At 66.5% G+C, this 115,343-nt stretch carries 96 protein-coding genes and 3 pseudogenes (1 of these 99 only partly in view); 60 read left to right on the top strand and 39 right to left on the bottom strand.

Annotation, left to right across the window (positions count from 1 at the left end; genetic code table 11):
- Positions 1-199 precede the first annotated feature (199 nt).
- Positions 200-1,492, bottom strand: coding sequence for a cation:proton antiporter (locus tag QF047_RS10355; RefSeq protein WP_307276433.1), 1,293 nt, complete (start codon positions 1,490-1,492; stop codon positions 200-202).
- 96 nt (positions 1,493-1,588) lie between these two features.
- Here QF047_RS10355 and QF047_RS10350 point away from each other — a divergent pair, with 96 nt between their 5' ends.
- The 4 genes from QF047_RS10350 to QF047_RS10335 all read left to right on the top strand — a co-directional run bounded on the left by QF047_RS10350 (position 1,589) and on the right by QF047_RS10335 (position 6,450).
- On the top strand, positions 1,589-2,113 hold the full coding sequence (locus QF047_RS10350) for a hypothetical protein (RefSeq protein ID WP_307276430.1): 525 nt from the start codon (positions 1,589-1,591) through the stop codon (positions 2,111-2,113).
- A 92-nt stretch (positions 2,114-2,205) separates the two neighbouring features.
- Positions 2,206-4,332: a bifunctional polysaccharide deacetylase/glycosyltransferase family 2 protein gene (locus tag QF047_RS10345; protein WP_307276427.1), complete on the top strand. Its 2,127-nt coding sequence runs from the start codon at positions 2,206-2,208 to the stop codon at positions 4,330-4,332.
- Positions 4,333-4,513: 181 nt separating this feature from the next.
- A complete protein-coding gene (locus QF047_RS10340) occupies positions 4,514-5,416 on the top strand; it encodes an SMP-30/gluconolactonase/LRE family protein (protein ID WP_307276424.1) in 903 nt (300 codons plus the stop codon).
- 2 nt (positions 5,417-5,418) lie between these two features.
- On the top strand, positions 5,419-6,450 hold the full coding sequence (locus QF047_RS10335) for an aldo/keto reductase (RefSeq protein ID WP_306633196.1): 1,032 nt from the start codon (positions 5,419-5,421) through the stop codon (positions 6,448-6,450).
- A gap of 75 nt (positions 6,451-6,525) precedes the next feature.
- Here QF047_RS10335 and QF047_RS10330 read toward each other — a convergent pair whose 3' ends face one another.
- Together QF047_RS10330 and QF047_RS10325 are read right to left on the bottom strand one after the other, a co-directional pair.
- On the bottom strand, positions 6,526-7,128 hold the full coding sequence (locus QF047_RS10330; protein WP_307276419.1) for a dihydrofolate reductase family protein: 603 nt from the start codon (positions 7,126-7,128) through the stop codon (positions 6,526-6,528).
- A 276-nt stretch (positions 7,129-7,404) separates the two neighbouring features.
- Entirely contained in the window at positions 7,405-7,806 is a 402-nt protein-coding gene (locus QF047_RS10325) for a RidA family protein (protein ID WP_307276416.1), read from the bottom strand.
- Between the two features lie 129 nt (positions 7,807-7,935).
- Here QF047_RS10325 and QF047_RS10320 point away from each other — a divergent pair, with 129 nt between their 5' ends.
- Positions 7,936-8,571: a dihydrofolate reductase family protein gene (locus QF047_RS10320; RefSeq protein ID WP_306633202.1), complete on the top strand. Its 636-nt coding sequence runs from the start codon at positions 7,936-7,938 to the stop codon at positions 8,569-8,571.
- A gap of 67 nt (positions 8,572-8,638) precedes the next feature.
- Here QF047_RS10320 and QF047_RS10315 read toward each other — a convergent pair whose 3' ends face one another.
- Positions 8,639-9,547, bottom strand: a complete 909-nt coding sequence (locus QF047_RS10315) for an alpha/beta fold hydrolase (protein ID WP_307276413.1) — start codon at positions 9,545-9,547, stop codon at positions 8,639-8,641.
- 376 nt (positions 9,548-9,923) lie between these two features.
- On the opposite strand from QF047_RS10315, the gene QF047_RS10310 reads away from it, so the two are divergent.
- From QF047_RS10310 to QF047_RS10290, 5 genes are all read left to right on the top strand, one after another.
- Positions 9,924-10,607: a DUF5107 domain-containing protein gene (locus tag QF047_RS10310; protein WP_307276410.1), complete on the top strand. Its 684-nt coding sequence runs from the start codon at positions 9,924-9,926 to the stop codon at positions 10,605-10,607.
- Between the two features lie 86 nt (positions 10,608-10,693).
- Positions 10,694-12,958 (top strand): beta-galactosidase, encoded by a 2,265-nt coding sequence (locus QF047_RS10305; protein ID WP_307276407.1) that lies wholly within the window; start codon positions 10,694-10,696, stop codon positions 12,956-12,958.
- A 31-nt stretch (positions 12,959-12,989) separates the two neighbouring features.
- The gene (locus QF047_RS10300; protein WP_307276404.1) at positions 12,990-13,877 is read left to right on the top strand and encodes an AraC family transcriptional regulator; all 888 of its coding nucleotides are present in this window, start codon (positions 12,990-12,992) and stop codon (positions 13,875-13,877) included.
- A 90-nt stretch (positions 13,878-13,967) separates the two neighbouring features.
- Positions 13,968-14,657: a cyclodeaminase/cyclohydrolase family protein gene (locus QF047_RS10295; protein WP_307276401.1), complete on the top strand. Its 690-nt coding sequence runs from the start codon at positions 13,968-13,970 to the stop codon at positions 14,655-14,657.
- 81 nt (positions 14,658-14,738) lie between these two features.
- Complete coding sequence (locus QF047_RS10290) at positions 14,739-16,184, top strand: short-chain fatty acid transporter (protein ID WP_306633208.1); 1,446 nt, start codon at positions 14,739-14,741, stop codon at positions 16,182-16,184.
- A gap of 19 nt (positions 16,185-16,203) precedes the next feature.
- On the opposite strand, the gene QF047_RS10285 is transcribed toward QF047_RS10290, so the two are convergent.
- The 3 genes from QF047_RS10285 to QF047_RS10275 are packed head-to-tail and all read right to left on the bottom strand — an operon-like array spanning position 16,204 to position 18,349.
- Complete coding sequence (locus QF047_RS10285) at positions 16,204-16,974, bottom strand: MBL fold metallo-hydrolase (protein WP_307276393.1); 771 nt, start codon at positions 16,972-16,974, stop codon at positions 16,204-16,206.
- A 9-nt stretch (positions 16,975-16,983) separates the two neighbouring features.
- Positions 16,984-17,685, bottom strand: coding sequence for an SCO1664 family protein (locus QF047_RS10280; RefSeq protein ID WP_307276391.1), 702 nt, complete (start codon positions 17,683-17,685; stop codon positions 16,984-16,986).
- Positions 17,686-17,716: 31 nt separating this feature from the next.
- The gene (locus QF047_RS10275) at positions 17,717-18,349 is read right to left on the bottom strand and encodes an MSMEG_4193 family putative phosphomutase (RefSeq protein ID WP_307276388.1); all 633 of its coding nucleotides are present in this window, start codon (positions 18,347-18,349) and stop codon (positions 17,717-17,719) included.
- Between the two features lie 91 nt (positions 18,350-18,440).
- On the opposite strand from QF047_RS10275, the gene QF047_RS10270 reads away from it, so the two are divergent.
- Positions 18,441-19,829, top strand: a complete 1,389-nt coding sequence (locus QF047_RS10270) for a sigma 54-interacting transcriptional regulator (protein WP_307276385.1) — start codon at positions 18,441-18,443, stop codon at positions 19,827-19,829.
- A gap of 54 nt (positions 19,830-19,883) precedes the next feature.
- On the top strand, positions 19,884-21,899 hold the full coding sequence (locus QF047_RS10265) for a VWA domain-containing protein (protein ID WP_307276383.1): 2,016 nt from the start codon (positions 19,884-19,886) through the stop codon (positions 21,897-21,899).
- Between the two features lie 15 nt (positions 21,900-21,914).
- Here the strand turns inward: QF047_RS10265 and map are convergent, their stop codons facing one another.
- The 8 genes from map to QF047_RS10225 form a co-directional block, all read right to left on the bottom strand.
- The gene (gene map / locus QF047_RS10260; RefSeq protein ID WP_307276378.1) at positions 21,915-22,691 is read right to left on the bottom strand and encodes a type I methionyl aminopeptidase; all 777 of its coding nucleotides are present in this window, start codon (positions 22,689-22,691) and stop codon (positions 21,915-21,917) included.
- A 42-nt stretch (positions 22,692-22,733) separates the two neighbouring features.
- Entirely contained in the window at positions 22,734-24,017 is a 1,284-nt protein-coding gene (locus QF047_RS10255) for an MFS transporter (RefSeq protein WP_307281883.1), read from the bottom strand.
- A 116-nt stretch (positions 24,018-24,133) separates the two neighbouring features.
- A complete protein-coding gene (locus QF047_RS10250) occupies positions 24,134-25,321 on the bottom strand; it encodes a VWA domain-containing protein (RefSeq protein ID WP_307276374.1) in 1,188 nt (395 codons plus the stop codon).
- The gene (locus tag QF047_RS10245) at positions 25,318-27,375 is read right to left on the bottom strand and encodes a DUF5682 family protein (protein WP_307276371.1); all 2,058 of its coding nucleotides are present in this window, start codon (positions 27,373-27,375) and stop codon (positions 25,318-25,320) included. Before QF047_RS10245 ends, QF047_RS10250 begins: the two co-directional genes overlap by 4 nt.
- Entirely contained in the window at positions 27,320-27,655 is a 336-nt protein-coding gene (locus QF047_RS10240) for a DUF5682 family protein (protein ID WP_307276369.1), read from the bottom strand. Before QF047_RS10240 ends, QF047_RS10245 begins: the two co-directional genes overlap by 56 nt.
- An 18-nt stretch (positions 27,656-27,673) precedes the next feature.
- A complete protein-coding gene (locus QF047_RS10235; protein WP_307276365.1) occupies positions 27,674-28,780 on the bottom strand; it encodes an AAA family ATPase in 1,107 nt (368 codons plus the stop codon).
- Positions 28,777-30,252 (bottom strand): DUF5691 domain-containing protein, encoded by a 1,476-nt coding sequence (locus QF047_RS10230; RefSeq protein ID WP_307276362.1) that lies wholly within the window; start codon positions 30,250-30,252, stop codon positions 28,777-28,779. The genes QF047_RS10235 and QF047_RS10230 overlap by 4 nt, the downstream gene beginning before the upstream one ends.
- Positions 30,249-31,547 (bottom strand): SWIM zinc finger family protein, encoded by a 1,299-nt coding sequence (locus QF047_RS10225; protein ID WP_307276360.1) that lies wholly within the window; start codon positions 31,545-31,547, stop codon positions 30,249-30,251. The genes QF047_RS10230 and QF047_RS10225 overlap by 4 nt, the downstream gene beginning before the upstream one ends.
- Positions 31,548-31,650: 103 nt before the next feature.
- On the opposite strand from QF047_RS10225, the gene QF047_RS10220 reads away from it, so the two are divergent.
- The 4 genes from QF047_RS10220 (at position 31,651) to QF047_RS10205 (ending at position 35,721) form a co-directional block, all read left to right on the top strand.
- Positions 31,651-32,595 carry a 5'-3' exonuclease gene (locus tag QF047_RS10220; protein WP_307276358.1) on the top strand — a complete coding sequence of 315 codons (945 nt, stop codon included), beginning with the start codon at positions 31,651-31,653 and terminating at the stop codon, positions 32,593-32,595.
- Between the two features lie 156 nt (positions 32,596-32,751).
- The gene (locus tag QF047_RS10215; protein ID WP_307276355.1) at positions 32,752-32,958 is read left to right on the top strand and encodes a hypothetical protein; all 207 of its coding nucleotides are present in this window, start codon (positions 32,752-32,754) and stop codon (positions 32,956-32,958) included.
- 124 nt (positions 32,959-33,082) lie between these two features.
- The gene (locus QF047_RS10210; protein WP_307276353.1) at positions 33,083-33,508 is read left to right on the top strand and encodes a ChaB family protein; all 426 of its coding nucleotides are present in this window, start codon (positions 33,083-33,085) and stop codon (positions 33,506-33,508) included.
- A 47-nt stretch (positions 33,509-33,555) separates the two neighbouring features.
- On the top strand, positions 33,556-35,721 hold the full coding sequence (locus QF047_RS10205) for an elongation factor G-like protein EF-G2 (RefSeq protein WP_307276350.1): 2,166 nt from the start codon (positions 33,556-33,558) through the stop codon (positions 35,719-35,721).
- Between the two features lie 33 nt (positions 35,722-35,754).
- On the opposite strand, the gene QF047_RS10200 is transcribed toward QF047_RS10205, so the two are convergent.
- From QF047_RS10200 to QF047_RS10175, 6 genes are read right to left on the bottom strand one after another with little or no spacing between them, the layout of a single operon-like run.
- The gene (locus QF047_RS10200) at positions 35,755-36,966 is read right to left on the bottom strand and encodes a PLP-dependent aminotransferase family protein (RefSeq protein ID WP_307276347.1); all 1,212 of its coding nucleotides are present in this window, start codon (positions 36,964-36,966) and stop codon (positions 35,755-35,757) included.
- On the bottom strand, positions 36,963-38,672 hold the full coding sequence (locus tag QF047_RS10195; RefSeq protein WP_307276345.1) for an ABC transporter ATP-binding protein: 1,710 nt from the start codon (positions 38,670-38,672) through the stop codon (positions 36,963-36,965). Before QF047_RS10195 ends, QF047_RS10200 begins: the two co-directional genes overlap by 4 nt.
- Positions 38,669-39,520, bottom strand: a complete 852-nt coding sequence (locus QF047_RS10190; protein ID WP_307276342.1) for an ABC transporter permease — start codon at positions 39,518-39,520, stop codon at positions 38,669-38,671. The genes QF047_RS10195 and QF047_RS10190 overlap by 4 nt, the downstream gene beginning before the upstream one ends.
- Positions 39,517-40,479, bottom strand: a complete 963-nt coding sequence (locus QF047_RS10185; RefSeq protein ID WP_307276339.1) for an ABC transporter permease — start codon at positions 40,477-40,479, stop codon at positions 39,517-39,519. The genes QF047_RS10190 and QF047_RS10185 overlap by 4 nt, the downstream gene beginning before the upstream one ends.
- Before the next feature lie 46 nt (positions 40,480-40,525).
- A complete protein-coding gene (locus tag QF047_RS10180; RefSeq protein WP_307276336.1) occupies positions 40,526-42,169 on the bottom strand; it encodes an ABC transporter substrate-binding protein in 1,644 nt (547 codons plus the stop codon).
- A 38-nt stretch (positions 42,170-42,207) separates the two neighbouring features.
- The gene (locus tag QF047_RS10175; RefSeq protein WP_307276335.1) at positions 42,208-43,626 is read right to left on the bottom strand and encodes an FAD-binding oxidoreductase; all 1,419 of its coding nucleotides are present in this window, start codon (positions 43,624-43,626) and stop codon (positions 42,208-42,210) included.
- A 353-nt stretch (positions 43,627-43,979) separates the two neighbouring features.
- Between QF047_RS10175 and QF047_RS10170 the strand changes: the two genes are divergently transcribed.
- A complete protein-coding gene (locus QF047_RS10170; RefSeq protein WP_307276332.1) occupies positions 43,980-44,495 on the top strand; it encodes a flavin reductase family protein in 516 nt (171 codons plus the stop codon).
- Between the two features lie 163 nt (positions 44,496-44,658).
- Here QF047_RS10170 and QF047_RS10165 read toward each other — a convergent pair whose 3' ends face one another.
- Entirely contained in the window at positions 44,659-45,072 is a 414-nt protein-coding gene (locus tag QF047_RS10165) for a CBS domain-containing protein (protein WP_306633252.1), read from the bottom strand.
- Positions 45,073-45,336: 264 nt separating this feature from the next.
- Between QF047_RS10165 and QF047_RS10160 the strand changes: the two genes are divergently transcribed.
- The 4 genes and pseudogenes from QF047_RS10160 (at position 45,337) to QF047_RS10145 (ending at position 49,262) form a co-directional block, all read left to right on the top strand.
- Entirely contained in the window at positions 45,337-45,714 is a 378-nt protein-coding gene (locus tag QF047_RS10160; protein ID WP_307276328.1) for a hypothetical protein, read from the top strand.
- Positions 45,704-46,285 carry a hypothetical protein gene (locus QF047_RS10155; protein WP_307276325.1) on the top strand — a complete coding sequence of 194 codons (582 nt, stop codon included), beginning with the start codon at positions 45,704-45,706 and terminating at the stop codon, positions 46,283-46,285. The genes QF047_RS10160 and QF047_RS10155 overlap by 11 nt, the downstream gene beginning before the upstream one ends.
- A gap of 24 nt (positions 46,286-46,309) precedes the next feature.
- Positions 46,310-48,953, top strand: a pseudogene (hrpB, locus tag QF047_RS10150) (ATP-dependent helicase HrpB).
- A 153-nt stretch (positions 48,954-49,106) separates the two neighbouring features.
- A complete protein-coding gene (locus QF047_RS10145; protein WP_306633259.1) occupies positions 49,107-49,262 on the top strand; it encodes a hypothetical protein in 156 nt (51 codons plus the stop codon).
- A 59-nt stretch (positions 49,263-49,321) separates the two neighbouring features.
- Here QF047_RS10145 and QF047_RS10140 read toward each other — a convergent pair whose 3' ends face one another.
- Positions 49,322-49,999 carry an alpha/beta family hydrolase gene (locus tag QF047_RS10140; RefSeq protein WP_306633262.1) on the bottom strand — a complete coding sequence of 226 codons (678 nt, stop codon included), beginning with the start codon at positions 49,997-49,999 and terminating at the stop codon, positions 49,322-49,324.
- Between the two features lie 69 nt (positions 50,000-50,068).
- On the opposite strand from QF047_RS10140, the gene ligD reads away from it, so the two are divergent.
- Positions 50,069-51,091 (top strand): non-homologous end-joining DNA ligase, encoded by a 1,023-nt coding sequence (gene ligD / locus QF047_RS10135; RefSeq protein ID WP_307276319.1) that lies wholly within the window; start codon positions 50,069-50,071, stop codon positions 51,089-51,091.
- Positions 51,092-51,095: 4 nt separating this feature from the next.
- Here ligD and QF047_RS10130 read toward each other — a convergent pair whose 3' ends face one another.
- Positions 51,096-51,716: an L-threonylcarbamoyladenylate synthase gene (locus QF047_RS10130; protein WP_306633266.1), complete on the bottom strand. Its 621-nt coding sequence runs from the start codon at positions 51,714-51,716 to the stop codon at positions 51,096-51,098.
- A 106-nt stretch (positions 51,717-51,822) separates the two neighbouring features.
- Between QF047_RS10130 and QF047_RS10125 the strand changes: the two genes are divergently transcribed.
- From QF047_RS10125 to QF047_RS10090, 8 genes and pseudogenes are all read left to right on the top strand, one after another.
- On the top strand, positions 51,823-53,766 hold the full coding sequence (locus QF047_RS10125) for a DUF4118 domain-containing protein (protein WP_307276314.1): 1,944 nt from the start codon (positions 51,823-51,825) through the stop codon (positions 53,764-53,766).
- A complete protein-coding gene (locus QF047_RS10120) occupies positions 53,763-54,485 on the top strand; it encodes a response regulator (protein ID WP_307276311.1) in 723 nt (240 codons plus the stop codon). Before QF047_RS10125 ends, QF047_RS10120 begins: the two co-directional genes overlap by 4 nt.
- 104 nt (positions 54,486-54,589) lie before the next feature.
- The gene (locus QF047_RS10115) at positions 54,590-55,021 is read left to right on the top strand and encodes a VOC family protein (protein ID WP_306633273.1); all 432 of its coding nucleotides are present in this window, start codon (positions 54,590-54,592) and stop codon (positions 55,019-55,021) included.
- Between the two features lie 69 nt (positions 55,022-55,090).
- Positions 55,091-55,525 carry a hypothetical protein gene (locus tag QF047_RS10110; RefSeq protein ID WP_307276304.1) on the top strand — a complete coding sequence of 145 codons (435 nt, stop codon included), beginning with the start codon at positions 55,091-55,093 and terminating at the stop codon, positions 55,523-55,525.
- A 16-nt stretch (positions 55,526-55,541) separates the two neighbouring features.
- Positions 55,542-56,051 carry an HAD domain-containing protein gene (locus tag QF047_RS10105; protein ID WP_307276302.1) on the top strand — a complete coding sequence of 170 codons (510 nt, stop codon included), beginning with the start codon at positions 55,542-55,544 and terminating at the stop codon, positions 56,049-56,051.
- 152 nt (positions 56,052-56,203) lie between these two features.
- Positions 56,204-57,554 (top strand): annotated as a pseudogene (locus QF047_RS10100) (anion permease).
- Complete coding sequence (locus tag QF047_RS10095; RefSeq protein WP_306633280.1) at positions 57,551-57,772, top strand: hypothetical protein; 222 nt, start codon at positions 57,551-57,553, stop codon at positions 57,770-57,772. The pseudogene QF047_RS10100 and the gene QF047_RS10095 overlap by 4 nt, the downstream one beginning before the upstream one ends.
- 72 nt (positions 57,773-57,844) lie before the next feature.
- On the top strand, positions 57,845-58,396 hold the full coding sequence (locus tag QF047_RS10090) for a dihydrofolate reductase family protein (RefSeq protein WP_307276298.1): 552 nt from the start codon (positions 57,845-57,847) through the stop codon (positions 58,394-58,396).
- 285 nt (positions 58,397-58,681) lie between these two features.
- On the opposite strand, the gene QF047_RS10085 is transcribed toward QF047_RS10090, so the two are convergent.
- Positions 58,682-59,158 (bottom strand): hotdog fold thioesterase, encoded by a 477-nt coding sequence (locus QF047_RS10085; RefSeq protein ID WP_307276296.1) that lies wholly within the window; start codon positions 59,156-59,158, stop codon positions 58,682-58,684.
- Positions 59,159-59,336: 178 nt separating this feature from the next.
- On the opposite strand from QF047_RS10085, the gene polA reads away from it, so the two are divergent.
- The 4 genes from polA (at position 59,337) to rpsA (ending at position 65,663) form a co-directional block, all read left to right on the top strand.
- Positions 59,337-62,021, top strand: a complete 2,685-nt coding sequence (gene polA / locus QF047_RS10080; protein ID WP_373427802.1) for a DNA polymerase I — start codon at positions 59,337-59,339, stop codon at positions 62,019-62,021.
- 73 nt (positions 62,022-62,094) lie between these two features.
- On the top strand, positions 62,095-63,384 hold the full coding sequence (locus QF047_RS10075) for a GNAT family N-acetyltransferase (protein ID WP_373427801.1): 1,290 nt from the start codon (positions 62,095-62,097) through the stop codon (positions 63,382-63,384).
- Positions 63,385-63,535: 151 nt separating this feature from the next.
- On the top strand, positions 63,536-63,958 hold the full coding sequence (locus QF047_RS10070; RefSeq protein WP_306633289.1) for a DUF6098 family protein: 423 nt from the start codon (positions 63,536-63,538) through the stop codon (positions 63,956-63,958).
- Between the two features lie 226 nt (positions 63,959-64,184).
- Positions 64,185-65,663 carry a 30S ribosomal protein S1 gene (gene rpsA / locus QF047_RS10065; protein ID WP_013600871.1) on the top strand — a complete coding sequence of 493 codons (1,479 nt, stop codon included), beginning with the start codon at positions 64,185-64,187 and terminating at the stop codon, positions 65,661-65,663.
- A gap of 127 nt (positions 65,664-65,790) precedes the next feature.
- On the opposite strand, the gene QF047_RS10060 is transcribed toward rpsA, so the two are convergent.
- Both QF047_RS10060 and QF047_RS10055 read right to left on the bottom strand, forming a co-directional pair.
- Positions 65,791-66,303: a GNAT family N-acetyltransferase gene (locus QF047_RS10060; protein ID WP_306633292.1), complete on the bottom strand. Its 513-nt coding sequence runs from the start codon at positions 66,301-66,303 to the stop codon at positions 65,791-65,793.
- A complete protein-coding gene (locus QF047_RS10055; protein WP_306633295.1) occupies positions 66,287-66,976 on the bottom strand; it encodes a YigZ family protein in 690 nt (229 codons plus the stop codon). The genes QF047_RS10060 and QF047_RS10055 overlap by 17 nt, the downstream gene beginning before the upstream one ends.
- Before the next feature lie 214 nt (positions 66,977-67,190).
- On the opposite strand from QF047_RS10055, the gene coaE reads away from it, so the two are divergent.
- The 4 genes from coaE to QF047_RS10035 all read left to right on the top strand — a co-directional run bounded on the left by coaE (position 67,191) and on the right by QF047_RS10035 (position 73,316).
- Positions 67,191-68,411 carry a dephospho-CoA kinase gene (coaE, locus tag QF047_RS10050; RefSeq protein WP_307276279.1) on the top strand — a complete coding sequence of 407 codons (1,221 nt, stop codon included), beginning with the start codon at positions 67,191-67,193 and terminating at the stop codon, positions 68,409-68,411.
- Positions 68,412-68,531: 120 nt separating this feature from the next.
- The gene (gene uvrB, locus QF047_RS10045) at positions 68,532-70,628 is read left to right on the top strand and encodes an excinuclease ABC subunit UvrB (protein ID WP_307276278.1); all 2,097 of its coding nucleotides are present in this window, start codon (positions 68,532-68,534) and stop codon (positions 70,626-70,628) included.
- 203 nt (positions 70,629-70,831) lie between these two features.
- Entirely contained in the window at positions 70,832-71,860 is a 1,029-nt protein-coding gene (locus QF047_RS10040; RefSeq protein WP_306633301.1) for a TerC family protein, read from the top strand.
- Positions 71,861-71,969: 109 nt separating this feature from the next.
- A complete protein-coding gene (locus tag QF047_RS10035; protein WP_307276272.1) occupies positions 71,970-73,316 on the top strand; it encodes an MFS transporter in 1,347 nt (448 codons plus the stop codon).
- A 20-nt stretch (positions 73,317-73,336) separates the two neighbouring features.
- Here the strand turns inward: QF047_RS10035 and QF047_RS10030 are convergent, their stop codons facing one another.
- The 3 genes from QF047_RS10030 to QF047_RS10020 all read right to left on the bottom strand — a co-directional run bounded on the left by QF047_RS10030 (position 73,337) and on the right by QF047_RS10020 (position 77,840).
- The gene (locus QF047_RS10030) at positions 73,337-74,698 is read right to left on the bottom strand and encodes an alpha/beta fold hydrolase (protein ID WP_307276270.1); all 1,362 of its coding nucleotides are present in this window, start codon (positions 74,696-74,698) and stop codon (positions 73,337-73,339) included.
- 5 nt (positions 74,699-74,703) lie between these two features.
- Positions 74,704-75,204: a GNAT family N-acetyltransferase gene (locus QF047_RS10025; RefSeq protein ID WP_307276268.1), complete on the bottom strand. Its 501-nt coding sequence runs from the start codon at positions 75,202-75,204 to the stop codon at positions 74,704-74,706.
- An 89-nt stretch (positions 75,205-75,293) separates the two neighbouring features.
- A complete protein-coding gene (locus QF047_RS10020) occupies positions 75,294-77,840 on the bottom strand; it encodes an RNA helicase (protein ID WP_307276265.1) in 2,547 nt (848 codons plus the stop codon).
- A gap of 94 nt (positions 77,841-77,934) precedes the next feature.
- Between QF047_RS10020 and QF047_RS10015 the strand changes: the two genes are divergently transcribed.
- From QF047_RS10015 to QF047_RS09935, 17 genes and pseudogenes are all read left to right on the top strand, one after another.
- Positions 77,935-78,711: a trans-aconitate 2-methyltransferase gene (locus QF047_RS10015; protein ID WP_307276264.1), complete on the top strand. Its 777-nt coding sequence runs from the start codon at positions 77,935-77,937 to the stop codon at positions 78,709-78,711.
- A gap of 151 nt (positions 78,712-78,862) precedes the next feature.
- The gene (locus tag QF047_RS10010; protein WP_307276262.1) at positions 78,863-80,686 is read left to right on the top strand and encodes an ABC transporter ATP-binding protein; all 1,824 of its coding nucleotides are present in this window, start codon (positions 78,863-78,865) and stop codon (positions 80,684-80,686) included.
- A gap of 86 nt (positions 80,687-80,772) precedes the next feature.
- Positions 80,773-82,494: an ABC transporter ATP-binding protein gene (locus QF047_RS10005; protein WP_307276260.1), complete on the top strand. Its 1,722-nt coding sequence runs from the start codon at positions 80,773-80,775 to the stop codon at positions 82,492-82,494.
- Positions 82,491-82,871, top strand: coding sequence for a GntR family transcriptional regulator (locus QF047_RS10000; RefSeq protein ID WP_307276258.1), 381 nt, complete (start codon positions 82,491-82,493; stop codon positions 82,869-82,871). Before QF047_RS10005 ends, QF047_RS10000 begins: the two co-directional genes overlap by 4 nt.
- Positions 82,872-82,918: 47 nt before the next feature.
- On the top strand, positions 82,919-85,843 hold the full coding sequence (gene uvrA, locus QF047_RS09995; protein WP_306633318.1) for an excinuclease ABC subunit UvrA: 2,925 nt from the start codon (positions 82,919-82,921) through the stop codon (positions 85,841-85,843).
- Between the two features lie 79 nt (positions 85,844-85,922).
- Positions 85,923-86,639, top strand: coding sequence for an HAD hydrolase-like protein (locus QF047_RS09990; protein WP_306633320.1), 717 nt, complete (start codon positions 85,923-85,925; stop codon positions 86,637-86,639).
- The gene (locus QF047_RS09985; RefSeq protein ID WP_306633322.1) at positions 86,626-87,294 is read left to right on the top strand and encodes a 1-acyl-sn-glycerol-3-phosphate acyltransferase; all 669 of its coding nucleotides are present in this window, start codon (positions 86,626-86,628) and stop codon (positions 87,292-87,294) included. Before QF047_RS09990 ends, QF047_RS09985 begins: the two co-directional genes overlap by 14 nt.
- Positions 87,295-87,409: 115 nt before the next feature.
- Positions 87,410-89,494: an excinuclease ABC subunit UvrC gene (gene uvrC / locus QF047_RS09980; protein ID WP_306633323.1), complete on the top strand. Its 2,085-nt coding sequence runs from the start codon at positions 87,410-87,412 to the stop codon at positions 89,492-89,494.
- 110 nt (positions 89,495-89,604) lie between these two features.
- Positions 89,605-90,528: an RNase adapter RapZ gene (gene rapZ / locus QF047_RS09975; RefSeq protein ID WP_306633324.1), complete on the top strand. Its 924-nt coding sequence runs from the start codon at positions 89,605-89,607 to the stop codon at positions 90,526-90,528.
- A complete protein-coding gene (gene yvcK / locus QF047_RS09970; protein WP_307276250.1) occupies positions 90,528-91,544 on the top strand; it encodes a uridine diphosphate-N-acetylglucosamine-binding protein YvcK in 1,017 nt (338 codons plus the stop codon). Before rapZ ends, yvcK begins: the two co-directional genes overlap by 1 nt.
- Positions 91,545-91,553: 9 nt before the next feature.
- Complete coding sequence (whiA, locus tag QF047_RS09965) at positions 91,554-92,534, top strand: DNA-binding protein WhiA (RefSeq protein WP_306633326.1); 981 nt, start codon at positions 91,554-91,556, stop codon at positions 92,532-92,534.
- A gap of 99 nt (positions 92,535-92,633) precedes the next feature.
- Positions 92,634-93,261: pseudogene (locus QF047_RS09960) on the top strand (superoxide dismutase).
- A 261-nt stretch (positions 93,262-93,522) separates the two neighbouring features.
- Positions 93,523-94,533, top strand: a complete 1,011-nt coding sequence (gene gap, locus QF047_RS09955) for a type I glyceraldehyde-3-phosphate dehydrogenase (RefSeq protein WP_050055344.1) — start codon at positions 93,523-93,525, stop codon at positions 94,531-94,533.
- A 10-nt stretch (positions 94,534-94,543) separates the two neighbouring features.
- Positions 94,544-95,770: a phosphoglycerate kinase gene (pgk, locus tag QF047_RS09950; protein ID WP_307276245.1), complete on the top strand. Its 1,227-nt coding sequence runs from the start codon at positions 94,544-94,546 to the stop codon at positions 95,768-95,770.
- A gap of 148 nt (positions 95,771-95,918) precedes the next feature.
- The gene (gene tpiA / locus QF047_RS09945) at positions 95,919-96,734 is read left to right on the top strand and encodes a triose-phosphate isomerase (protein WP_307276242.1); all 816 of its coding nucleotides are present in this window, start codon (positions 95,919-95,921) and stop codon (positions 96,732-96,734) included.
- A 48-nt stretch (positions 96,735-96,782) separates the two neighbouring features.
- Entirely contained in the window at positions 96,783-97,040 is a 258-nt protein-coding gene (gene secG, locus QF047_RS09940) for a preprotein translocase subunit SecG (protein ID WP_050055341.1), read from the top strand.
- Between the two features lie 113 nt (positions 97,041-97,153).
- A complete protein-coding gene (locus QF047_RS09935; RefSeq protein WP_307276238.1) occupies positions 97,154-97,546 on the top strand; it encodes an RNA polymerase-binding protein RbpA in 393 nt (130 codons plus the stop codon).
- Here QF047_RS09935 and pgl read toward each other — a convergent pair.
- From pgl to tkt, 6 genes are read right to left on the bottom strand one after another with little or no spacing between them, the layout of a single operon-like run.
- Entirely contained in the window at positions 97,499-98,317 is an 819-nt protein-coding gene (pgl, locus tag QF047_RS09930) for a 6-phosphogluconolactonase (protein WP_307276235.1), read from the bottom strand. The two genes, QF047_RS09935 and pgl, sit on opposite strands and share 48 nt — an antisense overlap.
- Positions 98,307-99,248, bottom strand: a complete 942-nt coding sequence (locus tag QF047_RS09925; protein WP_306633336.1) for a glucose-6-phosphate dehydrogenase assembly protein OpcA — start codon at positions 99,246-99,248, stop codon at positions 98,307-98,309. The genes pgl and QF047_RS09925 overlap by 11 nt, the downstream gene beginning before the upstream one ends.
- The gene (zwf, locus tag QF047_RS09920; protein WP_306633338.1) at positions 99,245-100,816 is read right to left on the bottom strand and encodes a glucose-6-phosphate dehydrogenase; all 1,572 of its coding nucleotides are present in this window, start codon (positions 100,814-100,816) and stop codon (positions 99,245-99,247) included. Before zwf ends, QF047_RS09925 begins: the two co-directional genes overlap by 4 nt.
- Positions 100,817-100,831: 15 nt before the next feature.
- Complete coding sequence (locus tag QF047_RS09915; protein ID WP_307276230.1) at positions 100,832-102,466, bottom strand: glucose-6-phosphate isomerase; 1,635 nt, start codon at positions 102,464-102,466, stop codon at positions 100,832-100,834.
- Positions 102,467-102,472: 6 nt separating this feature from the next.
- Complete coding sequence (tal, locus tag QF047_RS09910) at positions 102,473-103,588, bottom strand: transaldolase (RefSeq protein ID WP_306633342.1); 1,116 nt, start codon at positions 103,586-103,588, stop codon at positions 102,473-102,475.
- A gap of 26 nt (positions 103,589-103,614) precedes the next feature.
- Positions 103,615-105,732, bottom strand: coding sequence for a transketolase (gene tkt / locus QF047_RS09905; protein WP_307281880.1), 2,118 nt, complete (start codon positions 105,730-105,732; stop codon positions 103,615-103,617).
- A gap of 538 nt (positions 105,733-106,270) precedes the next feature.
- On the opposite strand from tkt, the gene QF047_RS09900 reads away from it, so the two are divergent.
- On the top strand, positions 106,271-107,227 hold the full coding sequence (locus tag QF047_RS09900; protein WP_307281878.1) for a heme o synthase: 957 nt from the start codon (positions 106,271-106,273) through the stop codon (positions 107,225-107,227).
- Between the two features lie 318 nt (positions 107,228-107,545).
- Complete coding sequence (locus QF047_RS09895) at positions 107,546-109,906, top strand: bifunctional SulP family inorganic anion transporter/carbonic anhydrase (protein WP_307276225.1); 2,361 nt, start codon at positions 107,546-107,548, stop codon at positions 109,904-109,906.
- Between the two features lie 131 nt (positions 109,907-110,037).
- Here the strand turns inward: QF047_RS09895 and QF047_RS09890 are convergent, their stop codons facing one another.
- Genes QF047_RS09890 through QF047_RS09880 form a run of 3 tightly spaced genes read right to left on the bottom strand, consistent with a single transcriptional unit; the run spans position 110,038 to position 112,764 of the window.
- Positions 110,038-110,982 (bottom strand): heme A synthase, encoded by a 945-nt coding sequence (locus QF047_RS09890; protein WP_307276222.1) that lies wholly within the window; start codon positions 110,980-110,982, stop codon positions 110,038-110,040.
- A 7-nt stretch (positions 110,983-110,989) separates the two neighbouring features.
- A complete protein-coding gene (locus QF047_RS09885) occupies positions 110,990-111,799 on the bottom strand; it encodes an ABC transporter permease (protein WP_307276219.1) in 810 nt (269 codons plus the stop codon).
- Positions 111,796-112,764, bottom strand: coding sequence for an ABC transporter ATP-binding protein (locus tag QF047_RS09880; RefSeq protein WP_307276216.1), 969 nt, complete (start codon positions 112,762-112,764; stop codon positions 111,796-111,798). Before QF047_RS09880 ends, QF047_RS09885 begins: the two co-directional genes overlap by 4 nt.
- 107 nt (positions 112,765-112,871) lie before the next feature.
- Here QF047_RS09880 and QF047_RS09875 point away from each other — a divergent pair, with 107 nt between their 5' ends.
- The 3 genes in view from QF047_RS09875 to sufD are tightly spaced (at most 2 nt apart) and all read left to right on the top strand, a layout consistent with a single transcriptional unit that may run on beyond the window.
- Positions 112,872-113,714, top strand: coding sequence for a helix-turn-helix transcriptional regulator (locus tag QF047_RS09875; protein ID WP_373427005.1), 843 nt, complete (start codon positions 112,872-112,874; stop codon positions 113,712-113,714).
- A complete protein-coding gene (gene sufB / locus QF047_RS09870; protein ID WP_307276211.1) occupies positions 113,714-115,177 on the top strand; it encodes a Fe-S cluster assembly protein SufB in 1,464 nt (487 codons plus the stop codon). Before QF047_RS09875 ends, sufB begins: the two co-directional genes overlap by 1 nt.
- 2 nt (positions 115,178-115,179) lie before the next feature.
- Positions 115,180-115,343 carry the 5' portion of a Fe-S cluster assembly protein SufD gene (gene sufD, locus QF047_RS09865; RefSeq protein ID WP_307276208.1) on the top strand. The gene runs 1,120 nt beyond the window's last position, so only the first 164 of its 1,284 coding nucleotides appear in the window; it begins with the start codon at positions 115,180-115,182; its stop codon lies beyond the right edge, outside the window.

Genomic DNA, 115,343 nt, shown 5'->3' with positions numbered 1-115,343 from the left:
CCCCAATAAATGCAGCTGTCCATTCCCGACTGGTCAAATTACTGGCCATTCCGGCCTGCCGGGCCAGCTGTTGTAGACAGTCTGGTTGCGCCCCGTTCAAGAGTCCAGAGTCCGGCAGCTATTTGCCTGTGGCAACGAGATGGATGCACGACGACGGGACCTGGCTTGGGTCGGAGGGCGGGCGGTGCGGCAATCGGTTCTACTTCGTAGCCTCGCCCGGGATGCCGGCCCGGTCCGGGCGCCGAAGGGGCCGCCGCTTGCCTTGCGGAGCCCTTAACGGATCGCGCTGATGTTGCCGGAGTGCGAGCAGCGGAAACAGGAGTACCGAGAGCATCCCTGCTCCCACAAGGGCGGACGCGATTCCGCTCGTGATTAGCCCTTCGTCCCGGCCGATGCCCGTTACCGCCACGATAATCGGCAGGCCTGTTGCCGCAAACAGGACGATGGCCCGCTTGTCACCCGCCGTGGATCTCGGGGGAACTGCGAGCAAGGACGGCAGCCCGCGGATGATGAGCAGGAGCAGCAGGAAAAGAGGGACCAGCGCCAGGGATGCCGGGCTGCTGGTAAGCGCGCCCAGTTCGAAGTCTATGCCGGTATCGATGAAGAAGACCGGCACCAGGAACCCGAACGCGATGGCGTCGATCTTCATCTCGATGACGTGCCGGTCGTGTTCGGGAGCGCGTGCGATGGCAACCTTCCACAGGACCCCTGCGGCGAATGCACCCAGCAGCATATCCAGCCCCAGCACCATGCTCAGGACAACGAGCACGCTCAGAATAAACATGATGGACCGGACGGCGAACTGCCCGCTGGTGTGCAGGGTCCTGGTGACCTGTGAGTGGAGCAGGGAGTGCCGTGCACGGGAAGCGAGAAAAATCGCCAGGCCGGTCAACAGAACAAATCCCAGAAGCACCGCCGTCGCCGGCCCCAGCTCCCTGCCGCTGAAGAACAGCGAGATCGCAACCAGGGGACCGAACTCGCCGGCCGCACCCAGCGCTGCCACCGCGATCCCGATCGGGGATTTGGACTCGCCCGCATCGCGAAGGATCGGCAGCAGCGTCCCCAGGGCGGTGGAACACAAGGCGACGCCGACGATCACGGCAGCCTCCGGTCCGGGCGCTAGGACAAACCCGGCACCAATGCCCGCGGCCAGTGAGATGACCCACCCCGCAACCGCACGGTTGACGGGCCGGCCCCGGATTGCGGCGAAGTCGATCTCGTTGCCGGCGACGAAGAAGAGCATGGCAAGCCCGAAATCCGCCAGGGTGTCAGTGAACTGGGTGGATTGTATCCATCCGAGCAGACTGGGGCCGAGCACGATTCCGAGGACTATTTCGAACACCACGATCGGAACTTTAAGCACCCGGTCCAGGAAACGGGCGGCAAGGGGTGCGGCAACAGCCAGCAACGCGATCAGAACCAACGACGTGGACAAGCCCTGCATCAGCGGTACCTCCGGCACCTCGGCTGGTTCGAAGGAAAGTATTCCCAAGCTACAGCCATCGCCGGCGGCGGCGCCAGAGCTGCCCGTTCCGGGAGGAATGGTCAAGTTGGGTGAAGAAAGGCCATCCTCTAAGGTTGGTGCTCGATGAAAGCCCCTAACGAGACGTCCGATCAGCCGCGCGCCGCGTCGCCACGTGGTCCTGTGTTTGTTGATACGTCAGGCCGGCGGTTGCGGCGGGTCAAGCTTTTGGGTGTGGGGGCACTCGGGATCGTGGCAGGGTACGTGGTTCTCCTCCTGGTTGCACTCATGGGCGGGTCCAATGTGGCTGCGCCCTACCTGCCCTTCCCCGCCGCCGCCGGGCCCGGCAACCTGCCGTCTTCCCCACCCCCGCCGGCTTCCAATGCCGCTGGCCCCCAAGGCGCCGAAGGTCCCGCCGCTGTCCCGGCAGCGCCCGCCGCCTTCCAGGTCCCGGCAACGGCGTCCCAGGCCCTCCCTGTAGCACCGCCGGTTACGGCTGCCGCGCCCCCGCCGGCAGCCCCCGCCGGACCCACAGTTGCGCCAGCGGCCACTGGGAAGCCAACGGCGCCTGGAATGAGCAGCTCCGTGCCGGGGCCGAATGAATCTGCGCCGGGCCAGGCAACCCGGCCCTCGTCCCCGCCGCACCCGTGACTTCTCCTGGCCCGATCGGGGGCGGTTTCCGCACCAAAGTCGCTGTACCCACCAAGCGTCCTGTCCGCACGAAAGGCCCTCGTCCAGCCAGTGTGAGGGCCCACTGGCTGGTCCTCATGGCCACCCTGTTGGCCTTGGGCCTTGCCCTCGTGGTTCAGGGATACATGCACCACCAGGGCCGGCTCGGTGATGAATCTGTATCGACAGACCAATCTGCCAGTGGGGTCCCGCAGGCTGTGTCCCAGGGCGGCCCGGTGGTGGATTCCCGTGGCGGGGCGGTGCGTGCGGTCAGCCCTCCGGACCGCACGGTGGCCCTGACCTTCGACGACGGCCCGGATCCCGTTTGGACGCCCCGGATCCTGGACATCCTTCGGAAGCACCAGGTCCATGCCACCTTCTTCGTCGTTGGTTCGGCAGCGGCGGACAACCCCGACCTCGTGCACCGCATCGTGGCCGAAGGCCACGAAATCGGCGTCCATACGCTCACCCACGCTGATCTCGGCACTGCGGGCGCGTGGCGCAGGCAACTCGAGGTGCAGGGTGCCCAGGATGTGATTGTGGGTATCACAGGCCAATCCGCGTCCCTGCTGCGTCCGCCGTTCAGTTCCGGCAAAGCCGCGCTCACCAATGGCACGTGGTCGGTGATGCGGGGACTGGCGGACGAGGGTTACCTCACCGTTCTCAGCAGCATGGACAGCGAGGACTGGCGGCTGCCGGGCGCCGAGGCGATCGAGGGCAACCTGGATCCCCCGGGCAGGCAGGGGCATGTGGTCCTGATGCACGACGGCGGAGGCGACCGGGAGCAGACCGTCACCGCCCTCGACTCCGCACTGACAAAGTTCGAGGACAAGGGTTTCCGGGTCACCACCGTGGGTGACTCAATCGGCATTGACAGCACCCGGCAGGCGTCCGGCATGGAAAAGGTCAGCGGGACAGCCTTCCTGTGGGGCATCCGCCTCAGTGACTTCGTGGTCACGGCTATCTCGTGGGCACTCGTTGCTGCCGGCGTCGTGACGTTTATTCGCGCCGTACTCGTGGTCTTCTTTGCCGCACGCCACAGCCGCGCCGCTCGCCGCATCACGGCGGCCGGCCGTGGGCGGCGCAGGGTGGACGTGCTGGTCCGGCCGGAGATTACTGAGCCCGTCACCGTGATCGTGCCCGCATACAACGAGTCCGCCGGCATCGAGGCCGCTGTCCGGTCCATCGTGGCCTCGACCCATCCGGTTGAGATCGTCGTGGTGGACGACGGTTCAACCGACCGGACGGCGGATATCGTGGACGCGCTGGGCCTGCCCGGCGTCACAGTGATCCGTAAGGAGAACGGAGGCAAACCGTCTGCGCTGAACGCCGGGCTGTACGCTGCGACCCACAATCTTGTGGTGATGGTGGACGGCGACACCGTGTTCGAACCGGACACTGTCCACGCCCTCATCCAGCCCTTCGCCGACCCGCGCGTGGGCGCTATTTCCGGGAATACGAAGGTCGCCAACCGCGGCGGCATCCTCGGCGCCTGGCAGCACATCGAATACGTCGTCGGCTTCAACCTGGACCGCAGGCTGTTCGACGTCGCTGAATGCATGCCCACCGTCCCTGGTGCCATTGGTGCTTTCCGGCGTGAGGCCCTCCTCCGGGTCGGCGGAGTCAGTGACGACACGCTCGCTGAGGACACCGACCTGACCATGTCACTGTGCCGCGATGGCTGGCGCGTTGTGTACAAGGAGGATGCGCGGGCCTGGACCGAGGCGCCGGCCAGCCTCGGAGCGCTCTGGAAACAGCGGTACCGCTGGTGCTACGGCACGTTGCAGGCCATGTGGAAGCACCGGGGTGCGGTGGTGCAGGGCGGGGCGGCCGGCAAGCTCGGCCGGCGCGGACTTGGCTACCTGCTGGTCCTGCAGGTGCTGCTGCCCCTGTTCGCGCCCGTCGTTGATGTCTTTGCTGTCTACGGCCTGATCTTCCTCGATCCACTCCGGATTGCCGGCCTCTGGCTCATTTTCCTGGCCGTTCAGTTCCTGATGGCTGCCTACGCATTCAGGCTCGACAATGAACGGCTACGGCCGCTCTGGAACCTGCCGCTTCAGCAGTTCGTCTACCGGCAGCTGATGTATCTCGTGGTCATTCAGGCAGTGGTTACAGCGCTGGCCGGCGTACACCTTCGGTGGCACCGCATGGAGAGGTACGGCAGTCTGGGCGATGCCCCGATAGGCCACGGGCAGGCGTAGGACGTTCGGAAGCCGGCCATGGAGTCTTGGGGCCAGGAAACCCGGCTTCCAACATCTATCCACCTGGTGAGCGCTTTGCCCGTCCAGGATCAGCGCCGTGTATCACTGTCCGGCGGCTTGGGCGTCCCACAGGCGGATGTAGCGTAGGACATGCGCGGGAACTGGATGCAAAGGGGATCGGATGGGTGCTGGACTGACAATCGGCGGGTTGGACTGCCTCTTCACGGGCTCGGCATGGGCTGAGGGCCCCTTGTGGGTGCCATCGTCCCAGGCAGTCCGCTGGAGCGATATCCCGAATGACCGCATCCTCGAGTTCGATCCCGCCGCCGGGAGGACCCGCGAATACGCAGTTGGGGTCGAATTCACAAACGGCCGCACCCTCGACGCTGACGGCAGTGTGCTGCAGTGCAGCCAAGGGCGCCGCAGGATTGAGCGTGACCGCGGGGGAGTGGTGACAGGACTGGTTGATTCCTACCGGGGCCGTCGGCTGAACTCGCCCAACGACGTCGTGATTTCACGTGACTCCAGCATCTGGTTCACGGACCCGCCGTACGGAATTCTTCCAGGCACTAAAGAAGGGCACGAGGGGGAGCAGGAGTACGGCGGCTGCTATGTTTTCCGGTTCGAGCCCGCTTCAGGAACACTGACAGCAATGATCACTGACCTCGTCCACCCCAACGGGCTGGCCTTCTCACCGGATGAGTCGGTCCTCTACGTTGCGGATACAGCCGGTCCTCATTATGGGGTTCCGTTGAGGATTGCCTCCTACAACGTGGCGGACGGCACCTGCCGCCCCGGCGGAACGGTTCTCGAGCTGGAAGAAGGCAATGCTGCTGACGGTTTGCGGGTCGATGTGCAGGGCAGGATCTGGACCTCTGCCGGCCCCGCCGTCCGGGTCTATTCACCGTCCTTCGAACTCCTGGCTACCGTGGCAGTGCCCGAGCGGGTATCGAACTTGTGCTTTGGCGGCCCGGACGGCCAGGACCTTTACATCACAGCCACCACCAGCCTGTACCGCATCCGCACCACCACGCGGGACGCGGCGGCCAAGGATTTTGACACCCGCCACCGAACACGAGGATAACAATGGAATACAGAACCCTGGGCCGCAGCGGCGCGGTCGTTTCCAGCTACTCGCTGGGAACCATGACTTTCGGTGCGGAGGCCACCGAGGAGACCTCACACGCCATCCTGGACAGCTACTTTGCGGTGGGCGGGAATTTCATCGACACCGCCGATGTCTACAGCGCCGGTGTTTCGGAAGAGATCATCGGCCGCTGGCTGGCCAAGCGGCCGGAGGCCAGGGATAAAGCGGTGATTGCCACGAAGGGCCGCTTTCCGATGGGGACGGCACCGAACGACGTCGGAACATCCCGCCGTCATTTGTCCCGCGCGCTGGATGATTCCCTCCGACGTCTTGGCGTGGAACAGATCGACCTGTACCAGATGCACGCGTGGGACCCCATTACTCCATTGGAGGAGACCCTGCGCTTCCTGGACGACTCAGTCAGCCGGGGCAAGATTGCCTATTACGGCTTTTCCAACTTCCTGGGATGGCAACTGACCAAAGCCGTCCATGTTGCCCGGGCGAACGGCTGGAATCCGCCGGTGACCCTGCAGCCCCAGTACAGCCTGCTGGTCAGGGAAATCGAATCCGAGATTGTTCCGGCGGCGCTCGACGCCGGCATCGGCCTGCTGCCCTGGTCGCCGCTCGGCGGTGGGTGGCTCTCGGGCAAGTACAAGCGGGACCAGCCTCCTGCAGGTGCCACCAGGCTCGGTGAGAACCCCGAACGCGGAATGGAGGCCTGGAAGGCGCGCAACGACAACCCACGTACCTGGGCCGTCATCGATGCCGTGGAAGACATTGCCGCTGCCCGGGGAGTCAGCCCTACCCAGGTGGCGCTGGCCTGGCTTGTCGACCGGCCGGCGGTCACGTCCGTGATCCTGGGTGTCCGGACCGAGGAGCAGCTTGCCGGCAACCTCGCGGCGGCCGAACTGCAGCTTAGTCCTGACGAGACCAATCGGCTGACCCAGGTCAGCCAGCCCGGGACGGGCGTCTATCCCTACGGACCGATGGCGCAGGAGCAGCGCAGCCGCAAGATTGAGGGTGGACGGTAGCTGCCCGGACCCTCCCGAAGGGGGCCCGCGCTCGAAGCCAGTCGCACCATGTCCGTTTCAGGAAGTCGGAGTGGCTTACCCTCCTTCGTGCAGCCGGTAGCGGATGTGCGTCACCAGGCCGGTGCCGCTGACTTCCGTCGGTTCCAGCTTGAGATTGCCGACGCCGTCCAGGAGACGTTCGCCCGCCCCAAGGAGAAGCGGCGAGATATGGAGCCGCAACTCGTCGATCAGCCCGGCCGAAAGATACTGCCGGGCAGTTTCCGCACCACCGGCTATGGCGACGTCCTTACCGCCCGCGGCCTGCCGCGCCTTGGCCAGTGCGGACTCGATTCCGTCATTCACGAAATGAAACGTTGTGCCGCCCTGCATCTGCAGCGGCGGGCGGGGATGATGCGTGAGGACAAAGACGGGGGCGTGGTACGGCGGTTCCTCGCCCCACCAGCCGCGCCAGTCATCGTCCCAGGACCCGGGTCCCGGACCGGCGAACATGTTGCGGCCCATGATGTACGCTCCAGCGGCGAGGATGCCCTCAATCGCTGCAGCATTGGCCTCGGGTTCTTCGAACTGCCACCGGTGCAGGTCCTCACCGCCCTCGCCCAGGGGATTGTCGCGGCTCTGGTTGGGTCCGGCGAGGAAGCCGTCGAGCGATACGGTGAGATCACAGGTGACACTGTTCATGGGCTTGCCTTTGTGTGGCAGGGTGTTCAGGGCGCGGACAGGATACGGGCCATGCTAATAGGGTCCGACGGCGGCCGGAAGGGATTCCTTGAGGCACGCCTTAACGAGGCGGCAGGTAGGATCGGCGGGAGAAGGCCGAGCGTTTCATCGCCGATGATCCGTTCGTTGTTGAGGGTCTCGCCGTTCCACGGATCCTTGACTGGGACCCCGTGCGCTTCGAGTAGCCGCGCCGGCTCCTGGCTTTGGTCACGGCACCCGGCATTGCCAGGATGTGGCTTATGCGAGCACGGCAGCGACAGCGCTGATCTCCACGAGCGCGCCGGGTACGCCCAGCCCGGCCACAAGGGCAGCAGTCACCAAAGCCGGCTCGTCGGACGCGAGTTCCCCTGCAATGGCGCGGTATCCGGCTGCGATGTCGGCGCCGTCCACGAAGAGCACGGTCCACTGCACCACATCGCCGAGGCTTGCGCCGGCGGCAGCGAGCGCGGTCTTCACGTTCTCGAGGGCGAAGGCTGACTGCACCGCGGCGTCGCCTGGGCCCACTAGGGATCCGTCGGCGTCGACGGCATTTTGGCCGCCGACATAGATGGTGGTGGCGCCCGGCGGCACGACAGCAACGTGACTGAAGGCCGGGCTCACAACGAGCCCTTCGGGGCGGAGGCGCTGTATGGGTGACATGCCCGTATGCTCTCATGCAGGCTACGGGACGGATAGACCCGCCGGCCTTCCAGGGTTAGCATGGCCGGCACCGGAACGTTTCTTCCCTGTGGTGCGGTCCGGATCCGCCGATTCAACGAGGAGACGGCCATGGTTGACCAAACCGGAGAAGCACCAGCAGCAACGCTGATGGTGGATCTGATCATTTCACTGGACGGTTATGCCTCCGCCGAGGGCTGGCCCGGCTGGTGGGGACTGGAAGGCCCGGAATACCTGGCCTGGCTTGAGCAGGAGGGGAAGAAGAACTACACCTTCCTGCTCGGGGCCAACACCTATCGGCTGATGTCCAGCATGTCGCAGGAGGCCGCCGGCGGACGTTCTGAATTCTCCGACAACGAAGGGGCCAGCCTCACTGGCCTGGCTGCCGTCCCCAAGGTTGTCTTCTCCTCCGCCCTGAAGGCTCCTTTGACCTGGCCGAACTCCCGGCTTGTGGCTGGAGACGCGGTGGAGGCGGTCGCTGGGATGAAGCGGAACGGGACCGGTCCGCTGACCACCCTTGGAAGCCTTAGCCTCTGCCGGTCCCTGCTGACGGCCGGCCTGGTGGACAGGTTCCGGCTGGTGGTCTTCCCGGTGATCACGGGCCGGACCGGACGCGAACGGATCTACGACGGATACCCGGACGTCTCACTGGAAATGGTAAATAGCCGGACGTTCGACGGGCGGCTCCAACTGCTCGAATACGTCCCCACCGTGCTGGACGGGCCGCCGGGCGGTGGTTCTGCCTGACGGACTTGCCCAAACCGGAAAGCACCGAGGATTGAGCCCTTTGGGCCTCGGCAGGCTCAACCACCGACTACCCGGAGTTGTTGCCCCGCAGCCAGTCCAGCGCGTACAAGGGAGCCGTATCGCCTTCCTCGAGGAAGAACGCCACATGGGAACCGTGCATCCAGTACAACTCTGAGCCGTGGATCTGATGGTGTGCGTGCCGGGCGTTCTCCGGCGGCACGCTTGCATCCGCGGTGCCGTGCATGATGAGCGTGGGGCAGGCGATCGCCTGAAGGTCCAGCGGGGTTAACGCTCTCAACGAGGCGGAGTCATTGTCGTATCCGTCCCGGCGGTGGGCCCAACCGGAAGAGGCCAGAAGGATGGCTTCGAGGTGCACTAAACGGACAGGGTCAGCGGTGATGCCGGCGGCGCGGCGGGTAGCCTCGTCCCGGGAAGCTCCATTACCGAAGCGCCCGAGCATCAACTTGACCATGGGTGTTGCGGCGTGCCGGAGCAGCCAGAGCTGAAACTGGAGGGCCGGATCCCTTGCGAACAACCTGGCCAACGGGAACGGTGGAATCGGAAGGCAGACTGAGTCAACCTGCACCAGCTTAATTACCCGATCCGGATGCCGTGCCGCCAGCGCATAGGCCGCCGGGCCGCCGCCGGACCCGGCGAACACCCTGACCCTTTCGATACCGAGGGCGTCCAGCAGTGCTGCGAGCGCATCGCCCTGCTCTGCCGGAGTGCGTCCTGTGGCCAGGGGCGTACCCAGATAGCCCGGACGGCTTGGCGCGATGATGCGGAACCCGTTGGTCCGGAAAAACTCGGTGGCCACCAGTCCCTGGTCCCAGCCCCCAAGGGTTCCATGAACAGCAAGGAGCGGCACACCCGTGCCCCGGTCGGCGTACGCCACCGCTCCCGCAGCGGTGGCGATGGTCGCATGGGGATGGGTGAGGCACGCCCGCAAGTCTTCGGGCCGCAGGGGATTCACCATGTTGCGATACTGGCACAGCCCGCGATTGGGCAACAGGGGAGCTGCGCGCGTGTACACGATCGTCCATGTACCCGCGCCAATATGCCATGGGAACTGCGTCAGGAACTCCATAGGCTTTCATCCGTGCATGAAAACAAGTCCCGCATACTTTTGCCCGACGCGCCACCCGATCAGCAGGCAGTCCTGGATGCCGGTGGCGTTGCCTGCTGGTCAGAGCCGGTCTCGATTGACACGTATGCTCCGGGGGAGCCGGACCGGTATCCGCTGTTCCCGGACCGGCGCGTGTACCAGGGCTCCAGCGGCAAGGTGGAACCCCATGCCCTTCGTCGACAGCATCGCGGCGTCAAAGAAGCCCCGCGTCTGACAGGCCATCCACGTGGAAAACGAGTACGTGCGCCTGATGCTGCTTCCGGAGATCGGCGGCCGCATCCACATTGGCTTCGATAAAACGGCCGGCTACGACTTCTTTTACCGGAACAACGTGATCAAGCCCGGCCTGGTGGGGCTGGCCCGGCCCTGGATTTCGGGCGGCGTGGAGTTCAATTGGCCGCAGCACCACCGCCCGGCAACCTTCCTCCCGGTGGAAACCTCGGTGGAGCGCCGCGACGGCGGCCAGGTGACGCTGTGGCATAGCGACCTGGATCCGCTGCAGCGGATGCGGGGCACCCACGGGGTCCGGCTTCGCCCCGGCAGTTCCCTGATTGAGGTGGAGGCCCGGCTGTACAACCGGACTGATGAGCCCCAGACCTTCCTGTGCTGCCCGGGAGGTGATGCGGCGGGAGATCGAGTCGCGCGTCATCGCCATCGCCGTGTGGGCGCGCTGGAAAAAGCTCCCGGCTGTGGTGGGCGAAGGCTGGATCGGGTACACCCCGCTCCACGGCACCTTCGAGGAAGGCCCATCGGCCGGGACCTCGCCGAGTGCGGCATCCATACGGCACTGGACCACGGAATCTGGGGTATGGTCCTGTGCTCCAACGCCGCCCAGCACCACCCTCCGTGGGCCAACGAAACCTGGCAACACCGTATGAACAACCTCATCCTGACCGCCCCCGCGAGCTGAAAGAACCCATGCGTCCCGAACAAACCACTCTCGAACTCCTGACGGTCACCCACCGGCCCCACGAGAGGCCCCTTCAGCTCCCGCCCATGAGCAACACGGAAGACCAGCACGGCAGATGGCGGCTCACCAGCCGCTACATCGAAGTGGATGGCCGTCCAATCGTGCCGGTGTCGGGCGAAATCCACTTCAGCCGGCTGCCCCGCAACCGCTGGGAAGACCGGCTGCGGTTGATGAAGGCCGGTGGCATCACGGTGGTGGCCTGCTACGTGTTCTGGATCCACCACGAACAGACTGAGGGCCAGGCCCGCTTTGATGGCAACCTGGACGTGGCCGCCTTCGTCCGCCTCTGCGCTGACCTGGATCTGGACGTGGTTCTCCGGATCGGCCCCTGGGCCCACGGCGAGGTCCGGAACGGTGGCTTCCCGGACTGGGTCCAGGCCGCCGCCGTCGAACACCGGACGAATGATGCCGCCTACCTGGCCCTGGTGGAACGCTGGTTCAACCGCCTCGGCGCAGAACTGCAAGGCCTCACCGGGCCGGGCAGCAACGTCGTTGGGATCCAGCTGGACAATGAACTCTACGACCAGCCCCGGCACCTCACTGCGCTCAAGAAACTGGCCCGGGCAGCTGGCCTCGACGCCCCGATCTGGACGGCCACGGCGTGGGGCGGGGCTGACGTCCCCGAAGAGGAGGTCCTGCCGGTCTTCGGCGGCTACGGCGACGGCTTCTGGGTGGATGCCGACGCTCCCTGGGATCCCACCTTCCGGCAGCACTATTTCTTCAGCCACCAGTGGGACGATCCCGGCATCGGCGCCGACCTGCGCGAGAAATTCTCGGGAAGTAATGCAGCACCGCCCCGGTCCCCGTCCGCGTTCTACCCGCCCGCCACCTGTGAATTGACCGGCGGCATGGCCACGGCCTACCAGCGCCGCCCGTGGCCCCGGGGCGAAGACGTGGCCGCCGTGGCCAACAACAAAATCGGCAGCGGCTCGGGCTGGCAGGGCTATTACATGTTCACCGGCGGAACCAATCCCGCGGGCGGCCTGCAGGAATCCCAGGCCACGGGCTACCCCAACGACCTTCCGGTGTTCGACTATGACTTCCACGCCCCGATCGGCGCCGCCGGCAGGCTTGCGCCCAGCTTCGGGCTGCTGCGCAGGCAACACGCTTTCCTGGCCGCGTTCGGAGACCGGCTCGCCCCGATGCCGTCCACGCTGCCGGACCAGGTACCGGCCGGCGTCGAGGACTCGGAGACCCTGCGCTGGGCGTTGCGATCGGACGGGCGGTCAGGCTTCGTGTTCATCACCTGGCACCAGCCCCACATTCCCCTGCCGGACTACGGCGGCGCGCAGTTCAGCCTCTCGCTTCCGGCGGACACGGTGACCTTTCCCCACCAGCCCATCGCGATCCCTGCCGGGACGATCGCCGCCTGGCCGGTCAACCTCGATATTGCGGGAGTCCGGCTGGGCTGGGCCACGGCATCAGCCCTGACCCTCCTGGGCCCGGAAGCGGCACCAACGCTGGTCCTCACGGCCGAAGCCGGAATCGAAGCGCAGCTGTGCCTGGCGGAGGGCACCGTTCTTGAGGGACCGGCTACTGCGGTGGGCGGCAACACGCACGTCATTGACACCGCCGGGTCAGCCAGCGTGACGGCACGGTCCGTGGAAGGCTCGCTGAAAATCCTCGTCCTGCCTGCTGACCTGGCCGACGAGGCCTGGGCCCTGGACACTCCGCGCGGACGGGAACTGGTCCTGTCTGCCGGCCCGCTGTGGGTTGGCGCGGACGGACTCCTGGCCGGAAGGTCCGTCGGGTCACCTTCGGTCCGACGGTACTCCACAGCATCGTGTCAGTTTGAGGAGGTGCGCCCGGTATCGGCGGAACCGGGAGCAGCCCGGCAAACCATTGATGCGGCACTCATCAGGGCGGCCGCGCCCGTCCCGGCTTCTTTTGGCTCCCTGGCCGGCAGGGCGGCCGCACCCGCCGACGGCGACATGGAGGAACGTGCAGAGGTCTACCGGATTGATGCGACGGCGGCATTCCCTCCAAGGGAAGGGAAGGGGCACGCCGAGCTCGAAATCGCGTGGGCCGGAGACGTTGCGCGGCTGCTCGTGGACGGCATCGTGGTTGCGGACCGCTTCTGGGACGGTTCCCCCTGGGTGATCGAAACGCACGACGCCGGCATCCGCCCCGGCGCGGAAATCCTGCTCCAGATTCTTCCCCTCCCGAAGGACGCGAAGGTTGGTGTGCCGCTGGCGGCGCAGCGCAGGCGTGACGATGCCGACGGCGACCTGGCCGCTTTGGACAAGGTGGAGCTGATCGACTGGACGACGTGGCAGGAGGCTCCCGCCTGAGTGATCCTGTCCGGCATAATATGGACGTTTGGTGACGAAAGGGATGGTCGTGGAGCGGGCAACGGGATTCCAGAACCAGCGGCTGGTGGTGGTGCCGCGACCCTTGGTGCGGGAAGCGCTCGCCCGTCCCGTCACCCGCCGGCTCGTAGTCACCGACGCCGGGGTCTTTCCCGTCGCTGACGCCCACGGCCGGCACCGGCCCGAAGGCGCGCACGAAACCATCGTGATCCTCTGCGTCGCGGGCTCGGGGTGGGTGGAAACCGCCGGCAACCGGTTCGACGTCGGCAAGGGCGCCGCCGTCGTCCTTCCCGGCGGCACGGGGGAAGCCCATGCGTACGGCGCCTCCACGGACGACCCCTGGACCATCTGGTGGTGCCATGTCCTCGGCTCGGACGCCGCGGAGCTGATTGAAGAGTCCGGTGTCCGTGCCGGCCGGCCGGTCATTCCGCTGGTCGCCGTGGACCGGCTGACGGCCATGCTGGACGAGATCATCACGGCACTGGAGCAGGACCAGTCGCCGGCCCGCCTGGTGGCCACTGCGGGTATGGCATGGAAGCTGCTGGCCACCCTGGCCGTGGACCGCCGCGTCCCCGGCCAGGGCACGCCGCTGCAGCAGGCGATAAAGTTCCTGGAAGACAGGGTGGACGGTGCCATCCGGCTGCCTGACCTGGCGTCGCTGGTGGGGGTGTCGTCGTCGCAGCTGAGCAAGCTGTTCCGCGAGTCGACCGGCGGGGGAGTGCTGGCCCACCACACCGCGCTGAAGATGGCGCGGGCCCGGCTCCTGCTGGACACTACCGACCTGCCGGTCGCAGAGGTGGGGCGTGAGGTGGGCTTGACGGACCAGTTCTACTTCTCCCGGCAGTTCCGGCGGCTGCACGGCGTCAGTCCGCGGGCGTACCGGGCGGAACGGAAGGGCTGACCCGGCAGTGGGCATCCACGGCTACGCCGTTTCACCCTGCTGTCCTTCAGCGGACATCCAACCTGCGAAGAAGTAGGGAGAATGGGTGCCATGGCTGATTCTGAAGCGGTGACAACGCAGGATTCTACGGTTGAAGACTGGACCCAGGCGCTGGCGGAGTCCAAGGGCTCGCCGGGCGGAGGGGCCGGGACGGGGGTGATGCTTGCCATCGCAGCATCGCTCACGTCCATGGTGGCCGGCTACACCGAACCCGGCGAACAGCAGCGGAAGGAACTGGCGGATGTCCACGAGCGTGCGCACACGCTGCGCAGGACAGCCCTCACACTTGCCGACGACGATGCTGCCGCTTCCGAAGCGTTTGGCGCCGCCTTCCGGCTGGAACCAGGGCCGGAACGCGACGACGCCATCCACCGGGCGTCGGTGAACGCTGCCAAAGCATCGGCCGTGCTGGGTGAACGCGCGATTGAAGCCATTGAGGACCTTGGCTGGCTCGCCGCCAACGGGAACCCGGCACTGATTGCCGATGTGGTGGTGGCATTCGGTGCCCTGCGGGCGGCGGTGGCAGGGGCGCGCACGAACATCAGTTTCGACCTCGCAACCGTTCGATCCGCCGGCGCCACGCTCGAACAGATCCGCGACGAGCAGCCGGTCCTGTGGGCAACGGTCCAGCGGCTCAACTCGGCGCTCGACAGGATTGACGAACTGGCGGCCGGAGTGGATCACCGGGCCGCGCCGACAGACACCGATGCTGCGTTGGAGGCCGGCGGCACGCAGGGTTAGTGCTGATTAACCGGTTTCCCGGCTGGCCCGCACTAAGCTCCTTCGGGTAACGACGAGGCACTCGATGGAGAGGTAATACCGGTGGGAAACACAGTCCTGACGCAGAGCGCAACCGAAGAACGCGGGCTGGCCCGGGTCGCCCAGAAAATGGCGGCCTGGACCGAAAAATGGTTCCCGGATGCATATATCTTCGCCCTGGCCGGCGTGGTGATCATCGCCGTCGCGGCCCTGGCCATCGGCGCTTCACCGCAGTCCATCGCCGATTCCTTCGGCAACGGCTTCTGGGACCTGACCGCTTTCACGCTGCAGATGGCCATGGTGGTTCTCACCGGTTACGTGGTGGCAACCTCCCCGCCGGTGGCCAGGCTCATCAAGCGGCTGGCCCTCATCCCGTCCACTGCCCGCACGGCGGTGAGCTTCGTGGCACTGATGTCCATGTCCGTGTCCTTCCTGAACTGGGGGCTCAGCCTCATCTTTGGCGGGCTGCTGGCCAGGGCGATCGCCCGGCGCAAAGACCTCACCGTGGACTACCGGGCCCTTGGCGCGGCCGCCTTTATGGGCCTCGGCGCCGTCTGGGCCCTGGGACTGTCCTCCTCGGCGGCGCAGTTGCAGGCCACGGCTGCCTCGCTGCCTCCGGCCCTGCTGAAGATCACCGGAATCCTCGACTTCGGGACAACGATCTTCACCTGGCAGTCCCTGCTCACCCTCGTCATCCTGATGGCCCTCACCACCGTGATCGCACATTTCTCGGCGCCCCGCGGCGGCGCCATCCGCACGGCGGAGGATCTCGGCGTCGACCTCGACGACGAACCCAGCGAACCGGCGCCCCGTTCCCGCCCGGGCGAGTGGCTCGAATACAGCCGGATCCTGCCCATCCTTGCCGGCATCCTGACCCTCGGCTGGCTGGTCTCCCAATACCTGACCAAGCCGTTCCTGACCGTGGTCAGCAGCCTGAACGGTTACCTGCTGGTGTTCCTGATCCTGGGCCTGGTGCTGCACGGGACACCCCGGAACTTCCTGCAGGCCGTCACCAAGGCCGTTCCGGCAACCGCCGGGATCCTGGTCCAGTTCCCCTTGTACGCGGCCATGGCCGCGATCCTGACCAAGGCCACCGGCAATGGCGGCATGACCATCTCCTCCCACCTGGCCCAGTTCTTCTCCGACATCGGCGGCAACGGCGCGTTCGCCGTCGTCATTGCGCTCTACACCGCAGTGCTGGGACTGCTGGTACCGTCCGGCGGCGGCAAGTGGCTCGTGGAGGCGCCCTACGTGATGCAGTCCGCCACTGATGTGCAGATGAACCTCGGCTGGACCGTGCAGATCTACAACATCGCCGAGGCGCTGCCGAATCTGGTCAACCCGTTCTTTATGCTGCCGCTGCTGGCGGTGCTTCGGCTGCGGGCCCGCGACCTGGTGGGCTTCACGTTCCTGCAGTTTGTGTTCCACCTGCCGGTGGTGCTGCTGCTGGTCTGGCTCCTGGGGATGACGTTCAACTTCGTCCCGCCGGTGATGCCTCCCGGACAGTAGGCCACTCCGGCCCGTTCTATCAGTCCTGGTTGCGCAGGGCCGCCAAGGCGTCTGCCAGGGTCATCTGCAGTGCCGGGCCGTGGCCGGGAAGGATCACGGACGCGGAGACGGCGTCGAACCGGCGCGTTGCCTCCAGGGCCGCGGCCGGATCCGAATGGAACATGGGATGCAGCATCTGGGGTCCGCTCTTCCGGCTCAGCGGATGGCCGGTTACAAAGGAATCCCCGACGGCGATGGCGCCGGCTTCCGGGAGCAGGATCACGGCATTCCCCGGCGTGTGTCCGGGCACTGCGATGGCTTCGGGACGGCCCGGCAGGCTGCGGAGCGTCTCCGCATCCCACGGCCGGGCCTGGGTTGCGGGCTGTGCCGTCAGTGCGCCGGCTTTGATGACGTGGAGCAACCAGCGGAAGACGCGGGGCTGCCAGGCGCGCACGATGACCTGGCCGAAGGTGACCTGGTGCTTTTCCCTGCCCTGGACGTGGGCCAGCTCTTCGGGCGCGCACAGGATGGCGGTGCCGAACGTGTTGGCGAAGTAGGCCGCGGACCCGGTGTGGTCAACATGGCCGTGCGTGATGAGCACAGCCCGGGCGTATGCGGGCTCCAGCCCCACGTGGCGGATAGACGCCAGGACCAGGGGGCGGTCGGACGGGTAGCCGGAGTCGATGAGCATGAAGCCCGTCAGGTCGCGGACCACGATCCAGTTCGAGGCCGGGCCCTGGACGTGAAAGACGCCTGGTGCCGGTTCGGAAACATGGGATGCGGGTTGCCAGTGGGCGGCTTCGGATTGCATTGAGGTGACCTACACCAGCGGCCAGGGGTAACGCATGCCCGTGGGGTCAACCGGCAGCACGCCGCTGTTCAGTACGCGCTGCACCCGGCGCCGCAGCGCCCGGACTTCCGCCGCATCCAGCAGCTCCGCCACCGGGGCAGGAACCTCTTCTCCAAGCGGGGCAATATCTTCCAGCAGGGCGTCCGGGACCGGTTCGCCGGCGAAGTCCCAGATGACCGTGCGCAGTTTGAAGTCTGCCGAAAAGCACAGCCCGTGGTCGATGCCCCACACGCGTCCGTCATGGCCGCGCAGCACGTGCCCGCTCTTGCGGTCGGTGTTGTTGGTAACGAAGTCGAACAGGGCAATCCGGGACAGGTCGCTGTGCGTTTCCGGCGCGTCCTCGTACAGGACGAAGTAGTGCTCCCGGTAGTCACACGCGACAAACCATTGCAGCGAGCCGACACCCAAGGGTGAGTCATCGCGGATCACCGTGGGCGGCACGAGGCCCCACTGCAGGTATTCGCTGAGCAGGTAGGCCGCGCGTTCGCGCCGGTACAGCCCGGGTTCAAAGTCGGACAACGGCCGTTCCCCGGACTCCGGTTTGTACACGGCCTGGGCCGAGTCGTCACCATCGGAGACGCGGACGAGGAAGGTGGCGTTGCTGCTGCGGGGAATGCGGGCCACCAGGTACACACGGCCTTCGCCCAGCAGTGTCAGCTCCCGCCCGGACACCGGCAGTCCCTTGGTTTGGCACCCACGGTTATCACGGCCCCCTCAGCCCGCTCAAAGGTTCCGCCGTCGAATTCACCATCAGCACCGCCGGCGGACGGCCCTCCACATACTCGACGGCCGACACTGAACCAGGGCTGATCATGATCCGCTGGAACAGGTCCAGATGCGTTCCCATGGCGTGCGCCACGGCGGCCTTGATGGGGTCGGCATGGGAGAAACATACGACGACGGCGGCGGGGTGTGCGGCGCGCAGCACCTCGAGTGCGCCAACCATCCGCGCCTGCATCTGCGTGAAGCTCTCCCCATTGGGAAAGCGGAACGTTGAGGGGCTGTGCTGCACGCCCTGCCATTGCGGCAGTGCCGCCAGTTCGGCGAGCGCCGCGCCCGTCCAGTCGCCGACGTCGCATTCGATCAGCCCGTCGTCGTGATGCAGCGGCAGGCCGGTGCGGGATGCGGAGGGGGCGGCAGTCTCGCTGGTGCGCTCCAGCGGCGACGAGTAGATGGCGTGGACGGGTAAACCCGTGAGGCGTTCGGCGACCCGGTCAGCCTGGGCCCGGCCCCGCTCGGACAGGTGCAGTCCCGGCGCGCGGCCAGGCAGCACCTTCCCGGTGGTGGGAGTCTCCCCATGGCGTATCAGGAGAAGGAGTGTGCTCTGAGCAGTCATCAACACCAAGAGTAAGGGGACCGGCGGGTCTGGGTGTGACGATTCCCGGAATTTCCTCGATTCCGGGCAGGGGTAGGGCTACCGTGGAGTGGTGACTGATCGTCCCGAAATCTTCACTGTTGGTGAATTGCGTGCAGCCGGCCATATCCAGAAAGACCTGCGCCACGAAATCCGCGACAACCTGCTTGCCGTGCTCGCCGAAGGGCGTGATCCTTGGCCCGGGCTGTACGGCTTCAGCCGCACCGTCCTTCCCCAGCTCGAGCGCGCCCTGATCGCAGGCCATGACGTGGTGCTGCTGGGTGAGCGGGGGCAGGGCAAGACGCGGCTCCTGCGCACGCTGGCCGGGCTGCTGGACGAGTGGTCGCCAGTGATCGAGGACTCGGAACTGAACGAGCACCCGTACGAGCCCATTACCGAGCAGTCGCGGGCCCGTGCCCTCACCGAAGGGGACAGGCTGCGGGTGGCGTGGCGGCACCGCTCCGAACGCTACGTCGAGAAGCTTGCGACGCCGGATACCTCAGTCGCCGACTTGATCGGCGACGTTGACCCGATGCGCGTGGCCGAGGGCCGCCGCCTGGGCGATCCGGAGACCATCCACTACGGCCTGGTCCCGCGTTCCAACCGCGGCATCATCGCCATCAATGAACTGCCGGACCTGGCCGAACGGATCCAGGTGTCAATGCTCAACGTGATGGAGGAGCGCGATATCCAGATCCGAGGCTACGTGCTCCGGCTGCCGCTGGACGTGCTCGTGGTCGCGTCCGCCAATCCGGAGGACTACACCAACCGCGGCCGGATCATCACGCCCCTGAAGGACCGGTTCGGCGCCGAGATCCGCACGCACTACCCCATCGAGCTGGACGACGAGGTGGCCGTGGTCCGGCAGGAGGGACAGCTGGTGGCCGACGTTCCGCCGGTCATCCTGGAAATCCTGGCCCGCTACACCCGCGCGCTCCGGCAGTCCCCGGCGATCAACCAGACCTCCGGCGTCTCGGCCCGGTTCGCCATCGCCGGAGCCGAAACAGTTGCGGCCGCTGCACTGCGCCGCGCCAGCGTCCGCGGCGAAGGGGAAGCCGTGGCGCGGATCGTGGACCTGGGCGCCGCGGTGGACGTCCTCTCGGGAAAGATCGAATTCGAGTCCGGCGAGGAAGGCCGCGAACAGGCCGTCCTCGACCACCTCCTGCGGACGGCCACGGCAGAAGCGGTGCGCGCCCACTACCACGGCATCGACCTGGGCCCGCTTGTCGCCGCACTCGACGGTCACCGGACAGTCACCACCGGGGAGCACGTCACCGCCCAGGAATTCCTCGAGAACCTGCCCTCCCTCAATGGGTCCGGGCTTTACGACGAGATCAGCGGGCGCCTGGGCGCGACGAACCAGGGGCAGCGTGCTGCCGCCATCGAACTTGCCCTGGAAGGCTTGTACCTGGCCCGCCGGATCTCCAAGGAGTCCGACGACGAGGAAACCATCTACGGCTAGCCGCAGGGCTGGAAGCAGTACAGCCAGGAACAGGCGGCCGGAACAGGAGGCGTCATGGCCAGCCACAACCACTCCGCCAGGTACGGCCGCTACACCGGCGGGCCGGACCCGCTCGCGCCGCCGGTTGACCTTGCCGAGGCGCTGGACGCCGTCGCCGAAGACGTGATGGCCGGCTACTCACCCCGGCATGCGCTGCAGGAGTTCCTGCGCCGCGGCGGCCGGGACCGGGAGGGCCTGGATGATCTTGCGCGGCGGGTCCAGCAGCGCCGCAGCGAACTGCTGGGCCGGCACCGGCTGGACGGCACCCTGAACGAGGTGCAGAAGCTCTTGGAGACGGCGGTGCTGGAGGAGCGCAAGCAGCTGGCCCGCGACGCCATGATGGACAACAACGATCGCGCCTTCCGGGAGATGCAGCTGCAGAACCTGCCGCAGTCCACAGCGGCTGCGGTCAACGAACTGGCTTCCTATGACTGGCAGTCGGGCACCGCCCGGGAGGCCTACGAGCGGATCAAGGACCTGCTGGGCCGGGAGGTCCTGGACCAGAGGTTCGCCGGCATGAAGCAGGCACTCCAAAACGCCACGGACGAGGACAAGGCAGCCGTGGCCGGGATGCTGCGGGACCTCAATGAACTGTTGGACAAACACCGGCGCGGCGAGGACACGGAGGCGGATTTCCAGGAGTTCATGGCCCAGCACGGGGGCTTCTTTCCGGAGAACCCCGAGTCCGTCGAGGAGCTGATTGACGCCCTCGCCAAGCGGGCGGCCGCTGCCCAACGGCTCCTGCAATCGATGTCTCCCGAGCAGCGTGATGAGCTGATGCGGCTTTCCGCCCAGGCCTTCGGCTCCCCGGAACCGATGGCCCAGCTTGACCAGCTCGACTCGAGCCTGCGGGCCCTCCGGCCGGGCGAGGACTGGACAGGTTCGGAGCGATTCGAGGGCCAGGAAGGCATGGGGTTGGGCGACGGGACCGGCGTGCTCCAAGACATCGCTGAACTGGACGGACTGGCAGACCAGCTGTCCCAGTCCTACAACGGTTCGAACCTGGATGACCTGGACCTCGATGCCCTCGCCCGCCAGCTCGGGCAGAACGCCGCCGTCACTGCCCGCACCCTGGCCGAAATTGAACGGGCCATGCAGGACGGCGGCTACCTGCGGCGGGGAAGCGACGGCGACCTGCGGCTGTCCCCGCAGGCCATGCGGCAACTCGGCAGGTCCCTGCTGCGCGACACCGCAAAGCAGCTGTCCGGCCGGCAGGGGCGGCGGGACACCCGCGTGGCCGGTGCCGCCGGCGAGCAGACCGGGTCGAGCCGCCAGTGGGAGTTCGGGGACGCCGAGCCCTGGGACGTCACGCGCACCCTGACCAACGCGATCAGCCGCACCGTGGCCGGCGGCGGCAACCCGGCCCAGGGGCTCCACCTCACCGCTGCCGACATCGAAGTCAGCGAAACCGAGGCCCGTACCCAGGCCGCCGTCGTCCTGCTCGTTGACGTCTCCTTCTCCATGGCCGCCGAGGGGCGCTGGGTGCTGATGAAGCGCACTGCGCTGGCGCTGCACCACCTCATCTCCACGCGGTTCCGCGGAGACCGGCTGGAGTTGGTCACGTTCGGGCGTTATGCGCGGTCCATGGACATCGGCGAGCTGACGGCCCTGCCGTCCCGGCGGGAACAGGGAACCAACCTCCATCACGGCCTGCTGCTGGCCGGCCGCTTCTTCCGCCGCCATCCGTCGATGCAGCCTGTCCTCCTGCTGGTGACCGACGGCGAACCCACGGTCCATCTGCTTCCGGACGGCGAGGCCTGGTTCTGCTGGCCCTCCGACCCCGAAACCATCCGGGTCACGGTGGCCGAGCTCGACCGGCTGGGGCGTGCCGGCACGCAGGCCACGTTCTTCCGGCTCGGAAACGACCCCAGCTTGGAACGGTTCGTGCAGCGGATGGCCCGGCGGGTGGGAGCCAGGGTTGTGGCGCCCGACGTCGGAGGCCTGGGCGCTGCGGTGGTGGGGGAGTACCTGCGCGCACATTTCCGCGGCCGGGCATTCGACGACGCCGACTGGGCCACCTGGGACCGCTGACTGGCTGGCGGGGTGTTACTTCTGAGTTGGCAGGGTCATGATTTCCGCACCGTCATCGGTGATGGCGATCGTGTGCTCGCTGTGGGCTGTCAGGCAGCCGGTGGCGCTGCGGAGCGTCCACCCGTCGGCATCGGTGACGAGTTCCGCGGTGTCCGCCATCACCCATGGTTCCAGCGCCAGCAGGAGCCCGGGACGCAGGGTGTACCCGCGGCCGGGCCGTCCGGTGTTGGGAACGTGCGGGTCCTGGTGCATGCTTGATCCGATGCCGTGGCCGCCGAACTGGGTGTTGACCGGGTAGCCCGCCTCGCTGAGGACGGAACCGATGGCATGGGAGATGTCGCCGATGCGCGCTCCGGGACCGGCCACTGCGATCCCGGCATACAGGGCGCGTTCGGTCGCGTCGATCATGGTGATGCCCTCCAACGGCTTGGCGTCGCCCACGATAAAGCTGATGGCGGAGTCCGCAGCCACTCCGCCTTTGGAGACGGCGAGGTCGAGTGTCAGCAGGTCGCCGTCGGCCAGTGTGTAGTCGTAGGGCATCCCGTGCAGCACGGCGTCGTTGACGGCCGTGCAGATGTAGTGGCCGAACGGCCCGCGTCCGAAGGACGGCTCGTAGTCGATGTAGCAGGACGAGGATCCGGCGCCGAGGATCATCTCCCCGGCCCACCGGTTGATGTCCAGGAGGTTGGTTCCCACTGCCGCCCGGCGCTTCAGGTCCTGCAGGATATCAGCGACCAGGGCTCCGGTTTCCCTTGCCCGGGAGATTTCGGTGGGGCTCAGGATCTCGATCATGCGGGGCCTTCCTCGGGGAGACCAACAACTATACCCACCGTCTCAGGCGCGGGAATCTTCGGCGGGTCCCTTGTCCTGGGCCTTAGTGGACGCATTGGCCTCATCGGCCGGGGAGCCCTGCCGCCGGCTGGCCAGCAGGAACGGCACCGCCAGAAGCTGGATAACCCCCGCAATGGCCAAGGATGCGGCATAGCCGTACAAGTCGGCGCTCCGGCCGAGCAATGGCTGAACTACGGCGCCACCGCTCGATCCCATCAGCGAGTCGAAGCTGAGGACCGTGGCCCGCTCTTTCGACGGGATCATGTCGTTGATGTATGCCGGCCGCACCGGCCTTGCCGAGGAGTCGACGATGGCCCAGACCGCCAGCAGGACCAGGGCCACCCAGAACACCCGGGTAAACCCCAGCACCAGAAAAATCAAAGTACTGATACAGCCGCTGACGATCAGTACCGAAGTGCGTTTGCGGAACAGGCTTCGGGCGTAGGGTGCGAGCCAACCGCCAATGACCTGCGCGCCCGCCACAATTGCGGCGGCGAGCCCGGCCACCGAGTAGGCATTGGGGTCGCCGAAGAGCTCCAGCAGGTACGGCTGCAGGGCGTAGAAGACATAAATGCCGACGCCGGCGCTGAAGGGCGCGGCCAGCATCACGTAGCGGACGGGCCGGATTTTCAGTCCGTTATCGATCGACGCGGACAGGACGGCGCGGGTCGCCCCGAGCGGGTGGGTGGAGCGCGCGGGGGTGAAACCGACGTCGTGCATGAGCCACATGGCTACGGCGAACATTGCCAGCAACACCCCTGCCCGCACCAGGAACGGCACGCCCAGATTCGTGGCCTGGGCGATCGCCCCGCCGGATGCAGAGCCGGCCAGCATCGCCGCCCCCGCCACCATCTGTCCGCGGCCGAATACTGCCTCCAGCCCGCCTTCATAGCCGGAGTAGCGGAGTGCATCAACAAGCCAGGCCTCAACGGCTCCGGAGAAGAAGGTGAAGCCCAGGCCGAGCAGGACCGACACCACGGCCCATAACGGGAACGGGGCGGAGAACTGCCACAGGAGGTAATAGAGGAAGGTGGAGCCGGCGAGGGTCACGGTTCCCAGCAGGAACGACACCCGGCGGCCCCAGCCATCGGCGACCACCCCGGTAGGAATTTCGAAAATCACCATGCCCACCGTGAAGAACGCGTTCGCGGCGAAGGCTTCGAAGTTGCTGAGCCCGGCGTCCAGCAGGAACAGTGTGTTCACGCCCCAGATGAAGGAGGCCGCAAGGGTATTGCCCAGCGTCAACGTCAGGTAGATGCGCTGGATCCTTCGGGCAGCGGCGTTCATGGGTTCGCTGCCCGCCCTGCGGAGAGCGGGGATCACGAGGCCATTCTCGCCCCGTTCAGCCCGCTATGCCAGAGGCCCCCGCCATGGCCGGTGTTCCCCACCCGGCTGTTCAGCCGTTAAGACTCGTGCGTGGCGGGGATGTCGTGCGATGCGGCCCATTCGCCCACATCCCGCCGCTCAATGGCCGCCGCCATGAGGTCCGGGAACAGGTCCGGGGTGCAGGCGAAAGCGGGGACGCCGATGCCGGCGAGGGCCGCGGCGTGGCTGGAGTCGAACGACGGGTGGCCGCTGTCGCTCAGGGCCAGCAGCGCGATCATGGTGGCACCGGATCCGACGATGCTCGCGGCGCGCCGCAGCATCTCCTCGGGGATGCCGCCTTCGTAGAGATCGCTGATGAGCACCAGGATGGTCTCGGTGGGCTGGGTGATCCGGTCCTGGCAGTAGGCGAGGGCACGATTGATGTCCGTGCCGCCGCCCAGCTGCACGCCGAACAGCACATCGACCGGATCTTCCAGCTCGTCCGTCAGGTCAACCACTTCGGTGTCGAAGACCACCAGCCGGGTGCGGACCGACCGCAGGGAGCCGAGCACCGCGCCGAACACACTGGAGTACACCACGGATTCGGCCATGGAGCCGGACTGGTCGACGCACAGGATGATTTCGCGCTGGATCTCGGTGCTGCGCCGGGCGTGGCCCACCAGCCGTTCGGGAACAACGGTGTGGTACCTGGGCTGGTAGTGCTTGAGGTTCGCGGCGATGGTCCTGTTCCAGTCGATGTCCCGGTGCCTGGGCCGCCTGGTCCGGGCGGCCCGGTTCAACGCGCCGGTGACCGCCTGGATGGTCCTGGCACGCAGCCGTTCCTCCAGCTCGTCCGTCACCTGCCGCACCACAGCCCTGGCCGTCTCGCGGGAGTGCTCCGGGATCACCCGGCCGAGGCCGATCAGCGTACTGACAAGGCCGACGTCGGGCTGTACCGTCCGCAGCATCTCCGGCTCCAGGAGCAGCTGCTTCAGGCCCAGCCGGTCCATGGCGTCCGCCTGCATCACCTGCACCACACTGGACGGGAAGTACCTGCGGATGTCGCCCAGCCAGCGGGACACCCGGGGGCTGGACGCGCCGAGGCCGCCGCGGCGGCGCTGCTCGTCCTCGTACAGGTCCTCCAGGGCCTGGTCCCGCCGGGCATCGGCGACCGAAAGTTCCACCCTGTTGCCGTTGCCGTCAGTAACCCCGTCCGCCCCGTGCCCGCCGAGCACCAGCCGCCACCGGCCCAGGCGGCTGCGGCTGTCGTTATCCGGTTCTGTCACGCCACCACGTCCCATCCGAGATACCGGGCCATCGTCCGGACCGCCGGTCCGGCCGCGGCGAAGTCCAGTGTTTCGTCGCTTCCGGCGTGGACGGTGCCGCCCAGCCTGCTGACCTGTTCGCCGATCTCCCGCCGTTCCGGCTGGCTGAACGCCGAGAATGTCCTGCGCAGGAGCGGCAGGACATCGGCAAAGATGTCCTCGTCAACGCCTGCCACCCAGCCGTCCACGAGCTGCAGGAGGCGCGGGTCGTAAATCAGCAGCGTGGCGTCGCCGGAGACCAGGCCGTCCAGCCAGGCGGCGGCTTCCCTGGCTGGAGCGGCAATGGACAGCCGGCGGCTGAGCCTGGCGGCAACCTCACCGGTTTCCACCAGTCCTGCGTCCAGCAGGAGCCGGGTTGCCCTTCCCGCCACCGAACCATGGATCACATCTGAGCCCGCGACGGCAGCCAGCGCCCGGTGCCAGTCATCCAAGGGCAGGTCCGGCACCAGGGACAGGCCCTGCTGGGCAGAGTCAACGGCGCGGCGCATCTGCGCGGCAGCTTCATCATCCAGGCCTGCGCAGGCCGTGGGCAGGCCCACGCAGGCCCGCACTACGGTGGTGTCCAGGATCTTCCGCACGCCGGTGACGTCTACTCCACGGACGTTGCCGTACCGGCAGGTGCGGGCCAGGGGTGCGATGGTTTGCAGCAGCGGGGCGACGTCCTGCTGCAGGGCGGTCCGCTCGGCGAGGACCGCCACCACCGCGTCAAGTCCCTCGGGCAGGTCGGCGAGGAGGCAGTACTCGAGCAATTCACCCAGGCTGGCCAGGCTGCCGTCTTCCCGGGCGGTTTCGGAGACGCAGGCTGCGGCAGCCGCGGCAACGGTGGTACCGTACCGGCTGGCCTCCACCACGGCGATGGCCAGTTCCGGCTTCCACTGCAGCGTCCATGCCTCCTTGAACGTTCCCAGGGTCCGGCCCGTTTCGGTGGGGATTCCCCAGTCCACTCCGAGCAGTGCCAGCCGGTGCAGCAGCACCGAGCGGGCCAGCTGGGCGGGCTTGCGCAGGTCGAGGGTCAGGACCTCCTCCAGGGCGCTTGGCTTCCACCGCAGCCTGCGCTGGGTGGCGGCAAGATCGGCGGCGAGGGGGACGGTGGGGGCGGAGTCCGGGACGCTTCCCAGCTCGAGCCCCACGTTCAGTTCCCGGTGCACCAGGGCCAGCGGCAGCGCCGACCCGTCACACAGCACCGCCTGCGCGGCATCATCAAGTTCCGCCAGCCCCGGGCTGGGTCGGCCGCGGACGGCGGCGAGCGCGTTTGCCATTCGGCTGGCATCCACCACGGAAGCCGTTGACGCGTCCAGGTTCTCTAGCCGCAGGGCGCGCGCTACCCGGACCAGCCAGGTGGTGGATACCTGCGTGCCGGGGTCCTGGCCCATCCAGTGGGTAAAGAGATGCTGGTACCAGCCGGGCGCCGTGACGCCGGCACCGTAGCCGCTGGCCAGGCTGAGCCGTCCGGAGGTCCAAGGAACCCAGGTGACGGCCACCTTGGTTTTGGGCAGGCCGGCCAGCACCTTGTTGTCGGCCGAGACCGGAGGGAAGTCCGCGGGCACCAGCGCCGGGGCATGGAACGCACCGCACACCACGGCAATCCGCGCGTGCCCCTCGCGGAGGGCGGCACGCAGCAGCCGCCGCATCGAGGCCTCCCGCCGGTTGTTTTCCACCACATCCGGATGGTGGGCGGGCCTGTCATCGGCGGCGCGGATCTCGGCAATAGCGTCGGTGAGCGCAGCGAACCGTTCAACGGGGTCGCTGTGGCGGTGCTCGACGGCGTCCTCCCACCAGCGTTCGGCGTCGCTGTACCCGGCGGCGCGCGCAAGGATACCGATGGCGTCCGGCCGGTAGGGGCGTGACGGCGCGGCGGAGGTGCCGTCGTCGCCTTCCACTGACGGCGCCGAGTCGGGCAGCTGCTCCTCTGGCAGCGCCCCGCCTGGCATCTGCACGGTTGGCATCTGTACGGCAGGCTCAGCTGCCAGTTGCAGCGCAAAAGTGTGCGCCGCGGGAAGGTCGATGGCCCGCACCGGGGGTGCCGGTGGACAGTGCCCAGCGGATGGCCACCCATTCGGGGGAGAACGCGGCCATCGGGTAGAAGGAGGCCAGCCGGGGTTCGTCGGGGACATAGATCAGCCCGGCCACCGGCGGGACCATCTCGGGGTCGTTGAGGAGGGGGATCACCTGGTCCAGTTCCGGCGGCCCCTCCACGAGCACCAGGTCGGGCCGGAGGGCGGCGAGCGCCTCGGCTACGGAGTGCGCCGAGCCGGGGCCGTGGTGCCGGATCCCGAGGACGTGGACCTCTGTCATGGTTGAAGGAATCCCGGCCTAGTTCGACGATTCAAGGTCGCGGCAGGCCCGGTAAAGGTCCTTCCACTCCGGCCGGTTCCGCACCACGGTTTCCAGGTATTCCTGCCAGATCACCCGGTCCTGCACGGGATCCTTGACCACTGCCCCCACCAGGCTGGCGGCCACGTCCTGTGCGCGGACGGTTCCGTCCCCGAAGTGGGCAGCCAGGGAGAGGCCGTTGGTCATCACCGAGATGGCTTCCGCGGTGGACAGCGTGGCGGAGGGCGATTTGATGGTGGTCCGCTGGTCCTGTGTCACGCCGGCCCGGAGCTCGCGCATTACTGTCACCACCCGGCGGACCTCGGAGAGTGCGGCCAGGTCCGCCGGCAGTTCAAGGGCCTCGCCAAGGCTGCGGACGCGGGTGGTGACGATCTCCACCTCCTGTTCCATGCTGTCCGGGAGTGGGAGCACCACGGTGTTGAACCGGCGGCGGAGTGCTGAGGAGAGGTCGTTGACGCCTTTGTCCCGGTTGTTGGCCGTGGCGATGATGTTGAACCCCTTGCGTGCCTGGACCTCTTCGTTGAGTTCCGGAATGGGCAGGCTCTTTTCGCTCAGGATCGTGATGAGGGAGTCCTGCACATCGGAGGGGATCCTGGTGAGTTCCTCCACCCGCACCAGGCTCCCGGACTCCATGGCCCGCATGACCGGCCCGGGAACGAGGGCGGCGCGGGACGGTCCGTCGGCGAGCAAGCGGGCATAGTTCCAGCCATAGCGCAGTGCCTCTTCCGGAGTGCCGGCGGTGCCCTGCACCACCAGGGTGGAGGTTCCCGAGATGGCCGCCGCAAGGTGTTCGCCGAGCCAGGTCTTGGCCGTCCCGGGTACGCCGAGCAGCAGCAGCGCCCGGTCCGTGGCCAGTGATGCCACGGCGATTTCCACGAGCCGTTCCGACCCCAGGTACTTGGGCGTGATGCGGACGCCGTTGGGCAGGGTGCCGCCGAGGATGTAGGTGGTGACGGCCCAGGGGGACAGCCGCCAGCTGGGCGGCCGGGGCCGGTCGTCCGCGGCGGCGAGGGCTGTGAGCTCCCCGGCGTAGGCGTTTTCGGCGTGGGCGCGCAGAACACCCTGGGTGGGCTGGGCATCGGTCATTGGAAGGCCTCCGTCAGGGATTGTCGGAACGATTGGTATTGCACGGCGTCGCGGAGCACGCGGCGCCGGCCGGCGTCGTCGTCGGAGCGCTCCAGCAGCTGCCGGCATTGCCCGGCCGCTTCGGGCGGAAGCGCCGGGGGAAGGATGCCGGCCAGCATGACCGCCAGCTGGCCGCCGTTTTTGGCGGCGACCTGCTCCAGCACTGCCGCAGCCAGCGGCGGTCCCCACGGGCGGGGAAGGCTGCGGAGCGGTTCAACCAGCGCGAAGGGCTGCGCCGCGCCGCTTCGGAGATGCCGCAGCAGCCTTTCCTCGCGTTCAGCCGGGGGCAGGCAAGCAAGCAGGCGCAGGTCCAGGCGGTCATCGAGCAGCGCCCGTACCCACTCAAGGTCGGCCCGGAGGGCAGCAGTGAATGCAATGGCCTCCAGCACACGGGTTTCGCCTATGAGCAGCGCAAGGACCGACGCCGGGCTGCGGCCGGCAACAGCTGTCCAGACATCGAGCGGGGCGCCGCGGATGATGGCATCAAGCCGGGCCAGCCGGTCGGGTTCGCCGCTGCGGGGATCCGCGGGAATCCCATCCCGCAGCGCGGCGGCGTCAGGTTCCGGGGGGAGCCCGACGTCGATGTGTTTGCGCAGCACGCCGCCAGGCCGGAGCAGAGGGCGGAGCCGGGCGGCCATCCGGGCAGCGCGGGCGCTGTCCGGCAGCCGGTCGAGCAGGCCGGCGGCAGTGTCCCGGACGCTTTTGGCTTTGCTGTCCAGGGCACGCTCCAGCAGTTCCTCGTCGGCGGAACCCAGGTTTGTGGCAAACGCAGCAAGGTGGGCTGCAAGCTCCCGGGCGGCCAGGCCCTCCCAGTGCTGGCCGAGCTGCCAGCGGGCTGCTGCCGGATCGGTGCCGCGGAGCCGTTCCAGTTCCGTGGTGGCGTCAGTGCCGGCCAGTTCTGTCCAGTCATCCGCTGCCGGAGCTTGCACGTGTCCGCCCGGTAGATCGTTGCCCCCTGGGTTTTCCGCGAGCAGGCGTTGAAGCCAGCGGCCCCGCGCTCCGATGGCCGGGTGCAGGTGTTGCGCCACCGATGGTTTGGAATCCGCCAGTGTAAGGAGTGGAGGGAGGAGCCGGTGCGGAACCCGCAACCCTGAAGCGGTGGCGCACTGCAGCCAGTCCGCCACCAGTTGGGTGCGCAGTTCCGCGCCGACCGGCGGCTGGGTGAGCAGGAGGTCCAGCAGCCGGACGGCCTCGCCGGTTGCCTGGGGGCAATCGTCCGGTGGCGCGGGCGCGGCCAGCGTGGTGGGATCAAGGCGGTGGGGAATCCGGGCGGCGCGGGTGACGGCGTCGGCGAGCGCGGCCTGGTCCAGGAGTAATTCCTCGGCCGGCAGCCCTTCAGGCGGGCGGACGCCCAGCTCGGCGGGCGGGGAAGGCGCCGGATGCCGGGCGGTCCCCACCAGGGCGGCGGCCCGAAGCTCCTCCGGCCAGGTCATGGCGTCACCACTGCACCATTCACGACGACGGACAGCGGGCGCACGCGGCCCTCCTCCAGCTCGCCGAAAAGGTCGACGGGATGGCCGCCGGTGAGGGCGAGCAGGGCGTCCAGGGGCGCATCGACCAGGGGGAGGGCATCGCCGGTTTCGTCCTGAAGCCACCCGGAGCCACCGGTGCAGACGCGCACCCCGGCGAGCAGCACCGGGTGCCGCTCCCGCCACGGGGACAGGGCGACGGCGGCCGACTCGTCACCGAGTGCCGAGGCAATAGTGCTTCCCTGGCCCAGGGTTTCAGCCGTTCCTCGCGGGCCCACTGTGCCGGCAAACATCGCCCGCTGAGGTGCCGGTCCAGGGTACCGGGCCACTGTGGCGTCCAGCACCGACCCGGCGAGTTGGGGCGTAGCCAGGGACTCGCTTCGGGCAGCGAAATCCAGGAGGAGCACCACGGTTCCGTCCGGCCCGCGCAGCCAGGTCCGCTGCTGCTGGAGCCGCCCGTCGTCGGTGCGGTGGGCGCCAAGCACCAGCCATGGACCCGGCAACGCCTCTGTTCCCCGGACTTCCGCTGCAGGAACCGTCCAGCCAACGGCGACGCGGAGGTCGGCCAGCTCCTCAGGGGTCAGGTGCTCCCGCAGGGGCCAGGCTTTGGTGAGCGCCCACCAGCGGCCAGCCCGGTGGAGGAGGTGATCGGTCCAGTCGCTGCGGGCGTGGATGTCCGAGCCCATGGCCCGTACTTGTTCTGCCAGTCCAGGGAGTTGGGCGTCCACCAGGCGGGCAGCCGCCCCGTCCCACCAGGAATATGGCTGCGTCCGGGCGGACGCCATGCCGGTCCGCACCAGGTCCGCCAGCCAGCGGGAGAAGTCGCTGATGCCGGCGTCCATCAGCGCCAGCCGGTCGGCCAGCCTTTTGGCCTGCGCCGCCGGATCGGCCGGCTGCTCAGGCTCGCGCCGCTCACGCTCTGTTGCCCGGTCCGCCCGCTGGGCGGCCCATTCCTGGGCGTATCCGGCAGCTTCCATGCCGCCGTCGGCCGCTTCTCCCCGTGACCACAGCAGCAGGAGGGCAAGCGCGTGCTTGCAGGGGAACTTCCGGCTCGGGCAGGAACAGCGGTAAGCGGGGGCGGCGATGTCAACGCTCACCTGGTAGGGCGTCTTTCCGCTGCCCTGGCATTTGCCCCAGACCAGCACGTCATTGCTGCCGGTGCCGGACCAGGGCCCCGGGCGGGCGAGCTTGCGGGCGGCGGCCAGGGATGCGGCATCGGGCGCGGCGCCGGCCACCCTGTCCTCGCTCCAACGCCCCATAAAGCACATTGTGCCCGATGTTCCCCCACCCGCAAGGGGGACCGGCGGCGTGGCGGCCGCCCCGTCCTGCCCCGGGACGCCCTCTTCCGTGTCAGGATCAGGTATGCCTGACCGCCTGATGCTGCTGGACACCGCCTCGCTCTACTTCCGTGCCTTCTACGGCCTGCCCGATTCGATCCGCCGCCCGGACGGGACACCCGTCAACGCGGTCCGGGGCCTCCTGGACATGATCGCCCGGCTTACCACCGACTACGGGGCCACGCACCTGATTGCCTGCTGGGATGACGACTGGCGGCCGCAATGGCGGGTGGACCTTCTTCCCACCTATAAGGCCCACCGGGTGGCCGAGGCGAACACCGGCACTCCTGACGTGGAGGTCGTGCCGGATGCACTCGAGGCGCAACTGCCCATGATCCGAAAGGTCCTGGGGCTGGCCGGCATCGCCATCGTCGGTGCGGCGGAGCACGAGGCCGACGACGTTGTGGGCACCTACGCCAGCCATGCCGGCATCCCTGTGGACGTGGTGACAGGGGACCGGGATCTTTTCCAGGTGTGCGATGACGGGCGCCAGGTACGCGTCATCTACACCGCCCGCGGCATGAGGAACCTGGAGGTGATGACCGAGGAAGTGGTGGTGGGAAAGTACCGCGTGTTGCCCCAGCAGTACGCCGATTACGCCACGCTCCGCGGTGACGCCTCGGACGGGCTGCCCGGTGTGGCGGGAATAGGTGAAAAGACAGCGTCCACTTTGCTCTTGAAGTACGGAACCCTCGAAAACCTGCTGGAAGCAGCAGCAGATGCCCGCAGCGGACTCTCGTCACCTGTCCGGGCCAGGCTGGAGGCCGCCGCGGACTACCTCACAGCCGCGCCCGCCGTCGTACGCCTTGTCCGCGACCTCGACCTGCCCAGCCTGGAGGAGGCCGGCGCCCAGCTGCACCCCGTCACCGGAGACCCCCGCACCGAACTGGAGCGCCTCGCCACTGAGTGGAACCTGGGCGGCTCTGTGCGGCGGCTCCTCGATGCACTGGACCGGACCGCGCCAGCCTGAAGGCCACCGCCCGGCGCGGGGACTGCCTGGCCGGAGTTTGCGGAAACTGCCCATTTCTTGAGGAAAAGTGACATCCAAGCAGGCATCCCCTGCGGCTAGGGTGGGCTTCATTGGTTCAAGCAGCCGGACCTCTTCACCGGGGGATTGGAATGGGTCATGGCTGATAGCCCGCACACGGCCGGCGCCGGTAAAGACGAAGGCCGGAAGAAACGCCGGCCGTCCAAGCCGGGGGATGCCGAGGACGTGCAGCAGGAAGAATCCGCGGCATCGGGGCCGGAGGAAGAGGCTGCCGGGCCGGAGGAAACTCCCCGCCCTCCACGGCTTTATGGCTACGACCCGGACCAATGGCCGGAACCGCATTGATGCACGGTTACGGATCCAGGGTTCCGGAAAGGCTCGCGCCGCCCGCTGCAGGCAGACAAGCAAAGCCGGGCGTGGCTAAGCTGGGTGTGTTCCAGATCTTGCTGACGAAAGTACGGTGAGTGCCATGCCAAAAACGGGAAAGAACGATCACGCCCGCAAGGACGAGCTTCCCTCAACCCTGCAGCGCTCGGACCAGAAGGCACAGGACACCTTCGCCAAAACCTACGATTCGGCGATGGAGTCCTATAACAAGGACGAAAGCCGTGCCGCCCGCGCCGCCTATGCCTCCTTGAAGCACAGCTACGAAAAGGTGGGGGACCACTGGGAGCCCAAGGAGAAGCGCGGGCCTTCGGACGAGCGGGCGGAAAAGGGTCTTGGCGCGGCTGAGCCCACGGCCGGCGGCGTGGACGCCAATGCCTCCAAGAAGCACCTGATGGAGCGGGCCCGGGAACTGGATATCAGCGGCCGCTCCTCGATGGACAAGGAAGGACTCGTCAAAGCGCTGCAGAAGGCGAACGACGCCGCAACCCGCAAGGCACGTGGCCGCTAAAAACAGCGGCCAGTAACACAACCAGGCAAAGACGCCAGGAGGTTCGGATGTCGGTCAAAGGCACCAAGGACGCAGCAGGCCGGGGCGGGCCGGAGGGACGCCAGGGCAGCGGCTCCGCCGGCATCACGCCCACCGATCCTGCCCTGGTCCGGAATGTGGCGCTCGTTGGCCGTTCCGGTGCCGGCAAGACAACCCTCATCGAGGCGCTGCTTGAGGCCAACGGGATGATCACGCGGAAGGGCTCGGTGGTTGACGGAACCACCGTGAGCGATTCCGATCCCGCCGCCATCCACCAGCAGCGCTCCGTGGCGTTGTCCGTGGTGCCGCTGCCCGTGGCGGGCATGAAGATCAACCTCCTGGATACGCCCGGCTATCCGGACTTCATCGGCGAACTCCGCGCGGGCCTGCGCGCCGCGGACGCCGTCCTGTTCGCCGTCTCCGCCGTGGACGGGGTGGACGCCGGCACCACCGCCATCTGGCAGGAATGCCAGTACCTGGGAATTCCCCGCGCCCTGGTCATCACCCGGCTGGACCATCCCCGGGCTGATTACGACGGCGTCCTGGCCGCCTGCCGCGAAGCGTTCGGCGACACGGTGCTGCCGTTGTATGTCCCGGTCCGGGGCGGCGGGAACGTCACCGGCCTGCTCGGCCTGCTGTCCGGGAGGGTCTTTGAGTATCCGGCGGAGAATTCCGGGCCGCCGGCACGGGCGGCGGAAGCGGGGGAGCTGGCGGCAGCGGAGTCCGCCCGGGCGGAGCTGATCGAGGGAATTATCGCCGAAAGCGAGGACGAGACGCTAATGGACCGTTACCTCGGCGGCGAGGACATCGCAGCCGACGTCCTCATCCCGGACCTGGAAACCGCCGTCGCCCGCGGTTCATTTTTCCCTGCAGTGCCTGCCTCGGCCGTGACCGGGCTGGGAACCGCCGAACTGCTGGAGCTCCTGACCAAGGCGTTTCCCTCTCCCCCGGAGCGCAGCCTGCCGGGGGCCACCGACCTGTCCGGGGCCCCGGTCCGGTCCCTTGCCTGCGACCCGGCCGGGCCGCTCGCGGCGGAGGTGGTCCGCACCACGGTGGACGCCTTCCTGGGCCGTGTCTGCCTAGTCCGGGTCTTCTCCGGAACCCTGAGCGGGGACACGCCGGTCCATGTGAGCGGGCACGGGCTGGCGGACCGCGGGCACCAGGACCATGACACCGACGAACGGCTCACCCACCTCTACTCGCCGCTGGGAGCCACCCTTCGCCCCGTCCCTTTTTGCATCGCCGGTGACATTGCAGCCGTCGCCAAGCTGGGCACGGCCGAGACCGGGGACACGATCTCCGCGAAAGACCAGCCGCTGCTGCTGGCCACCTGGGAGATGCCGGAGCCGCTGATGCCTGTCGCCATCGAAGCCGATTCCCACAGCGACGAGGATGCCCTTGCCCGCAGCCTGGGCAAGGTGGCCGCCGGAGATCCGACGCTTCGGGTGGAGCGGAACGCTGAAACCCACCAGCTGATCCTCTGGTGCATGGGGGAGGCGCACGCGGAAGTGGTGCTGGACAGGCTGCGGGACCAGGGCGTGAAGCTGCACACCGTGGGCGTGGTGACACCGCTGCGGGAAACCTTCGCAACTGCCGCCGTCGGGCACGGGCGCCACGTCAAACAGTCCGGCGGCCACGGCCAGTACGCGGTGTGCGACATCGAGGTGGAACCGCTGGCCCGGGGCGCCGGCTTCGAATTCATCGACAAAACAGTGGGCGGCGTGATTCCGGGAACGTTTATTTCGTCCGTGGAAAAGGGCGTCCGGGCGCAGATGCAGAAGGGTGTTGCTTCCGGCTTTCCCGTGGTGGACCTCCGTGTGACCCTGGTGGGAGGCAAAGCACACAGTGTTGATTCCTCCGACGCAGCCTTCCAGGCAGCCGGGGCGCTGGCGCTGCGGGAGGCTGCCGCCGGGGGCAGTATCCAGCTGCTCGAGCCTGTCTCGTCAGTGGTGCTCAGCGTTCCGGACGAGCATGTGGGAACAGTGATGAGCGATCTTTCCGGGCGCCGCGGCCGGCTCACGGGGACCTCGTCATCCGGCGGGGACCGGACCGAAATCACCGCGGAGGTCCCGGACCAGGAACTCCTGAAATACGCGGTGGAACTGCGCGCCCTGACGGCCGGCACCGGTACTTTCAGCCGCAGCTACCTCCGGCATGACCCGGTGCCGGGCAACCTTGCCGCTGCCGGGCGTTGACACGGATTGCCCGCCGATTGCTCGCGGAACCGGCTACTGCTTCTTCAGTGCCCTCGCCAGCCTTTTTACTGCCTCTTCCAGCCGCGCCGCGTCCACGTCGCCGTAGGCAAGGCGCAGGTGCCGCGCGGAATCCGTACCGGGACCTGAGGGGAAGAAGGAACCGCGCTGGTACTCCACTCCTTCGGCGCTCGCATCCGCTGCCAGCTGGTCCGGATCGATGCTGTCATTCCGCAGTTTGGGCCAGAGGAACAGGCCGCCGCCCGGAAGGGTAGTCTCAAACGCTCCCGGGGCTTCCCGTTCCAGTGCCGCGACCAGGGTCTCCGCCCGGGTCCGGTACAGCTCCCGCGCACGTCCGAGCGTGGCATCGAAGAGGCCGGGTTCCGAGGTCAGCATCTCACCCACCACCGCCTGCACCAGCGTGGAGCTGTGCGAGTCCTGCCTGCTGCGGAGCGCTGCAATGTCGCCTGCAAGGGGCTCCGGCACCACCAGCCAGCCCAGCCGGAGTCCCGGGCCGAGCGTCTTGGTGAACGTGTTGATATGGATGACGTGGTCCGAGAAGTTGAAGGCGTCCACGCTTTCCGGCCCGCCGGTGTACCACAGCTCACGGTAGGGGTTGTCTGCGAGGATCACGAACCCGTACTGCTCGGCGAGCCGCACCAGCTCCGCACGTTGCTCCGCGGGGAGCGTGCCCTGGGAAGGGTTATGGAAGTCCGGGACGGTGTAGAGCGCGGAGGGCCTTGCCCCGCTCCGGAGGCGGTCCGCCAATTCGTCAACATCCAGGCCCCTGGGCCCCACCCTTACCGGCAGGATGTCGGCGGCGGACAGCTGAAGCCCGCGCAGGAACAAGGGGAAGATGGGGTTGTCCACGGCCACCAGGTCGCCGCGCTCCACCACCGTCTGGATGGCCAGCGACAATCCGTGGAAGCCGCCATTCGTGATGATGACCCGCTCCACCGGTACACCCTCCCGGGCCGCGATCCACTCCCGCAGCGGCGAAATCCCTTCAGTGCGGGAGTACTGCAGGGCGGGGACTCCGGGCCGGGCCAGGACCCGGGCGGTGGCAGCAGCCAGTTCGGTTGCCGGAAGGACGCCCGGGTCCGGGATGCCGCCAAGGAGTTCAATCGCGTCCCCCCGCCTGTCCCGGAGGGTGGTGTCACCAAATCCCTTGGGCGCCGTGAAGCCGGCGATCAGGGCAGGTTTGCGGGCCGGCGCGCGGACCACGGTGGGAGTTGAGGTTACGGTCATGATGCCGCCTTTGCTGGCTCGTAGGTCGTGAGGGGTGCGGATCCGGCCGCCCCCGCGGGGGCGGTGCCGGCTCCGGGAATCGCGTCCAGGAGTGCCCTGGTGTAGGGGTGCTGCGGCCGGGTGAAGATCTGGTCCACACTGCCTTGCTCCACCACCTGGCCCTGCCGCAGGACGGATACGGTGTCCGCGACCTGCCGCACCAGGGCAAGGTCGTGCGAGACGAACAGATAGGTCAGGCCGAGGTCGCGCTGGAGCCGGGCAAGGAGTTCAAGGATGCCTGCCTGCACGCTGACGTCCAGCGCTGAGGTTGGTTCATCCAGGACCACGACGTCGGGGCGCACCACGAGGGCGCGGGCAATGGCCACCCGCTGCCGCTGCCCGCCGGACAGCTGCGCCGGCCGGCGGGCCGCAACGTCCGCCGGCAAACCCACTGACTCCAGCGCTTCACGGACCCGGGCGCCGCGGGTGGCCTTGTCTCCCACACCAAACCGGTCCAGCGGTTCCCGGACGATCCTGCCCACCCGCCAGGTGGGGTCCAGCGACGTGAACGGGTTCTGGTAGACCAGCTGCAGGTGGCGGCGCACGTCGCGGAGGCCTGTTCGGTTGAGGCCGGCAGTGGACTGGCCGCCCACTTCGATGGCACCGCTATCGGCCCGGTCGAGGCCGAGGAGGAGCCGGACCGCCGTAGTTTTTCCGGATCCGGACTCACCCACCAGGGCGTGCGTCCGGCCGCGATCAACCGAGAAGGATACGTTGTCGACGGCGAGGACCTCCTTGTGCCCGGCGTGGAACCGTTTGGTGACACCCTTCACGGCGATCTGGATTTGCCGGCCAGCGGTGCCGTCCGGCTCGGCCGCGCGCTGGCTGCGGTACCGGTCCGGGTTCAAGGCGGGAACGTCCGCCTGGAGGCTCCGCGCATATTCGGTGCGCGGAGCGGCGAACACCTCGCGGGAAGGTCCCTGCTCCTGGACCGTGCCGTTTTTGAGAACCACGAGCGAATCGGCGCGCTCGGCGGCGATTGCCAGGTCATGGGTGATCAGCAGGAGGCTGATGTCCAGTTCCTGCCGCAGGTCACCCAGCATGTCCAGGATGAGCTTCTGCACCGTGACGTCGAGGGCCGACGTCGGTTCATCGGCCACGATCAGGGACGGGCGCGGCAGCACTGTCAGCGCGATCAGGACGCGCTGCAGCATGCCGCCGGAGAGCTGGTGCGGGTACGAGTCGTAAACGCGGCCCGGGTCCGGCAGGCCCACCTGTTCGAACACCTGCAGGATGCTGCGGCGCCTGCTCCCGGGGTCCGTGCCGCCGAGCAGCGCTGCAGCTTCCTGTGCCTGGGCGCCGATGGTGCGTACCGGGTTCAGGGCAGAGCCGGGATCCTGCGGGATGAATCCGAGGGAGCGGCCGCGCAGCGGGCGGAAGTGCCGTTCCGGCGTGTTGAGGACCTCGGCCCCGTCCAGCCGGACACTCCCGGCCACCCGCGCCCCGCCCTGCGGCAGCAGCCGCAGCACGGCTTTGGCGATAGTGGATTTTCCCGACCCGGACTCGCCGATCAGCGCAAGGCTTTCACCCCTGTTGAGCGAAAAGCCGACATTGTGGACCACCTCGTCCGCTCCGTAGGCAACGGTCAGGCCTTCCACTTTCAGCAGCGTGTTGTTTTTGATGGCGGGCAATGGACTGTCCTTTGCGCTCAGCTTCACGGGACTCATTTGGTATTCCTCAGCCAGCGGCTGATCCGGTTGACGGACAGCACCGTGACCACAATGACCAGGGCCGGCGCGTAGACCAGCCAGGGCGCCGTGGGGTAGGTCTTGCCGGACGCCACCAGGAGGCCCCAGTCCGACGCCGGCGGGGGATCCCCGTAGCCGAGGAATGCCAGGGAGGCGATCACCAGGATGGACGTGCCGAACTGCAGGACCGCCAGCACCAGCACTGAGCGGTAGGCGTTGGGCAGGACGTGAGCCAGCAGCGCCTGGAGCCGGTTGCCGCCGGAGAGGTAGGACGCCTCAACAAATGCCGCCCGGCGGACCCGGATCACTTCCGCGCGCATCAGGCGGGCAAAAACCGCGACGGCGGAGACGCCGGTGGCGATGGCGGCATTGATGGTCTGGAAGCCCAGCGAGCTGACGATGACCACTGCGAGGAGGAACCCGGGGATGGCGAGCAGGACGTCGACGAAGCGGCCCAGCGTGGTGTCCACCCAGCCGCTGCGGAAGCCGCTGGCCAATCCGATGGCACTTCCCACCACCAGGCCGATCAGGACGGCCACCAGTGCACTGGTGACGGAGGACGCCGTCCCGTACACCACCCGGGCGTACTGGTCGCGGCCCAGGTAGTCCGTGCCGAACCAGTGCGCCGGTGACGGCGCCGCGAGCTTGCTGGCCGTGGCGCCCGTGACCGGGCTGTAGGAGGTGAAGACGCCGGGCAGCAGCGACCATGCCACCACCAGGACAAGGACCAGCAATGACAGCACGACGGTTGGCGGAATTGCTGAACGGGTACGGAGTTTTGCTGCGCCGGCACTGCGGAGGCGGGCGAAGGCCAGGCTGGCGCTCATGCGTCCACCGCCTCTCTGATGCGGACCCGGGGATCCAGCAAAGGTGTCAATAGGTCGGCGGCCAGGTTGACCGCCACGAAAACCACTGCGGACAGGGAGACGACGGCCTGCAGGACCGGCTGGTCCTCACCCGTGACCGCCTTCTGGACCACCGTCCCGATTCCGTCCCGCCCGAAAATCGTCTCGGTGATGACCGAGCCGCCCAGGAGTTCTCCCACGATCAGGGCGATCATTGCCACTGACGGCAGCGCGGAAGGTTTGACCAGGTGCCTTGCGAAAAGCGCCGCTTCCGTCAGGCCCCGGGAACGGGCCACCAGCGCATACTCCTGCCGCGATTCGTGGTCAAGGCTGGCGATCAGCACTTCGGCCAGCGGCGCCGACACGGGAACCGCCAGGGTGATGGCGGCAAAAAGTGTGGCGGCGGCGCTGTTGGGATCCGTGGTGGTGAAGGAGTGCAGGCGGAAGGCGAACAGTTCGATCAGCACCAGGCCGATGACGAAGTTGGGAACGGACAGGAACAGCGACGGGATGGAGCGGAGGACGCCGGCAGCCTTCGCCGGCGCATAGTGGGCCCCGTAGGCGATGGCTACTGCAAAAACCAGGGCGATGACCAGGGCGGTGGAGGCCAGGGTGAGCGTTGACGGCAGGGCGTCGCCCACCAGCTGCGCTACGGGAAGGTTGGACTGCAGCGAGAAGCCCAGCTGCCCGGTCAGGAACCGGCCCAGGGACAGGGCGAGCTGCACCAGCACCGGTTGGTCCAGGCCGTAGTAGGCAACAATCCGCTGGATGTCGGCCTCGCTGAGTCCGGACTGCGGGTCCCGGAGGGTGTTGGTGACGGAGTCACCCGGCAGGACGCTGATCACCAGGAACGCCAGGACGTAGGCGAGCAGGACGACGGCGGCTGCCTGGCCTGCGCGGGTGAGGGCGAAGCGGCGGTATCCGCGGGTCACGGCTGCCATTGCTGCCCCGCTCCGGCGAAAGTGCCCCGCCTGGTTGCCGCGGGCGTCACTTGGCGATCCAGGCGGTGTAGAAGTTGGCGTAGGCCAGGCCGTTGTACTGGACGTCCTTGATCTTGGGTGAAATGAGGTACAGGCGCTGGACGAGCTGGTTCAGCGGGATAAAGTAGCCCTGCTTGAGGACGTGCTGCTGCAGCTCGCCCGCCACCTTCCCCCGGGCGGGGCGGTCAGAGGCGCTGGCAATGGCGGTGGAGAGGCCGTTCAGCTTCTGGTCGTTGGTGCCCAGGTTGAACCAGTTTTCGCCGTTGTTCTGGCTGGTGAGGACCCCGGCAACGGTGCCCACGTCAACAAAACTCCGGGAGGTCTGGAACAGCGGCGGGCGGCTGGCCTGGATAGCCGCGTAGCCGGCCACGTCCACCACCTTGAGGTTCACCTTGATGCCGATGCGCTGCAGCTGCTGGGCGATCAGCTCGTCCTCTGCCTTGGTGGAGGGAACGTACGGGTTGGGAGTCAGGGGGAACTCCAGGGTTTTCCCGTCCTTCACCCGGTAACCGTCCGGTCCGGGCTTCCAGCCGGCATCGTCAAGAAGCTTCCCGGCGAGCTCGGGATCGTATTTGAAGGAGCTGCTGTAGTCACCGGCTTCCGGGACATTGCCCTGGATGAAGGTGGTGGCGGCATCCCAGTCGGGGGTATAGACAGTGTTGCGGATTTCCTCGCGGTCGATGCCGTGCTGGATGGCCTGGCGGACGTTGATTTCATTGGTGGGGAAGGCCTGGGTGTTGACCTGGAATCCGTCCACGAATCCCAGGTACTTCGGCGTTCCGACCGTGAAGCCCTGCGCCTTCAGGGATTCGATTTCCTGCGGCTCAACGTTGAACGCCACCTCGGCCTGGCCGGAGGCCACCGTGGAGGTGCGCACGGAAGTGTCCTTGATGACCTTGTAGGTGATGGTGTCCAGGCGGGCCGGGCCGGTGTGGCCGAGCGCCGATGGCCCCCAGTTGTAGTCCCTGCGCTTCTCCAGCACGTAGCTGTCACCCTGTTTCCAGGACTTGAGCACAAACGGGCCGCTGCCAATTTCCTGGGCCAGGTCTGCCTGGGCGTCCACGGGGAGAGCGAGGGTTTTGGGGGAGAGCAGGATGCATCCGTGGTAGGCCAGCGTGGCGATGAAGCCCAGGGCGGGGGAGGAGAACGACACCCGGACGGTGCTCGCGTCGCTTGCTTCGGCGCTGACGAAGTTGCTGGACGGGAACAGGCCCACCTTGCTGATGCCGCGCTCCGGGTCACCCTTGGCCCAGGCGTTCAGGTTGGCCACGACGGCGGCTGCGTCCAGGGGAGTCCCGTCGGAGAAACTCACACCGGCCTTCAGGTGGAGGACGAAGTCCTTGGCCCCGTTGAGTTCCTCCCAGCTTTCGGCCACCCACGGGCTCAGCTGGCCCTTTTCGTCCACGTAGACAAGCTTGTCCGTGAGCTGGCCCCACAGATTTCCCTCGTAGCTGGAAATGGAGGTTTTGCTCGAGACCCAGCCGGTGTCATAGCCCTGGATCAGGAAGGTGATGTTTCCGCCGTCAACGGGCGTGCCGGCGTCGGACGAACCGGTGGTCTGGACGCCTGCCCCGCACGCTGTAAGTGCGGAGACGGTGAAGGCGCTGACGCCGGCGAGGAATACCCGGCGTCCGAAGGGTGATGAGTACATCGAAATGCTCCTGGAGAAAGATGAAGGGTGGTGTGGACTTAGATGGCTTTGCCGGGATTGAGCAGGCCGTGGGGATCGAGGGAAGCTTTGATGGCGTGCTGTGCCTGCCTGATCCGGCCGGACAGTTCCAGGGCGGCCCATTCCTGCTTGATGGTCCCCACCCCGTGTTCGCCGGTGACGGTGCCGCCGAGGGCGAGTGCCACGCGCACCAGCTCCGTGGCGGCGTCTGCCAGGGCGGCGGGCGGCTGTGCCGGATCGTCGCCGGGCCTGATGTCCTTGGTGATCAGCGGGTGGAGGTTGCCGTCGCCGGCGTGGGAGACCGCTGAGATGGTGACGCCGAAGCGGGCCTCCAGTGCGGGGAATGCCTCGTAGACCTTGGGCAGCTGTGATTTGGGGACGGCGATGTCCTCACCGATGTACCACTGGCCTTCCGGCAGGCCCCGGCCGTTGCGCCGCAGCTCCCAAAGGCGGATCCCGTCGTCGTCCGTTTCCGCGGTGACGCGCCCGCCGCGTGCCGTAAGGGCCGCCGCGAGGTCCGCTGCCTGCTCTTCGATGCCGTAACCGTCCAGCTCAATGAGGATCAGCGCCGCACCCCGGCCGCGGAGTTCCGAGCCCGAATGCTGGTCGATGTTGGCCAGGCTGGGGGTGTCGAAGAACTCGATCGCGGCCGGGCGGACGGGGGAGAGCGTGATGGCCGCAAGGCCTGCAGCGCCTTCGGCGGTGCTGTCGAAGAAGGCGGTGACCGTTTTGCGGGCCACGGGGATGGGCCGCAGCCGGACGGTGGCCCGGACTACGATGCCCAGGATTCCTTCGGAGCCGACAAAGAGGGAGGTCAGGTCCAGCCCTGTCACGCCCTTGATGGAGCGGTGGCCCACGGTGACCAGGCTGCCGTCCGCCAGCACGACGTCGAGGGCCAGGATTGATTCGCGGGTCACCCCGTACTTGGCGCACCGCAGCCCGCCGGCGTTGGTGGCGATGTTGCCGCCGATGGAGGAGATGTCGTAACTGGCGGGGTCGGGCGCGTAGAAGAGGCCGTACGGCTTGAGCCGGGCGTTCAGTTCAGCGTTGATGAGGCCGGGCTCCACCACTGCTACTTCGTCCAGCGGGGAGATTTCGACGACGGCGGCCATCTTTTCCGTGGACACCACCACCTGGTCTTCGCCTGCGGTGGCGCCGCCCGAGAGGCCCGTCCCCGCGCCGCGGGGCACCACTGACAAACCAAGTCCGGCAGCGAGCCGAACGGTCGCCTGCACCTGTTCGGCGTTCACAGGGAGGACGACGGCGGGGCCGGGGAGTTCCGCGCCCGTCGGCGCCCCCTTGGCGGTGGCGGCGTCATAGCGGTAGCGGGTGGTCCCGGATCCCGGAGCGAGCACTTCGAGGTCCGGATGGCGTTCGCGAAGTTCCCGCACGAAGGTGCCGACGGTTCGTGGGGGTACTTCGGTTTCTACTGATGTCATGCCGGTATCTCTCTTCGCGGGTTGCACTTGCGGCGCGCAGGCCATTCCCAAATTGTCGAAAATGGGTGTTCCGGCCGTAATGCCACCGGAACTCACTGAAGAGAAATTAGCCCTGCCGGGGAACGCCCCGCCAATCGGAAGGACACGTGGATCAATAATTCGAAATTCCGGGTAACTGCAATTCCCGCTTCGTAAAACAGCGACATTAGGCGACGCGTAATTATTTTTCCGGTTACGCCGAGAGAAGCAGGATGACAATTCGTTGCGGCCCGCGTCTGACCGTTTCGCGGAAGGTTGAATCAAGGGATGAGGTGATGGTTTGGTGAGGTAACGATCCAACGAGAGGCCAATCCATGACAGCCACATCAGATCTTGCTCCGCGCCGGCTTCGCGATATTTTTGGAAACTTTGCCAGCGGGCTGACGGTGATCACCAGTTCCGCCCCGGAGGGGCCCGCCGGCTTCACGTGCCAGTCCTTCGCATCGCTTTCCCTGGAACCTGCGCTGGTGACGTTCAGCCCGGCGCGGACCTCCACCACCTGGCCGGTACTGCGGGAGGCGGGTTCCTTTGCGGTCAATATCCTTCCCGCCGAGCACCAGCACCTCGCCGGCCAGTTCGCCCGCTCGGGTGCGGACAAGTTCGCCGGGGTGGGCCACACGGCCTCACCACTGGGAAACCCGATCCTGGATAACGCGCTCGCCTGGATCGATTGTGAGTTGCAGGCGGAGTACGACGGCGGAGACCACACCATCGTGGTGGCCGCGGTACGCCACCTCAGCGCACGGCAGGACGCGGAACCGTTGCTGTTTTTCAAGGGCCGGTACGCCGAACTGGCGCCGGCCGGACGCCTGCTGGAGGCCGCGGGCTGACACTGGATCCCGGCGCTGTACGGATCCCCAGCCGGGCCGTTCACTTTCCCCTTTAAAGTCAAAAGCAGGTTGCCCGCCCGCCGTTACGGCGAAGGGCGACCTGCTTTACGTATATCTATTCCGATGGTGGCTTTCCGGCATACTTTATTGGGCAATGCCGGCATCAATATGAAATGAATGCAACGAGTTCGCCCACACGGTCCTCCGGATAGTTCCGGGCAATGTCGGCCTGGCTGACGACGCCCACCAGATTGTGCCCGTCAATGACCGGCAACCTGCGGACCTGGTGGTCCTGCATCGTCCTGATGGCCTCTTCGATTGAATCGTCGGCCCCGATGGTCACGGGCTTGCCTTCCGCAAATTGGCCGGCCGTGGCCGTCCGCGGATCTCCGCCCTCCGCCAGGCACTTAACCACGATGTCCCGGTCCGTCAGCATGCCCTTGAGGCGGTTGTCCTCGCCGCAGATGGGCAGTGAGCCGACGTCAAGGTCCTTCATCTTCCGAGCGGCCGCTTCCAGGGTTTCGTTTTCACCCACACACTCCGCGCCCCCGGTCATGATGTCCCGTGCCGTTGCCATGATCGCTCCTTCGTCCATGATGTGGTGCCGTCTCTGCGGCCTGGTCGGATGGCCTTCGGGACGCAGTTCGCGATGACGGCCCGGAGTACCAGCCGATGAAAAAATGCTAAGCCTGCTGATTATCTGTGTCCAGAGCTGCGGGCCGGCACCGCGTGGCGGGCTTCATTCCTCCGGAGATCCGTTCTTGCTTCGCCGGGATCAGGTAGTAAGCTTGCTGATCAATACTAGTAAGCCTGCTGATTAATCCACGACAGGAGTAGGGCCATGGGAACCGTTTTTGCTGCCGTCTCGGCACTGGTGGTCGCCGCTGCCGGTGCGGCCGCGGCTCTCAGCGCTCCCTTTGGTGCTGCCGGCCACGGGGGCCAGTACCTTGCAGGCCACGTGCTCCTGGGGCTGGGCCTCGGGCAGTCGATCGCCATCCTGCTGCGGATCGGGCTCAAGCGTCTGGTGGCACGGCGGGCGGCAGTCAGCGCCCCTGATGCTCCGGGGCAGGCGGAACGAGTACTGCCGGCCCGTCCGGCCGCAATGGCGCCGGCGGCCGTGTCCCAGGCAGCACTGGCGCAGGCAGCCATGGCTTCCGTCACCGTACTGCCGGCACCGCCTGCGGCAATGGTTCCGCTGCGGGGCAGGCATGCCGCCTGAGGCTTTGGCACCCGCCGGGGGCACTGGCGGGCCGGGCCGCAAGGGGTTCCGGCTCCGGCGCGCTTTAGCGGCCCTGGCAGGTTCCGCCTGCGTCGGCCTGGCACTGTATGCCGCCTCCCCGCTGCTGCATCCCGCGGATGCCCAGGAGGGGACGCTTCGGGGCCTGCAGATCAGGGTCCTGAACATCAGCCAGGCGGCAGCAGAAAACAGGATGGACGGCGCCCTCGCGGCACTGGACGCGCTGGAGAAGGACCTGGACGACGCTGCCAGCCAAGGCTTGATTTCCCTGTCCCGCTACCGGGGAATCGAAGCCGCAGTCGCGGACGTGCGGGCAGACATCACCCAGCTTGCTGCAGTATCGGCAGCCGGCGTCCCGGCGGCAACCGCATCAGATGCATCCACACCCGATGCGCCGGCGCAACCGCAAGAGCCATCCCCGGCCGAACCTGAACAGTCCACCGTTGTCCCGGCCCCGTCTGTGGTCCAGCCGGAACCGGTCTTGCCAGGCCCGGTCCCGCCGGACCCGGCCAACGAAGCCAAGGGCAAGGCGAAGGGAAAAGCGAAACCCTAGCTGCAGTCCGGGCACAATGGACGGATGACTTCTCCGGGCAGGCAGCAACAGCCGGTCGCCGGCAAACCCTTTGACCTGGCCGTCATTGGTGCCGGCGCTGACCTTCGCGGCCTCGCTGGCTGCCCTCACCCGGGCGCTGGGTGGCGGGGCCGGCCGGGCGGCAGTAGTGCAGGCACCGCCAGGCACGGGTAAAACCACGCTCGTCCCGCCGCTGCTCGCAAACCTCCCGGTGCACAGCCACGGGCGGGTCGTCGTCACGCAACCCCGCCGCGTAGCTGCCAGGGCGGCCGCCAGGCGTCTCGCCGTGCTGGACGGCAGCCAGCTAGGCAGCCGCGTCGGATATTCCGTCCGCGGCGAGCGGCAGGCGGGGCCGGGAACCGTCGTCGAATTTGTCACACCCGGCATCCTGCTGCGCCGCCTGCTGGCTGACCCCGGACTCGAGGGCGTGGCTGCGGTGGTTCTGGATGAGGTCCACGAACGCGGCCTGGAAACAGATCTTCTGGTGGGCATGCTCGCCGAGGTCAGGGAATTGCGGGGTGACCTCACCGTCGTCGCCATGTCCGCCACACTGGACGCACCGCGGTTTGCGGCACTGCTTTCCACTGACGTCGGCGGGCCGGACGACGGCGGGTCCCCGGCTCCCGTGGTGGACTGCCCCTCGGCCCTGTACTCCCTGCAGACCGACTGGCGGCCGGCCGCAGGACCGCGGCTTGACGGCAGGGGAGTGACGCCCGCCTTCCTGGACCACGTGGCGCGGACTGCTGCGGAGGAGCTCACCCGCGCCCTCAGCGACGACAGCTCGACCGACGCCCTCATTTTCCTCCCCGGCGCGAGGGAAGTTTCCCGTGTGGCGGCCGATCTGGGGGGGCGTCTGGGAAGCAGCGTTGACGTCATGGAACTCCATGGGCAGGCGGCAGCGGCTGAACAGGACCGGGCCGTTTCCGGGCGGCTGCCCGGCGGAAAACCCAGGGCCATCGTCTCCACCGATCTCGCCGAGTCCTCCCTCACAGTTCCGGGTGTCCGGCTGGTCATCGATTCCGGCCTGACGCGGGAACCGCGCCGCGACGCCGGAAGGGGCATGAGCGGCCTGGTTACGGTCTCCTGTTCCCGCGCCTCGGCTGATCAACGCGCCGGCCGCGCGGCCCGTCAGGGTCCCGGGCGTGTGGTGCGGTGTTATGACCAGCAGGCCTACGCTGCGGCACCCGCCCACGTGACGCCGGAAATCAAGGTGGCAGACCTGACCGGAGCCGCACTCCAACTCGCGGCCTGGGGTTCTCCGCGGGGTGTTGGCCTCGCCCTTCCGGACCAACCTCCACTGCAGGCCATGGACGACGCAGTGGAGGTTCTGCGCGAACTTGGCGCTGTGGCCGAGGACGGCCACGCCACCGGCATGGGACGGCTCCTGGCAACCATTCCGGCGGATCCCCGCCTGGGCCGGGCACTGCTGGACGGAGCGGCCACCGCCGGTCAGCTGGCCGCAGCGGAAGCAGTGGCCCTGGTTTCGGGCGACCACCGCGCCCCCGGTGCTGACCTCACCCGCCTCCTGTCACAGTTGCGGAATGAGCCAGGAGCCGCTGGCCGGCGCTGGGCGGAGGACACCCGCCGCCTTGCGGCCCTGGCGCAACGAGGCCCGCTCTCCGATTCTCCCGCCTTGCCGTCGCCGGTGACCGGCGCCGCGGTGGTGGGTGCCGTCGTCGCACTCGCCTTCCCGGACCGGGTGGCGCGCCTCGTGGCCGGCGGGGCACCGAACCGCTATCTGCTGTCCTCCGGAACCCGCGCAGGGTTGCCGGCGGGCAGTTCCTTGTCCGGCCAGGAATGGCTGGCCGTGGCGGAAGTAACCCGGGCCGAGGGCAGGGATTCCGCCGGTACCGGTGCCGTGATCCGCTCGGCCGCGCCGTTGACATCAGACCTCGCGGAAGCCGCCGCTTCGCACCTTCTGGCCGAGGCGGTCGAGGCACGGTTTGCCGGCGGGCGGGTTTCCGCGCGGAGGGTGCGGCGCCTCGGGGCAATCATCCTGGCCTCCACCCCCGTCCGGCCGTCGCCGGCGGAGGGGCGGGCCGCCGTCGCCGGGGCTTTGGAGAAGGAAGGCCTCGGAGTCCTGGAATGGTCGACGGCGGCCGATGCGCTGCGGCGTCGGCTCGCCTTCATCCACCGCGGAGTAGGCGCGCCGTGGCCGGATGTCTCGGACCAGTCCCTGCTGCTGCAGCTCCAGGAGTGGCTGGGCCCGGAGCTGGAACAGCTCGCCGGCGGGGCGGCCGCAGGTTCCATCGATCTGACCAACCCGCTCCGGCGGCTGCTGCCCTGGCCCGAAGCCGCCAAGCTCGTTGACCTGGCGCCGGAATGGCTCGAAGTACCCAGTGGGTCGCGGATCAGGATCGAGTACCCGGAGGTTGCAGATGAAACAGCCCGCCCGGTGGTGGCCGTCAAACTCCAGGAATGCTTCGGGTGGGCAGAGACGCCCCGGCTCCTCGGCGGCCGCGTACCGGTCCTGTTCCACCTGCTGTCACCGGCCCGGCGGCCCCTTGCCGTCACCGACGATCTCACATCGTTCTGGTCCGGCCCCTACACCCAGGTCCGGGCCGAAATGCGCGGTCGCTATCCCAAGCACCCCTGGCCTGAAGATCCCTGGTCGGCAACCGCAACCGCACGCGTCAAACGGCGTCAGTAGCTGGTTCCGGCGCACGCCTAGCCGGCTGCTTCAGGCTACGTGAGAAGTAAGATACACACCCGAAACGTCACGTCGATGGGCTGAAACATGCCCCGGTTAGGCTCGTTCCTACCTGGACAGAGTGGTCCTTATCAGACACGGAAGGACGTAAAGATGTTTCTCTTGAACAGCCTTAACCTTTTGCTCGACGGCCGGCGCAATGAAGACGGCCGGTCCCACAATGGTGCCGGCGGAACCAGCGAGTTTCCCGAAGGCCGCCTGACCTCCGCCGCCTGGGAGGGCTGGTGGCACGAGGAAGCAGCAGCATAGCCCGGCTTTCCCCTGGCCAGGCCGGTGTCAGCGCATAGCCCCACCGGGAGCGCCCTGTGTCAGGACTGGTCCTGCATAAAGGCGGCCACCGGCCGGGCCAGTGAAGCGCCAACCTCTGCTGGCGGGCGTTTCATGCCGGCGACGGCGAATGAGTGGTCGGCTCCCTCCACCCACTGGAGGACGGCATGGGGACCGATGCGGGACACCACGTCCTCGAGGATCTCCGGGGTGGCGAACGTGTCACGGCCGCCCTGGAGGAACAGCATGGGGGTGGCCAGCCCGTACAGGTGCTCGTCCCGCAGCTTTTCCGGTTTTCCCGGTGGATGCAGGGGATAGCCCAGGTACACCAGCCCGGCGGCTTCCATACCGTCGGCTACAGCCATGGAGGCCATCCGGCCGCCGAAGGATTTGCCTGCCGCCCAGAGCGGACCCGTGTCCTGATGCTTCGCCGCCTCCTGCGCCGCCGCGGCCATGGCACCACGCCAGGCGGTGATGGCTGCGGGCGGACGGTCCGGAAACTTCCTGCCCGCTTCCCGGTAGGGGAAGTTGAACCGCAGCGTCGCAACGCCGAGCCCGTTCAGTGCTGCTGTGAACCCCGTCAGGAACGGGTGCTCCATCCCGGCGCCGGCACCGTGGGCCACCACCACTGTGGCGGACGGATTGTCGGGGCGGGCGTAGGCGGCGGTGACGGTGACGTCGCCCACCGTAACGGTCAGGGGCACTTCCGGGACTGGCATCCCTCCATCATGCCGGACCGGGAGGCCGAAATCTGTCCGGTTTCCACAGCCGGGGTGTACGTTGTCCCCATGGCGAGCGAACAGACCACCATTACTGTGCCGGGCCCCGACGGCGGGCGCGAGATGCGCATTTCCAGTCCCAGCCGGGTCCTTTGGCCGGACCTGGGTCTCACCAAACTGGACCTGGCGCGTTACATCTGCGACGTGGGAGAAGCGTTCATCACGGCCAACGGTGACCGGCCGGTGGCATTGCAGAGGTACTCGGACAACGTCGAGGGCGAGATGTTTTTCTCCAAGAATCCGCCCAAGGGAACGCCGGACTTCATACGGACCCAAAAAGTGGTTTTTCCGAGCGCCCGCTCACATCCCATGCTGATCCTGGACGAGCCCGCCGCAGCCGTGTGGGCGGTCCAGATGAACACGGTGGTCTTCCACCCGTGGCCCTCCCGCGCGGCGAACACCGACAATCCGGACCAGCTGCGCATTGACCTTGATCCGCAGCCGGGGACGGATTTTGGCGATGCCGTTCCGGCCGCGCTGGTCTTGAAGGAAGTCCTGGCCGAAGCCGGGCTTACCTGCTTTATTAAGACCTCAGGCAACCGGGGGCTGCACGTGTACGCGCCGATCGAGCCCACCCGCGAGTTCCTGGACGTGCGGCATGCGGTCATCGCTGCCGCCAGGGAAGTGGAGCGCAGGATGCCGAAGAAGGTCACCACCGCGTGGTGGAAGGAAGAACGTGGAACACGCGTCTTCCTGGACTTCAACCAGGCCAACCGCGACCGCACCATCGCCGGCGCCTACAGCCCCCGGGCTCTGCCGCACGCCTCGGTATCGTGCCCCATCACTTGGGACGAGCTGGAGACCGCGGACCCCAAGGACTTCACCATCCTCACCGTCCCCGACCGGCTCAAAACCGTGGGCGACCCCTGGGCGGACATGCACAAGAAGCCTGGCTCCATCGATACCCTGCTCGAGTGGTGGGACCGCGACCTGAAGGCGGGCCTGGAAGAAATGCCCTTCCCGCCGGATTACCCGAAGATGCCCGGCGAACCGCCCAGGGTCCAGCCCAGTCGCGCCCGGAAGCAGGACTAACGGGCTATTCGAAGCGGGACGGGTCCCCGGTTCCTCGGCGGGCAACCTCGGCCACGCCACTGGAGAAATCCACCACCGTGGTGGGCTCCGCTCCGCAGTCGCCGGCGTCGATCACCGCGTCCACCTGGTGGTCCAGCCGCTCCTTGATCTCCCAGCCCTGGGTCAGCGGGTCCTCCTCGTCCGGCAACAGCAGCGTGCTTGAAAGCAGCGGCTCACCGAGCTCTGCCAGCAGGGCCTGGACCACCCTGTTGTCCGGGATCCTGACGCCCACGGTCTTTTTCTTGGGGTGCAGCAGGCGCCGCGGGACCTCCTTGGTGGCCGGGAGGATAAAGGTGTAGCTTCCGGGCGTCACGGACTTGATGCTGCGGAAAACATCATTGCCAATGTTCACGAACTGCCCCAGCTGTGCGAAGTCCTTGCAGACCAGTGTGAAATGGTGTTTATCGTCAAGTCTGCGGATGTTCCTGATCCGGTCCAGGGCGTCCTTGTTGCCCAACTGGGCCCCCAGCGCGTAGCAGGAGTCAGTCGGGTAGGCGATCAGTCCGCCGTCGAGCACTATGCGCACTGCCTGGGCAATGGCCCGGGGCTGCGGATCCTGGGGATGAACATCAAAGTATCTGGCCATGCACCCGAGCCTACGTTCCCTGCCGGGCCCGCCGCACCACTTCCTTGCCGGAGCAGCCGCCCGGCAGCGTCACCGCCGCCAGCACCAGGGTGGGAGAATGTGGCTCATGGGTATGGAACGGATCGTCGTTGGCCTCCAGGGCGACGACGACGGGGAACTCCTGGTGCGCCGTGCCGCGAGGCTTCTCCACCGGGGCGACGGCGGCGAGCTGCTCGCCGTCCACGTACGAACCCCGGCAGGCACCCGGGCAGAGTCCCCGCAGGCACTCCAAGCCCAGCGCGGGCTGGTTGAGGACCTGGGCGGCAGCTATCACACCGTGTCGGCGTCTGATGTCGCCCGCGCCCTGGTGGAGTTCGCCCGCTCGGTACGGGCCTCCCACGTCATCGTGGGACAGTCGCGCCGCCACCGGATCACGGCCCCCTTCCGCCTGGGCGTGGACGCCAGGGTGGTGCGGGAAGCAGCGGACATTGATGTCCAGGTGGTGCCCCTTGTCAGGCATTCCGGCGGCCGGGGGAGGCGCACCGAACTGGGCAGGGTGCGGACCGGGTTCGGGTTTGCCCTCGCCGCGGTCCTTCCGCCCTTGTTGCAGCTCCTCCTGGCCATGTTCGAGCACAGTGTGGCTACCGCGGTGCTGATCCAGCTCACGGGCGCAGTGGCAGTATCCCTGGCAGGCGGACTGTGGCCGGCCGTTGCCGGTGCGCTGTGGAGCAGCCTGCTGGTGAACTATTTTTCCACTCCGCCCCTTGGCGACCTCGCCATCCACGACCCCCAGGACCTCCTGTCGCTGGCCGTTTTTGTCGGCGTCTCGGTGGCGGTGGCGGGGGTGGTGGACGGATCTGCACGGCGTTCCAAGGAGGCCTCCCGGGCACAGGCCGAAGCCGCCACCCTGGGTGATCTTGCCCTGGGTGCCTCCCGGTCGGAGGACACCCTGCACGGGCTGCTCGCGGAAGCCCTGGATGCCTTCGGCGCCTCCGGGGCCGCCGTCGTCAGCAACCTTCCAGCGGCGGGCGAGCAGGATTCGGGGCACCCGGATTCAGGGCACCGGCCGCTCCTGCTGGCCGGCGCCGGTGATATATCCGGCTGGCAGGATGGAACGCAGGACGACGGCGGCGTTCCGGGGACCACCACCGTCCAGGTGGATCCCGTGACCTGGCTGGTCCTGTTCGGCCGGGAGGTCCCGCCGTCAGGTCGGAGGCTGCTGGGCGCCTTCGCGGTGCACGTCAAGGCACAGCTGGAACGCCGGCAGCTGGAGGCCAGCCGGCACGAAATCCTGCGGCTCGCCGAAGGGAACACCATGCGCACCGCCATCTTGCAGGCCGTGTCCCACGACCTGCGTACGCCACTGGCCGGGATCAAACTGGCGGCCGGCGGGCTCCTGCAAAATGGCGTTGCCTACACTCCGGCTGAACAGCGGGAGTTGCTCGAAACCATCGATGCCTGCACTGACCGGCTCGATTTGCTGGTGGGGAACCTGCTGGACATGTCGCGGATTACTGCCCGGTCTGTGGAGCCGCTGCTGGGGCCGGTCCGGTGGGGCGAGGTCATTGATGGGGCCCTGCGCGGACTTCCGGAGGGTGCCATAACGGTAGCCCTACCGGCCAACCTGCCGCCCGTGGAGGCTGACCGCGGGCTGTTGGAACGGGTCATCGCGAACATCCTTGAGAACGCGCTCAAACATGCGCCGGGTTCAGGAGTGGCAATAACCACGACGGCGGACGGGCTCGCCGGCGTGACGGCCGGAGGACACCCGTGCGGTGAACTCCGCATCGCCGACCATGGCCCCGGCGTCCCCGAGCGGAAGGTGCTGGACATGTTCAGGCCATTCCAGCGGGCGGACGACCTGCCCCATGCCAGCGGGCTGGGCCTCGGACTCGCCGTCGCCCAGGGTTTCGTCCAGGCGATGCGGGGAACCCTCACGGCCGAGGCGACTCCAGGGGGAGGACTGACAATGATCATCCGCCTGCCGCTCTCCACCGGCAGCCCCGGTATTGCCGGGAGCATTGCCCCCGGCGCGGAGACCATCCAGGGCACCGGGACGGTGTTGAAGTGACCGGACGGCACGAGCCCAAGGCTGACGAAACCGAGCCGCACAGTGGTGCCAAAATCCTCGTGGTGGATGACGACCCCCACCTGCTGAAGGCACTGCGCATCACACTGGCGGCGCATGGCTACGGCGTGGAAACCGCGGCGGACGGGGCATCCGCCCTGCTCGCTGCCGGCCGCAACGTGCCGGACGTGGTGGTCCTGGACCTCGGACTGCCGGACATGGACGGCGCAGACGTCCTCGGTGATCTTCGCCGGTGGAGCTCGGTCCCGGTGCTGGTCCTGTCCGCGCGCCACGGATCATCGGACAAGGTGGGGGCACTCGATGCCGGCGCCGACGACTACATCACCAAGCCTTTCGGACTGGACGAACTCCTGGCCCGGCTCCGGGCGCTGCTCCGGCGCGTCCCCGGACCCGATTCTGCCCCTGTGGTGGCATCGTCCGGCTTCACAGTAGACCTTGTGCACCGGCAGGTGCTCCGCGACGGAAACGCGGTCCGGCTTACGCCCACGGAGTGGAACATCCTCGAAATCCTCGTGCGGAATCCGAAAAGCCTCATCACCCAGCAACAGTTGCTGGCGCATGCCTGGGGGCCCGCCTACCAGAAGGAAGCCAACTACCTGCGCGTTTACATGGCGCAGCTCCGCAGAAAACTGGAAGCCGACCCCGGCAACCCCCGCCACCTGCTGACTGAACCCGGAATCGGGTACCGCTTCGTTCCCTGAATCGGGGGAAACCGGAGGCCATGCCCCCTACCCAGAGGGCTGCCCTTGGGGCAGGATGTTGTCTGGTTCCATTCCTTCCAGTACAAACTCAAGGAGATCCAGCCATGCCCACCACCCTCAACCCCTACCTGAGCTTCCGTGACGATGCCCGGGAAGCCATGAACTTCTACCAGTCGGTGTTCGGCGGTGAGCTCACGCTCAGCACTTTTGGCGAGTTCCAGGCCAGCGAGGACCCGGCGGAAGCCGAAAAGATCATGCATGGCATGCTGACCACCACGCAGGGCCTGGTGCTGATGGGTGCGGACACTCCGAACAGCATGGAGTTCAGCGCAGGCTCGTCCATCTCCGTCTCCCTCAGTGGCGATGACGAGGCGGAACTGCGCGGCTACTACGACAAACTCAGTGGCGGAGGCGGCACCGTCACAGTGCCGATGGAACAGGCTCCCTGGGGCGACATCTTCGGGATGTGCACCGACCGTTACGGGGTGGCCTGGCTCATTAACGTCAACAATCAGCAGGCGGCCCCAACTCCGTAATCCGGCAGCCGGGCGGGGCCCGCCCGTGTTTCCTTGAGGAGGGACGCCACGCAGTGCGACGATGTACGCGTGGAGTCCCTCTTTGATTTCCTCGCCGACAAATGGTGGCTCGTTTTCCCGATGAGCGCGCTGGCAGGCCACTGGGCAAATTCATGGCGCAAGGCCGGCGACCGGAGGCACCAGCGGAAGGTGGAGCTGTACAAGCTCCGAAACCAGGCGCATGTGGCGGAGAACGCCTCAACGGCCGACGTCGAGACTCTGCTGGCCGCCCACGACGCCACCAACAAACGCCGGCTGGAGTACGAGCTCGACGTCGGCAAACTGATCGACTTCCCGCTCATGACAGATGTCCGCGAACCCCTCACCGTGGCCTTCCTGCGTGCCAAGCGGGAAGCCGACGGGCTGCGGCCGGCATCAGCGGCGGACATGACAGCAGCACTCGAGGGCAAAATCGCCCCCATGCTCGACCCCGGCGTGCGGCCCTCGGATTCCCGGCACGGCTGATAGCCGGGGAGGAACCGTGGCCCGCCGTACGCTCTATCTCGACGTTGACGGCGTCGTCTGTCCCTTTGGTCCGGAAGGGCGCAACGGCTGGGGAACCGCGTGGCGGCGCGCTGCTGCCGGCCTGTTGCGCGTGGCGTACGCGCCCGAACTTGTTAGGGGACTCAACAGCCTGGCGGCGGCCGGGGAACTGCGGTGCGTCTGGCTCACCAGCTGGGAGGAACTGGCGCCGCAGTACCTCTGCCCGGCGATCGGGCTGGAGGGCGGCCGCTGGCCGCACCTGACGGCGGAAGGGGCCGGAAGCGGCGCCGGTTGGTGGAAGCTCCAAGCCATCCAGGACGATGTGGAGCGAACCGCGCCCGACGCCGTCGCCTGGGTGGATGACCAGCTCGCGTACGAGGCCGAAGCCCAGGCCTGGGCCCGGGTCATGGGCCACCGGCTGCTGGCTGTTTCACCGGATCCCAGGCGGGGGATCTCGCCGTCGGAGCTTGAAGCAGTCAGCTCCTTTCTCGGACAGCCGGTGTTTTGACCTCCTGCCGCGGACGCGTACGATCGATAAGGTTTCACGCCGGCTGTTTAGCGCGCCGCAGGTCATTCCAAGCGAACAGCTGGTGAATTATGCTGTGCAAGGCAGCCGGGGAAAGAAACTGCTGAACGTCGACTCTGCAGATTGGGCAACAGGTGGATATCACCTTCATGGTGGCGCTGGTTATAGCACTGGCACTATTTTTCGACTTCACTAACGGTTTCCACGACACCGCGAACGCGATGGCCACGCCCATCGCCACGGGTGCGATCAAACCGAAGACAGCCGTGGCCCTGGCAGCCATCCTGAACCTGGTGGGCGCCTTCCTGTCCACGGAAGTGGCGAAAACGGTCTCCGGCGGCATCATCCGTGAAGGCTCTGGCGGCGTGCAGATCACACCGGACATTATTTTCGCGGGCCTCATGGGGGCCGTCCTGTGGAACATGATCACCTGGTTGAAGGGCCTTCCGTCGAGTTCCTCCCACGCACTGTTCGGCGGCCTGATCGGCGCGGCCATAGCGGGCATCGGGTTCAACTCGATCAATCTTGAGACCCTGCTCCAGAAGGTCATCCTGCCGGCGATCTTTGCGCCGGTCATCGCCGGGGCCGCTGCCTACCTCTGCACCCGCCTCGCCTATGCACTGACTTCGCGCCACGACCCGGAAACCGGCAGCAAACTGACGCAGAAGCGCGGCGGCTTCCGGACCGGCCAGATCTTCACCTCAAGCCTGGTGGCGCTGGCGCACGGCACCAATGACGCCCAGAAGACGATGGGCATCATCACGCTGGTGCTGATTGCAGCCGGTACGCAGGCGCCCGGCTCCGGCCCCCAGTTTCTGGGTAATCGGAGCCTGCGCCCTCGCGATCGCCATCGGCACCTACGCCGGAGGCTGGCGCATCATTCGGACCATGGGTTCGGGCCTTACCGAAGTGAAGCCCGCCCAGGGCTTCGCTGCTGAAACCAGCACCGCCTCCGCCATCCTGGCATCGTCGCACCTCGGCTTCGCGCTCTCCACCACGCAGGTTGCGTCCGGCTCCGTGATCGGTTCAGGTATGGGCCGCAAGGGAACCACGGTGCGCTGGGGCATGGTGGGCAAGATCGCCCTCGGGTGGCTCTTCACCCTTCCCGCTGCAGGGGTCGTGGGTGCGCTTACCGCGTTGCTGGTCAAGACCGGGATAGTGGGCGTCCTGATCGCCGCCATCGCTGGTACCGGTGCCGTCCTCTTCATGTTCTTCTACTCACGCAAGTCCGCCGTAGGCCACCACAACGCCGTCGAGGTCGAGGAAGTGGGCCAGGCCGTCCGCTTCGCCAAGAAGAAGGCGATGGCACGGGCCCGTGCAGAAGCCAAGGCGAAGGCCAAGGCCGAAGCCAAAGCGAAAGCCAAGGCAGAAGCGCCCGCTGACGCGAAAGCGAAAGCCGAAACGAAAGCCCCGGCTGAAGCGCAAGCCGATAAGAAGGCCCCGGTAGAAGCCGAACCCGTCGAGACGAAGGATGCCCAGCGATGAAGTGGTTGGAACTGCTGACCGTGGCCGGAGCCACCCTGGCGGCCGCAGTGACCGTGGTGGTCCTCTACTCGCTTGGCGTCAGGCTGACTGCCATCGCCGGTGATGCGCAGCAGACCTCGCCGGGCCTGAAACGTTCACTGGCCTATGCCTGCTTTGGCCTGTGCGGGCTGGCCGTCCTCTTCGGGCTCTACCTGATCATTCCGTACTTCTCCCGCTAGACTCCGCCAGCACCCAAAGCGACAGCCTCCCGGGCCGTTGGCCAGGCCGCGGCACATGGCTAGGCTTGAGCCATGTCACGGATCCAGTACTTTGTCGCCGCATCCCTCGACGGTTTTATCGCCACCCCCACGGACGACCTTGACTGGCTCCTGCAGTTCGACGGTTTCGAGGGCGGCATGGAAAGCTACGAGGCTTTTATGGCTGGCGTGGGCTGCATTGTGATGGGCGGCGGCACCTACACCTGGCTTATGGAGCACCAGCCCGGAAACTGGCCCTACCCTGGCACGCCCAGCTACGTCTTCACCCGGCACGAGTACGTGGCGCCTGACGGGGCGGACATCACGTTTGTCCGCGGGAACATCAGCGAGTTCATCGCGGACTTCAAAGCCGACGCGGGCGGCAAGAACGTCTGGGTGGTGGGCGGTGGAGACCTCGCTGCCCAGTTCGCCGACGCCGGCCTGCTGGATGAACTCATCCTCTCCGTCATCCCCGTGGTCCTGGGAAGCGGCAAGCAGCTCTTGCCGTTGGCAGGCCCGACGCCGCCACTTGAGCTGACTGCTTCGCGCGCCATGGGCAGAGGCATTATTGAGCTGCGGTACCTGCTGAAGGGCAGCGGCAGCTGAGCCCGTCGAACCCCGGTGGTTGAGACGCCCCATCACCTCCCGTGCGTTTTGGGAAGACGCCCCATCACCTCCCGTGCGTTTTGGGAAGACGCCCCATCACCTCCCGTGCGTTTTGGGATGACGCCCCATCACCTCCCGTGCGTTTTGGGAAGACGCCCCATCACCTCCCGTGCGTTTTGGGATGACGCCCCATCACATCCCGCGGTGGAGCTGCGGAAGGTGATGGCGCGTTCGAAAATTTCATGCGGAAGGTGATGGGGCGTCGGACGGGGTCCGTTCCGCGCCTCAGCCCTTCGAAGGCGCCGCGTTGTCCCGGATCATGTTGGTGATGCGGGCGGTGGACAGCCGGCGGCCCTGCTCATCCGTCATCACGATTTGGTGCGTTGCCAGAGTCCGGCCAAGGTGGATGGCCGTACAGGTTCCGGTCACGGTGCCGCCTGAGATGGAACGGTGGTGGGTGGCGCTGACCTCGATGCCCATTGCATGGCGGCCAGGACCCGCGTGCATACCGGCCGAAAATGAACCAAGCGTTTCCGCCAGCACCACGTGGGCGCCGCCGTGAAGGATGCCGGCCACCTGCGTGTTCCCCTCCACCGGCATGGTGGCCACCGTCCGCGCAGGGCTCATCTCCAGGAAACGGATCCCCATTTTCACCACCAGGGCGCCAATCCCGAATTGGCCAAGCCAGCCGTGCAGGTGCTCCGGGACTCCTGCGGCAGTGAGCTCCCCGGCGAAGGGGCCGGGCGTGAAATTGTCCATCATGGCAACTAGGCTGGCATCTGTGAGTGAAACAACCAAACCGGCCCCTTTCCCGTCCGACGTCCTGCAGGAGGACGCTTCCCCGGAGGGCTCCTCTGCCCTTCAAGACCCTGCAGATCAGGACGAGGCACAAACCCCGGCCGGCGGATCGGTTTCAGCAACGGCCGCACCCGTCGTTCCCATCACCGGCCAGCCGCGGCTGCTGGTCCTGGATGGACATTCGATGGCCTTCCGCGCCTTTTTTGCACTGCCCGCGGACAAGTTCTCCACGGCGAACGGGCAGCACACCAACGCCATCCACGGCTTCACCTCCATGCTGATCAACCTCATCAAGGAACAGCAGCCCACGCACATCGCCGTCGCCTTCGACGTCTCGGATGAGACCACCCACCGCAAGGCCGAATACAGCGAATACAAGGGCGGCCGCAACGAGACCCCCCGCGAGATGAACAACCAGATCGATCTCATCGCGCAGGTGATGCAGGCCTGGGGCATCAAGACCATCGCAATGCCCGGCTACGAGGCTGACGACATTCTTGCCACCCTTGCCGCCATGGGCGAAAAGGCCGGCTTCGAAGTTCTGCTGGTTTCCGGTGACCGGGACGCGTTCCAGCTGATCACGGACCACGTTTTTGTGCTCTACCCCAAGAAGGGCGTCAGCGACATCCCCAGGATGGACGCCGCGGCCATTGAGGCGAAGTACTTCGTCAGCCCGGACCGGTATTCGGACCTCGCCGCACTGGTGGGGGAGACGGCCGACAACCTGCCGGGCGTGCCCGGCGTGGGTCCCAAGACTGCCGCCAAATGGATCAACCTTTACGGCGGGCTTGAAGGCGTCCTGGAAAACCTGGATTCCATCGGCGGAAAGGTGGGAGACGCGCTGCGCGAGAATGTCGAGTCCGTGAAGCGCAACCGCCGGTTGAACAGGCTCCTCCCGGACCTTGAACTTCCGGTAACCCTGGATGACCTGTACCAGCCCCGCCCTGACCAGGCCGCCCTTGAGGATCTCTTCGACCAGCTCGAATTCAAGGCCATCAGGGGCCGGCTCTTTGCCCTCTATGGCGACGACGACACCCCCGCGCCCGAGCGGGCGAGCATCGAGACCCCCGACTTCACCACACCCGCGGGGGCCGCGGAGCTCGCCGCATTCCTGGCGGCAGGTGCCGGCCAGCGGTCCGCCCTCGCCGTGGACCTGGTTCCCGGGCGGATCGGCGAGGACGCCGCCGGCCTGGCCATCGTCCGGGACGGCGCCGCCGCCTACATCGATCTCAGCAGCCAGGACGCCGAGGCGGAAAACGTCCTGGCCGGCTGGCTCCGCGACCCCGAATCGCCCAAGGTGATGCACGGGTTTAAGGCCGCGCTGAAGGCCCTGTCCTCCCGGGGACTGGAGCTCGAAGGCGTGGTGGATGACACCTCCATCTCCGGCTACCTTATCGAGCCGGACCGGCGCACGTACGAGCTCGCCGAACTCGCCCAGCACCACCTCAACGTGGGCATCCCCGCCGCCACTGCCAAGGCCGGCCAGCTGGAACTGTCCTTCGACGGCGACGACGAAGCCGCCGCGGGGGCGCTGGTGCAGGCCGCCGCCGTCGTGCTTGAACTGAGCCGCTTCTTTGCAGCGGAACTGAAGGAGCGCAGCGCCGAGGAACTGCTCTCCACGCTCGAACTTCCGGTCAGCCGTGTGCTGGCTGACATGGAGCTTGCCGGCATCGGCATCGACATGGCCAGGATGGACGAGCAGCTCGCTGACCTTTCCAGGGTCATTGACAATGCCCAGGAGCAGGCGTTCGCGGCGATTGGCCACGAGGTCAACCTCGGTTCACCCAAACAGCTGCAGACCGTGCTGTTCGAGGAACTCCAGCTGCCCAAGACCAAAAAGATCAAGTCCGGCTACACCACCGATGCCGCCTCCTTGAAAAACCTCCTGGACAAAACGGGTCACGAGTTCCTGGTCCAGCTCATGGCCCACCGTGAAGCATCCAAGCTGCGCCAAATGCTGGAGTCGCTGAAGAAGTCGGTGGCGGAGGACGGCCGGATCCACACCACGTACGCCCAGAACGTTGCGGCGACGGGGCGGATCTCGTCCAACAACCCCAACCTCCAGAACATCCCCATCCGCAGCGAGGAGGGCCGCCGGGTCCGCGGGATCTTCGTGGTCAGCGACGGGTACGAATGCCTGCTCTCCGCGGATTATTCGCAGATCGAAATGCGCATCATGGCCCACCTCTCCGGTGATGCCGGCCTGATCCAGGCGTACAAGGACGGGGAGGACCTGCACCGGTTCGTGGGCTCGAACATCTTCCACGTCCCCACCGGGGAAGTCACCAGCGCCATGCGCTCCAAGGTGAAGGCCATGTCCTACGGCCTCGCCTACGGGCTGACCTCCTTCGGCCTGTCCAAGCAGCTGGAGATCTCGGTGGACGAGGCACGCAGCCTCATGAAGGACTACTTCGACCGGTTCGGCGCGGTCCGCGACTACCTGCGCGGCGTGGTGGACCAGGCCCGCGTGGATGGCTACACGGCAACCATCGAGGGACGCCGGCGGTACCTGCCCGACCTGACCAGCACGGACCGGCAGCTCCGGGAAAACGCCGAACGGATCGCGCTTAACAGCCCCATCCAGGGCTCGGCTGCGGACATCATCAAACGGGCCATGCTCGGCGTCCACGCCGAGCTCCAGTCCCAGGGCCTCAAGTCCCGGATGCTGCTGCAGGTCCATGACGAACTGGTGCTGGAAGTCGCCGCAGGGGAGCGCGCAGCGGTGGAGAAGCTGGTCACCGACCAGATGGGCGCCGCCGCGGACCTCAGCGTTCCGCTGGAGGTCCAGATCGGCGTCGGCCCCAGCTGGTACGACGCCGGGCACTAGGCTTTCGCGGGCACTGGAAGGCGCCGGGTACTGGACGGGGGACTTATTGGCTAGGCTCGGACGGGTGGCTGAACTGAGCGGTAACTATGAGATCCGGCGATTCCCTGCGGTGTCCGAAGGCAAGGACGGCTATGCGGAAGCGGCCGCCTGGGCCCGGGCCGTGGCCTTCGGGTTCCACGAGTCCACCCGGACACCGGAACACGTGGCAAGGTCCATGGCCACCTACGAAATTGACGGCCGGATGTTGACCGGCGCCTACCAGACGGGACAGGTGGCACCGTCCTCGTTGCCGGCCGACGTTCCGGTGGCGACCTTTGCCACCTTCCGGAAGAGCCTCAATATCGGTTTCGGCCGGACCCTTGAAAGCCAGCTGGTCACGGCCGTGACAGTCCGCACTTCGCACCGCCGGCGCGGCCTCCTGCGCCGGCTGATGAGCGAGGACCTGCGCCTGGCCCGGGAGGACGGCGTCGCGATGGCGGCCCTCACCGCCTCCGAAGGAACCATTTACGGCCGTTTCGGGTACGGTGTGGCCAGCTTCGAGCGCAAGGTCGCCGTGGACACCACGGCGCGGTTCAGCCTCCGGCACCAGCCTGCGGGCAGTGTCGAGATCGCAGACCCGAAGGTCCTGCTGCAGGTGGCCCCTGAGGTTTTTGACCGCGTGCACCGGCTCACGCCGGGTTCGATCAGCCGGCAGGAGTGGTCCCGGCAGCTGGCATCGGGGTCGCTTGGCCGGGACGGCAAGGAGGACGCGGCCATTAAGGTGGCCCTCCACTATTCAAAAGATGGAACAGTGGACGGTTACGTCTCCTACAAGTTCCTGGGATGGGACACGGAGCCCTACACGGTGGAAGTGGTTGACCTGGTGGCGGCAGGAAACAGCGCGTACCTGGAGCTGTGGCAGTTCCTCGCTGCCATCGATCTCGTGGAGCGCGTCTCCTGGGCTGAGGCGCCGCTTGACGATCCACTGGCATGGGCCCTCACTGACCCCCGCTGCATCGCTTCCTCGGACAGCCGGGATATGCTGTGGCTCCGCATTCTCGACGTCCCCAAGGCGCTGGAGGCCAGGCACTACCCGGCGGACGGCCGGCTGGTCCTCGAAGTCCACGACCCCCTCGGCCTCACTGCAGGAACTTTCGCCCTTGATGTCGACGGCGGCCAGGCCGTCGTCGAACGCCTCCCGGAAGGTGCCAGGGCAGATTTGTCCCTGGACGTTTCGGCCCTGTCCTCGATCTACCTGGGCGCCGTTTGTCCGGTCACCCTGACGGCTGCGGGACGGGTCGGGGAGAACACTCTAGGCTCATCGCTGAAGGCCCGGCACCTGTTCGCCGTCGAAAGATCGACGCACTGCCTCACCCACTTCTGACCGCCGCCGCTGCTGCTTTCCTTGGGTTTCCATGAGCCCCTGACACTTCCCGGGCAGCCGGGTACGCTGAATATGTCGTGAAGCCGACCGCGCACTTCATCCAGGCCGTTGTTTACCCGATGGCTTGATCATTTCGTTTGAGGAGGCAGCGATGCCCGATGAAGCGGATGAAGGTGTTATCGGCACACTGCGCGAACTCGAAGACATTGTCCGGGGAGAGGAACGCGTTTATGTCCGCTACTCCCGGGGGTATGAGGCAGACGCGGGCTCCGGAAGTACCGACACCGAAAGCGGACTGACACTGCCAGGTCTCTCGGTCAACCCGTTAACACCCGAAGAGTGGTGGACGAGGCCGTTGAGGGACTGGCTGGCCCGGCAGATCTGCCAGTACCTGCATCTGGGCAGGAGACAGGACCGGCACGCCTGGATCCTCACCGGGAAGTGCGTGGGCCGGGGACCGGACTGCGAGCCGCTGCTGGCCGACATTCACCCGCTTGGCCGGCTCACGAACGGGCTGCTGGAGGAAGCGGAACGGGTTTACGAGGAACGGTTTAACGCACGGCAGGGCCCGTGACGCGGCCGGCGGACCATGGGCCCTGCCGCCGAACGGCCGCTTTGACCCATGTTGGGCGCAGCGACTAGAATAAACGGGCGTGTGTTACGTGTGCGCAGCTTTGGTTCGCATTTGAACGCCACGCAATCAGGATGACCCGGCAATCCGCCGCGCTCCGCCTCCAGGTCAGTGCCCGGAAGTGGTGGTCACCTGACCGACTAACTATCCACAACGGAGCCCCTACTACATGACCATCACCTCCACCGAGAAGCCCGGTACCCCCGTAGTCGCGATTAACGACATCGGTACCGCTGAGGACTTCCTCGCAGCAGTCGACGCGACCATCAAGTACTTCAACGACGGAGACCTCGTCGAGGGTACCGTCGTCAAGGTCGACCGCGATGAAGTTCTGCTCGACATCGGTTACAAGACCGAAGGTGTCATCCCCTCCCGCGAGCTTTCCATCAAGCACGACGTTGATCCCGGAGACGTTGTCTCCGTTGGCGATCAGGTCGAAGCCCTGGTGCTCACCAAGGAAGACAAAGAAGGCCGCCTGATCCTCTCCAAGAAGCGCGCTCAGTACGAGCGTGCCTGGGGCGACATCGAGAAGGTCAAGGAAGAAGACGGTGTTGTCACCGGTACCGTCATCGAGGTCGTCAAGGGTGGTCTTATCCTCGACATCGGCCTGCGCGGCTTCCTGCCCGCATCCCTCGTCGAGATGCGCCGTGTGCGCGACCTGGCTCCGTACATCGGCCAGCAGATCGAAGCCAAGATCATCGAGCTGGACAAGAACCGCAACAACGTGGTCCTGTCCCGCCGCGCATGGCTCGAGCAGACCCAGTCCGAGGTCCGCTCCACGTTCCTCAACAAGCTGGAAAAGGGCCAGGTCCGTCCCGGCGTCGTTTCCTCCATCGTCAACTTCGGTGCCTTCGTGGACCTGGGCGGCGTAGACGGCCTGGTTCACGTTTCCGAGCTGTCCTGGAAGCACATCGACCACCCGTCCGAGGTTGTTGAAGTTGGCCAGGAAGTCACCGTCGAGGTTCTCGAGGTGGACCTGGACCGCGAGCGCGTCTCCCTGTCGCTCAAGGCTACGCAGGAAGATCCGTGGCAGACCTTCGCCCGCACCCACGCCCTCGGCCAGGTTGTTCCGGGTAAGGTCACCAAGCTCGTTCCGTTCGGTGCGTTTGTCCGCGTCGAAGACGGCATCGAAGGCCTGGTCCACATCTCCGAGCTGGCAGTCCGCCACGTGGAGCTGGCCGAGCAGGTTGTCTCCGTTGGCGACGAGCTGTTCGTCAAGGTCATCGACATCGACCTCGAACGCCGCCGCATCTCGCTGTCCCTCAAGCAGGCCAACGAGGGCGTCGACGCCGACAGCACCGAATTCGATCCGGCTCTGTACGGCATGGCCGCAGAGTACGACGAAGAGGGCAACTACAAGTACCCCGAGGGCTTCGATCCCGAGTCCAACGAGTGGCTTGAAGGCTACGAGAACCAGCGCGCCGCCTGGGAGCAGCAGTACGCTGACGCCCAGACCCGTTGGGAAGCCCACAAGAAGCAGGTTGCCCAGCACGCTGCCGACGACGCTGCAGCTGCAACGTCCGGTGACAGCGATTCCGGCACCACCAGCTACTCCTCGGAGCCGGCTGCTGAGTCCAACGCCGGTGCAGGCACGCTTGCATCCGACGAGGCTCTTGCTGCTCTGCGCGAGAAGCTGACCGGCAACTAATTGCCGCCGGCCCTTTCCGGGCCACCGCAACGGACCCTCTGCCCCCCGGCAGGGGGTCCGTTGTGTTTAACACCCAGGTGAACGGCAGTTCAAGCCTCAAAAAAGGCGCGTTTCGGTGCTTTAGCTGCTAGTTCGTTGCGAGGTCGACGACGGCGTGTACCGTTCCGTCGTCGTCGGGCGTGAGCACGGCGCCGGCGGAGGCAAGAAGCCGCTGTGCACCGACGTTTCCGGCAAGGGTGCGGGCGGTCACCCGGAACATACCGGCTTCGCGCGCCTCGGCCAGGACCAGGCGCAGCGCGGCGCTTCCGATGCCACGGGACCGGAAGCTCCTGCCCAGCCAGAGGCCCGTCTCCGCCACTTCCCGGCCGTTGCCGGCATCGACGCGCTTGAGCCGGATGGACCCCGCGAGAATGCCATCGGCGCGGATTGCCCAGGTTTTCTCACCGGCTTCCCCGTCCAGGCCATCAGAGGCAGCACGGTGATAGCCGAAGAACCAGGCGGTCCGCTCCAGGTTCCAGCCTGGACCGCCCAGCGGGGGAGCCACCTCGTCCGGGGAAGCGTCACGCTTTGCCAGTTCGAGGAGTTGATCCAGCACGGTTTCATCCACGTCCGCCAGGGACACCTCAGGAGGGTGCGACATCCACCCATTCCGTTCCTTCGGGCGCCAGGTGCGCGTTGCCTGCGGTCAGCACCTGCAGGCGTTCCGCGGCGCCGGCGATAGCCGCAGCCTGGTCCGGTACGGCCACGCGGAGGACCGTATGCCGGGCGGCGTAGCTTGTTTCGGCCATGACGAAGCCCGCGGCCCGGAGGTCGTTTTCCAGCCTGCCGGCAGCAGCGTGCGGCACTTCGGCGGCGCAGATGCGCAGCCGGCTCCGGCGCACCATCGGCGCCAGGGCCAGCGCTGAGGATACGGACTCGGAGTACGCGCGGACCAGTCCGCCCGCTCCCAGCAGGACCCCGCCGAAGTAGCGTACGACGACGGCACTGACGTCGCTGAGGTCGGCCACCCCGGGCGCTGTTTCCCTTTTGGCGAGGGCTTCAAGCATGGGGATTCCCGCTGTTCCTGACGGTTCGCCGTCGTCACTGGAGCGCTGGATGTCCCGGTCCGGGCCGATGATGAAGGCTGAACAGTGGTGCCGGGCGTCATGGAATTCGCGGCGGAGGCCGGCTACCAGGTCCCGGGCCTCGTCTTCGGTGCCCGCCCGGCGCAGGACTGTGATGAACCTGGACCGCTTGATCTCGATCTCGTGGCGGAAATCCGGTCCGGGCGCCAGCGTCGTGTAGCTGGCAGTCCGGCTCTCTTGCTGTTGCACGCGCCCAAGTCTAGTTGTGATGGGTTGCCCACGCCGCGAGGGTTCCCTGGGTGGAGCGCAGCGAGGTCAGGGCAGCGGTGGATGGGCCTACGCCGCGAGGGTTCCCTGGGTGGAGCGCAGCGAGGTCAGGGTAGCGGTGGATGGGCCCACGCCGCGAGGGTTCCCTGGGTGAGCGAAGCGAGCTCAGGGGAGCGGTGGGGATTACGGTGGTGGAGTGCTGAAAATTGGTCTAACGGGCGGCATCGCCTCTGGAAAGTCAGTGGTTGCCGCGCGGTTGAAGGAGCGCGGAGCAGTGCTGGTGGACGCTGATGCGCTGGCACGGGAAGTGGTGGAACCGGGAACTGAGGGGCTGCAGCGGATCGCGGCGGAGTTCGGGGACGGGGTGCTTGCCCGCGACGGCCGCCTGGACCGGCCGAAGCTTGGCGCTTTGGTGTTCGGAAACCCTGAACGCCTCGCGGTCCTGAACGGGATCGTCCACCCGCTGGTACGTGCCCGCGCCGCGGCCCTGGTGGCGGCAGCACACGATGACGCTGTAGTGGTGCAGGACATTCCGCTCCTCGTGGAAACCGGGCAGGGCAGCGACTTCCACCTCGTTGTGGTGGTGGACGCGCCGGAGGACATCAGGCTCCAGCGGATGTTGGAGCACCGGGGCATGACCGAGGACGCCGCACGTTCCCGGATGGCTGCCCAGGCCATGCGGGAGGACCGGCTGGCCGCGGCCGACGTAGTCCTGGACAACTCCGGCACTGTGCAGGACTTGTTGGGCCAGGTGGACCGGCTCTGGGATCACCGGCTGCTGCCCTTCACGCGGAACCTTGCGGCAGGAGCGCGCGCCGAAAGGAACCGCGGACCCGTGCTGGTACCCGCGGACCCGCTGTGGCCGCAGCAGGCAGAACGGCTGATGAACAGGATTGCCAAGGCACTGCCTGCCGAGCATCGGGACGCACTGCGGCTGGACCACATCGGGTCCACCGCAGTCCCCGGGCTCGACGCCAAGGACATCATCGACCTGCAGCTCACGGTCCCTGACCTTGATGTTGCAGACGCCCTCGCCCCCGCGCTGGCCGCCGCCGGGTTCCCCGTGGTTCCCGGAATCCATTCCGATACCCCCCATCCCGGACATCACGGCCGGGAAGACTGGCAGAAACGCTTCCACGCCAACGCCGACCCGGCGCGCGACGTCAACCTGCACGTCCGGGCCGCGGGTTCCGCCGGCTGGCGCTTTGCCTTGTGCTTCCGCGACTGGCTCCGCGCCGACCCGGCAGCCGCGGCGGAATACCTGGCCTTGAAACGCCGGCTGGCCGCTGCCCACTCCAACGACGGATCCACGGTCGGTTATGCCGATGCCAAGGAGGACTGGTTCACGGCCGCCGCAGCACCCCTGGAACGGTGGGCCGAACGCTCCGGCTGGCAGGCGCCGTCGTCCGTATCCTGACAGGTTGCCGCCCGCTCTCCCTGCATGCCGCCCGCCGGACGCTTCCCTGAAGCAGTCCTGCTTGTTCGCCCGTAACGGACTGGCCCTGCTGGTGTCGGTGCCCGGTTGTAGATTAGACCCATGAGTCTTGCGCAGGAGATCAATCGGGTTGTGGCACCGTTCGAGGTGATCAGCGAGTTCAAGCCGGCAGGTGACCAGCCCGCCGCCATCGCGGAACTGACGGAGCGCATCAAAAACGGTGAAAAGGACGTGGTGCTGCTCGGCGCCACCGGTACCGGCAAAAGTGCCACCACAGCCTGGCTGATCGAGCAGGTCCAGCGGCCCACCCTGGTGATGGTGCAGAACAAGACCCTCGCCGCGCAGCTGGCCAACGAATTCCGGGAGCTGCTGCCCAACAACGCGGTGGAGTACTTCGTCTCCTACTACGACTACTACCAGCCGGAAGCCTATGTGCCGCAGACGGACACCTTCATCGAGAAGGACTCGTCCATCAACGAGGAAGTGGAGCGGCTGCGCCACTCCGCCACCAACGCCCTCCTGACGCGCCGCGATGTCATCGTGGTGGCCACCGTGTCCTGCATCTACGGCCTGGGCACACCCGAAGAGTACATCGCCGGCATGGTCACCCTCCGCAAGGGGCAGGAAATGAACCGGGACGCGCTGTTGCGCAAGTTCGTTTCCATGCAGTACACCCGCAACGACATGGACTTCCACCGCGGTACCTTCCGGGTCCGGGGCGATACGGTCGAGATCATCCCCATGTACGAGGAACTGGCCCTGCGGATCGAATTCTTCGGGGACGAAGTGGAGAACATCTACACCCTTCATCCGCTCACCGGCGAGGTCATCCGGGAAGAAACCGAGATGTACGTCTTCCCCGCCTCGCACTACGTGGCCGGACCGGAGCGGATGACCCGCGCCATCAAGTCCATCGAGGATGAACTCGCCACCCGGCTCGCCGCACTGGAGGGCCAGAACAAGCTTGTGGAGGCGCAGCGCCTGCGGATGCGCACCACCTACGACCTCGAGATGATGCAGCAGATGGGCTTCTGCAACGGCATCGAGAACTATTCGCGGCACATCGATGGCCGCGGCACCGGCACGGCCCCGCACTGCCTCATCGACTACTTCCCGGACGATTTCCTGCTGGTGGTGGATGAATCCCACGTGACCATTCCGCAGATCGGGGCGATGTACGAAGGGGATATGTCCCGCAAGCGCACCCTGGTGGACCACGGTTTCCGGCTTCCGTCCGCCATGGACAACCGGCCGCTGAAGTGGGATGAGTTCCTGGAACGGATCGGGCAGACGGTTTACCTCTCCGCGACCCCCGGCAAGTACGAGCTGGGCAAGGCCGACGGTTTCGTCCAGCAGATCATCCGCCCCACCGGCCTGATCGACCCTGAGGTCGTCGTCAAACCCACCAAGGGCCAGATCGACGACCTCTTGGGCGAAATCAGGAACCGGGTGGAAAAGGACGAGCGCGTTCTGGTCACCACGCTGACCAAGCGCATGGCGGAGGACCTCACGGACTACCTGCTGGGCCACGGCGTCAAGGTGGAGTACCTGCACTCCGACGTGGACACCCTGCGGCGGGTTGAACTGCTCCGTGAACTGCGGATGGGCAGCTTCGACGTTCTGGTGGGCATCAACCTCCTCCGTGAAGGCCTTGACCTGCCGGAAGTCTCCCTCGTCAGCATCCTGGATGCCGACAAGGAAGGCTTCCTGCGCTCCTCCACCTCCCTGATCCAGACCATCGGGCGTGCCGCCCGCAACGTGTCCGGCCAGGTCCACATGTACGCGGACCGAATTACCGATTCCATGGCCCACGCCATCGACGAGACCAACCGGCGCCGCGCCATCCAGGTGGCCTACAACACGGAGAAGGGCATCGACCCGCAGCCGCTGCGGAAGAAGATCGCGGACATCACCGACCAACTGGCCAAGGAAGACGCCGACACCCAGGAACTGCTCAGCAACAACCGCCTGGCCAAGGGCGGCAAGCGGAAGGCGGCAGCCAAGGGCGCCGCTCAAGTGCGTTCGGACGGTCTCGCCGCAGCTCCGGCCGAGGACCTGGTGGGACTCATCGAGCAGCTGACCGAGCAGATGCACGGGGCGGCAGCCGAGCTCCAGTTCGAGGTGGCCGCGCGGATCAGGGACGAAGTCAGCGAGCTGAAGAAGGAACTGCGCCAGATGCAGGCGGCCGGGCACGCCTGACGCACACACACTCGCTGAAGCGGTCCGGCATCCTCCTGGGGTACAGTTAACGTCACGTAGGGGAGTATCCCAAGCGCTACGATCGTCAACACGCAGGGCATGGTTGCCCCGCCGGGCGTAGCGGGCCGCCGCATCAGCACCAAGTGCACAGGCAGGCCGGAGAGACTTACACCGCATCTCTGTACCCTGCGAAAGGCTACCCTGTGCTCGAATTGCCGCTGTGGTTCGAGGTCGGCACTTTTGTCGTCCTTGGCCTGATTATCCTCGCCGACCTGCTTATGGTGGTCCGGCGCCCCCACGAACCCTCCATGAAGGAAGCCGGACTGTGGGTGGCGTTCTACGTCACCCTGGCCCTGGTGTTCGCCGGCGCGATGTTTGCTTTCACCGGACCGGAACACGGCGGACAGTTCGTCGCCGGCTGGGTCACCGAATACAGCCTCAGCATCGACAACCTGTTTGTCTTCATCATTATCATGGCCAGGTTCTCCGTGCCACGGAAATACCAGCAGGAAGTGCTGATGGTGGGCATCATCATCGCCCTGATCCTGCGCGGCATCTTCATCCTGCTCGGCGCCATCGTGATCGAACAGTTCAGCTGGGTGTTCTACATTTTCGGCGCCTTCCTGCTGTGGACCGCCTGGAAGCAGGCACAGGATGAAGGCGAAGACGAAGAGGACCGGGAAAACCCGCTCATCGCGAAGATCCGCAAAGTCATTCCGATGTCGGAGAAGTACGACGGCGGCAAGCTCCGCACCGTGGTGAACGGCAAGAAGGTCTTCACCCCGATGGTCATCGTGTTCATCACCATCGGCATGACCGACCTGCTGTTCGCCGTCGACTCCATCCCCGCCATCTTCGGACTCACCCAGAGCCCGTTTATTGTGTTCACCGCAAACCTCTTCGCCCTGATGGGTCTGCGCCAGCTGTACTTCCTGCTGGGCGGCCTCATGAACCGCCTGATCTACCTGAAGCACGCACTGTCCGTCATCCTGGCGTTCATCGGCATCAAGCTGGTCCTGCACGCGATGCACGTGAACGAACTGCCGTTCATCAACGGTGGCCGGCACATCGAATGGGCTCCCGAGATTCCCACCTTCGTCTCCCTGGCAGTCATCGTTGGCACCATCCTGGTTGCAGTGGTGGCCAGCCTGGTCAGCTCCAAGGCCAAGGAAGCCCGCATGGATCCCCGGCTCGAGGAAGACGCGCGGAAGACCCACAGCGACGTCGACTAGTACATTTCCGCTTCTGCTGAACACGTAATCCCGGCCGCCCTTCGCGGCCGGGATTACCTGCTTAAAACCCGCCCTGCAGGACGGCTGCGCCGAGGACTATGCTCGGAGCATGGCCGGCACTTTGATGACGGAAACCGGAGTGCGCCAGGTGCAGCGCCGCACCGTGGTGCTGTTGAGTGCAGCCCAGGTGTTTGGCGGCATCGGGACCGGGGCGACGGTTTCCATCGGTTCCATCCTGGCCGTGGAGCTCTCCGGTTCCAGTGCCTGGGCGGGCGCGGTGGCCACGGTGATGACCCTCGGCGCCGCACTGGCCGCCCTGCCCCTTGCTTCGCTGGCTGACCGGCGGGGACGCCGCGTTGGCCAGGTGGCGGGACTCTCGGCTGCCTTGGCGGGTGCCCTGCTGATGGTTCTGGCGGTGGTCACCGGCCTGTTTGTCCTGCTCGTCCTGGGCGCGGCCGGCATCGGGCTCGGCACCGCTGCGAGCCTGCAGGCACGCTTCGCCGCGGTGGACCTTGCCGACGCCGAACACCGCGGCAGGGCACTGTCCGCCGTTGTGTGGGCTGTAACAGTCGGGGCGGTGACCGGCCCCAACCTGATCCAGCCCGGGGCGGTAGTGGGCCAGGCGCTTGGCCTCCCGCCGGTCGCGGGTCCCTTTGTGATCTCCGGGGCGGGACTCCTGCTCGCCGTCGTCCTGCTGTTTGTTGGCCTCCGGCCGGACCCGCTGCTGCTGGCGCGGGAACTTGCAGCCGGGCGGGCGGCGGATCAGTCCAGCAGCCAGCCCGTTCATGAACCCGCTGCCCTGCAAGGCCGGGTCCCCGGGTCACTCCTCCGCGGGATGCGGGCCATCCGCGGGTCCCGCGCAGCCCTGTTGGCGCTGGCCGCGGTGGTAGGAGCCCACGGGGTGATGGTGGGCGTCATGTCCATGACGCCGCTGCACCTGCAGGAACTGGTGGCCGGGCCGGTCCACGCCGGCCATGCTGCCAGCGGCGACGTCCTGGTGATCATCGGCTTCACCATTTCCCTGCACATCGCCGGGATGTTCGCGTTGTCACCGGTGATGGGCTGGCTGACAGACAAGGTGGGCAGGACGGAAACCGTCATCATCGGCTTCGCCATTATGATCGCGGCCGTCGCCGTTGCCGGATTCGGCCAGGCGTCCACCGTCGCCGTGGCGGTGGGGCTTGTCCTGCTGGGCATTGGCTGGTCCGCGTCCACCATTTCCGGCTCCACCCTCCTTGCCGAGAGCGTTGCCCAGGAATCCCGTGTGGTGGTCCAGGGTGTTTCGGACATGCTGATGGGCGCTGCCGGCGCACTGGGCGGTGCGACGTCCGGGCTGGTCCTTAGCCAGTCCGGCTACCTGGGGCTGAACATGGCGGGCGCCGTGGTGGGAGTGGCGGTGCTGGCCGCCGCCATAGTGATGCGGGTGGCACAGTCCGGGAAGTCAGCGGCTCCCTAAATTGCCGGAGCGGCCGCAGCTTAGCTCCGGACCCCGCGCGTCATTCCCAGCAGACGGTTGAAGATCCCTTCGCCGTCGTCGGCGATCCCGTCATGGTGGAAGTCCGGGGTTTCCCAGACCTGCAGCCCGCGGACCGCCGCGGCCGTCTCCAGGGACAGATCGCGGTCCACATAGATGTCGTCCGAGTAGACGGCGGCCGCGACCGGCACGGTGTTGGCGGCAAGGCGCCCCGCATCGTAGAGCGGCTTCCAGTCCGGCTTGGCCGCCAGCAGTCCGGCAACTTCGCGGAGCGGCCGCAGGGCAGGGTCCTGGTCGAAGTACCACGGATACACCATTTCGCCGGTGAGCAGCAGCGTGTCCGCGTCCGGCCGGAACTCCGGGAACTCGCGCAGTACCCGCCATGCCGACCAGTCTGTGGCTTCGCCCTGCCCGTAGATGGACTCATGCATCAGGGCATACAGGGGGTTGGAGCGGCGGGACACGATGCCCTGGACCTGCTCAAGGAACGAGTCCGTTAGCCGGGTGCCCTCGGAAGCGCCCGCGAACGCATCCTCCAGCAGGTAATGGAGGCTGTCCACCCTCGTGTTGCCACCCAGGAAGGCGCCTGCCATCTGGAAGCGCTCCACGGTGAGGGGGCTGCCGTCGGGCAGGAACTCCGGTGTGGTCCGTAAATGGCGTGCGATCGTGTCAACCGAGCTCCGGTCCTCCGGGTACCAGGTGAAGTATTCGGCATTACGTGCCGCCACCCGCTTGAACGTTGCCCGGTAAACATCGTCCGCCGGGGTGTCGAGCGGTGCGAGGCCGCCGGTGATCAACACTTCGAGCAGGCCCTCTGGAGCGAAGGAGAGGTAAGTGAGCGCGCAAAAGCCGCCGTAGCTCTGCCCGTAAATGGTCCAGGGCGGCGAATCAAGCGCAGCACGGATCAGTTCGGCGTCGGCCACGATCGAGTCCGCGCGGAAATGCTCCAGATAGGCTGCCTGCTCTGCCGCCGCCCCCCGCAGCGGGAGCGTGTTCCGGTCCAGGGGGGTGGACAGGCCGGTGCCGCGCTGGTCCAGCATCAGGATGCGAAAGTCCTTGCCCGCCGCCTTGCTCCAGCCCCCCAGGGAGCCAAACCTGTTGCCGCGGCCGCCCGGGCCGCCCTGCAGGAACAGCAACCAGGGCAGCCTCGCCGCTTCTTCAGGGCTGTGGGCAGCCGAAACGTACTCGCGGGCAAAGAGGGTAATGGTTTCGGAACTGCCGGAGGCGCCGAAATGGTCCAGGGGCACCGTGAAGTAGTGCTCCACGGTCCGCAGGCCGCGGAATTTGTGCCGGGCCCTGATCTCGTGCTGGACAGTCCCGGTTCCGGAGGTCAGGCGGCCGGCGGCCACCCGTGCTTCAGGCATGGGCGTCAGCCATTGGCGGCGGCCGGAACGGCGCTGCCGAACTGCTCCAGCGCCTGGCCGGTGAGCCGGAATGTGGACCAGCCGTCCATGGGCCGGGCACCGAGGCGCCGGTAGAAGTTGATGGAGGGCTCGTTCCAGTCCAGGACGCTCCACTCCACCCTTGCGTAGCCGTTTTCGACGGCGATTCCGGCCAGGTGCTGCAGCAAGGCTTTGCCGTGCCCCTCGCCGCGGGCCTCCGGGTTGACGTAGAGGTCTTCCAGGTAGATCCCGTGCACACCTTCCCAGGTGGAGTAGTTGAGGAACCACAATGCGAAGCCGCGCACTTCCCCGTTATCGTTCTCCGCCATCGCGGCGAAGACCCGCGGGTTATCGCCGAAGAGCACCTGCGCCAGCATGTCCGGGGTGTTGCGGACGGCGTCCGGTTCCTTTTCGTAGTGCGCCAGTTCGTGGATCATACGAAGGATCGCGGGGACGTCGTGCGGGGTTGCAGGGCGGATTACACTCATTGTTCGAGCTTACCGCCGCCGGCGGGCCTGCGCAGGCAGCAGCGCGCAGGCCAATGCTGCAGGCGAACGCTGCAGGCCAGAGCCGGCGGTCAGAGCCGATTAACGTCCGTGACCCGGAGTACGGCCGTCCCGGATTCGTTGGATGCGTCCAGGTCCACCTCCGCGGAAATACCCCAGTCGTGGTTCCCGGCGGGGTCGTCAAAGATCTGCCGGACCTTCCACACCCCGGGTTCCTCCGTGATCATCAGCAGCCCGGGCCCGCGGGCGTCCGGGCCGGTGCCGATGTCGTTGTGCTCGTCGAAGTAGTCGTCGAGTGCGTCCTCCCAGCGTCCGGCGTCCCAGCCGGCGGCGCTGTCCAGTTCGCCCAGGGCCTCCGCGTCCTCGTCCGCGAACAGCTCCACGCGGCGGAACATCTCGTTGCGCACCATCACGCGGAAGGCGCGGATGTTGGACGTGAGCGACGGCGGGGGAGGCGGCGGTGCGTCGTGCGGGGTTGGTGCCGCCCCGGAGGCCAGTTCCTCCCACTCGTCCAGCAGGCTGGAGTCAACCTGGCGGACCAGCTCGCCGAGCCAGGCATTGAGGTCTTCGAGGTCATCGCGCAGCATGTCCTGCGGGACCGTCTGCCGCAGGGCCTTGAAGGCGTCCGCGAGGTACCGCAGCACAATGCCTTCCGAGCGGGCCAGTCCGTAGAACTGCACGAACTCGCCAAAATTCATGGCCCGTTCGTACATGTCCCGTACCACGGATTTAGGCGCCAGTTCGAAGTCACCCACCCAGGGGGCCGCCTTGCGGTACACCTCAAACGCTTCGCCCAGGATGTCAGCCAGCGGCTGCGGGTACGTCACCTCTTCCAGCATGGCCATCCGCTGGTCGTACTCGATGCCGTCGGCCTTCATGGCCGCGATGGCCTCGCCGCGGGCCTTCTTTTGCTGTGCGGAGAGGATCTGGCGCGGCTTTTCGAGCGTTGCCTCGATCACGGAGACCACGTCCAGGGCGTACGACGGCGACTCCGGATCAAGGAGCTCCAGTGCGGCGAGTGCGAACGGGGAGAGCGGCTGGTTCAGGGCGAAGTTGGGCTGAAGGTGGACAGTGAGGCGGACGGTCCGGCCGTCCGGTCCCTGCTGCTCGGGAGGGATCCGCTCCACCACTTCGGCGGCCAGCAGTTCACGGTAGATTCCCAGCGCCTTCTTCATGAGCTGGAGCTGGGAAGAACGGGTTTCGTGGTTCTCCGTCAGCAGCCGGCGGGCGGCGGCAAAGGGGTCGCCCGGACGTTCCATCAGGTTCATCAGCATGGCGTGCGTCACCGTAAAGCTTGAACTCAGCGGGTCCGGCACCGATTCCACCAGCCGTTTGAATGTTGGCTCGCCCCAGGAGACAAAACCCTCGGGCGGCTTCTTTTTGACCACCTGGCGCAGCTTCTTCTGGTCGTCACCGAACTTGGCAACGGCCTTGGCCATCGCCTTGACGTTTTCCGTCACGTGCTCGGGGGCCTGCACCACCACGGTGCCGGCGGTATCGTAGCCGGCCCGCCCGGCACGGCCGGCAATCTGGTGGAACTCACGTGAGTTTAGCTGCCTGGTGCGTACGCCGTCGTACTTGCTCAAGGCGGTCAGGAGCACCGTGCGGATCGGCACATTGATGCCCACCCCCAACGTGTCCGTGCCGCAGATGACTTTGAGCAGTCCGGCCTGGGCCAGCTGTTCCACGAGGCGGCGGTACTTCGGCAGCATCCCGGCGTGGTGCACCCCAATGCCGTGCCGCACCAGCCGGTTGAGGGTCTTGCCGAAGCCGGCGGCGAACCGGAAGTTGGCGATTAGGTCCGCGATCTTGTCCTTCTCCTCGCGGGTGCACACGTTGATGCTCATCAGCGTCTGCGCGCGGTCGATCGCCTCGATCTGGCTGAAGTGCACCACGTAAACGGGCACCTGCCTGGTGGACAGCAGCTCCTCCAGCGTCTCGTGGACGGGAGTCTCGTGGTAGTAGTAATGCAGCGGGATGGGCCTTTCGGCTGAGCTCACCGTGGTGGTGGGCCGCCCGGTCAGGTCCGTCAGGCCCTTTTCGAACCTGCTCACGTCACCCAGCGTGGCCGACATCAGGAGGAACTGTGCCTGGGGGAGCTCCAGCAGGGGTACCTGCCAGGCCCAACCGCGCTGCGGGTCCGAATAGAAGTGGAACTCGTCCATGATCACGGAACCGAGGTCCGCGGCTGCCCCTTCCCGGAGGGCAGTGTTGGCCAGGATTTCGGCCGTGCAGCAGATGATGGCTGCGTCTTGGTTGACGCCGGAATCGCCGGTGATCATCCCTACGTTTTCGGCCCCGAAAATCTCGCAGAGCGCAAAGAACTTTTCCGAGACCAGCGCCTTAATAGGGGCGGTGTAGTAACTGCGCCGGCCCTGGGCCATCGCCTGGAAGTGCGCGGCGATGGCCACCAGCGACTTTCCGGAGCCTGTGGGGGTGGCGAGGATTACGTTGGCGCCGGTTGCCAGCTCCATGATCGCCTCGTCCTGCGCGGGGTACAGGTCCAGGCCGCGGCTCTCCGTCCATTCGAGGAATCGCGAGTAAAGGGCGTCGGGATCGACGGCGGACGCGGGCAGGTCCCGGACGGAGATATCGGGCAGCTGGTCAACGAGTTTCATTGTTTTCCAGCTTAGTGCCCGGACGCGCCCGGTATCTCGCGGGCCGCGGGTTAGGCTTCGACGGTACCTGCGGCACCAGACAGTGGAGACAAGCATGAAATGGGATCCGGCAAAGTACGTGCAGTTCGGCGATTACCGGGACCGCCCGTTCTTCGACCTCACGGGCAGGGTCCACGCTGACCGGCCGGTGCAGGTGGTGGACCTGGGGTGCGGTCCGGGAAACCTCACCGCCACCTTGGTCGAGCGCTGGCCGGGGGCCGACGTCGTCGGCGTTGATTCCTCGGCCGAGATGCTCGGCAAGGCGGCGGCTGTGGCGGAGGGAACACCATCCCTGCGTTTCGAATTGATGGATATCGCCGACTGGATGCCGTCCCCCGAGGCGGATGTGGTGGTGAGCAACGCGGCACTGCAGTGGGTGCCCGGCCACCAGGACATGATGCGGAAGTGGCTGGCGGTGCTTCGGCCGGGCGCCTGGTTTGCCATGCAGGTTCCCGGAAACTTCGATGCCCCCTCCCACGCGCTGATGCGGGGGCTGGCCCAATCATCCCGCTGGGAGCCGAAGCTGCGCGGAGTGCTGCGGGGCGGGGAGTCGGTGGGCGAGCCCGCGGAGTACCTCCGGATCCTGCTCGACGCTGGATTCACGGCCGATGCGTGGGAGACCACTTACCAGCAGGTGCTGCCCGGCCCGGACCCGGTGCTGGAGTGGGTGCGGGGCACGGCGCTTCGCCCCGTCCTGGCAGTCCTGTCACCGGAAGACGGCAGAAAATTTGAAGTTGAATATGCCGCAGCGCTGCGCGAGGCCTACCCACCGACCGCCCACGGCACGGTATTCCCTTTCCGCAGAATCTTCACTGTGGGACGCAAGGGATAGCAGGCCACAACTCCATTCGTTGGACGTTCTCTACAAGTAAGTCATGTCGCATGACAGCAGATGAAAGTGATGTGCCTTACAATGGCGGAATTGGCCGGTGGGGGTCCGGCCGCCAGCTGCCCCAGCCGGCGTCCCCAACCGCAGTGGAGGTATGGTGCTGATCGCTTTGATGAGGCGGCTGCTGGAGGGCCAGAAAGCCCGGATTGCCGCCGTCGTTCTGCTGCAACTGGTCCAGGCCGCTGCCAACCTCCTGCTGCCCACCGTTAATGCCGCAATTGTCGACGACGGCATCGTGGCAGGCAACACTGCCGTCATCTCGCGCCTGGGCGTGGTGATGGCGCTGATCGCCGTCCTGCAGGCCGCGGCCGCCATAGCAGCGGGCTACCTTGCTGCCGTGGTCGCCATGAAGATCGGCCAACAGCTCCGCGGTGAAATTTTTGCCAGGATCCAGTCGCTGTCTTCGCAGGATGTTGCCGTCTTCGGAACCCAGAGCCTGACCACGCGGGCCACCAACGATACCCAGCAGATCCAGGCCTTCGCTGTGCTGGTGTTCACCATGCTGGTGGCGGGTCCGGCCATGGGGGTAGGCGGGGTGGTCCTGGCCCTGCAGCAGGACCTGGCATTGTCGTCGGTGGTGATCGTTATTGTGCCCCTGCTCCTGCTGATCATGTACCTCATTGTCCGGCGGTTGATTCCGCTTTACCGCGAAGGCCAGGAACTGCTGGACCGGGCGGGTGGCATCCTCAGGGAGCAAATCATCGGCGCCACTGTGATCCGTTCCTTTGTGCGCCAAAACCATGAAGTCCGCCGCTTCGCCCGGGTCAACAGCAGCCTCACCGCCAACAACCTCCAGTCCGCGCTCCTGGTGGCCGGCATGCTCCCGCTGGTCATGCTCGTGGTGAACATCTCCTCGGTGGCGGTGGTGTGGTTCGGCGGGCACCGGATCCAGAGCGGCCTGATGAACATCGGTGCACTGACGGCCTTCATTGCCTACATCCTGCAGATCCTGCTGGCGATCATGATGTCCATGTACGTCCTCATGACGGCGCCCCGTGCAACGGTCAGCGCGGAGCGGATCGGGGCCGTCCTGGATACTGAGCCATCCGTGCGCCAGCCGCGGAACCCCCAGTCCCTGTTCCTGGAGCCTCTTCCCCCGGCTGCGGATGCGCTGCAGCCCGTCCCGCTGCAGGATGCCGCCGCCGGGGACGCCCGGCGGCCGCAGCGGGCCCTGCCGGCGGTGCTCGAGTTTAGCGGGGTCTCCTTCTCCTATGCCGGAGCGGAGGCGCCGGTCTTCGCCGGCGTCAGCTTTACCGCACGTCCGGGCACCATGACAGCCATCGTCGGCTCGACCGGCAGCGGAAAATCGACCCTCCTCAACCTGATTCCGCGCTTCCTGGATTCCACGGCCGGGCATATCAGCCTCGGCGGGGTGGACATTAAGGACGTGTCCCTGGATAGCCTCCGGGCATCCATGGCGATTGTTCCGCAGCGGTCGCACCTCTTCACCGGGACCATCGGGGACAACCTCCGGATGGCAAAACCTGACGCAACCGACGGAGAAATTTGGGAGGCCCTTGAAACCGCCCAGACCATGCGCTTCATGCGGGACCTGCCGCTGGGGCTCGCTACGCCGCTGGGCCAGGGCGGCACCAACCTTTCCGGCGGCCAGAGGCAGCGGCTGTGTATTGCCCGGGCGCTGCTGCGCAAGGCTCCGCTGTACCTCTTTGACGACAGTTTTTCGGCGCTGGACTACGACACCGATACCAGGCTGAGGCAGGCTCTCCAGTCAACACTGGCGGCGGCCACGGTCATTGTGGTGGCGGAACGGATCTCCGCAGTTGTTGGCGCCGCGCTGATCCTGGTGCTTGACGGCGGGCGGCTGGTAGCCCAGGGAACCCACCAGGAGTTGCTGGAGACATCCCCCACCTACCGGGAAATAGCGGAATCGCAGCTGGCCCTGGACGGCCGCGGGTGACCGCGGCGCCAGCCGCCGGGACGGCGGAAAGGTTCTGGCCCACCGCCCGCCGGCTACTTGGTTTGCTCCGGCCTTTCCGGCGGCACATGCTTGGGGCAGTTGCGGCCACCTGCGCGTTCGCCGTGCTTAACGTCGCCGCACCAAAGTATCTGGGTGACGCCACGGACGTTGTGGTGGAGGGCGTCGTCCGCCAGGACCTGGACCAGGAGCGGCTCGGGGTCATCCTGGCGGCGGTAGCACTGGCTTACGTGGGGGCTTCCCTTTTCAACTGGATCCAGGGGGCACTCGCTGCCCACTCCGTACAGGGCTTAATGTACGGACTCCGGGGGTCCGTGGAGGAAAAACTGCACCGGCTGCCCGTCACATACTTCCGGGAGCGGTCCAGGGGGGACGTCCTGAGCCGTGCCACGAACGACATCGACAACATCACCCAGGCCTTGAACCAGCTCCTGACGCAACTCATCATGTCCGTGCTGATGCTGTGCGGCTCGCTGGCCATGATGTTGTGGATCTCGCCCGTGCTGGCTGCCATCGCGATTGCCACGGTCCCGTTGTCCACCTTGATCACCGTGCAGGTGGCCCGGAAATCCCAGGCGCACTTCGACAGGCAGTGGACCGAAACAGGTGAATTGAACGCGCACGTGGAGGAGTTCGTCACCGGCCATGAGGTCATCAAGGCCTTCGGGCGGCAGGCGCCCGCGGCGGACGTCTTTGCCCGGAGCAACGAGCGCCTGGCGCGCGCGGCCACCAAAGCGCAGTACTCGGCAGGCGTCGTGCAGCCGCTGATGGTCCTGATGTCCAACCTCAGCTACATCGCCGTGGCGGTGGTGGGTGCCCTCCAGGTCATCGCCGGCGCCATGACCATCGGCGGCATCCAGGCTTTTATCCAGTTCAGCAGGCTTTTTACCCAGCCCGTGGGCCAGATCGGCGGAATGCTCAACCTCATGCAGTCCTGCGCGGCGTCGGCGGCCCGCGTCTTCGCCCTGCTCGATACTGAGGAGGAGCCACCCGATGAACCGCCAGCGGACGCTGTTGTCCAGGGGCGGGGCCGCATTGAATTCCATGATGTGACGTTCGGTTATAAGGATGCCGCCCCGGCGGTGCGCAACCTCTCCTTTACGGTGGAACCGGGCGAGACGGTGGCGATCGTGGGGCACACGGGGGCCGGCAAGAGCACTGTCATCAACCTTCTCCTGCGCTTTTGCGAGCCGCATTCCGGGCGGATCACTATCGACGGAGCCGATGTTGCGGCCTTTCGCCGGGACCTCCTGCGGGCGCAGTTCGGTGTAGTGCTGCAGGACGCCTGGCTCTTCGGAGGTACTATCCGCGAAAACATCGTCTATGGAAGCCCGGGAGCGTCCGAGGCGGACATCCTGGCGGCGGCCCAGGCGAGCTATGTGGACCGCTTTGTAAGGTCGCTGCCGCATGGTTATGACACAGTGCTGGAAAACGGTGGTGACGGGCTGAGCCAGGGCCAGCGGCAGCTGATCACCATTGCCCGGGCGCAGTTGGCGGCCCGCGCCGTCCAGATCCTCGATGAGGCAACAAGTTCAGTGGATTCAAGAACGGAGCTGCTGATCCGTCACGCCATGCGGCGGTTGCGCCGCGGCCGGACCAGCTTTGTTATTGCGCACCGTTTGTCCACGGTGCGCGACGCTGATCTAATTCTGGTCATGGACCACGGACGCATTGTCGAGCAGGGCACCCACCAGGACCTCCTCGATGCCAACAGCTATTACACGCGCCTCTACAACGCCCAGTTCTCCCTGCAGGCGGGGCGCAGCGGCGTGCTCGAGGCCGGCATTTGAAAACGGCGGCCGACTTCCCGGGGGCCTGGAAGCCCAATACAGCCAGTTCGGTGCCGCTGTTCGAGCAGCTGCGGCTCCAGGTGATCCATCTGGCCGACGGCGGAAAGCTTCCGCCGGGAACCCGGCTGCCGGCCGTGCGCTCCCTTGCGGAACGGCTGGACGTCGCACCCCATACCGTAGCCAGGGCCTACAAGGAACTGGAGGCTGCCGGCGTCGTGGCCACCCGGGGACGGAACGGCACCGTCGTCTGCGCCCGCGACGAACGCTTGGGCGGGCTGTCCGCTGCGGCCGCAGAGTATGCGGCGGCAGCCAAGGCACAGGGCGCATCGTTCGCCGAGGCTGTGCAGCTGCTGGCCGCAGCTTACGACGGCTCCTGAGAGCCCCCGCGTGGGTGTTCGAAGAAATTTTCGATTAGCATTAGTGGGTGCCTAAAGCCGTAGCTGAAGAATCTGCCCTCCAATCCGTTGTCGTTTCGCCCGCCCGATCCGCCACACCAAAGCGCCCGGACCTGTCCCGCCTTGTGGTCAAGGGCGCACGGGAGCACAACCTGCGCAACGTGGACCTGGACCTGCCTCGGGACGCAATGATCGTCTTCACAGGGTTGTCCGGCTCCGGCAAATCATCCCTCGCCTTCGACACCATTTTCGCCGAGGGCCAGCGCCGCTACGTCGAGTCGCTCTCCGCGTACGCCCGCCAGTTCCTGGGCCAGGTGGACAAGCCCGACGTCGACTTCATCGAGGGGCTCTCCCCGGCCGTCTCCATCGACCAGAAGTCCACCAGCAAGAACCCCCGCTCCACTGTGGGAACCATCACCGAGATCTACGACTACATGCGCCTGCTCTGGGCGCGCGTCGGCCGGCCGCACTGCCCTGTCTGCGGGGAGCCGGTAGCCAAGCAAACGCCGCAGCAGATCGTGGACCAGTTGCTGGAGCTGGACGAGGGAACCCGTTTCCAGGTCCTCGCCCCCGTGGTCCGCGGCCGGAAGGGGGAGTTTGTCGATCTCTTCAAGGAACTCACGGCCAAGGGCTACTCCCGCGCCCGGGTGGACGGAGACCTCGTCCAGCTCAACGACCCGCCCAAGCTGGGCAAGCAGTTCAAACACACCATCGAAGTGGTGGTGGACCGCCTGGTGGTCAAGGAAGGCATCAGCCAGCGCCTCACCGACTCCATCGAAACCGCCCTTGGCCTTGCCGAGGGCAGGGTCCTCGCCGAATTCGTGGACCTGGAGGCCGATGATCCCCACCGGCTCCGCGCCTTCTCCGAGAACCTCGCCTGCCCCAACGAACATCCCCTGGCCATCGACGAAATCGAGCCGCGGTCGTTCTCCTTCAACAACCCCTTTGGCGCGTGCGCGGCGTGCAGCGGCATCGGCACCAAGCTGGAGGTGGACGAGGAACTCATCGTCCCCAATCCCGAGCTTTCGCTGTCCGAGGGCGCCATCGCCCCCTGGTCCCTGGGTACTGCCACCACGGAGTACTGGAACAGGCTCCTGGAGGGCCTCGCGAAAGAACTCGGGTTCTCCATGGATACGCCATGGGAGAAGCTGGGCAGCGATGTCCGCCAGACGGTCCTGCACGGCAAGGACCACAAGGTGGTGGTGCAGTACCGGAACCGGTTCGGCCGGGAACGGAAATACAGCACCGGCTTTGAAGGTGCCATCCAGTACGTCCACCGGAAGCACGGCGAGACGGACTCCGAATGGGCCCGCGACCGCTACGAAGAGTACATGCGGCAGATTCCGTGCCCCGCCTGCAACGGCGCCCGCCTCAATCCTGCCTCCCTGTCCGTGCTCATCAACGGAAAGTCGATTGCCGACGTCGCCGCCCTTCCCATGCGTGACTGCGCTGATTTCCTGAACAACCTCGTGCTGACCGGCCGCGAAGCCCAGATCGCACATCAGGTCCTGAAGGAGATCCAGGCACGGCTGACCTTCCTGCTGGACGTCGGGCTGGAATACCTGAACCTCGAACGGCCGTCAGCCACGCTGTCCGGCGGCGAGGCCCAGCGCATCCGCCTGGCCACGCAGATCGGTTCCGGCCTGGTGGGCGTCCTGTACGTGCTGGACGAACCGTCCATCGGGCTGCACCAGCGGGACAACCGCCGCCTCATCGACACCCTGACCAGGCTCCGCGACATGGGCAACACCCTCATTGTGGTGGAGCACGACGAAGACACCATCCACGTGGCCGACTGGGTGGTGGACATTGGACCGGGCGCCGGCGAACACGGCGGCCAGGTGGTCCACTCCGGCTCGTACAAGGACCTGCTGGAGAACACCGCCTCGCTGACGGGGGACTACCTGTCCGGGCGCAGGAAGATCGAGATCCCCAAGAAGCGCCGGAAGTACGACAAAAAGCGTGAACTGAAGGTGGTGGGCGCCCGGGAGAACAACCTCCTGAACGTCGACGCCGCGTTCCCGCTGGGCCTCTTCACCGCCGTGACCGGCGTCAGCGGTTCCGGCAAATCCACGCTGGTCAACGAAATCCTGTACAAGGTGCTGGCCAACAAGCTCAACGGCGCCAAGCAGGTGGCCGGCCGGCATAAAACGGTCCAGGGCCTGGAACACCTGGACAAGGTGGTGCACGTTGACCAGAGCCCCATCGGCCGGACGCCACGCTCCAACCCGGCCACCTACACCGGCGTCTTTGACAACATCCGCAAGCTCTTCGCGGAGACCACCGAAGCTAAGGTCCGCGGCTACATGCCCGGACGCTTCTCCTTCAACGTCAAGGGCGGGCGGTGCGAGGCATGCTCCGGTGACGGAACGCTGAAGATCGAGATGAACTTCCTGCCGGACGTTTACGTGCCCTGTGAGGTTTGCCATGGCGCGCGCTACAACCGCGAAACGCTGGAAGTCCATTACAAGGGCAAAACAATTGCGGATGTGCTGAACATGCCCATCGAGGAAGGCGCAGAGTTCTTCGCGGCGTTCTCCCCAATCGCGCGTCACCTGAACACGCTGGTTGACGTGGGCCTGGGGTATGTCCGGCTCGGCCAGCCTGCCACTACGCTGTCCGGCGGCGAGGCCCAGCGCGTCAAGCTGGCAGCCGAACTGCAGAAGCGGTCAAACGGTCGTAGCGTCTATGTCCTGGATGAGCCCACCACGGGCCTGCACTTCGAGGACATCCGCAAGCTGCTGATGGTGCTGCAGGGCCTGGTGGACAAGGGCAACACGGTGATCACGATCGAACACAACCTGGACGTCATCAAGAGTGCTGACTGGATTGTGGATCTTGGTCCGGACGGCGGTTCGGGGGGCGGCCAGGTTGTCGCTGCCGGCACGCCCGAGCAGATCGCCAAGTCCACTGACAGCCACACGGCAGCTTTCCTCGCCGAGATACTGCCGTAGACCGCTCCGCCCTGCGGGAAATATTCCGTGGCGGGAATGCGAGTTTCAGGCATCAGTGCTGTCATGAGAAACTAACCCGGTGACTCAAACAACAGTGCCCGTGATCTTTGACCTGGACGGCACTCTTGTCGACCCGGCCGGTGGGATAACAGATGGAATTGCTGCCGCCCTGCAGGGGCTGGGGCTTCCGGTTCCCGGCCAGGACCTGCTCGAAGCAATGATCGGCCCGAAGCTGAGCGATTCCCTGCTGAACGTGGCCCGGGTTCCGGCCGAACTCCTGGACGACGTTATCCGCCGCTACCGGGAGTACTACGTGGCCACGGGGATCGGCCAGAGCCGCCTTTATCCGGGCGTCCTCGAAGTCCTGGAGCAATTCGCCGCGGCAGGCCGGCCGATTTCCGTGGCCACTCAGAAACCCCAGGGTTTGGCCCGCACGGTCCTGGGCTACCACGGGATCGACGGGATGTTCGAGGGGATCCACGGTTCGGCAGATGACGAGTCCGCCGTGGAAGGTGTTCCGCTCGGAAAGACGGAGATCATCGCTGCCGCCCTCAAGGACCTGGGCACGCAACACGCCTTGATGGTAGGAGACCGCGCGCAGGACGTCGCCGGTGCCCTTGCCAACGGCCTGGACTGCATTGGAGTCGCCTGGGGATTTGCCCCCAACGGGGAACTGGAGTCCGCCGGCGCCGTTGCCGTAGTGGAGACCGCCAGCGAGCTGGTGACCACCATCGATCGCCTTGAAGCCGTTCACGCGGCCGCGATGAGCGGGGTGACCAACGATGGCACTGTTTGACGCTGTCCGCTGGACCACGCGGACCCTGATCTCCGGCACCTGCCGGCCCACCGTCGTCGGCTTGGAAAATGTTCCCGCCGACGGCCCCTTCATTGTGGCCCCCAACCACCTCTCGTTTTTTGACAGTGTCATTGTCCAGGCACTGATGCCCCGCCCGGTCGCGTTCTTTGCGAAGGCCGAGTACTTCACCACCGGCGGCGCCAAGGGCAAGGTCATGAAAGCGTTCTTCGAATCCGTGGGCTCCATACCCGTGGAACGCGGGGAGCAGGCCGCCAGCGTGCAGGCGCTCAAAACGCTCATGGACATCCTGGAGTCCGGCAAGGGGATCGGCATCTATCCCGAAGGCACCCGGTCCAGGGACGGCATCCTCTACCGCGGACGCACCGGCGTGGGCTGGCTGGCGCTGACCACTGGCGCCCCTGTGATCCCGGTGGGCCTCATCGGGACCGAAAACCTGCAGCGCGCCGGTGAAAGCGGTGTCCGGCCGCAGCACTTCATCATGAAGGTGGGGGAGCCCCTGTACTTCGACAAGACGGGCCCGGACCATTCGCTGCCGGCCCGCCGGGAAGTGACGGACCGCGTGATGGACGCGATCGCCGAACTCAGCGGCCAGGAACGCTCCTCCAGCTACAACCAGAGCAAAACCATCGAGTAGCGGGACCGGAGGAACTGCTGCCTCCTCTTGCCCCGTACGGCCCCGCCTGCGCAGGCCGGCAGATCATCCCACGCTGCTGGCCACTGCACCCCGCGTGCCTCAGTAGAATGGATAGGTGGCAAATCCAGCAAGTTACCGGCCCCAAACGGGCGAGATTCCCACCAATCCGGGGGTGTACCGGTTCCGCGACCCCAACGGCAGGGTTATCTATGTGGGCAAGGCGAAGAGCCTCCGCTCCCGGCTGAACTCGTACTTCGCCAACCCGGCCGGGCTCCTGCCCAAGACGTATGCCATGGTCCATGCCGCCAGCAGCGTGGAATGGACAGTGGTGGGCAGCGAGCTGGAGTCGCTGCAGCTGGAATACACGTGGATCAAGGAATTCAAACCGCGGTTCAACGTCGTCTTCCGTGACGACAAGACGTACCCCTACCTCGCCGTGACCATGGGCGAAAAGTATCCGCGGGTGCAGGTGATGCGCGGAGACAAGCGTAAGGGCACCCGCTATTTCGGCCCGTACACCGCCGGAGCCATCCGGGAAACCATGGATACCCTCCTGCGCGTCTTCCCGGTCCGCAGCTGCAGTGCCGGCGTGTTCAAGCGCGCCGAGGCCAGCGGCAGGCCCTGCCTGCTCGGCTACATCGATAAGTGCTCCGCCCCCTGCGTGGGCCGGATCTCCGCGGACGACCACCGGGACCTGGCGGAGGATTTCTGCGCCTTTATGGGCGGCGAAGCCAAACGCTTCATCAGCAAGCTGGAAAAGCAGATGGCGGAAGCGGTGTCCGAGCTGAACTACGAGCGGGCCGCCCGCCTGCGCGATGACATCACCGCGCTCCGGAAGGTCTTTGAACGGAACGCGGTGGTGCTCGCGGAAGACACCGACGCTGACGTCTTTTCCCTCCACGAGGACGAACTGGAAGCCGCCGTCCAGGTATTCCATGTCCGTGGCGGCCGGATCCGCGGCCAGCGCGGCTGGGTGGTGGAGAAGGTGGAGGATTCCACCACGCCGGACCTGGTGGAGCACCTCCTGCAGCAGGTGTACGGGGACGAAGGGCAAAGCCATGGCAGGCTGCCCCGCGAAGTCCTGGTTCCCGTTGCGCCCAGCAACCAGGCGGAGCTCACGGAATGGCTCGGCGGCATGCGCGGCGCGAAGGTGGACATCCGCGTGCCTCAGCGCGGGGACAAAGCCGCGCTGATGTCCACGGTCCGCGAAAACGCCGAACATGCCCTCAAGCTCCACAAGACGCGGCGCGCCGGCGACATCACCGTCAGGTCCCAGGCGCTGCAGGAACTCCAGGAGGCGCTGGACCTGCCCGTACCACTGCTGCGGATCGAATGCTTTGACGTCTCGCACGTTCAGGGCACCAACGTGGTGGCGTCCATGGTGGTGGTGGAGGACGGGCTGCCGAAGAAATCCGACTACCGGAAATTCTCCATCACCGGGGCCGCGGCCTCCGATGACACCGCTGCCATGCACGATGTCCTGACCCGGCGGTTCCGGCACTACCTGAAGGACAAGTCGGCGCAGGTGGACGAATCCGTCCTGAACACGAGTGAGCTTGACGCCGCAGGCGCTGGCCAGGCCGAACCCGGCTACCCAGACCCCATCCCGGCAGAAACCACCTCCGCAGACCACAGCAAGGCAGAAACCAGATTCGACAGCGCCCTGCTGGACACCACCACGCCCGCTCCCCGGGCCAAGTTCGCCTACCCGCCCAACCTGGTGGTGGTGGACGGCGGCAAGCCCCAGGTTAACGCAGCGGCCCGCGCCCTCGCCGACCTCGGCATCGACGACGTATACGTGGTGGGCCTCGCCAAGCGGCTGGAGGAAGTCTGGCTGCCGGACAGCGACTTCCCGGTGATCCTGCCGCGGACATCCCAGGGCCTGTACCTGCTGCAGCGCATCCGGGATGAGGCCCACCGGTTCGCGATCTCGTTCCACCGGCAAAAGCGGGGCAAGGCCATGACCGTCTCCGCCCTTGACGGGGTACCGGGTCTCGGCGCCTCCAAGCGGAAGGCCCTCCTGGCGCACTTCGGATCCGTGAAGGGAGTCAAGTCGGCCTCCGCGGAAGAACTTTCCGAAGCGAAGGGGATCGGACCTGCCCTCGCGGGCGCCATCGTGAACCATTTCTCGGCCGCCGGACCGGAGGCAGCCACCGTACCTGCCATCAACATGACCACCGGTGAAGTCATCGAATCCTAGTGACACCGCTGAAACTTAGCGGAGTTCGAAGATTCTTAGCTAGGGTTGGGGAGGGGTGCGGGCCAACGCGGGCCACCCCACCAGGCAACTGACGAAACGGGGCGGACTTAATGGCAGACACAACGGCGGAATCCGGAGCAGGGGAGGACGGGATGCAACCCGTCAAGCCGCTCGAAGCGGAACTGCTGGTGGTCACCGGGATGTCCGGAGCGGGGCGGAGCACAGCTGCGGACGCGCTGGAGGACCACGGCTGGTACGTCGTGGAAAACCTGCCGCCGCAGATGCTGGGCACCCTCGCCGAACTCGTCTCGCATGCACCGCAGTCCATCCCCCGGCTGGCCGTGGTCATCGACGTCCGCAGCAAGGGCCTCTTTGCGGACATCCGCGCGGCCCTTGGAGCCCTGGCCGCCAGCGGCGTCACCTTCCGGGTCCTTTTCCTCGACGCCAGCGACAACGTGCTGGTCCGGAGGTTCGAACAGGGACGCCGGCCGCATCCCCTGCAGGCCGGCGGCCGCATCCTCGACGGCATCGCCGCCGAACGGGAGCTGCTGCAGGAACTGCGCGACAGCTCCGACGTCGTCCTGGACACCTCGGGCTACAACGTCCACGGCCTCGCCACCGCGATCACCGAACTCTTCAGCGAAACAGGGCCGGTGGCCCTGCGGCTGAACGTCATGAGTTTCGGCTTCAAGTACGGCCTGCCCGTCGACGCAAACTACGTGGCAGACGTCCGGTTCATCCCCAACCCGCACTGGGTGCCCCAGCTGCGCCCGCACACCGGGCTGGACAAGGACGTCAGCGACTACGTCCTCGAAGCCGAAGGGGTCAAGAACTTCGTGGACCGCTACGTGATGGCGCTGGAACCCGTCCTGGACGGCTACCGCCGCGAGAACAAGCACTATGCCACCATCGCCGTGGGCTGCACCGGCGGCAAACACCGCTCGGTGGCGGTCGCCGTCGAACTTTCCAAGAAGCTGGCCCAGTTCCCCCGGGTCACCGTGACCACCACGCACCGGGACCTGGGCCGCGAGTAATGTCGCTGTTCACAGGGGCCCTGCCGCTGGTTCCACCGGCCGGAACAGCCGGGAACCAGCAGGACAAGGGGCCAAATGTTGTTGCACTCGGCGGCGGGCACGGCCTGTCCGCGTCCCTCTCAGCGCTGCGCCTGCTCACCACGGAACTGACGGCCATCGTCACGGTAGCGGACGACGGCGGATCTTCCGGGCGTCTGCGGGACGAGTACGGTGTCCTCCCGCCGGGGGACCTCCGGATGGCGCTCTCCGCCCTCTGCGACGACACGGACTGGGGCCGCACGTGGCGGGACGTGATGCAGCACCGTTTCCGCCCCGGAAAGGGACCGGGCGGCTCACTGGACGACCACGCCACCGGCAACCTGCTGATCGTTACCCTGTGGGAACTGCTCGGTGACGCCGTCGCCGGCCTCCGGTGGGCGGGGGCGCTGCTCGGCGCACGCGGCCAGGTCCTGCCCATGTCCACGGAGCCGCTGACCATCGAAGGCGACGTCCGGGTCAACGCCCCCAACGGCACTTCCCAGCTGCAAACCATCCACGGCCAGGCACGCTGCGCCGTAGCCGGTTCGCTGGAAGCGGTGCGCCTCCTGCCGGAAGCCGCGCCCGCCTGCGCTGAGGCGCTCTCGGCCATCGAACTGGCGGACTGGGTGATCCTGGGACCGGGCTCCTGGTACACCTCCGTGTTGCCGCACCTGCTGCTCCCGGAGATGCGGGAGGCGCTGTGCGATACGCCGGCCAAGCGCCTCCTCACCATGAACCTGGCCACGGACACCAAGGAAACGTCGGGCATGACGGCTGCCGACCATCTTCACGTCCTGCGCCGGTACGCCCCCGACTTCAGCGTTGATGTCGTGCTGGCCGACCCCGCGTCGGTTCCCGACCTGCCGGAGTTCGAGAAGGCCGCCGCGATGATCGGAGCCGAGGTGGTCTTGGGTAAAGTAGGGGCGTCGGGCCGCCGGCCTGTCCATGACCCCCTGCGTCTGGCCACGGCGTACCACGACATTTTCGGGAACAGTTAGGAAGGTGCCATGGCACTGACAGCATCAGTCAAGGAAGAACTTTCCCGTCTGGATATCAAGAAGTCATCAGTCCGGAAAGCGGAAGTCTCAGCCATGCTGCGCTTCGCCGGCGGGCTCCACATAATTTCCGGCCGGATTGTCATCGAAGCCGAAGTGGACCTGGCCTCCACGGCCCGCCGCCTCCGCGCGGCCATCGCCGAAGTCTACGGACACCAGAGCGAAATCATTGTGGTGTCGGCCGGGGGACTGCGCCGCGCCAGCCGCTATGTGGTCCGTGTGGTGCGCGACGGCGAGGCGCTGGCCCGCCAGACGGGGCTCCTCGACGGCCGCGGGCGCCCCGTACGGGGGCTGCCGTCCGCCGTCGTCAACGGCTCTGCCGCCGACGCCGAAGCGGTGTGGCGGGGCGCGTTCCTGGTCCACGGCTCACTCACCGAACCCGGGCGCTCCTCGTCGCTGGAAGTCACCTGCCCCGGCCCGGAATCGGCGCTGGCACTGGTTGGTGCGGCACGGCGCCTCGAGATCCAGGCGAAGGCACGCGAGGTCCGGGGAGTGGACCGTGTAGTCATCCGCGACGGCGACACCATCGCGGCGCTCCTCACCCGCATGGGCGCCCACGATGCCCTGATGGTGTGGGAAGAGCGCCGGATGCGCAAGGAAGTACGCGCCACCGCCAACCGGCTTGCCAACTTCGACGACGCCAACCTGCGCCGCTCGGCCCAGGCCGCGGTGGCCGCAGGTGCCCGCGTTGACCGGGCGCTGGAGATCCTGGGCGACGATGTCCCCGAGCACCTGAAGTACGCCGGCGAACTGAGGGTGGCGCACAAGCAGGCCAGCCTGGACGAACTGGGCCGCCTGGCCGATCCCGTCATGACCAAGGACGCCATCGCCGGAAGGATCCGCCGGCTGCTGGCCATGGCGGACAAGCGTGCCCTTGACCTGGGAATTCCCGGAACCGATGCCAATGTGACGCCTGAAATGCTGGACGAGTAACAGGCCCATAGAATCAAAAAGATTCCGGGTGCCAGACGCCCGGATGCACAATCCGAGAGAAACCAACCGGACCGAGGGTCCACGATATTGGAGGATTTTGTGACCGAGTACGTACTGCCTGAACTCAGCTACGACTACGCTGCCCTGGAGCCGCACATTTCTGCGCGCATCATGGAGCTGCACCACAGCAAGCACCACGCCACCTACGTGGCCGGCGCCAACAACGCCCTGGCCCAGCTGGCCGAAGCCCGCGAGTCCGGTAACTTCGCCAACATCAACCGGCTGTCGAAGGACCTCGCGTTCCACACCGGCGGGCACGTCAACCACTCCGTGTTCTGGAACAACCTGGTCCCCGGACGGCGGCGACAAGCCCGAAGGCGAGCTGGCAGCAGCGATTGACGACGCCTTTGGTTCCTTCGACGCGTTCCGTGCCCAGTTCTCCGCAGCCGCGCTCGGCCTGCAGGGTTCCGGCTGGGGCTTCCTGGCCTACGAGCCCATCGGTGGAAACCTGGTTATCGAGCAGCTCTACGACCAGCAGGGCAACACGGCGCTGGGCACCACCCCGCTGCTGATGCTGGACATGTGGGAGCACGCCTTCTACCTGGACTACGTCAACGTCAAGGCCGACTACGTCAAGGCCTTCTGGAACATCGTGAACTGGGCCGACGTCGCCAAGCGCTTCGAGGCTGCACGCACCAACGCCACGGGCCTCATCACCCTCCAGTAGTGACGAGCGCTACACGCGCCTGTAACAAACTTCACATTCGGACTTAAACCAACCGCAATGTGGACCGTCCGCCCCCGCACTTGCGGGGGCGGACCCAGTTAAACGTAAGATAGGTCACGGAAGGCGGTTAGCCTTCAGCAATGAGGCTGGTCGCCCTCCGTCTGTAAATCATCTCTGCCCAATGGCGTGCGGGATCTGTTAGTTGGCTTGAACGCCCGCTCAACTAGTTGTGCTTCTGAAAGCACCAAGGAGACTGAAAAAGTGACGACCCGTATTGGTATCAACGGCTTTGGCCGTATTGGCCGCAACTACTTCCGCGCAGCACTCGCACAGGGCGCGGACCTGGAGATCGTTGCAGTCAACGACCTCACCAGCCCGGAGGCCCTGGCCCACCTGTTCAAGTACGACTCCGTCGGCGGCCGCCTGAAGGAAACCATCGAGGTCAAGGACGGCAACATCGTCGTCAACGGCAACGTCGTCAAGGTACTGGCAGAGCGCGATCCCGCCAACCTCCCGTGGGGCGAGCTCGGCGTGGACATCGTTATCGAATCCACCGGCTTCTTCACCAAGGCCGCGGATGCCCAAAAGCACATCGATGCAGGCGCCAAGAAGGTCCTGATCTCCGCCCCCGCCTCGGATGAGGACATCACCATCGTGATGGGTGTCAACCACAACCTCTACGACAACGCAACGCACCACATCATCTCGAACGCCTCGTGCACCACCAACTGCCTTGGCCCGCTGGCCAAGGTGGTCAACGACGAGTTCGGCATCGAGCGTGGCCTGATGACCACCGTTCACGCCTACACCGCAGACCAGAACCTGCAGGACGGCCCGCACAAGGACCTCCGCCGTGCGCGTGCCGCCGCCGTCAACATGGTTCCCACCTCCACCGGTGCTGCCAAGGCCATCGGCCTGGTCCTGCCCGAGCTCAAGGGCAAGCTGGACGGCTACGCCATCCGCGTTCCCGTCCCCACCGGCTCCGCCACCGACCTCACCGTCACCGTCTCCCGTGAGACCACCGTGGAGGAAGTCAACGCCGCCCTCAAGCGTGCCGCTGAGTCCGAGGAACTCCAGGGTTTCCTGACCTACACCGATGAGCCCATCGTCTCCTCCGACATCGTCGGCGACCCCGCCTCGTCGATCTTCGACTCCGGCCTCACCAAGGTGATCGGCAACCAGGTCAAGGTTGTTTCCTGGTACGACAACGAATGGGGCTACTCCAACCGGCTCGTTGACCTTACGGAGCTTGTCGCGTCCAAGCTGGGCTAGGGTTAGACACATGACATCTCACACCCTCAACGAACTGATCGCTGAAGGTGTCCGCGGGCGGTACATTCTGGTTCGAAGTGACCTGAATGTGCCGCTCGACGGCTCTACAGTGACTGACGACGGCCGGATCAAGGCCTCACTGCCAGTGCTGCGAAAGCTCACGGACGCCGGTGCCCGCGTGCTGGTAACAGCCCACCTCGGACGCCCCAAGGGCGCCCCGGAGGAAAAGTACTCCCTGCGCCCGGCGGTCACCCGCCTGGCCGAACTGGCCGACGTCAAGGTGACCCTGGCCGCGGACACTGTGGGCAGCTCCGCCAAGGAAGCTGCAGCCTCCCTCCAGGACGGTGAAGTGCTGGTCCTCGAGAACGTGCGCTTCGATGCCCGCGAAACCAGCAAGGACGACGCCCAGCGCGGCGCCTTCGCTGACGCGCTGGTGGCCCTCACTGGCGATAACGGAGCCTACGTGGATGACGCCTTCGGCGCCGTCCACCGCAAGCACGCCAGCGTGTACGACGTCGCCACCCGGCTGCCGTCCTACCAGGGCGACCTGGTGCACACCGAGGTGGAGGTGCTGCGCAAGCTGACCACTGACACCCAGCGCCCCTACGTGGTGGTGCTCGGCGGTTCAAAGGTCTCAGACAAGCTCGCTGTCATCGAGAACCTGCTCGGCAAGGCAGACACCATTCTGGTGGGCGGCGGCATGCTGTTCACCTTCCTCGCCGCGGCTGGCCACAAGGTTGCTTCCAGCCTGCTGGAAGAAGACCAGATCCCCGTGGTCCAGGACTACCTGAAGCGCGCAGCCGACGCCGGCACGGAATTTGTGGTGCCCACGGACGTGGTGGTGGCGGAGAAGTTTGCTGCTGACGCCGCCCACGAGACCGTGGCAGCAGAAGCCATCGAAAGCAGCAGCTTCGGCGCCCAGGGGATTGGCCTGGACATCGGACCCGACTCGGCAGCTGCTTTCGCCGAGCGGATCAAGGGTGCGAAGACTGTCTTCTGGAACGGACCCATGGGTGTCTTCGAATTCGAGGCCTTCTCCGCCGGCACCCGGGCCATCGCCCAGGCGCTCACGGAAACCGGGGCGTTCACGGTAGTGGGGGGCGGCGATTCCGCCGCCGCTGTCCGCACCCTCGGGTTCGCCGATGACCAGTTCGGGCACATTTCCACCGGCGGCGGCGCCAGCCTGGAATACCTCGAAGGCAAGGAACTTCCGGGGCTCAGCGTCCTCAACCGATAGAAACAGCGTCCGGCAGCAGTACGGGCAGGAGTACGCCGGCAGCGGCGCCTGCCGCTGCCGGTGCCTGGATCTTTCGTCCTCCGGCCGGCAGGTTGCCACGCGGCAGCCTGCCGGCCGAACACATATCAAGAACTTTTTTGGAGAATACGTGACTTCGTCAACGAACGGCGCTTTTGACCGCAAGCCCTTCATCGCGGGCAACTGGAAAATGAACATGGACCACGTCCAGGGGATCACCCTCCTGCAGAAACTTGCCTGGACGCTCTCCGACGCCAAGCACGACTACAGCCGGGTTGAGGTTGCGGTCTTCCCGCCGTTCACCGATCTCCGCGGCGTGCAGACCCTGGTCCAGGGCGACGACCTGGATGTCGCCTACGGCGGCCAGGACCTTTCCCAGTTCGACTCCGGCGCCTACACCGGCGACATCTCCGGCCAGTTCCTGAACAAGCTGGGCTGCCGGTACGTCCTGGTGGGCCACAGCGAACGCCGGACCATCCACAACGAGTCCGACGAAGTCCTCAATGCCAAGGTCAAGGCTGCCTTCAAGCACAACCTGGTTCCCGTGCTCTGCGTCGGTGAAGGCCTGGAGATCCGCCAGGCCGGCACGCACGTCGAGCACACCCTGGCCCAGCTCCGCGCCGGCGTGGCCGGGCTTAGCCCGGAACAGGCCGCCGAGCTTGTGGTGGCGTACGAACCCGTCTGGGCCATTGGTACGGGCGAGGTTGCCGGCCCCGGAGATGCGCAGGAACTGTGCGCCGCCATCCGCGCCGAGCTTGAGTCCCTCTTCGGAGCCGACACCGCCGCCAAGACCCGCCTGCTGTACGGCGGTTCGGTCAAAGCCAACAACGCCGCCGCCATCCTGAAGGAACGCGACGTGGACGGCCTCCTGGTGGGCGGTGCGAGCTTGGATCCGGCCGAGTTTGCTAATATTGTCAGGTTCGAGAGTCACCTGGTGACGGACTAGTCCGTCCCGCACGCACCTCCCGCAATTCCAACTTTCTGAAAGGCCGTCGTGGACGTTCTTCATGTCATTCTGCAGATCCTCCTTGGCATCACCAGCCTCCTGCTGACGTTGCTGATCCTCCTCCACAAGGGACGGGGCGGCGGACTGTCGGACATGTTCGGTGGCGGCATGAGCTCAGGTCTGAGCTCCTCAGGGGTGGCAGAGCGGAACCTGAACAGGTTCACCATCATCCTCGGCGTCACCTGGGGCATCGTGATCATAGCCCTGGGACTGATTATGCGCTTCACCGGCAGCGGTGACTCCTGATCCCCGAATAAAACGATCTGCGCGGACACTGCCGCCGCGCCGGTCCGCGAACTAAACTGTGGCTGTCGGTTCCCCGGCAGCCACAGTTCTGTTTTAAGAGGCAAGGTGTCCCGATGATCCATCCAACATCAGGTTTCCGGGGCACCCGCGCGGGCGCAACGGCAGGAACAGGAAGCAGCCTCCAGAGCGGGGACCAGGGGAACAGCCTTCCACGGATCCGGATCTCGTACTGGTGTGCCAAAGGGCACGAAACGCAGTTGGTCTTCTTCAAACTCCCGGAGGACCAGATCCCGGCCGTGTGGGATTGCAGGCGCTGCGGGGTGGCGGCGGTGCGGGACGGCGTGGCGCCCGCCGATGCGGACATCCTTGACGACGGCTACAAGAGCCACCTGGAGTACCTTAAAGAGCGTCGCTCCAGCCAGGACGCGGAAGACCTCCTGGCTGGAGCGGTGGAAAAGCTACGCGCCCGCAGCGTCCTTCCGGACGAGCTGCTGGGGGACGCGTGACGCAGCGTTTTCATCGATCAGCCACAGCGTCCGCGATGTACCGCGCGGACCGGCGGCAGGGACCTGTACAGGGTTGGCACCTGCCAGGGCCAACCCCACAGCGCCGGCCTTGTCCTCGCCAGCCACCACCATCCACACTTCGGCCGCCGTATTGATGGCCGGCAGCGTGAGGGACACACGCAGGGGAGGCGGCTTGGGCGAGTTGCGGACGCCCACCACGGTGTTGGCTTTCTCCCGGATGCCGGCCTGCTCGGGGAACAGTGACGCAATGTGCGCGTCCGGTCCTACGCCCAGCAGGACCACGTCCAGGCGGGGGAGTGCGGAGGGCTCCTCCGGCCGGTCATCGGACATGTCGGCTGCGTGCTCTGCGGCTGCCGCTTCCCGCAACCGCCGGGCGTAGTCCTCGGCGGCTTCCTCAGGGCTGCCGAAGTGGTCCGAGGACCCGGGCTCGTGGATCCGCTCAGGGTCCACCGGGATATGCGCGAGCAGTGCGTCATACGCCTGCGTGGTGTTCCGGTCAGCATCGCCGGAAGCGACGAACCGTTCGTCGCCCCACCAGAAATTCACTTTGGACCAGTCCACAGCGGGAGCGGCCGGAGAGTCTGCAACAGCCTTCAGCGTGCCGATGCCCATCGTGCCGCCGGTCAGCACCACGGTGGCTTCACCGTACTTGTCCTGCACATCAACAAGCTTCGTAATCAGGCGGGCCGCGATGGCCGCCATCAGCACCGACGAATCAGGATGAATGCTTACTCTTGGCTCAACGCTCACTGGGTCGGACGCTCCTTAGATTGGTTCGTGGCAGTCCCATAGTAATCACTTCGCCAAATACTTCATCCGGGTCCAGGCGGCGCAGTTCCTCGGCCAGGCAGTCGCGCAGGCTGCGGCGGGGCAGCGAAATCCGTTGGGCGGGCTGGCCCGGCTGGGTCAATTCGGCGACGGACAATCCCGGGCGGAAGAGCTGGACATCGCCGCCGGGGCGGGAGAGCCGGACGCGGCGGATGCCGGTTCCGGCCGGGTCCGCCACGATGGTCACCGGTGCTTCCAGCGCGAGGGTAAGCCAGGCCGCGAGGAGGATGGTGCTCGGGGAGTCCGAGGCACCCTCGACGGCGACGGCGGTTACCGGGGAGGAGTCCACTTCGTCCAGGGCGGCGGCGAGCTGGATCCGCCAGTTGGTCAGGCGGGTCCAGGCCAGGTCCGTGTCCCCGGCGCGGTAGGTTTTGTGGATTCTCTCCAATGCTGCCTGCGGGTCCGGTTCATTGGCGGAGTCTGTGATCCGGCGGTGTGCGATCTTCCCAATGGAAGTTTCGCAGGCGTTCTCCGGGGCGCCGTGCGGCCACCAGGCCACGATCGGTGCGTCCGGGAGCAGCAGCGCGGCCACCAGGGATTCGTTTTCGTGGGCGAGCTTTCCGTAGCCGCGCAGTACGATCACCTCGGAGGCGCCGGCGTCCCCGCCCACCCGGATCTGGGCGTCCAGCTTGTCCTCGGCGGCGGAGCCTGCATCAGCCAGGACGATGATGCGGCAGGGGTGTTCCCGGCTGGCATCGTTTGCTGCCTCGATCGCTTCTTCCTCGAGCCCGGACTTGGTGACCACCACAAGGGTCAGCACCCGGCCCAGCGCGATCACGCCGCCCTGGTCACGCAGTGCCATCAGCTTCTTGGAAACCTTTGAGGTGGTGGTGTCGGGCAGGTCTACAATCATGGCCTTCTCCAGGTTCGTCCGTCACGGGCCAGCAGCTCATCGGCAGAGGCGGGGCCCCAGCTGCCCGGGGCGTAGGGTTCGGGCTGTTCGTTCAGCTGCTCCCAGTACTCCTCGAACGGGTCAAGGATCTTCCAGGACAGCTCCACTTCCTCATGCCGCGGGAACAGCGGCGGCTCACCCAGGAGCACATCCAGGATCAGCCGCTCGTATGCCTCGGGGCTCGATTCGGTGAACGAGTGGCCGTAGCCGAAGTCCATGGTCACATCACGGACTTCCATCTGCGTGCCGGGCACCTTCGAACCGAACCGGATGGTCACGCCCTCATCGGGCTGGACCCGGATCACCACGGCGTTCTGGCCGAAGTCATCCTCCCCGTGGTCGCGGAACAACAGGTTGGGGGCGCGCTTGAACACCACTGCGATCTCGGTGACACGCCGGCCCAGGCGCTTGCCGGCCCGCAGGTAGAACGGCACGCCCGACCAGCGGCGGGTGTGGATGTCCACCCGGATCGCGGCGAACGTCTCTGTGGTGGAATCGGCAGGGATGCCCTCTTCCTCCAGGTAGCCCTGGACCTGTTCCCCGCCCTGCCAGCCGCCGGCGAACTGGCCGCGCGCAGAGTGCGTGGACAGGTCTTCGGGCAGCTTGACGGCGGCGAGGACCTTTTCCTTCTCCGCACGGAGGTCATCGGCGTTGAAGGAGATGGGCTCCTCCATCGCGGTCAGGGCCAACAGCTGGAGCAGGTGGTTCTGGATCACATCGCGGGCCGCGCCCACGCCGTCGTAATACCCCGCCCGGCCGCCGGTGCCGATGTCCTCGGCCATGGTGATCTGGACATGGTCCACATAATTGGCGTTCCACAACGGCTCGAACAGCTGGTTCGCGAACCGCAGCGCCAGGATGTTCTGGACCGTCTCTTTACCCAGGTAGTGGTCGATCCGGAACACAGCATCGGCCGGGAACACCGACTCCACAATGTCGTTCAGCTTCCGCGCCGACTCAAGGTCGTGCCCGAACGGCTTCTCGATCACCACGCGGCGCCACTTGTCACCTTCGGCCTGCGCCAGGCCGTGCTTGGACAGCTGCCGGCAGACCTGCTCGAACGCCTTCGGCGGGATCGAGAGGTAGAACGCGTGGTTCCCCCGGGTGCCGCGGACGTCGTCGAGTTCCTTGATGGTCTCGCCAAGACGCTCAAAGGCGCCGTCGTCGTCGAACTCACCCTGCACAAAACGGATGCCCTCGGACAGCTGGTTCCACACCGCCTCGTCAAATGGCGTACGTGCGTAGGCCTGCACGGAAGCCTTCACCTCAGCGGCGAAATCCTCCTTGTCCCACTCACGCCGGGCAAAGCCCACCAGCGCGAAGCTGGGCGGCAGCAGCCCGCGGTTGGCGAGGTCATACACGGCCGGCATGAGCTTCTTGCGGGCAAGGTCACCGGTCACCCCGAAGAGCACCAGCGAGGACGGACCGGCAATCCGGTTCAGGCGGCGGTCACGCGGATCCCGCAGCGGATTACGCAGCGGTTTGCCGGGACGGGTCCCGGACGACCTGCCGTATTCAGTTTCTGGCATGGTTGCTTTAGTGCCTTAGCTCTCGGTAACGGAGGCTGACCTGGCGGACAGCGCAGCAATGATGTCCTGCAACTGTGCCACACCGGCTGCCCGGTCGGTCAGGTGCAGGCGAAGCACGGGACGCCCGTGCTCACTGAGGACCTGGGCATCGCCAGCGGCCTGCGCGGCAATCAGCTTCCCGAAGGTGAAGGGCCGCTCCGGAATGGCAAGGTCTTCAGCCGAAGCCGCGGTGACCTGGAGGAACACACCAATCGCCGGGCCGCCCTTGTGGAACTGCCCGGTGGAGTGCAGGAAGCGCGGTCCCCAGCCGAACGTTACGGGACGGCCGGTGACGGCGGCGAGCTCATCGCGGACGCCTTCCAGCTGTGCGAACGCCAGGCGGTCGAAGTAGGCCTGGACGCTGAGGTAGCTGTCCGCCTCGAGGGTGTCCAGCAGCGCACGCACTGCCTCTTCGGCCGTTGCTGCGCTGCCAAGCCACTCTCCGCCACGGACCTCGATGGCACCGTCAACGAAAGCCGCCGCCGTGGGTTCGGGCTGTGCGTCCAGCAGGCCGCGGGCGGCCACCTTGGCAGCCTCAACGTCGGGCTGGTCGAACGGATTGATGCCCAGCAGGCGGCCGGCCACGGCCGTGGCAAACTCCCAGACCATCATCTGGGCGGCCAGCCCGCCGGCGATCGCAATCTGGTTATCACCGAGTTCGACGTCGGCGTCCGCGGCTACCAGGCGGACCACCAGCACGTCCTCGGCGCCGGAGGACACCTCCGGTGAGGTGGGACCTGCCACCACCGGCAGGACGCCGGTGCCGAGCTTGCCGGTGGATTCGGCGATGAGCTGCTCGGCCCAGTCGGCGAAGCCCACAATCCCGGAACCGTCCTCGGCGATGATGATCTTATTGCGCAGCGGGCTGGTACCGCCCAGGGCGGTACCCAGTGCCAGGCCGATGTTCTCGGGCGCATCCTCGTTGAGGACCTCGGCTGCTTCCTCGGCCTCGTCCAGGAAAGCCTGGATGTCCACGCCGGCCAGGCCGGACGGCACCAGGCCGAAGGCGGTCAGGGCGGAGAAGCGGCCGCCGACGTTCGGGTCGGCGTTGAAGACGGCCCGGTAGCCGGCCTCGCGGGAGGCCTTGTCCAGCGGCGAGCCGGGGTCAGTGACGATGATGATCCGGCTGGCGGCATCGAGGCCGGCGTCGTTGAACGCCTTCTCGAAGACCCTCCGCTGGGAATCGGTCTCAACGGTGGAACCGGACTTTGAGGAAACCACGATGGCGGTCTCTGCAAGCCGGTCCGCCAGGGCAGCACGGACCTGGTCCGGGTCCGTGCTGTCCAGCACAGTCAGCTCGACGCCGGCGGTTCCGGCGATAACCTCAGGAGCCAGCGAGGATCCGCCCATGCCGCAAAGCACGATGCGGGTTACACCCTCGGCCCGGAGGGCGTCGCGGAGCTCCAGGATCTCCTGCACCAGTGCCTGCGAGACGGTGGCCGCCTCAACCCAGCCGAGGCGGATGGCCGACTCTGCTTCGGCGTCGGGACCCCACAGCGTGTGGTCCTTCGCAAAGATCCGGGTGGCGATCCGGTCCTCCACCAAGGCGGGAAGGTGCTGGTCAAGTGCCTGCTGCGCGGCACCGGTGGCTTCGTAGCTGAGTGTGCTCATAGTCGGTTAGGAAGCCTTCCGTGCGGAGGCGAGGGCGCCCTCGACATCGCCGAGCAGTTCCTTCCAGCTGGCCACGAACTTGTCCAGGCCTTCGGATTCGAGGAGTGCGACGACGTCGTTGTACGAGATGCCAAGCTTCTCGAGCGCGTCCAGGGTTGCGTTGGCTTCGGCGTAGGTGCCCGTGATGGTGTCACCGGTGACCACGCCGTGGTCGAAGGTGGCGTCCAGCGTCTTCTCGGGCATGGTGTTCACGATGCCGGGGGCGACGAGCTCCGTGACGTAAAGGGTGTCCGGGTAGGCCGGGTCCTTCACGCCGGTGGAGGCCCACAGGGGACGCTGGGGGAGTGCGCCGGCTTCTGCCAGCAGGGCCCACCGCTCGGTGGCGAAGAGCTCTTCGTAGACCTGGTAGGCCAGGCGGGCGTTGGCCACGCCGGCCTTGCCCTTGAGGGCCTTGGCCTCGTCGGTGCCGATGGCGTTCAGCCGCTTGTCGATCTCGGTGTCCACGCGGGAGACGAAGAAGGAAGCCACGGAGTGGATTTTGGACAGGTCGTGGCCGTTTTCCCTGGCCTGCTCCAGGCCGGCCTGGAAGGCGTTAATGACGGCCCGGTAGCGCTCCAGGGAGAAGATCAGGGTGACGTTGACGCTGATGCCCTCGGCCAGGGTTGCGGTGATGGCCTCGAGGCCCTCGAGCGTGGCCGGGATCTTGATGTGGACGTTGTCCTTGTTAACCCGCTTGTACAGGTGCTTGGCCTCGGCGATGGTGCCTGCGGTGTCCCACGCCAGGCGCGGGTCAACTTCGATGGACACGCGGCCGTCCACGCCCTTGGTGGCTGCCGCCACGGGAGCGAACAGGTCGCAGGCGTCAGCGACGTCAGTGGTGGTGATCTCGAAGATGGTGTCCTCGACGCTGGCGCCGGCAGCGGCCTGCTTTGCGATCGTGGCGTCGTAGTCGGTACCGGAGGTGATCGCGGCGTGGAAGATGGACGGGTTGGTGGTCACGCCAACCACATTCTTCTCCTCGATGAGCTTGCGGAGGGTGCCGGTTTCCAGGCGTCCGCGGGAAAGGTCGTCGAGCCAGATGGAGACTCCGGCGTCGGAGAGCTGCTGGGTGGGAGTAGTCATGGTGTTTATCTCCTGGAATTCGGTTGTTAGGCCTGGAGGCCTGCGAGGGAGTCCTTGGCGGCCGCGGCAACTGCTTCCGCGGTGATGCCGAACTCCTGGAAGAGGCGCTTGTAGTCAGCCGAAGCGCCGTAGTGCTCGAGGCTGATGGAACGGCCGGCGTCACCGACAAATTCCTTCCAGCCCAGGGCAAGTCCTGCTTCGACGGAGACGCGGGCCTTGACGGCGGCGGGCAGCACGGACTCGCGGTAGGCGGCGTCCTGTTTGTTGAACCACTCAACGCAGGGCATGGAGACAACGCGGGCGGCGATGCCTTCGGCCTGCAGGGCTTCGCGGGCCTGGACTGCCAGCTGGACTTCGGAACCGGTGCCGATAAGGATGACGTCGGCCGGGACGGTGGCGCCGTCCTTCGAGGCTTCGGCCAGGATGTAGCCGCCCTTGGCGACGCCGGCGACGGAACCGAACGTGTCGCCGTCGGCTGCACCCTCGCCGCGCTCCCAGGTGGGGATGTTCTGCCGGGTCAGCACGATGCCGGCGGGGTTGTTGTGGTTCTCCAGCATGGTCTTCCACGCCACGGCCACTTCGTTGGCGTCACCGGGGCGGACAACGTCCAGGCCCACGATGGCGCGCAGCGAGGCGAGCTGTTCCACCGGCTGGTGGGTGGGGCCGTCTTCGCCGAGGCCGATGGAGTCGTGCGTCCAGACGTAGAGGGACGGGACACCCATCAAAGCGCCGAGGCGGATAGCCGGGCGCTGGTAGTCGCTGAAGATCAGGAACGTGCCCGAGAATGCACGGGTGCGGCCATGCAGGCTGATGCCGTTCACGATCGATGCGGCGGCGTGCTCGCGGATACCGAAGTGCAGGACGCGCCCGTAGGGGTTGCCTTTCCATGCGTCCGTCTGCTTGGAAGCGGGAACGAACGACGGCGAGCCTTCGATGGTGGTGTTGTTCGACTCTGCAAGGTCAGCAGAGCCGCCCCACAGTTCGGGCAGGACCGGGCCGAGCGCGTTCAGGACCTTGCCGGAGGCTGCACGGGTGGAGACGTCCTTGCCGGCCGGGAACACGGGAAGGGCAGCGTCGAGGTCCTCCGGCAGTTCCTTGGCCTCGATGCGCTGCAGCAGGGCCGCCCCTTCGGGGTTGGCTGCCTGCCAGGCGTTGAAGGACTCTTCCCATTCCTTGCGGGCGGCGGCACCGCGGTCAACGACGGCGCGGGCGTGGGCCAGGACTTCCTGGTCCACGTCGAAGGACTTGGCGGGGTCGAAGCCCAGGATTTCCTTGAGCGCTGCGACTTCCTCGGCGCCAAGGGCAGAGCCGTGGATCTTGCCGGTGTTCTGCTTCTTCGGCGCCGGGTAGCCGATGATGGTGCGCAGGGAGACGATGGAGGGCTTGGAGGTTTCAGCCTTGGCGGCGACGAGCGCGGAGTAGAGCTCCTGCACGTCTTCCTTGTATTCGCCCGTCTTGGTCCAGTCCACGCGCTGGACGTGCCAGCCGTAGGCCTCGTAGCGCTTCAGGACATCCTCGGTGAAGGCGATGTCGGTGTCGTCCTCGATGGAGATGTGGTTCTCATCGTAGACAACAACGAGGTTGCCGAGTTCCTGGTGGCCCGCCAGGGAGGAAGCCTCGGACGTGACGCCTTCCTGGAGGTCGCCGTCGGAAGCGATCACCCAGATGGTGTGGTCGAAGGGGCTGGTGCCCGGCGCTGCGTCGGCGTCGAACAGGCCGCGCTGGCGGCGCTGGGAGTAAGCGAACCCTACGGAGGAGGCCAGGCCCTGGCCCAGCGGACCGGTGGTGATTTCCACGCCGGCGGTGTGCTTGTACTCGGGGTGGCCCGGAGTCAGTGAACCCCAAGTCCGCAGCGCCTCAAGGTCCTTCAGTTCCAGGCCGTAGCCGGAGAGGAACAACTGGATGTAGAGGGTGAGCGAGGTGTGGCCCGGGGAGAGTACGAAGCGGTCACGGCCCAGCCACTCAGGGTTGCGGGGGTCGTGGCGCATCAGCTTCTGGAAGAGAAGGTACGCGGCCGGCGCCAGGCTCATGGCCGTTCCGGGGTGGCCGTTGCCCACCTTCTCCACCGCGTCCGCGGCCAGTACGCGGATGGTATCCACCGCGCGCTGGTCCAGGTTGGTCCAAGACAGTTCTTGCTCTTCCAAATGTGGCACGAAAACCGGGCCCCTCTCTGTGCTGATGGCAGGCGGCACACGGGGTCCGTTTGAAGGCACGCTGTGGGGCGCCCGTTGCGGTGTGTACCAGCCGTTCACCATCGAAACGTTGATCTTTCACTCAGCCACTTGACAGTCTGGGAATGCGTTTTCCACTAGTTCCCTGCTGCGTGCTGATCTGTTGACAGCTTAGCTCTATTCCATTCTTCGGGCCGCCCGAATCTCACGTTTTGGACGCAATTTCCGCTTATATGAATCCTTCTGAAGTGAGGTTGAGTTAATCTGCTCGAATCGGTGCGCGAGCGATCATCTGCACCAAACGCGGGGCGACTGCGGCGTGCGCGGCAGGCCGTTGGGAGGGGAGCAGCACGGTATGATATTTGGAGGCCAGTGCCGGGCTGCGGACCTTTTGGCCGCCCGGAACTCCCGGCCGGTGCGCGGATCACGTGAATGATGGTTCCGCCGGTGCCCGGACGGGCAGGGCCGCATGACGAAGCTGGTTAGCCAGACAGAACAGCCAACAGAACGGGTGACTGCCACCGTGAGCACAACAGATACGCCGCTGAACGCATCCCGGTCAAGCGCCGGGATTGCCCGTAAGGCAAAGGCGTATCTCGCCCTCACCAAGCCCCGCGTGATTGAACTGCTCCTGGTCAGCACGCTGCCCACCATGATCTACGCCGAGCGCGGCTTTCCCTCCATCGGCCTGATCCTGGCAACCCTGGTGGGCGGTGCGTTCGCGGCCGGCAGCGCCGGAGCCTTCAACTGCTACATTGACCGGGACATCGACAAGCTGATGCACCGCACCGAGAACCGGCCGCTGGTCACAGGCGAAGTCACCCCGCGTGAAGCCCTGGTCTTCTCGTGGCTCCTGGGCGCCGCCGCCATCGCCATCCTGTGGTTCGGGGCCAACCCGCTGTCCGCCTGGCTCGGCCTGGGCGCCATCTTCTTCTACGTGGTGATCTACACGATCATCCTCAAGCGGCGCACGGCGCAGAACATTGTGTGGGGGGGCGCTGCCGGCTGCTTCCCTGTCCTGATCGCCTGGGCCGCCGTCACCAACTCGGTGGAGTGGCCCGCAGTCATCCTCTTTATGGTGATCTTCCTCTGGACTCCGCCGCACTACTGGCCGCTGTCCATGCGGTACGGCGAGGACTACCGCAACGCCAAGGTGCCCATGCTTGGCGCGATCGCCGGGGCCAAGGTAGTTTCGGTGCAGGTAGTCCTCTACGCCTGGGCCATGGTGGCCTGCTCGCTGCTCATGGTTCCCGCTGGCGGGGCAGGCTGGGTCTACACCGTCACGGCGGTCCTGGCCGGGGCCTGGTTCCTCTACGAATCGCACTCCCTGTACAACCGGGCCCAGCGCGAGGACATCTCGGACAAGCGCGCCATGAAGGTTTTCCACGGCTCAATCAGCTACCTCACCCTGCTCTTCATTGCCCTTGCAGTGGATCCGTTCGTGGGTCCCGCGATCATGGCCGGCTAACCGGCACAGCACACTTTCCTGGCGGGCGCCGGTGATTGAGCCTGTCGAAACCAGATTTCGACAGGCTCAATCACCGGCTGTTTTTAAATGCTCAACCACCGATAGCCCTCCCGAACGCCCCATCACCTCTCGCAGGTTTTTCCGGAACGCCCCACCACCTCTCGCAGGTTTTCCGGGAACCCTTCCGCACTCTTGCCGGCTGGTTTCGGCATGCATCGACGTATGACATTTTTGTCATATGTGTCACTTTTCCTGTCAGCCTTCGTGACTATCTGGTTACTGTGGAATGGATCCTGCCCAGCGAGCAAAGGAAAATCCATGGCACAGGCGCCTGATCCCTCTACCGTTCCAACTGCAATTCACAGTCCGCCCGCTCCAGAAAAGGGCTGGAAGGGATTCCGGCATCCAGCCTTCCTCGGACATCTCGGCGCCGACATCCCGGCGTCACTCGTTGTGTTCCTCGTTGCCCTCCCGCTGTCCCTCGGCATAGCCGCAGCGTCCGGCGCGCCCATCATGGCCGGGCTTATCGCCGCCGCCATCGGCGGCATAGTGGCTGGCAGCCTGGGCGGGTCGCCGCTCCAGGTCAGCGGACCCGCCGCGGGGCTCACTGTCGTTGTGGCCGGGCTGGTGCAGGAGTTCGGCTGGCAGGTGACATGCGCGATCACCGCTGCGGCCGGCGTCGTCCAGTTACTGCTCGGCATCAGCCGCGTGGGGCGCGCCGCGCTGGCCGTCTCGCCCGTGGTGGTGAAGGCGATGCTGGCCGGCATCGGCATCACCATCATCCTGCAGCAGCTCCAGGTGCTGCTGGGGGCCGAACCGGCCGGCTCGGCGCTGGAGAACCTCGGCGCATTGCCCGGCGCCATTACCAACGTCGAATTGCACGCAGCCCTGCTGGGGCTCACCGTCGTCGGCATCCTGCTGGGCTGGAAGTACCTTCCAGCCGCGGTGCGCCGCGTTCCCGGGCCGCTGGCCGCCGTCGTTACCGGTACTGCCCTTTCGGTCGCGTTCGCTCCGGGAGTCCAGCGCATCTCCTTCGAGGGGTCCATTTTCGACGCCGTTGCGTTGCCGCAGCTGCCCGAGGGCAACTGGCGTGCCGTCGCCTTCGCCGTGATTTCCATGGCGCTGATCGCCAGCATCGAATCGCTGCTGTCCGCGGTTGCGGTGGACAAGATGCACCGCGGGACACGCACTAACCTCAACCGGGAGCTCGTAGGCCAGGGGGCGGCCAACATCGTTTCCGGGTCCCTGGGCGGACTCCCGGTGACGGGTGTCATTGTCCGCAGTGCCACGAATGTGGAGGCCGGCGCAGCCACCCGCGCCTCCGCCGTCCTGCACGGTGTCTGGGTCCTGGCCTTCTCCGCGATCTTCGCCGGACTGATCCAGCTGATCCCAATGTCCGTCCTGGCCGGACTGCTGGTGGTGATCGGCGCCCGCCTGATCAAGGTTGCCGATATCCGCACCAGCCTGCGCACGGGTGATCTCCTGGTCTACGTGGTGACCCTGCTCTGCGTGGTGTTCCTGAACCTTCTCGACGGGGTCATGATCGGCCTGGCGCTGGCGGCGGCCAGCGTACTCTGGCGCGTGCTGCGGGCCGCAGTCCACGCACATCAGCCCGTCTCGCCGTCGGACCCCTGGCGCGTCACCATCGCCGGCTCCTGCAGCTTCTTCGCCTTGCCCCGGCTGAACCGGGTACTGCACTCGGTTCCTGCAGGGATGGACGTTGTGGTGGAGCTGAACGCGGACTACGTCGACCACGCCTTCCGCGAAGCCCTGATCGCCTGGCAGGACCAGCACCAGGCGGCGGGCGGGACCGTCCACCTTGAGGAACACGGAAATACCCTCTTCCAGGACGCGGCGCACCGGGCACCCCAGCGGCAGGAAGCCCGGGAACTTCCGCTCCCGCCCAGGACATCCTGGCAGGCTGCCGCCTCTGCCGGGGACGGGACCGGGGCTGCCGGGGACGGGGAGCGGACCACGGATCCGGCCGGACGGCACTCCAGCCCGCTGGGTTCGCTCCTGGAGGGGATCAACAAGTACCACCGGCGGTTCGCCGACCAGGTCCAGCCGCTGGTCCAGGATTTGGCCGACGGCCAGAACCCGGACACGCTGTTCGTTGCCTGCGTGGACTCCCGCGTGAACCCCAACCTGATCACCAGCAGCGGCCCGGGAGACCTCCTGACCCTGCGCAACATCGGCAACGTGGTGTGCCACGAAGGCCAGGACGCCTCGATCGACTCGGCCCTGTCTTTCGCAGTGAAGGGCCTCAACGTGGAATCGATAGTGATCGGCGGGCACTCCAACTGCGGTGCCATGAAAGCACTGATCGAGGATGCGAACGGTAACGGCAACCCCGACTTGGGGGCTGGCTTCGACGCCTGGTTGAACCATGCACGGCCCAGCTACCGGGAACTTGCCGGTCACCCCGTTGCCCGGGAAGCTGCGGCCGCCGGCTACGGCCTGGTGGACCAGTTGGCCATGGTCAACGTCGCTGTTCAGCTGGGCAAGCTGGAGTGCCATCTGCTGGTTGGCCCTGAACTCGCAACGGGCAGGTTGACGGCAACCGGACTGTTCTACGACATCGCCACGGCCCGCGTGCTGCTGGTGGAGCCGGGCGGCATCCGGTTCCTCGATCCTGCCCAGGCCGCTGCTAAAACAGGTGCAGCGGCCCTTGCCCGGTGACACGAAAGTAGGGCACTAGCTTTAGTGCACAGGCGGTGAAACACCAGCGCCCCGGGTTCGCATTGAACCGGGGGCGCTGGTGTTTTACGGGTCCGGAGGCGTGCTGTGGGGGAGCCACCCAGCCGGGCCCGCTAAGCCACCGGGCTGGATTTGGCGATGTCCCAGGCGTTCGTTGACGCCACCATCAGCAGCGCGGCCCCGAGCATATGGGCCGCCACCAGGAGGGCCGGAATGCCGTTGTAGTACTGGGTGAAGCCGATGATGGCCTGGAGGACGGTCACGCCGAGGAGCCCCAGCACAGCGGTGCGGAAGGGCCCGGGGATCCGGCGCAGGAACACCAGGGCCAGTGCCACCACCGTTCCGGCCGTCACCAGGTAGGCCGGCACGGCGTGGATGTGCGAGAAGAGGTCCCAGTCCAGCCCATTGCGCGGAGCGTCGGCGTCGCCGGCATGCGGACCGGCTCCGGTCACCACAACGCCGAGCATCACGGCAATGGCGGAAAAGAGCGCGACGGCGGCCGTCACCGGGCGCATGATCCCCGGCAGGGCGGGGTGGCGGGAAGCGAGGAACCTGCCGGTCCGGCCGAACGCACGGTTCACCAGCAGCGTGGCAAACACCACCAGCGCCATGGACACCAGGAAGTGCAGGCCCACCACCCACGGGTTGAGGTTCGTGAGGACCGTGATGCCGCCGATGATGGCCTGCGCCGGAATGCTGGCCAGCAGGCCGAGGGCCAGCAGGAAGAGGTCCCGGCGCTCCTTGCGGAGGTTCCACAGGTACACCAGCATCAGGGCGGCGACTGCTGCCAGGGCGAAGGTCAGGAGCCGGTTGCCGAACTCGATGAATCCGTGGATGCCCATCTCGGCGGTGTTCACCAGCGAGGTATCAGTGCAGCGCGGCCAGGTGGGGCAGCCCAGCCCGGATGCCGTCAGCCGGACTGCTCCGCCGGTCACCACCAGGAGGGTCTGCCCGATCAGCGAGGCAACGGCAAGCCGGCGCACCCGGACATCGACAGAGCGGGGCAGCCGGGACGACAGGCGGTTGACGAACTGGGGGAGGCGTGACGCCGTGCTCACGGATATCTCAATTCCACTTGAACCAACGGATGGCAGCTGCCCCGGCGATGACCGTCCAAAGCAGCAGGATGAGGGCGGCGCCGCCGTTGAGCGTGCCGCCAAGGAAAGCTTCGCGCAGGGATTCGCCCAGGGCACCGGAGGGCAGGAAGTGCACTATTGCCTGCGGGCCGGCGGGCAGCCGTTCCGCCGGGATGACGATTCCGCCCAGGGCGCCCAGCAGGATCCACAGCAGGTTGGTGATGGCCAGGGTTGCTTCCGGCCGTACCGTTCCGGCCACCAAAAGGCCCAGCGCGGTGAAGGCGGCGGCCCCCAATGCCAGGAGCAGCAGGCCGGGCGCCCAGCCGGCTGCCGCGGGCCGCCAGCCCAGCGAAAAGGCAACAGCGCTGACGACGGCGACCTGCAGGCAGAGCACGGCAAGGACCGAAAGTGCCTTGCCGGCGATCAGGCCGCCGCGGCCCAGCGGCGTGGTGGAAAGGAAACGGAGGACGCCATAGCGGCGGTCGAAGCCCGTGGCGATGCCCTGGCCGGTGAATGCCGTGGACATCGCGCACAGTGCCAGGATTCCGGGCACGGCGACGTCCACGCGGCTGCCGCCCATGCTGTCCAGGAACGGCGTCACGGTCAGGCCGACGAGGGCCAGGAGCGGCAACACTACTGCCAGGATCAGCTGCTCGCCGTTCCGGAGCATGGCCAGGGCCTCGTATTTGCCCTGCAGCAGCACTCGGCGCAGCAGGGAAGCTGGCTGTTGGATGCCGGACACTCCGCCCAAAGCGGCGAGGGGCGCCTTGCCGGCAGCACCGGACGCTGTCCCGTTCATCGGATGTCCTTTCCCGAGATGTCCAGAAAGACGTCTTCAAGGCTACGCGCCTGCAGGCTCATCGACGCTGGCATGATGCCATGCGCTTCCCACCACGTGGCCAGGGCCGCGAGGTGGGCGGGAGTGAGGCTGCCCGTGACGGTGTAGCTTCCGGGGCGGGTCTCGGAGACGGCGATGCCGTCCGGCAGGACGCCGTCGAAATTCAGCCCGGCAGCAGCCTCGAACTCGAGGGTGCGGATGTGCTCGGCGCCGGCTTCCACGCCGGGATTGCGCTGGAGCAGTTCCTGGACAGTTCCCTCGGCAACGTTCCGGCCGCCGTCGATGATGTAGACGTAGTCGGCCAGCCGCTGGGCGTCATCCATCAAGTGGGTGGTGAGGATAATCCCCATCCCGGCGTCACGAAGTTCGGTGATCAGATCGAACACGAGTTGGCGCGACTGCGGGTCCAGGCCGGCGCTGGGCTCGTCGAGGAACAGGACCTCGGGCCTGCCGATCAAAGCGGCGGCAAGGGCCAGCCGCTGTTTCTGCCCGCCGGAGAGGCGGCGGACGGTGGTCCGGCTGAAGGTGTCGATGCCGAGCCGCTGGATCAGGTCGTCCACGGGCCACGGGCGTTCGTAGAGCCCGGCGATGTGCCGCAGCAGCGGAACAGGCCTGGACGACGGCGGCAGCCCGCCGTCCTGGAGCATCACACCGACGCGGGAGCGGAGGTCCGCCCCTGCCGCGGCCGGGTCCTGACCCAGCAGTGAGATGGTGCCGCCGCTGCGCTTCTGGAGGCCCTGGGCACACTCGAGGGTAGTGGTTTTTCCGGCGCCGTTGGCACCAAGGAGTGCTGTCACCTGGCCGCGCTCGGCGATGAGGGAGACACCGCCCACCACCCGGAGCATTTTTCCGTCCAGGCTGGCAAGGGGGCCAACATCCTTAACTAGCCCGCTGATGGACAGAACCGGGGATTGGGGGGATAGCACCCCAGTATTCTACGGGATGTAGTATTTTGCGCGGTCCCGTCCGGCGGTCCGCTCAGGTCAGCCTGTCCTTACTGGAATACGGGACTAAATTACGACACTATTGTGTTGTGTATTCCATGACCAATGCTACTGCTGTGCCCTTCGCCGGGCACGGGGCCCTCGAGGCTCCCGCAGACCGCGGCCGCCCGGCCGCCGGTCCGGTGGCTGACGCCGACGAGCGCACCCGGGACCGGGTCCTGTCCGCCGTCCTGGAGCACGGACCCGTCAGCGCCGCCGAACTGGGTGACCTGCTGGGGTTCACCCCGGCCGCCGTGCGGCGCCACCTGGACCATCTGTCCCGCGCAGGCGTGATCGAAGTCAAGCGCGTGGCCAGGTCCGGTGCGGGTGCAGGCCGTCCCGCCCGCCGCTACGTCCTCAGCTCGCAGGGCCAGTCCAGCCTGGGCAACGACTACCTCGATATCGCCGCCCTGGCCCTCCAGCAGCTCCAGAAAATGGCCGGCCCGGACGCCGTGCGGGCCTTCGCCGTCGAACGCTTCGCTGACATGGAGCGCCGCTACGCCCCGGAAATCGAAAAGGCCGGACCGGACGTTACCGACCGTGCCAAGGCGCTGGCCGAGGCCCTGAGCCGGGATAATTTCGTCGCGTCGGCAGCATCCATCGAAGCCAAGGCTCCGCTCCCTGCGGCCCTTTCCAGCGTGCAGCTGTGCCAGGGCCACTGCCCCATCCAGCAGCTCGCCGCCCGGTTCCCGGTGTTCTGCGACGTGGAAACCGAAGTCTTCTCACGCCTGGTGGGCGTCGACGTACGCCGGCTCTCCACCCTGGCGCGCGGCGGGCACGTCTGCACCACCCACATTCCCACAGGCAGGCTGTCTGCCCAGGCGCCCACAAGGCTCCCGGCAGCCCCCGCCAGCCTGAATGAAGTAAACAACCATCAGCAAGAAAGGCCGTGATGACGGACCAACTATCAGAGAAAGCAGTCGCCGAAAACACTGTGATCTCGGAGATTCTGGAAAAGAATCCCGAGCTCCACGGCATCGGCAACTACGAGTACGGCTGGGCTGACAAGAACGACGTCGGCGCCAACGCACGCCGCGGGCTCAATGAAGAAGTTGTCCGGGACATTTCGGCGAAGAAGAGCGAGCCGGAGTGGATGCTGGACCTGCGTCTCAAAGGCCTGAAGTACTTCGACCGCAAGCCCATGCCCACCTGGGGCGCGGACCTCTCCGGCATCGACTTCGACAACATCAAGTACTTCGTCCGCTCCACGGAGAAGCAGGCAGCCACCTGGGAAGACCTGCCCGAGGACATCAAGAACACCTATGACAAGCTGGGCATCCCCGAGGCCGAAAAGCAGCGCCTGGTTTCGGGTGTCGCCGCCCAGTACGAGTCCGAGGTTGTCTACCACCAGCTGCGTGAGGACCTGGAGCGCCAGGGCGTCATCTTCCTGGACACCGACACCGCGCTGAAGGAACACCCGGAGATCTTCCAGGAGTACTTCGGCACCGTCATCCCGGTGGGCGACAACAAGTTCGCCTCACTGAACACCTCCGTCTGGTCCGGCGGCTCATTTGTGTATGTCCCCAAGGGCGTCCACGTGGATATCCCGCTGCAGGCATACTTCCGCATCAACACGGAAAACATGGGCCAGTTCGAGCGGACCCTGATCATCGCGGACGAGGACTCCTACGTCCACTACATCGAGGGCTGCACTGCGCCCATCTACACCTCGGACTCCCTGCACTCGGCAGTCGTTGAGATCATCGTGAAGAAGGGCGCCCGCGTCCGCTACACCACCATCCAGAACTGGTCCAACAACGTGTACAACCTGGTGACCAAGCGCGCTATCTGTGAAGAGGGCGCCACCATGGAATGGGTCGATGGCAACATCGGTTCCAAGGTCACCATGAAGTACCCGGCCGTGTACCTCGTAGGTGAGCATGCCAAGGGTGAAACCCTGTCCATCGCGTTCGCCGGCGAAGGCCAGCACCAGGACACAGGCTCCAAGATGGTCCACATCGCGCCGAACACCAAGAGCTCCATCATCTCCAAGTCGGTGGCCCGCGGCGGCGGCCGTGCAGCTTACCGAGGCCTGGTACAGGTCCGCGAAGGCGCCAAGCATTCCGCCAACACCGTGCGTTGTGACGCGCTGCTGGTGGACACCATCAGCCGCTCGGACACCTACCCGTACATCGACATCCGCGAGGACGACGTTGTGATGGGCCACGAGGCAACTGTTTCCCGGGTCAGCGAAGAGCAGCTCTTCTACCTGATGTCCCGCGGCATGCGCGAAGACGAAGCCATGGCGATGATCGTCCGCGGCTTCATCGAGCCGATTGCCCGCGAGCTCCCCATGGAGTACGCACTTGAGCTGAACCGCCTGATCGAACTGCAGATGGAAGGGTCCGTCGGATAACGATGACTGAAATCACTACTGAAAAGGCACGCATCGGCGCGCCCTCAGCCCAGCCGTTCATCAACGGCTTCACCGAAGAAGGCGAGAGCCTCTCACCCATCAACGCGGGCACCAAAGCACCGCTGGCCGGGGATTCGGCGAAGAGCCACTCCCACGGCGGCGGCGT

It is taken from the genome of Arthrobacter sp. W4I7, assembly GCF_030816215.1.
Classification (GTDB): Bacteria; Actinomycetota; Actinomycetes; order Actinomycetales; family Micrococcaceae; genus Arthrobacter; species Arthrobacter siccitolerans_A.
The sequence above is the reverse complement of the archived record's forward strand: the minus strand, read 5'-3'. Positions and strand labels throughout refer to the sequence as shown.

Excerpts from the sequence above, each read along its gene's own strand:
- QF047_RS10265 (WP_307276383.1), top strand. The coding sequence starts at position 19,884 with ATGGCCAGCCACAACCACTCCGCCAGGTACGGCCGCTACACCGGCGGG.
- QF047_RS10010 (WP_307276262.1), top strand. The coding sequence starts at position 78,863 with ATGGTGCTGATCGCTTTGATGAGGCGGCTGCTGGAGGGCCAGAAAGCC.
- QF047_RS10005 (WP_307276260.1), top strand. The coding sequence starts at position 80,773 with ATGCTTGGGGCAGTTGCGGCCACCTGCGCGTTCGCCGTGCTTAACGTC.
- QF047_RS10185 (WP_307276339.1), bottom strand. The coding sequence starts at position 40,479 with ATGGCAGCCGTGACCCGCGGATACCGCCGCTTCGCCCTCACCCGCGCA.
- QF047_RS10130 (WP_306633266.1), bottom strand. The coding sequence starts at position 51,716 with ATGGCCAGATACTTTGATGTTCATCCCCAGGATCCGCAGCCCCGGGCC.
- QF047_RS10190 (WP_307276342.1), bottom strand. The coding sequence starts at position 39,520 with ATGAGCGCCAGCCTGGCCTTCGCCCGCCTCCGCAGTGCCGGCGCAGCA.
- QF047_RS10115 (WP_306633273.1), top strand. The coding sequence starts at position 54,590 with ATGCCCACCACCCTCAACCCCTACCTGAGCTTCCGTGACGATGCCCGG.
- QF047_RS10210 (WP_307276353.1), top strand. The coding sequence starts at position 33,083 with ATGCCAAAAACGGGAAAGAACGATCACGCCCGCAAGGACGAGCTTCCC.
- QF047_RS10030 (WP_307276270.1), bottom strand. The coding sequence starts at position 74,698 with ATGCCTGAAGCACGGGTGGCCGCCGGCCGCCTGACCTCCGGAACCGGG.
- QF047_RS10325 (WP_307276416.1), bottom strand. The coding sequence starts at position 7,806 with ATGTCACCCATACAGCGCCTCCGCCCCGAAGGGCTCGTTGTGAGCCCG.
- QF047_RS10330 (WP_307276419.1), bottom strand. The coding sequence starts at position 7,128 with ATGAACAGTGTCACCTGTGATCTCACCGTATCGCTCGACGGCTTCCTC.
- QF047_RS10165 (WP_306633252.1), bottom strand. The coding sequence starts at position 45,072 with ATGGCAACGGCACGGGACATCATGACCGGGGGCGCGGAGTGTGTGGGT.
- uvrB (WP_307276278.1), top strand. The coding sequence starts at position 68,532 with ATGAGTCTTGCGCAGGAGATCAATCGGGTTGTGGCACCGTTCGAGGTG.
- pgk (WP_307276245.1), top strand. The coding sequence starts at position 94,544 with ATGACATCTCACACCCTCAACGAACTGATCGCTGAAGGTGTCCGCGGG.
- QF047_RS10170 (WP_307276332.1), top strand. The coding sequence starts at position 43,980 with ATGACAGCCACATCAGATCTTGCTCCGCGCCGGCTTCGCGATATTTTT.
- QF047_RS10340 (WP_307276424.1), top strand. The coding sequence starts at position 4,514 with ATGGGTGCTGGACTGACAATCGGCGGGTTGGACTGCCTCTTCACGGGC.
- QF047_RS10090 (WP_307276298.1), top strand. The coding sequence starts at position 57,845 with ATGTCACGGATCCAGTACTTTGTCGCCGCATCCCTCGACGGTTTTATC.
- QF047_RS09885 (WP_307276219.1), bottom strand. The coding sequence starts at position 111,799 with ATGAACGGGACAGCGTCCGGTGCTGCCGGCAAGGCGCCCCTCGCCGCT.
- QF047_RS10035 (WP_307276272.1), top strand. The coding sequence starts at position 71,970 with ATGGCCGGCACTTTGATGACGGAAACCGGAGTGCGCCAGGTGCAGCGC.
- QF047_RS09925 (WP_306633336.1), bottom strand. The coding sequence starts at position 99,248 with ATGATTGTAGACCTGCCCGACACCACCACCTCAAAGGTTTCCAAGAAG.
- QF047_RS10220 (WP_307276358.1), top strand. The coding sequence starts at position 31,651 with ATGCCTGACCGCCTGATGCTGCTGGACACCGCCTCGCTCTACTTCCGT.
- QF047_RS09895 (WP_307276225.1), top strand. The coding sequence starts at position 107,546 with ATGGCACAGGCGCCTGATCCCTCTACCGTTCCAACTGCAATTCACAGT.
- QF047_RS10025 (WP_307276268.1), bottom strand. The coding sequence starts at position 75,204 with ATGAGTGTAATCCGCCCTGCAACCCCGCACGACGTCCCCGCGATCCTT.
- QF047_RS10175 (WP_307276335.1), bottom strand. The coding sequence starts at position 43,626 with ATGACATCAGTAGAAACCGAAGTACCCCCACGAACCGTCGGCACCTTC.
- QF047_RS10215 (WP_307276355.1), top strand. The coding sequence starts at position 32,752 with ATGGCTGATAGCCCGCACACGGCCGGCGCCGGTAAAGACGAAGGCCGG.
- QF047_RS10095 (WP_306633280.1), top strand. The coding sequence starts at position 57,551 with ATGAAGTGGTTGGAACTGCTGACCGTGGCCGGAGCCACCCTGGCGGCC.
- QF047_RS10255 (WP_307281883.1), bottom strand. The coding sequence starts at position 24,017 with ATGAACGCCGCTGCCCGAAGGATCCAGCGCATCTACCTGACGTTGACG.
- tal (WP_306633342.1), bottom strand. The coding sequence starts at position 103,588 with ATGACTACTCCCACCCAGCAGCTCTCCGACGCCGGAGTCTCCATCTGG.
- zwf (WP_306633338.1), bottom strand. The coding sequence starts at position 100,816 with ATGCCAGAAACTGAATACGGCAGGTCGTCCGGGACCCGTCCCGGCAAA.
- rpsA (WP_013600871.1), top strand. The coding sequence starts at position 64,185 with ATGACCATCACCTCCACCGAGAAGCCCGGTACCCCCGTAGTCGCGATT.
- sufB (WP_307276211.1), top strand. The coding sequence starts at position 113,714 with ATGACGGACCAACTATCAGAGAAAGCAGTCGCCGAAAACACTGTGATC.
- QF047_RS09935 (WP_307276238.1), top strand. The coding sequence starts at position 97,154 with ATGATCCATCCAACATCAGGTTTCCGGGGCACCCGCGCGGGCGCAACG.
- QF047_RS10060 (WP_306633292.1), bottom strand. The coding sequence starts at position 66,303 with ATGTCGCACCCTCCTGAGGTGTCCCTGGCGGACGTGGATGAAACCGTG.
- QF047_RS10070 (WP_306633289.1), top strand. The coding sequence starts at position 63,536 with ATGCCCGATGAAGCGGATGAAGGTGTTATCGGCACACTGCGCGAACTC.
- QF047_RS09985 (WP_306633322.1), top strand. The coding sequence starts at position 86,626 with ATGGCACTGTTTGACGCTGTCCGCTGGACCACGCGGACCCTGATCTCC.
- QF047_RS10015 (WP_307276264.1), top strand. The coding sequence starts at position 77,935 with ATGAAATGGGATCCGGCAAAGTACGTGCAGTTCGGCGATTACCGGGAC.
- QF047_RS10335 (WP_306633196.1), top strand. The coding sequence starts at position 5,419 with ATGGAATACAGAACCCTGGGCCGCAGCGGCGCGGTCGTTTCCAGCTAC.
- QF047_RS10125 (WP_307276314.1), top strand. The coding sequence starts at position 51,823 with ATGGGTATGGAACGGATCGTCGTTGGCCTCCAGGGCGACGACGACGGG.
- QF047_RS10180 (WP_307276336.1), bottom strand. The coding sequence starts at position 42,169 with ATGTACTCATCACCCTTCGGACGCCGGGTATTCCTCGCCGGCGTCAGC.
- QF047_RS10275 (WP_307276388.1), bottom strand. The coding sequence starts at position 18,349 with ATGACTGCTCAGAGCACACTCCTTCTCCTGATACGCCATGGGGAGACT.
- yvcK (WP_307276250.1), top strand. The coding sequence starts at position 90,528 with ATGTCGCTGTTCACAGGGGCCCTGCCGCTGGTTCCACCGGCCGGAACA.
- QF047_RS10285 (WP_307276393.1), bottom strand. The coding sequence starts at position 16,974 with ATGCAATCCGAAGCCGCCCACTGGCAACCCGCATCCCATGTTTCCGAA.
- QF047_RS10320 (WP_306633202.1), top strand. The coding sequence starts at position 7,936 with ATGGTTGACCAAACCGGAGAAGCACCAGCAGCAACGCTGATGGTGGAT.
- QF047_RS10160 (WP_307276328.1), top strand. The coding sequence starts at position 45,337 with ATGGGAACCGTTTTTGCTGCCGTCTCGGCACTGGTGGTCGCCGCTGCC.
- QF047_RS10350 (WP_307276430.1), top strand. The coding sequence starts at position 1,589 with ATGAAAGCCCCTAACGAGACGTCCGATCAGCCGCGCGCCGCGTCGCCA.
- QF047_RS10295 (WP_307276401.1), top strand. The coding sequence starts at position 13,968 with ATGGCTGATTCTGAAGCGGTGACAACGCAGGATTCTACGGTTGAAGAC.
- QF047_RS10085 (WP_307276296.1), bottom strand. The coding sequence starts at position 59,158 with ATGATGGACAATTTCACGCCCGGCCCCTTCGCCGGGGAGCTCACTGCC.
- QF047_RS10305 (WP_307276407.1), top strand. The coding sequence starts at position 10,694 with ATGAGCAACACGGAAGACCAGCACGGCAGATGGCGGCTCACCAGCCGC.
- QF047_RS10155 (WP_307276325.1), top strand. The coding sequence starts at position 45,704 with ATGCCGCCTGAGGCTTTGGCACCCGCCGGGGGCACTGGCGGGCCGGGC.
- QF047_RS10200 (WP_307276347.1), bottom strand. The coding sequence starts at position 36,966 with ATGACCGTAACCTCAACTCCCACCGTGGTCCGCGCGCCGGCCCGCAAA.
- QF047_RS10145 (WP_306633259.1), top strand. The coding sequence starts at position 49,107 with ATGTTTCTCTTGAACAGCCTTAACCTTTTGCTCGACGGCCGGCGCAAT.
- rapZ (WP_306633324.1), top strand. The coding sequence starts at position 89,605 with ATGGCAGACACAACGGCGGAATCCGGAGCAGGGGAGGACGGGATGCAA.
- QF047_RS10235 (WP_307276365.1), bottom strand. The coding sequence starts at position 28,780 with ATGACCGATGCCCAGCCCACCCAGGGTGTTCTGCGCGCCCACGCCGAA.
- QF047_RS10195 (WP_307276345.1), bottom strand. The coding sequence starts at position 38,672 with ATGAGTCCCGTGAAGCTGAGCGCAAAGGACAGTCCATTGCCCGCCATC.
- QF047_RS10205 (WP_307276350.1), top strand. The coding sequence starts at position 33,556 with ATGTCGGTCAAAGGCACCAAGGACGCAGCAGGCCGGGGCGGGCCGGAG.
- QF047_RS10020 (WP_307276265.1), bottom strand. The coding sequence starts at position 77,840 with ATGAAACTCGTTGACCAGCTGCCCGATATCTCCGTCCGGGACCTGCCC.
- QF047_RS09915 (WP_307276230.1), bottom strand. The coding sequence starts at position 102,466 with ATGAGCACACTCAGCTACGAAGCCACCGGTGCCGCGCAGCAGGCACTT.
- QF047_RS10140 (WP_306633262.1), bottom strand. The coding sequence starts at position 49,999 with ATGCCAGTCCCGGAAGTGCCCCTGACCGTTACGGTGGGCGACGTCACC.
- QF047_RS10225 (WP_307276360.1), bottom strand. The coding sequence starts at position 31,547 with ATGGGGCGTTGGAGCGAGGACAGGGTGGCCGGCGCCGCGCCCGATGCC.
- ligD (WP_307276319.1), top strand. The coding sequence starts at position 50,069 with ATGGCGAGCGAACAGACCACCATTACTGTGCCGGGCCCCGACGGCGGG.
- QF047_RS10315 (WP_307276413.1), bottom strand. The coding sequence starts at position 9,547 with ATGGTGAATCCCCTGCGGCCCGAAGACTTGCGGGCGTGCCTCACCCAT.
- whiA (WP_306633326.1), top strand. The coding sequence starts at position 91,554 with ATGGCACTGACAGCATCAGTCAAGGAAGAACTTTCCCGTCTGGATATC.
- QF047_RS10230 (WP_307276362.1), bottom strand. The coding sequence starts at position 30,252 with ATGACCTGGCCGGAGGAGCTTCGGGCCGCCGCCCTGGTGGGGACCGCC.
- map (WP_307276378.1), bottom strand. The coding sequence starts at position 22,691 with ATGATCGAGATCCTGAGCCCCACCGAAATCTCCCGGGCAAGGGAAACC.
- QF047_RS10240 (WP_307276369.1), bottom strand. The coding sequence starts at position 27,655 with ATGACAGAGGTCCACGTCCTCGGGATCCGGCACCACGGCCCCGGCTCG.